This is a genomic window from Rhizobium sp. TRM96647, assembly GCF_025780115.1.
In the GTDB taxonomy this organism is placed as follows: domain Bacteria; phylum Pseudomonadota; class Alphaproteobacteria; order Rhizobiales; family Rhizobiaceae; genus Mycoplana.
Map to the genome: position 1 here is coordinate 171,605 of NZ_JAOXHF010000010.1, position 90,023 is coordinate 261,627.

General features: G+C 65.6%; 86 protein-coding genes and 1 pseudogene. 42 read left to right on the forward strand and 45 right to left on the reverse strand.

Annotated features, from left to right (window positions below; all coding sequences use genetic code 11):
• Positions 1-224 precede the first annotated feature (224 nt).
• Both OCK02_RS17900 and OCK02_RS17905 read left to right on the forward strand, forming a co-directional pair.
• A complete protein-coding gene (locus OCK02_RS17900; RefSeq protein ID WP_230808105.1) occupies positions 225-743 on the forward strand; it encodes an RNA polymerase sigma factor in 519 nt (172 codons plus the stop codon).
• A 3-nt stretch (positions 744-746) separates the two neighbouring features.
• The gene (locus tag OCK02_RS17905) at positions 747-1,589 is read left to right on the forward strand and encodes an anti-sigma factor family protein (RefSeq protein WP_230808104.1); all 843 of its coding nucleotides are present in this window, start codon (positions 747-749) and stop codon (positions 1,587-1,589) included.
• A gap of 143 nt (positions 1,590-1,732) precedes the next feature.
• Here the strand turns inward: OCK02_RS17905 and leuA are convergent, their stop codons facing one another.
• On the reverse strand, positions 1,733-3,442 hold the full coding sequence (gene leuA / locus OCK02_RS17910) for a 2-isopropylmalate synthase (protein ID WP_263814205.1): 1,710 nt from the start codon (positions 3,440-3,442) through the stop codon (positions 1,733-1,735).
• Positions 3,443-3,857: 415 nt separating this feature from the next.
• Between leuA and OCK02_RS17915 the strand changes: the two genes are divergently transcribed.
• Positions 3,858-4,058, forward strand: a complete 201-nt coding sequence (locus tag OCK02_RS17915) for a hypothetical protein (RefSeq protein ID WP_230808102.1) — start codon at positions 3,858-3,860, stop codon at positions 4,056-4,058.
• Between the two features lie 106 nt (positions 4,059-4,164).
• Here OCK02_RS17915 and OCK02_RS17920 read toward each other — a convergent pair whose 3' ends face one another.
• Complete coding sequence (locus tag OCK02_RS17920; RefSeq protein WP_263814206.1) at positions 4,165-4,770, reverse strand: ATP-dependent Clp protease proteolytic subunit; 606 nt, start codon at positions 4,768-4,770, stop codon at positions 4,165-4,167.
• Between the two features lie 291 nt (positions 4,771-5,061).
• Here OCK02_RS17920 and OCK02_RS17925 point away from each other — a divergent pair, with 291 nt between their 5' ends.
• Both OCK02_RS17925 and OCK02_RS17930 read left to right on the forward strand, forming a co-directional pair.
• A complete protein-coding gene (locus OCK02_RS17925; RefSeq protein ID WP_263814207.1) occupies positions 5,062-5,640 on the forward strand; it encodes a HupE/UreJ family protein in 579 nt (192 codons plus the stop codon).
• A gap of 217 nt (positions 5,641-5,857) precedes the next feature.
• Positions 5,858-6,211 carry an SPW repeat protein gene (locus tag OCK02_RS17930; protein WP_230808099.1) on the forward strand — a complete coding sequence of 118 codons (354 nt, stop codon included), beginning with the start codon at positions 5,858-5,860 and terminating at the stop codon, positions 6,209-6,211.
• Positions 6,212-6,335: 124 nt separating this feature from the next.
• Here the strand turns inward: OCK02_RS17930 and queF are convergent, their stop codons facing one another.
• The 4 genes from queF to trpLE form a co-directional block, all read right to left on the reverse strand.
• Positions 6,336-6,800 carry a preQ(1) synthase gene (gene queF / locus OCK02_RS17935; protein WP_263814208.1) on the reverse strand — a complete coding sequence of 155 codons (465 nt, stop codon included), beginning with the start codon at positions 6,798-6,800 and terminating at the stop codon, positions 6,336-6,338.
• Positions 6,797-7,714, reverse strand: coding sequence for a cation diffusion facilitator family transporter (locus tag OCK02_RS17940; RefSeq protein WP_263814209.1), 918 nt, complete (start codon positions 7,712-7,714; stop codon positions 6,797-6,799). The genes queF and OCK02_RS17940 overlap by 4 nt, the downstream gene beginning before the upstream one ends.
• A 142-nt stretch (positions 7,715-7,856) precedes the next feature.
• Positions 7,857-10,046, reverse strand: a complete 2,190-nt coding sequence (locus OCK02_RS17945) for an anthranilate synthase (protein WP_263814210.1) — start codon at positions 10,044-10,046, stop codon at positions 7,857-7,859.
• 110 nt (positions 10,047-10,156) lie between these two features.
• Positions 10,157-10,357, reverse strand: coding sequence for a trpE operon leader peptide TrpLE (gene trpLE / locus OCK02_RS26150; RefSeq protein WP_318530142.1), 201 nt, complete (start codon positions 10,355-10,357; stop codon positions 10,157-10,159).
• A gap of 38 nt (positions 10,358-10,395) precedes the next feature.
• Here trpLE and OCK02_RS17955 point away from each other — a divergent pair, with 38 nt between their 5' ends.
• From OCK02_RS17955 to OCK02_RS17975, 5 genes are all read left to right on the forward strand, one after another.
• Positions 10,396-11,280, forward strand: coding sequence for an extensin family protein (locus OCK02_RS17955; protein ID WP_263814211.1), 885 nt, complete (start codon positions 10,396-10,398; stop codon positions 11,278-11,280).
• 131 nt (positions 11,281-11,411) lie between these two features.
• On the forward strand, positions 11,412-11,921 hold the full coding sequence (locus tag OCK02_RS17960; protein ID WP_263814212.1) for a DUF1993 family protein: 510 nt from the start codon (positions 11,412-11,414) through the stop codon (positions 11,919-11,921).
• A gap of 244 nt (positions 11,922-12,165) precedes the next feature.
• The gene (locus OCK02_RS17965) at positions 12,166-14,445 is read left to right on the forward strand and encodes a TonB-dependent hemoglobin/transferrin/lactoferrin family receptor (protein ID WP_263814213.1); all 2,280 of its coding nucleotides are present in this window, start codon (positions 12,166-12,168) and stop codon (positions 14,443-14,445) included.
• A gap of 184 nt (positions 14,446-14,629) precedes the next feature.
• On the forward strand, positions 14,630-14,830 hold the full coding sequence (locus OCK02_RS17970) for a hypothetical protein (protein WP_263814214.1): 201 nt from the start codon (positions 14,630-14,632) through the stop codon (positions 14,828-14,830).
• 2 nt (positions 14,831-14,832) lie between these two features.
• On the forward strand, positions 14,833-15,420 hold the full coding sequence (locus OCK02_RS17975; RefSeq protein WP_263814215.1) for a Fic/DOC family protein: 588 nt from the start codon (positions 14,833-14,835) through the stop codon (positions 15,418-15,420).
• 46 nt (positions 15,421-15,466) lie between these two features.
• Here OCK02_RS17975 and OCK02_RS17980 read toward each other — a convergent pair whose 3' ends face one another.
• Positions 15,467-17,146 (reverse strand): formate--tetrahydrofolate ligase, encoded by a 1,680-nt coding sequence (locus OCK02_RS17980; protein ID WP_263814216.1) that lies wholly within the window; start codon positions 17,144-17,146, stop codon positions 15,467-15,469.
• Between the two features lie 239 nt (positions 17,147-17,385).
• Between OCK02_RS17980 and OCK02_RS17985 the strand changes: the two genes are divergently transcribed.
• The gene (locus tag OCK02_RS17985) at positions 17,386-17,847 is read left to right on the forward strand and encodes an Lrp/AsnC ligand binding domain-containing protein (protein WP_230808090.1); all 462 of its coding nucleotides are present in this window, start codon (positions 17,386-17,388) and stop codon (positions 17,845-17,847) included.
• 101 nt (positions 17,848-17,948) lie between these two features.
• Here the strand turns inward: OCK02_RS17985 and OCK02_RS17990 are convergent, their stop codons facing one another.
• The 7 genes from OCK02_RS17990 to OCK02_RS18020 form a co-directional block, all read right to left on the reverse strand.
• Positions 17,949-19,118 carry a DUF2333 family protein gene (locus OCK02_RS17990; RefSeq protein WP_263814217.1) on the reverse strand — a complete coding sequence of 390 codons (1,170 nt, stop codon included), beginning with the start codon at positions 19,116-19,118 and terminating at the stop codon, positions 17,949-17,951.
• Positions 19,111-20,412, reverse strand: a complete 1,302-nt coding sequence (locus OCK02_RS17995; RefSeq protein ID WP_263814218.1) for a DUF6638 family protein — start codon at positions 20,410-20,412, stop codon at positions 19,111-19,113. Before OCK02_RS17995 ends, OCK02_RS17990 begins: the two co-directional genes overlap by 8 nt.
• Positions 20,409-20,813, reverse strand: a complete 405-nt coding sequence (locus OCK02_RS18000) for an endonuclease domain-containing protein (protein ID WP_263814219.1) — start codon at positions 20,811-20,813, stop codon at positions 20,409-20,411. Before OCK02_RS18000 ends, OCK02_RS17995 begins: the two co-directional genes overlap by 4 nt.
• A 351-nt stretch (positions 20,814-21,164) precedes the next feature.
• The gene (locus OCK02_RS18005; protein ID WP_263814220.1) at positions 21,165-23,075 is read right to left on the reverse strand and encodes an AAA family ATPase; all 1,911 of its coding nucleotides are present in this window, start codon (positions 23,073-23,075) and stop codon (positions 21,165-21,167) included.
• A 4-nt stretch (positions 23,076-23,079) separates the two neighbouring features.
• Positions 23,080-24,225 carry a hypothetical protein gene (locus OCK02_RS18010; protein WP_263814221.1) on the reverse strand — a complete coding sequence of 382 codons (1,146 nt, stop codon included), beginning with the start codon at positions 24,223-24,225 and terminating at the stop codon, positions 23,080-23,082.
• A gap of 298 nt (positions 24,226-24,523) precedes the next feature.
• Positions 24,524-25,612: a hypothetical protein gene (locus OCK02_RS18015; RefSeq protein ID WP_263814222.1), complete on the reverse strand. Its 1,089-nt coding sequence runs from the start codon at positions 25,610-25,612 to the stop codon at positions 24,524-24,526.
• A gap of 276 nt (positions 25,613-25,888) precedes the next feature.
• Positions 25,889-26,476 (reverse strand): thymidine kinase, encoded by a 588-nt coding sequence (locus tag OCK02_RS18020; RefSeq protein WP_263814223.1) that lies wholly within the window; start codon positions 26,474-26,476, stop codon positions 25,889-25,891.
• Positions 26,477-26,709: 233 nt separating this feature from the next.
• On the opposite strand from OCK02_RS18020, the gene OCK02_RS18025 reads away from it, so the two are divergent.
• The 6 genes from OCK02_RS18025 (at position 26,710) to OCK02_RS18050 (ending at position 32,665) form a co-directional block, all read left to right on the forward strand.
• On the forward strand, positions 26,710-27,666 hold the full coding sequence (locus tag OCK02_RS18025; RefSeq protein ID WP_263814224.1) for a choline ABC transporter substrate-binding protein: 957 nt from the start codon (positions 26,710-26,712) through the stop codon (positions 27,664-27,666).
• 197 nt (positions 27,667-27,863) lie between these two features.
• On the forward strand, positions 27,864-28,736 hold the full coding sequence (choW, locus tag OCK02_RS18030) for a choline ABC transporter permease subunit (RefSeq protein WP_263814225.1): 873 nt from the start codon (positions 27,864-27,866) through the stop codon (positions 28,734-28,736).
• Positions 28,733-29,776 (forward strand): choline ABC transporter ATP-binding protein, encoded by a 1,044-nt coding sequence (choV, locus tag OCK02_RS18035; protein ID WP_263814226.1) that lies wholly within the window; start codon positions 28,733-28,735, stop codon positions 29,774-29,776. The genes choW and choV overlap by 4 nt, the downstream gene beginning before the upstream one ends.
• A 110-nt stretch (positions 29,777-29,886) precedes the next feature.
• A complete protein-coding gene (locus tag OCK02_RS18040; protein ID WP_230808079.1) occupies positions 29,887-30,660 on the forward strand; it encodes a HugZ family protein in 774 nt (257 codons plus the stop codon).
• A 131-nt stretch (positions 30,661-30,791) separates the two neighbouring features.
• Positions 30,792-31,127 carry an ArsR/SmtB family transcription factor gene (locus OCK02_RS18045; protein WP_230808078.1) on the forward strand — a complete coding sequence of 112 codons (336 nt, stop codon included), beginning with the start codon at positions 30,792-30,794 and terminating at the stop codon, positions 31,125-31,127.
• A gap of 212 nt (positions 31,128-31,339) precedes the next feature.
• Positions 31,340-32,665, forward strand: a complete 1,326-nt coding sequence (locus tag OCK02_RS18050) for an aspartate aminotransferase family protein (protein WP_263814227.1) — start codon at positions 31,340-31,342, stop codon at positions 32,663-32,665.
• Between the two features lie 64 nt (positions 32,666-32,729).
• Here OCK02_RS18050 and OCK02_RS18055 read toward each other — a convergent pair whose 3' ends face one another.
• The 3 genes from OCK02_RS18055 to OCK02_RS18065 all read right to left on the reverse strand — a co-directional run bounded on the left by OCK02_RS18055 (position 32,730) and on the right by OCK02_RS18065 (position 33,828).
• On the reverse strand, positions 32,730-32,942 hold the full coding sequence (locus tag OCK02_RS18055; protein WP_183807196.1) for a hypothetical protein: 213 nt from the start codon (positions 32,940-32,942) through the stop codon (positions 32,730-32,732).
• A 155-nt stretch (positions 32,943-33,097) separates the two neighbouring features.
• Positions 33,098-33,508, reverse strand: a complete 411-nt coding sequence (locus tag OCK02_RS18060) for an SRPBCC family protein (RefSeq protein ID WP_263814228.1) — start codon at positions 33,506-33,508, stop codon at positions 33,098-33,100.
• A complete protein-coding gene (locus OCK02_RS18065; RefSeq protein ID WP_230808074.1) occupies positions 33,505-33,828 on the reverse strand; it encodes an ArsR/SmtB family transcription factor in 324 nt (107 codons plus the stop codon). The genes OCK02_RS18060 and OCK02_RS18065 overlap by 4 nt, the downstream gene beginning before the upstream one ends.
• Before the next feature lie 195 nt (positions 33,829-34,023).
• On the opposite strand from OCK02_RS18065, the gene OCK02_RS18070 reads away from it, so the two are divergent.
• From OCK02_RS18070 to OCK02_RS18085, 4 genes are all read left to right on the forward strand, one after another.
• Positions 34,024-34,893 carry an aldose 1-epimerase family protein gene (locus tag OCK02_RS18070; protein WP_263814229.1) on the forward strand — a complete coding sequence of 290 codons (870 nt, stop codon included), beginning with the start codon at positions 34,024-34,026 and terminating at the stop codon, positions 34,891-34,893.
• A gap of 86 nt (positions 34,894-34,979) precedes the next feature.
• Positions 34,980-36,683 (forward strand): adenine deaminase, encoded by a 1,704-nt coding sequence (gene ade / locus OCK02_RS18075; protein WP_263814230.1) that lies wholly within the window; start codon positions 34,980-34,982, stop codon positions 36,681-36,683.
• A gap of 118 nt (positions 36,684-36,801) precedes the next feature.
• Positions 36,802-37,005 carry a hypothetical protein gene (locus OCK02_RS18080; RefSeq protein WP_263814231.1) on the forward strand — a complete coding sequence of 68 codons (204 nt, stop codon included), beginning with the start codon at positions 36,802-36,804 and terminating at the stop codon, positions 37,003-37,005.
• Positions 37,002-37,256 carry a hypothetical protein gene (locus OCK02_RS18085; protein WP_263814232.1) on the forward strand — a complete coding sequence of 85 codons (255 nt, stop codon included), beginning with the start codon at positions 37,002-37,004 and terminating at the stop codon, positions 37,254-37,256. The genes OCK02_RS18080 and OCK02_RS18085 overlap by 4 nt, the downstream gene beginning before the upstream one ends.
• Positions 37,257-37,261: 5 nt before the next feature.
• Here OCK02_RS18085 and OCK02_RS18090 read toward each other — a convergent pair whose 3' ends face one another.
• The gene (locus tag OCK02_RS18090; protein ID WP_263814233.1) at positions 37,262-38,905 is read right to left on the reverse strand and encodes an alpha-glucosidase; all 1,644 of its coding nucleotides are present in this window, start codon (positions 38,903-38,905) and stop codon (positions 37,262-37,264) included.
• Positions 38,906-39,245: 340 nt separating this feature from the next.
• Here OCK02_RS18090 and OCK02_RS18095 point away from each other — a divergent pair, with 340 nt between their 5' ends.
• The 3 genes from OCK02_RS18095 to OCK02_RS18105 all read left to right on the forward strand — a co-directional run bounded on the left by OCK02_RS18095 (position 39,246) and on the right by OCK02_RS18105 (position 41,502).
• On the forward strand, positions 39,246-40,253 hold the full coding sequence (locus tag OCK02_RS18095) for an Ldh family oxidoreductase (RefSeq protein ID WP_263814234.1): 1,008 nt from the start codon (positions 39,246-39,248) through the stop codon (positions 40,251-40,253).
• A 13-nt stretch (positions 40,254-40,266) separates the two neighbouring features.
• The gene (locus OCK02_RS18100; RefSeq protein WP_263814235.1) at positions 40,267-41,178 is read left to right on the forward strand and encodes a sugar kinase; all 912 of its coding nucleotides are present in this window, start codon (positions 40,267-40,269) and stop codon (positions 41,176-41,178) included.
• Between the two features lie 63 nt (positions 41,179-41,241).
• The gene (locus OCK02_RS18105) at positions 41,242-41,502 is read left to right on the forward strand and encodes a type II toxin-antitoxin system Phd/YefM family antitoxin (RefSeq protein WP_263814236.1); all 261 of its coding nucleotides are present in this window, start codon (positions 41,242-41,244) and stop codon (positions 41,500-41,502) included.
• A gap of 39 nt (positions 41,503-41,541) precedes the next feature.
• Here OCK02_RS18105 and der read toward each other — a convergent pair whose 3' ends face one another.
• The 3 genes from der to OCK02_RS18120 form a co-directional block, all read right to left on the reverse strand.
• The gene (gene der / locus OCK02_RS18110; protein WP_230808065.1) at positions 41,542-42,975 is read right to left on the reverse strand and encodes a ribosome biogenesis GTPase Der; all 1,434 of its coding nucleotides are present in this window, start codon (positions 42,973-42,975) and stop codon (positions 41,542-41,544) included.
• Between the two features lie 41 nt (positions 42,976-43,016).
• Complete coding sequence (locus OCK02_RS18115) at positions 43,017-43,691, reverse strand: tetratricopeptide repeat protein (protein ID WP_263814237.1); 675 nt, start codon at positions 43,689-43,691, stop codon at positions 43,017-43,019.
• Between the two features lie 119 nt (positions 43,692-43,810).
• On the reverse strand, positions 43,811-44,395 hold the full coding sequence (locus tag OCK02_RS18120; RefSeq protein WP_263814238.1) for an NnrU family protein: 585 nt from the start codon (positions 44,393-44,395) through the stop codon (positions 43,811-43,813).
• A gap of 140 nt (positions 44,396-44,535) precedes the next feature.
• Between OCK02_RS18120 and OCK02_RS18125 the strand changes: the two genes are divergently transcribed.
• Positions 44,536-45,549, forward strand: a complete 1,014-nt coding sequence (locus OCK02_RS18125; RefSeq protein WP_263814239.1) for a polysaccharide deacetylase — start codon at positions 44,536-44,538, stop codon at positions 45,547-45,549.
• A gap of 18 nt (positions 45,550-45,567) precedes the next feature.
• Here OCK02_RS18125 and sbmA read toward each other — a convergent pair whose 3' ends face one another.
• From sbmA to OCK02_RS18145, 4 genes and pseudogenes are all read right to left on the reverse strand, one after another.
• Positions 45,568-46,833 (reverse strand): peptide antibiotic transporter SbmA, encoded by a 1,266-nt coding sequence (gene sbmA, locus OCK02_RS18130; protein ID WP_263814240.1) that lies wholly within the window; start codon positions 46,831-46,833, stop codon positions 45,568-45,570.
• Between the two features lie 95 nt (positions 46,834-46,928).
• Positions 46,929-48,122, reverse strand: coding sequence for an MFS transporter (locus OCK02_RS18135; RefSeq protein WP_263814241.1), 1,194 nt, complete (start codon positions 48,120-48,122; stop codon positions 46,929-46,931).
• Positions 48,123-48,214: 92 nt separating this feature from the next.
• On the reverse strand, positions 48,215-48,964 hold the full coding sequence (gene map / locus OCK02_RS18140; protein ID WP_263814242.1) for a type I methionyl aminopeptidase: 750 nt from the start codon (positions 48,962-48,964) through the stop codon (positions 48,215-48,217).
• Positions 48,965-49,018: 54 nt separating this feature from the next.
• Positions 49,019-50,062: pseudogene (locus OCK02_RS18145) on the reverse strand (LLM class flavin-dependent oxidoreductase).
• Positions 50,063-50,266: 204 nt separating this feature from the next.
• On the opposite strand from OCK02_RS18145, the gene OCK02_RS18150 reads away from it, so the two are divergent.
• Complete coding sequence (locus tag OCK02_RS18150; protein ID WP_263814243.1) at positions 50,267-51,091, forward strand: glycosyltransferase family 2 protein; 825 nt, start codon at positions 50,267-50,269, stop codon at positions 51,089-51,091.
• A gap of 28 nt (positions 51,092-51,119) precedes the next feature.
• Here OCK02_RS18150 and OCK02_RS18155 read toward each other — a convergent pair whose 3' ends face one another.
• The 6 genes from OCK02_RS18155 to glpK form a co-directional block, all read right to left on the reverse strand.
• A complete protein-coding gene (locus tag OCK02_RS18155; protein ID WP_318530143.1) occupies positions 51,120-51,539 on the reverse strand; it encodes a type II toxin-antitoxin system VapC family toxin in 420 nt (139 codons plus the stop codon).
• Positions 51,539-51,790 carry a type II toxin-antitoxin system Phd/YefM family antitoxin gene (locus OCK02_RS18160; protein ID WP_263814244.1) on the reverse strand — a complete coding sequence of 84 codons (252 nt, stop codon included), beginning with the start codon at positions 51,788-51,790 and terminating at the stop codon, positions 51,539-51,541. The genes OCK02_RS18155 and OCK02_RS18160 overlap by 1 nt, the downstream gene beginning before the upstream one ends.
• 63 nt (positions 51,791-51,853) lie before the next feature.
• Complete coding sequence (locus OCK02_RS18165; protein ID WP_263814245.1) at positions 51,854-53,113, reverse strand: RNA polymerase sigma factor; 1,260 nt, start codon at positions 53,111-53,113, stop codon at positions 51,854-51,856.
• Positions 53,110-53,490, reverse strand: coding sequence for a YciI family protein (locus OCK02_RS18170; RefSeq protein ID WP_263814246.1), 381 nt, complete (start codon positions 53,488-53,490; stop codon positions 53,110-53,112). The genes OCK02_RS18165 and OCK02_RS18170 overlap by 4 nt, the downstream gene beginning before the upstream one ends.
• A gap of 110 nt (positions 53,491-53,600) precedes the next feature.
• Positions 53,601-53,819, reverse strand: coding sequence for a hypothetical protein (locus OCK02_RS18175; protein ID WP_263814247.1), 219 nt, complete (start codon positions 53,817-53,819; stop codon positions 53,601-53,603).
• Positions 53,820-54,128: 309 nt separating this feature from the next.
• On the reverse strand, positions 54,129-55,622 hold the full coding sequence (gene glpK, locus OCK02_RS18180; protein ID WP_263814248.1) for a glycerol kinase GlpK: 1,494 nt from the start codon (positions 55,620-55,622) through the stop codon (positions 54,129-54,131).
• A gap of 222 nt (positions 55,623-55,844) precedes the next feature.
• Between glpK and OCK02_RS18185 the strand changes: the two genes are divergently transcribed.
• The 4 genes from OCK02_RS18185 to OCK02_RS18200 all read left to right on the forward strand — a co-directional run bounded on the left by OCK02_RS18185 (position 55,845) and on the right by OCK02_RS18200 (position 61,615).
• Positions 55,845-56,618: a 3-hydroxybutyrate dehydrogenase gene (locus OCK02_RS18185; protein ID WP_263814249.1), complete on the forward strand. Its 774-nt coding sequence runs from the start codon at positions 55,845-55,847 to the stop codon at positions 56,616-56,618.
• Positions 56,619-56,636: 18 nt separating this feature from the next.
• Positions 56,637-58,109, forward strand: a complete 1,473-nt coding sequence (gene xdhA / locus OCK02_RS18190) for a xanthine dehydrogenase small subunit (RefSeq protein WP_263814250.1) — start codon at positions 56,637-56,639, stop codon at positions 58,107-58,109.
• Entirely contained in the window at positions 58,109-60,445 is a 2,337-nt protein-coding gene (xdhB, locus tag OCK02_RS18195; RefSeq protein ID WP_263814251.1) for a xanthine dehydrogenase molybdopterin binding subunit, read from the forward strand. Before xdhA ends, xdhB begins: the two co-directional genes overlap by 1 nt.
• A gap of 282 nt (positions 60,446-60,727) precedes the next feature.
• Complete coding sequence (locus OCK02_RS18200) at positions 60,728-61,615, forward strand: DMP19 family protein (RefSeq protein ID WP_263814252.1); 888 nt, start codon at positions 60,728-60,730, stop codon at positions 61,613-61,615.
• An 86-nt stretch (positions 61,616-61,701) separates the two neighbouring features.
• Here the strand turns inward: OCK02_RS18200 and OCK02_RS18205 are convergent, their stop codons facing one another.
• Entirely contained in the window at positions 61,702-61,914 is a 213-nt protein-coding gene (locus OCK02_RS18205; protein WP_263814253.1) for a hypothetical protein, read from the reverse strand.
• A 103-nt stretch (positions 61,915-62,017) separates the two neighbouring features.
• On the opposite strand from OCK02_RS18205, the gene OCK02_RS18210 reads away from it, so the two are divergent.
• The 4 genes from OCK02_RS18210 to OCK02_RS18225 all read left to right on the forward strand — a co-directional run bounded on the left by OCK02_RS18210 (position 62,018) and on the right by OCK02_RS18225 (position 66,819).
• A complete protein-coding gene (locus OCK02_RS18210; RefSeq protein ID WP_263814254.1) occupies positions 62,018-62,914 on the forward strand; it encodes a LysR substrate-binding domain-containing protein in 897 nt (298 codons plus the stop codon).
• A 116-nt stretch (positions 62,915-63,030) separates the two neighbouring features.
• Positions 63,031-64,272: a urate hydroxylase PuuD gene (gene puuD / locus OCK02_RS18215; protein WP_230808046.1), complete on the forward strand. Its 1,242-nt coding sequence runs from the start codon at positions 63,031-63,033 to the stop codon at positions 64,270-64,272.
• Positions 64,269-65,576 carry a guanine deaminase gene (guaD, locus tag OCK02_RS18220; protein WP_263814255.1) on the forward strand — a complete coding sequence of 436 codons (1,308 nt, stop codon included), beginning with the start codon at positions 64,269-64,271 and terminating at the stop codon, positions 65,574-65,576. The genes puuD and guaD overlap by 4 nt, the downstream gene beginning before the upstream one ends.
• A 187-nt stretch (positions 65,577-65,763) precedes the next feature.
• Positions 65,764-66,819 (forward strand): alcohol dehydrogenase family protein, encoded by a 1,056-nt coding sequence (locus tag OCK02_RS18225; protein WP_263814284.1) that lies wholly within the window; start codon positions 65,764-65,766, stop codon positions 66,817-66,819.
• A gap of 115 nt (positions 66,820-66,934) precedes the next feature.
• Here OCK02_RS18225 and uraH read toward each other — a convergent pair whose 3' ends face one another.
• From uraH to puuE, 4 genes are read right to left on the reverse strand one after another with little or no spacing between them, the layout of a single operon-like run.
• Complete coding sequence (gene uraH, locus OCK02_RS18230; RefSeq protein ID WP_230808044.1) at positions 66,935-67,297, reverse strand: hydroxyisourate hydrolase; 363 nt, start codon at positions 67,295-67,297, stop codon at positions 66,935-66,937.
• Positions 67,294-67,827, reverse strand: a complete 534-nt coding sequence (locus OCK02_RS18235; RefSeq protein WP_263814256.1) for an ureidoglycolate lyase — start codon at positions 67,825-67,827, stop codon at positions 67,294-67,296. The genes uraH and OCK02_RS18235 overlap by 4 nt, the downstream gene beginning before the upstream one ends.
• Positions 67,820-68,323 (reverse strand): 2-oxo-4-hydroxy-4-carboxy-5-ureidoimidazoline decarboxylase, encoded by a 504-nt coding sequence (gene uraD, locus OCK02_RS18240; RefSeq protein WP_263814257.1) that lies wholly within the window; start codon positions 68,321-68,323, stop codon positions 67,820-67,822. The genes OCK02_RS18235 and uraD overlap by 8 nt, the downstream gene beginning before the upstream one ends.
• Positions 68,320-69,249 (reverse strand): allantoinase PuuE, encoded by a 930-nt coding sequence (puuE, locus tag OCK02_RS18245; protein WP_263814258.1) that lies wholly within the window; start codon positions 69,247-69,249, stop codon positions 68,320-68,322. The genes uraD and puuE overlap by 4 nt, the downstream gene beginning before the upstream one ends.
• 139 nt (positions 69,250-69,388) lie before the next feature.
• On the opposite strand from puuE, the gene OCK02_RS18250 reads away from it, so the two are divergent.
• On the forward strand, positions 69,389-69,766 hold the full coding sequence (locus tag OCK02_RS18250) for a PRC-barrel domain-containing protein (RefSeq protein ID WP_230808040.1): 378 nt from the start codon (positions 69,389-69,391) through the stop codon (positions 69,764-69,766).
• 3 nt (positions 69,767-69,769) lie between these two features.
• Here the strand turns inward: OCK02_RS18250 and OCK02_RS18255 are convergent, their stop codons facing one another.
• A complete protein-coding gene (locus tag OCK02_RS18255; protein ID WP_263814259.1) occupies positions 69,770-70,960 on the reverse strand; it encodes an NAD(P)/FAD-dependent oxidoreductase in 1,191 nt (396 codons plus the stop codon).
• Between OCK02_RS18255 and mnmD the strand changes: the two genes are divergently transcribed.
• A complete protein-coding gene (gene mnmD / locus OCK02_RS18260; protein ID WP_263814260.1) occupies positions 70,959-71,711 on the forward strand; it encodes a tRNA (5-methylaminomethyl-2-thiouridine)(34)-methyltransferase MnmD in 753 nt (250 codons plus the stop codon). The genes OCK02_RS18255 and mnmD overlap by 2 nt on opposite strands.
• Before the next feature lie 24 nt (positions 71,712-71,735).
• On the opposite strand, the gene OCK02_RS18265 is transcribed toward mnmD, so the two are convergent.
• Positions 71,736-75,449, reverse strand: a complete 3,714-nt coding sequence (locus OCK02_RS18265) for a PAS-domain containing protein (protein ID WP_263814261.1) — start codon at positions 75,447-75,449, stop codon at positions 71,736-71,738.
• Positions 75,450-75,683: 234 nt separating this feature from the next.
• Here OCK02_RS18265 and OCK02_RS18270 point away from each other — a divergent pair, with 234 nt between their 5' ends.
• The gene (locus OCK02_RS18270) at positions 75,684-77,276 is read left to right on the forward strand and encodes a trimethylamine methyltransferase family protein (protein WP_263814262.1); all 1,593 of its coding nucleotides are present in this window, start codon (positions 75,684-75,686) and stop codon (positions 77,274-77,276) included.
• Positions 77,277-77,304: 28 nt separating this feature from the next.
• Here OCK02_RS18270 and OCK02_RS18275 read toward each other — a convergent pair whose 3' ends face one another.
• Positions 77,305-77,817 (reverse strand): c-type cytochrome, encoded by a 513-nt coding sequence (locus OCK02_RS18275; protein ID WP_263814263.1) that lies wholly within the window; start codon positions 77,815-77,817, stop codon positions 77,305-77,307.
• Between the two features lie 233 nt (positions 77,818-78,050).
• Positions 78,051-78,497 (reverse strand): host attachment protein, encoded by a 447-nt coding sequence (locus tag OCK02_RS18280; RefSeq protein WP_263814264.1) that lies wholly within the window; start codon positions 78,495-78,497, stop codon positions 78,051-78,053.
• Between the two features lie 423 nt (positions 78,498-78,920).
• Here OCK02_RS18280 and OCK02_RS18285 point away from each other — a divergent pair, with 423 nt between their 5' ends.
• Positions 78,921-80,435, forward strand: a complete 1,515-nt coding sequence (locus OCK02_RS18285; RefSeq protein ID WP_230808033.1) for a DEAD/DEAH box helicase — start codon at positions 78,921-78,923, stop codon at positions 80,433-80,435.
• A gap of 75 nt (positions 80,436-80,510) precedes the next feature.
• Here OCK02_RS18285 and OCK02_RS18290 read toward each other — a convergent pair whose 3' ends face one another.
• Entirely contained in the window at positions 80,511-81,149 is a 639-nt protein-coding gene (locus OCK02_RS18290) for a LysE family translocator (protein ID WP_263814265.1), read from the reverse strand.
• 148 nt (positions 81,150-81,297) lie between these two features.
• On the reverse strand, positions 81,298-82,188 hold the full coding sequence (locus OCK02_RS18295; protein ID WP_263814266.1) for a DMT family transporter: 891 nt from the start codon (positions 82,186-82,188) through the stop codon (positions 81,298-81,300).
• Positions 82,189-82,538: 350 nt separating this feature from the next.
• On the opposite strand from OCK02_RS18295, the gene OCK02_RS18300 reads away from it, so the two are divergent.
• The 3 genes from OCK02_RS18300 to OCK02_RS18310 are packed head-to-tail and all read left to right on the forward strand — an operon-like array spanning position 82,539 to position 85,730.
• Positions 82,539-83,933, forward strand: a complete 1,395-nt coding sequence (locus tag OCK02_RS18300) for a circularly permuted type 2 ATP-grasp protein (RefSeq protein ID WP_263814285.1) — start codon at positions 82,539-82,541, stop codon at positions 83,931-83,933.
• Positions 83,934-83,938: 5 nt separating this feature from the next.
• The gene (locus tag OCK02_RS18305) at positions 83,939-84,880 is read left to right on the forward strand and encodes an alpha-E domain-containing protein (protein WP_263814267.1); all 942 of its coding nucleotides are present in this window, start codon (positions 83,939-83,941) and stop codon (positions 84,878-84,880) included.
• 25 nt (positions 84,881-84,905) lie between these two features.
• Positions 84,906-85,730, forward strand: coding sequence for a transglutaminase family protein (locus OCK02_RS18310; protein ID WP_263814268.1), 825 nt, complete (start codon positions 84,906-84,908; stop codon positions 85,728-85,730).
• 73 nt (positions 85,731-85,803) lie between these two features.
• Here the strand turns inward: OCK02_RS18310 and OCK02_RS18315 are convergent, their stop codons facing one another.
• Positions 85,804-86,700: a LysR family transcriptional regulator gene (locus OCK02_RS18315; protein WP_263814269.1), complete on the reverse strand. Its 897-nt coding sequence runs from the start codon at positions 86,698-86,700 to the stop codon at positions 85,804-85,806.
• A 132-nt stretch (positions 86,701-86,832) separates the two neighbouring features.
• Between OCK02_RS18315 and OCK02_RS18320 the strand changes: the two genes are divergently transcribed.
• The gene (locus OCK02_RS18320) at positions 86,833-87,810 is read left to right on the forward strand and encodes an MBL fold metallo-hydrolase (RefSeq protein WP_263814270.1); all 978 of its coding nucleotides are present in this window, start codon (positions 86,833-86,835) and stop codon (positions 87,808-87,810) included.
• Positions 87,811-88,020: 210 nt separating this feature from the next.
• Here OCK02_RS18320 and araD read toward each other — a convergent pair whose 3' ends face one another.
• Both araD and OCK02_RS18330 read right to left on the reverse strand, forming a co-directional pair.
• Positions 88,021-89,760 (reverse strand): L-arabinonate dehydratase, encoded by a 1,740-nt coding sequence (gene araD, locus OCK02_RS18325; RefSeq protein ID WP_263814271.1) that lies wholly within the window; start codon positions 89,758-89,760, stop codon positions 88,021-88,023.
• 65 nt (positions 89,761-89,825) lie between these two features.
• Positions 89,826-90,023, reverse strand: a 198-nt coding sequence (locus tag OCK02_RS18330) for an aldehyde dehydrogenase family protein (RefSeq protein ID WP_263814272.1), incomplete at its 5' end; no start/stop codon positions are given.

The following is a 90,023-nucleotide window of genomic DNA, read 5'->3' on the forward strand; positions in this document are numbered from 1 at the left end:
GCGGCACAAGGCCCCGCCGCAGGGCATCGACGGAGGCTGCAAATCGGCCGCCGGGCCGGGGGCTGCCCCCTTCCCCAAAAGGACAGGCTTGAACGCCGGCACAGAAACTCCCTATTCTGGGCCGGTTTCAGCTTGCGCAGCAAAGGGTGGATGCTTCATACCAGAAGACACACCCCGCTTACCGTGAATATTGATCGGATCTCGAACGTCCCCTTGGGAAGGCAATGCGTCAGTCGGCAGAATCAGATGAATTCCGGCGTGAATTGGTTGGTATTCTGCCGAAATTGCGCCGCTTTGCCATGACGTTGACAAGAAACGCCAGCGATGCAGACGATCTCGTCCAGGAGGCCTGTGAACGCGCCATTACCCGCAGCCATCTCTGGAACGGGGAAGGACGGCTCGAAAGCTGGGTCTATGCCATGACCCGCAACCTCTGGGTGGACGAGGTCAGGAAGCGGAAGGTCCGTACGGGATCGGGGACTGTCGACTTTGCCGAGCAGGACGACCTGCACATCGAGGCGTCCGCAGACAAGGCCGTCTACGCCAAGCAATTGCACAGAATGATCATGACCATGCCGGAAGGCCTCTCCAGCGTGTTCCTTCTCGTCAACGTCGAAGGGCATAGCTACCGCGAGGCGGCGGATATCCTGGGAATTCCGATCGGTACGGTGATGAGCAGGCTTTCGACCGCACGCATACGCCTCGCCGCCATGATCTCCGAACAGTCAGAAAGAAGGACCTGAGCTTTGGAAGGCACGCAGGGTCTACCGCTGGAAGTCCGCCTGTCCGCCTACCTGGACGGCCAGTTGACGCAGTCGGAGGTGCGGGAGATCGACGGGATCCTCGCGCGCGACGAAAAGGCGCGCACGCTCTTCAACCGCCTCAAGCTCGGCAGCGATCTCGGCCGCAAGGCATTCGAGGACATGCTGCACGAACCGGTCCCCCTCGATCTCGTCCGCAGCATCAAGCAGGCCTCGATCGACATCGGCCACGAGCGCGGCCCGGCCCTGCGGAGCCTGCCGCCGAAGGAGCCTCCCGTACGCGACAACCGCGCCCGTCTGGCGGCGGCGGGACTGGTCCTCCTGCTGGCCGGCGCCGGCGCGGGCTACCTGCTCGGGATCTGGAAGCCGCCGCCTGCTGCCCCAACCGCACAGACAGCGGCGGCGCGCAACTGGCTGGACGATATCGCCGACCACCACCGCATCTACGCCCGCCAGTCCCTGCATCTCGTCGAGGTGCCGGCGCGCGAGAGCCAGCACATCACCCAGTGGCTGACCACCGCGGTCGGCGTCGATTTCACCATTCCCGATCTCAGCGACAACGGCCTCACCTTCGAGGGCGCCCGCCTTCTCGTCGCCGGCGGACAGCCGACGGGACAGCTGATCTACCGCGATGCCGATGGCCATGTCTTCGCCGTCTGCTTCCAGCGGGGCGATGCCGTGGCGGCGCGCACGGAGCCCGCGGTCACCATTCGCAACGATCTCGGCCTCGTCTCCTGGCAGGACCGCAACGCCGCCTTCGCCTTCGTCGGCCCGTCCTCGGAGCCCGAGCTAGACGCGCTGGCCGCGACCATCGCCCAGACGATCTGAACGGCTGCCTGCCGCGACCCCGGCCGGGCAATCCTTGCCGGACGCCGGCACCGGATGTGCCGCAGCCTTCTTTCCCTCTCCTGAAACGACAAGGCCGCCCCGTGTGGCGGAGCGGCCCGGCGAAGTGTCAGGTCGTGCAGGGCTCAGCCTGCCGTTTCCTCCAGCACCCGGTTGGCGGCGGACACGATCGCCTCGAGCGAAGCGGTGACGATGTTGGTGTTGATGCCGACGCCGAACAGCTTTCCGCCCGGATAGGCGATCTCGACATAGGCGATGGCCGCCGCGTTCGATCCGCGCTGCAGCGAATGCTCCGAATAGTCCACCACCGACATCTCGACGCCGGTATAGATCGAGAGCGCATGGATGAAGCCGTCGATCGGCCCGGTGCCCTGTCCCTCGATGCGCTTGGTCTCGCCGCGGTCGGTGATCTCGGCTGCGACGATGCGCACGCCCTTGTGGGCGGTATCGGGATAGGTGTGGTGGTCGACGAAACGCAGGCGTGCGTCCGGCTGGGTCACATAGCGCTCGAGGAAACGCTCGTAGATGCGCTTCGAGGGCAGTTCCACGCCCTCCTCGTCGGTGATCCGTTGGATATCCTCGCGGAACTCCACCTGCAGGTTGCGCGGCAGGTTGATGCCGTGGTCCTGCTGCAGGATATAGGCGATGCCGCCCTTGCCCGATTGCGAGTTGATGCGGATGATCGCCTCGTAGCTGCGGCCGACGTCCTGCGGGTCGATCGGCAGGTAGGGCACCTCCCAGAGCGACTTGTTGGCCGTCTTGATCGCCTTCATGCCCTTGTTGATCGCATCCTGGTGCGAGCCGGAGAAGGCCGTGTAGACCAGTTCGCCGACATAGGGATGACGCTCGGGGATCACCATCTCGTTCGAATACTCGTAGACCGCCTTGACGCGCTCGATGTCCGAGCAGTCGAGTTCCGGATCGACCCCTTGCGTGTACATGTTCAGCGCCAGCGTGACGACGTCGACATTGCCGGTGCGCTCGCCATTGCCGAACAGGGTGCCTTCGACGCGATCGGCGCCCGCCATCAGGCCAAGTTCGGTGGCGGCGATGCCGGTGCCGCGGTCATTGTGCGGATGCAGCGAGATGATCAGGTTCTCGCGGTTGTCGAGGTTGCGGCACATCCATTCGATCTGGTCTGCATAGACGTTCGGCGTCGCCATTTCGACGGTGGATGGCAGGTTGATGATCAGCTTGTTCTCGGCCGTCGGGCGGACGATCTCGGTCACCGCATTGCAGATCTCCAGAGCGACCTCCAGCTCGGTGCCGGTGAAGCTCTCCGGCGAATATTCGAACCGGTAGTCGCCACCGGCCTTCGCCGCCATCTCCATGATCATTTCGGCAGCGTCGGTGGCGATCTGCTTGATGCCGTGCACGTCCTTCGCAAACACCACGCGGCGCTGCAATTCGCTGGTGGAATTGTAGAAATGGATGATCGGTCGGTTTGCGCCCTCCAATGCTTCGAAGGTGCGGGTGATCAGCTCCGGCCGGCACTGGACGAGCACCTGCAGCGAGACGTCGTCGGGCACGTTGCCCTCCTCGACGCACCAGCGGGCGAAATCGAAATCCGTCTGCGAGGCGGACGGAAAGCCGATCTCGATCTCCTTGAAGTTCATGTCCAGCAGCAGCTGGAACATGCGGGCCTTGCGGTCGTGGCCCATCGGATTGACCAGCGACTGGTTTCCGTCGCGCAGGTCGACCGAACACCAGATCGGGGCTTTCGTGATCGTCTTCCCGGGCCAGGTGCGGTCCGGAATGTTCACCTGCGGATAGGGCTGGTACTTTGCCGATGCGTTCGGCATGCCGTGATTGGGGGTCTGGCTATTGACGCTCATCTGAATGTCTCTTCTCATCCCGGCTTTCGCCTGCAGCCTCATAGCGGATTGATCTGCGCTTGGCGACGGCGAATGCTGCTCTCTTGGAGCCTCGGGGCGGATTTACGATAGGGGTTAGGCGAGGAGCACTGGTGCCGGTGGGCTTTTCGGCCACCGGGCGCTCCTCAAAGAACCCGGCAACCGCGCGTAAGGCCGAGAAGAAGGAGCGAGGTGAAGCTGCGCGCACGATCGGACACAGCCTGGCGGCTGTGCGAAATGCGATCGGCGATGATGCTTGCGCTCTTGGACATGGACCGGCTTATAACGGCGAAGCAGGGACCGTGCAAGTCGCGGCAAGATGATTTGTGAAATGGCCCCGCCGGCATTAGTCTTTGCGTCGGCGCCGCACGGGCGGCCATCTTGAGGATATGCTGCGATGAAGTTGCGTTACGTCCTGTTGGCGGCCCTTGCCGTGCTGGCGGCCGGCTGCCAGTCCAATCCGCCGAGCCAGAAGACGCTCGAGGCCAACCGCTATTGCTCCCTCCGTTTCGGCGGCCCCGCCAACACGAACTACGATTCCTGCGTCTATGCCCGCCAGATGGGCATGGAGGTGACGCCGGCGACGCCGGGCTGGTAGCACCCCGGAGACCCGGGGTTTCACGTCCTCGCAAGGCCCCGAAACGAGGAAGCCCTCCCGCGTCGCCACGGGAGGGCTTCGATGATTGCTGCCTTCGGAGCGAAGATCAGATATCGGCCTGCGAGGTGACGATGCGCGAGACGAGGCCGTACTCGATCGCATCCTTGGCCGACAGCCAGTAGTCGCGGTCGGTATCCTTGGCGATCTTCTCGATCGGCTGGCCGGTGGCATCGGCGAAGATCTTGTTCAGGCGCTCGTTCATCTTGATGATCTCCCGGGCCTGGATCTCGATGTCGGAGGCCATGCCGCGCGTGCCGCCGGACGGCTGGTGCAACAGGAAGCGCGTGTTCTGCAGGCAGATGCGACGTTCCTTCGGCGCGGCGACGAAGATCAGCGCGCCGGCGGAGGCGACCCAGCCGGTGCCGATCATCCACACCTTCGGCTTGATGAACTTGACCATGTCATGGATGCTGTCGCCGGATTCGACGTGGCCGCCCGGCGAGTTGACGAAGATGCGGATATCCTCGTCGCTGGCGGCGGCGAGCGCCACGAGCTGCGAGTTGACCTTCTGCGCCAGCTCCTGGGTAATCCCGCCATAGATGAAGATCGAGCGCGACTTGAAAAGATTCGCCTCGGTTTCCTTGCCGAGCGGCAGCTCGGTCTTTTTCTCTTCTTCGTCGCTCATCGGGCAATTCTCCGCCGGTTGTCTCATAGGTCTTGCCGCAGTCAGATAATGCGACTCAATGGCCAAGACAATGCAACAAAACGCTCATGCGGCGATAGAGGGCGGGAGCAGCACCGGCAAAAAGGGTAAATGCCGGGCGCAGGCGCCGGAACCGGCCCGGGAACCCGTCTCAGCTCCCGCCCCGATCCACACGGCAAGGCCGCTTCCGACCTGCGTAACATTACGTATGGACTCGCCGTCCCGCACCCCTAGGATGCCGAATGCATTGACGAAACGCCCGGTCGCCTCCCAGGCCGGACCATCATCATCGGGGACACCATGATCAGACGCTTACTGCTTGCGATCGGCCTGACCGTCGCATCCACGGCACCCGCCTTCGCCCACCTCAACCCGGAGGAGCACGGCTCCTTCATGGCCGGCTTCTCCCACCCGCTCTTCGGCATGGACCACATCCTGGTAATGATCGCCGTCGGCCTGTGGGCGGCGCAGATCGGCGGCCGTGCGTTCTGGGCGGTACCGGCCGCCTTCGTGACGATGATGGCGATCGGCTTCGGCCTTGCGGTCGCGGGCGTCTCCCTGCCCTTCGTCGAGCCGGTGATCCTGGCCTCGGTGGTGGCGCTCGGCCTGCTGGTCGCCATGGCCGTCCGGCTCGATCCGGCGATCTCGGCTGCGATCGTCGCCGTCTTCGCCCTGTTCCACGGCCACGCCCATGGCGGCGAACTCGGCGCAGCCGGTGCCCTCCCCTTTGCGGCGGGCTTCGTGATCGCGACCGCGCTACTGCATGTCGCCGGCATCGCGATTGGCCTCGGCATCGGCCGCATCGCCGGCGGTGCAACGCTGACCCGCATCCTCGGCGGCTCCACCGCCCTTGCCGGCGTCGCCCTCGCCTTCGGCTGACCGGTCGCAAACAGATCGGACCGACGACGCGGCGGCCCTCCGGCCGCCGCGTTTTCCGTTGCGGGCGGCTCTACACGGTGACGGTGCGGACCGCTCATCACAAGCGCGCGATGTCCTCACTAACATTTTGAAAAACAGTTGGTTTTAGAGTAGTCTAAAACACAGGCCGCGCAGGAGTGCACGGCCGCGAAATGCCTCACATACGGAGGTTGCAGCAATGAACTTCATGTCTGGACGGAGAGGTCAGGATATGGTCACTCTGATCCTGGCCTTTTGCCTGTTCGTCTCCCCCTGGGTCGTCGGTTTCATCGCCGACACCACGCCAAGCTGGAACGCCTGGATCGCCGCGATCGTGCTCGGCGCCTTCGCGGTCATGACGCTCTCGGCCTTCGCGGAATGGGAGGAATGGGTGAACATGGCGGTCGGCCTGTGGCTGATCGCCTCGCCCTGGCTGCTCGGCTTCATGGCGAATACGAACGCGATGTGGACGCATGTGATCCTCGGTATCTGCACCGCCGCGCTGTCGGCCTGGGCAGTCTGGGACTATCGCCACCCGCATTCGCACGCCTGACGGCCCGGGCGGATGAAACGCCGCCCGTTCGCCGCCCCTGAGCCGAAATGCCGGCGCCGCCCGCCCGGCAAGGACGAGCGGCGCGACCCTCTCCGCATCTTCCGAAAAACCGCGACGTCTGCCGTCAGCCCCGCCCGCGATAGGTCGGCACACCCTGGTCGGGCAACCAGACCCCCTCGGGCACGGCACCTGTCTGCCAGAACACGTCGATCGGAATGCCGCCGCGCGGATACCAGTAGGCGCCGATCCTCAGCCATTTCGGCGAAAGCAGGTCGACCAGCCGCTTGGCGATGGTGATCGAGCAGTCCTCGTGGAAGGCGCCGTGGTTGCGGAACGAATGCAGGAACAATTTCAGCGACTTGGACTCCACCAGCGACGCATCGGGAATGTAGTCGATGACGATATGGGCGAAATCCGGCTGCCCGGTCATCGGGCAGAGCGAGGTGAATTCCGGCGCGGTGAAGCGCACCACGTAGTCCGTGCCCTGGTTGCCGTTCGGCACCTTCTCCAGCACCGCCTCTTCCGGGCTTGCCGGAAGCTCGACGTTGCGGCCGAGTTGCGAGAGGCTCGATACGTCGGTCTTGCTCATGCCCTGGTCCTTTCCACCTTCACCCTGATCCCATGCGCCTTCTCCGTCTCCGGCTCGACATGGATCGCGATCTGGGCGCCGTGATGGACCGTTTCGATCGCCGCTTCAAGCCTGTCGCAGATCTCGTGCGCGTCGGCGACGGCCATGCGCGCGGGCACGACGAGGTGGAACTCCACGAAGATCGCCTGCCCGGCCCGGCGGGTCTTCAGGTCGTGCACGCCGAGCGAGCCCTGCGCGTTTTCCGCGATCGCCTGCTTGATCGCCGCCTCCTCGGCTCCTTCGATCGCATGATCCATCAGCCCGCTGACGGAACTGGAGATGATCGTCCAGCCCTGGAACAGGATGTTGGCGGCAACGAGGATCGCGATCACCGGGTCGAGGATCGCATAGCCCGTGGCCAGCACGAGCAGCAGGCCGACGAGCACGCCGGCAGAGGTGATCACGTCCGACATGATGTGGTGTCCGTCGGCGAGCAGCGCCGGCGAGCGGTGCCGCCTGCCGGCCCGGATCAGGATCGTCGCCCAGACGACGTTGATCAAACCTGCGACGAAGTTGATGCCAAGGCCGAGCGCCGGCTGCTCCATCAACGTCGGCGCCCAGAGCTTCGGCACCGCCTCCTGCACGATCAGGATGGCCGCCACGACGATCAGCACGCCCTCGATGACCGCCGACAGGTACTCCGCCTTGTGGTGGCCGAAGGGGTGGTCGGCATCGGCCGGCCGCGAGGCATAGCGGATCGCCCCCCAGGCGATGACGGCGGCGACCACGTTGACGATCGATTCCAGCGCATCCGACAAAAGCGCCACCGATCCCGTCACCCACCAGGCCAGCATCTTCAGCCCCAGCACGAAGACCGCCATCGGAATGCCGATCAGTGCCAGCCGGTTGACCGTCGCGTTCCCGTTCGTACCCATGATCGCCTTCCCTGCGGATGCAAACGAATTGCAGAAACCGCGCCCTTCAACGCAAAACCGCCCGCGCGGGGTTCGCGCAGGCGGTTTTCTCTTCGGCGTCTCTATCGGCCAGTTCGGCCAAAATGTCAAAGGCGGAATGGCCTCACGCCGCCTTCGTCTTCGCCTTTCGCGACAGGTGCGCCACGACGTTCTCGATCATCCGCATGCCGGCGTCGCCGCCGAGCGTCATGATCGATTCCGGGTGGAACTGGACGGCGGCCACCGGCTCCTTGGCATGCTCGATGCCCATGATCGTGCCGTCCTCGCTTTCGGCGGTGATGATGAAGTCGCGCGGCAGCGTCGAGGGATCGGCGAAGATCGAGTGGTAGCGGCCGACCGTCACCTCCTTGCCGAGCCCGGAGAAGACAATGCCGGGCTCCAGCACGCGGATGCGCGAGGGCTTGCCGTGCATCGGAACGGCCAGTTGCCGCAGATCGCCGCCATAGGCTTCCGCCAGCGCCTGCAGACCGAGGCAGACGCCGAAGATCGGCAGATCCCGCGCCCGCGCCTTCTTGATCGTCGCCTTGCAGTCGAAGTCCTTCGGCGTGCCGGGACCGGGCGAGAGCACGACGAGGTCGGGCTTCAGCCGGTCGAAGAGCTCGTCTGCGACAGGCGTGCGCACCGTCGTCACCGTGGCGCCGGTCTGGCGGAAGTAGTTCGCCAGTGTGTGGACGAAGCTGTCCTCGTGATCGACCAGCAGGATGTTGACGCCGGCGCCCACCGAGGCGACGTCGCGCTGGGACTTCGCCGCATTGCCGGCCTTGGCGTCACGGATGGCTGCGATCATGGCGGATGCCTTCAGTTCGGTTTCGGCTTCTTCTTCCTGCGGGTTGGAATCGTTCAAGAGCGTCGCGCCGGCCCGCACCTCGGCGATCCCGTCCTTGATGCGGATGGTGCGCAGCGTCAGGCCGGTGTTCATGTCGCCGTTGAAGCCGACCATGCCGATCGCTCCACCATACCACAGCCGCGGGCTCTTCTCGTGCGCCTCGATGAAGCGCATCGCCCACAGCTTCGGCGCGCCGGTGACGGTGACGGCCCAGGCGTGGCTCAGGAAGCCGTCGAAGGCGTCCATGTCATCGCGCAGCCGACCTTCGATATGGTCCACAGTGTGGATCAGCCGCGAATACATCTCGATCTGCCGGCGGCCGATCACCTTGACCGAGCCCGGCTCGCAGACGCGCGACTTGTCGTTGCGGTCAACGTCGGAGCACATGGTCAGCTCGGACTCGTCCTTCTTGGAATTGAGCAGCTTGAGGATCTGCTCGCTGTCGGCGATCGGGTCGTCGCCGCGCTTGATCGTGCCCGAGATCGGGCAGGTCTCGATGCGGCGGCCGGACACGCGCACGAACATTTCCGGCGAGGCGCCGACGAGATATTCCTGGTTGCCGAGATTGATGAAGAAGGAATAGGGCGACGGGTTGATCGCCTTCAGCCGCTGCGAGATCTCCGACGGCCTGCTGTCGCAGCGCTCGTAGAACTTCTGGCCGGGCACCACCTCGAACAGGTCGCCGCGGCGGAAACTCTCCTTGGCCTTGACGACGAGTTCGGCATATTCGCCGGGCCGATGATCGCCATGCGGGGGAATGATGTCGGCGGTCTTAAACGGTTCCGGCGCGATCGCCCGGTCCCTGCCCTCCGTGGTGATCCCGTCTTTGGCGAAATCGTAGCGGTCGATCCAGGCCTTGGCGGCATAGTGGTCGACGACGAGAATCTCGTCGGGAATGAACAGCACCATGTCGCGCTGGTCGTCGGGGCGCTCCAGCTTCAGGTCGATCGCGTCGAACTGGAAGGCGAGATCGTAGCCGAAGGCGCCGTAGAAGCCGAGATTGGCGTCCTCGGCCGAATGGAACAGGTCGGTGACCGCGCGCAGGACCGTGAACACGGTCGGCATCTTCGAGCGCTCTTCCTCGGTGAAGACCCGGTTCGGCTCGTTGACCTTCAGGTCGAGCCGGCGGGGCGTGGAAGTCCCCAGCGTCAGCTCGGCGACGCCCTCCAGCCGCGGCCTGATGATTTGAAGCAGCGCCTCGCCGCGCTCGTTATAGGCCTCGAGCCAGACGTTGCGGCCGAAGGAGGAGATGGCGAGCGGCGGATCGACGATCGCCGTGTCCCAGCGGGTATAGCGGCCGGGATATTCGTAGTTGGAGGAGAAGACCGCGCCGCGGTGCTCGTCGAGCTTGTCGACATAGTCAGAGATCGCGGTGGCATAATCCGCGTCCCGGCGCCTTCGGGTGACGATGATGCCGCCCCGCGTCTCGTAGCTCTCGGCGCCATCCGCCAGTTGCTTCGTCACCATTCCCTGCTCTCCTGTTCGGCCCGGATTTCGAGCGGCCGAATACGAAAAAGCCGCCTCGAAGGTTTCGGGCGGCTGTTCGTTTCAATCACGCATGACTGGTCGAGGCCGCCTCAGCGAGCCCACCACCAGATCGAGATGTTGCGTGCATCTGTCATGGCCGGAATTGTTAGCGCGAAGCCGGGGCGAACGCAACCGGGATTTCTCGGGCCGGACGTCGACAATCGGGGCCTTCGGAAAGGCTGCCCTACGCGCCCTCCGGGGCCGGGATCCGAGCCTTCGATTCCGGGCGGGAATACCGTTCGTTCACCCATGCGAAACCGAACGGGTTTCCGTGCGTTTCCCTCCGACCGTGTCCGTAAAAGAGGAGAACGCCGCCATCCGCCCGCGATCCTTCGCCATCCTGGCCGCAAGCCTCCTCGCCCTGACTGGCGCCTCCCTTCCCGCCGCCTCCCTTCCCGACAAGGGGCCGATGCCCGTTGCGCGACCCTCCGCCGACGGCGAAAAACAGCCGGAAAAACACGGTCCGCCGACCCCGACCGCCGCGGAACGCAAGGACGCGCCCACGTCGAAGGAGAGCGACGGCAGCAAGACGAAGGAGAAGGACGGCGAGGGCAAGGCGACGGATGCCGACAAGACCGAGGCAGCGAAGGAGCCACCGCCGCCGCTGGTCCGCGAGGACGACGCGACCCTTGCAGCCTGCATCGGGGCGCTGAAGGCGGGCGGTGCCATCGTCGAGGAAATCCCGGCGATCGGGCCGGAGAACGGCTGCGGCATCACCCGCCCCGTGCTGCTCAAGCGTCTCTCGGGCGATATCGGCATCACGCCCGAGGCGACGCTGCGCTGCGAGACGGCGCTGCAGCTTCAGCGCTGGACCAGCGGCGCGCTCGTGCCCGCGATCGCGGCGGGCATGCCCGACAAGAAGCTTTCCGGTCTCGAGCAGGCCTCCGGCTACGTCTGCCGCAACCGCAACGGCGCTGCAAACGGCAAGGTCTCCGAGCATGCCTACGGCAATGCCGTCGACATCGCCGCCTTCACCTTCTCCGACGGCAGCCGTATGGACATCGCCCCGCGCGAGAAGGATTCGACCATCGAAGGCGCGCTCCAGCGCGCAGCGGTCGCCACCGCCTGCCTCTATTTCACCACCGTCCTCGATCCCGGCAGCGACGCCGCGCACGAGACGCACCTGCATCTCGACGTCATCAAGCGCAAGGGCGGCTATCGCTATTGCTGGTAGCGCAGCGGTGGAATCTTTTCGGCCGGCGCGGATCGCGGGCTCAAAACCGGGCGGCGCCTGCCCTATCTTAGCGGCATGATTCCCGGCCCGCCGTTCACCCCGCCGGGCCGCCAATCCATAAGGATGTCCGTATGTCCGTCTCCCTGTACCGTCTCTCCGTTCCCGTCTTCGTCCGCGGCCTCAAGGTGCTTTCGGCGCTGCTCGAAAAGGCCGAGGCCCATGCCGCCGACAACGGGATCGACCCCGAAGTCCTGGTCAATTCGCGACTGGCGCCGGACATGCTGCCGCTGTCGGGGCAGATCCAGCGCGTCAGCGATACCGCCAAGAACGCGCTCGGGCGCCTGAGCGGCAAGAGCGCGCCGAGCTTTCCCGACACCGAGACGACCATGGCCGAACTGAAGGCGCGCATCGAAAAGACCATCGCCTATCTCGAATCGGTACCGGAATCAGACCTCGCGGGCAGCGAGACCCGCGAGGTGAAGCTCAATGTCGGCAATCTCGGCGTGACCTTCACGGGCACGGACTACCTGCTGGAATTCGCCCTGCCGAACTTCTTCTTCCACGTCACCACCGCCTACGACATCCTGCGCCACGACGGCATCGAGATCGGCAAGCGCGACTATCTCGGCCCCTACGGCTGAACGTCCCCCTCCAACGCCACCGCTCCCCGAATCCGTGACCGCCGCCGGCTGCCCGGCGCGTGCGATGTGCGCTGGCGTACACAAAAACTTGATTAACATATTCACGCTCAAACTTGACTCGTTTAATCCAGATTAAATAGGCATTCCCCCAGGGCACCCTTCCAGGGATTCCGAAAGAGAGAAAACCGACGCAGCCGCCCCGCGGCTTGCGATGGATTTCTGCATGCATTTTCAGGGGGTTACAATGAGATTACCGACACCGCTCGCAACGCGACTTCTGGCGACGACCGCCGTCGCGATGGCACTTGGCACGACGCCGGGCGCGTCCACATCAGCACAGGCCCAGGAGGCAGCGTCCGCCCAGGCCGAGCAGCCGACGACGCTCAGGACCATCACCGTCGAGGGCCTTGGCGAGACGGCGGCGACCTCCCCCCTGACCCAGACGACGGACCGTGCGACGCTTGAAAACCGCATGGTCACCGACTTCCAGGACTTCGCCCGCCGCGTCGACGCGGGCGTCAACTTCAACACCCAGAACAACAGCATCAACATCCGCGGCCTGCAGAACGACCGCGTGCTGACCACCCTCGACGGCATCCGCGTGCCGTGGCTGGCCGACCCGCGCGAATCGGCGCAGGGCGGGCTGAACGGCTTCGATTTCAACAGCCTCTCGGCGATCGACATCACCAAGGGCACCGATTCCTCCCGCTTCGGCTCCGGCGCGCTCGGCGGCGTGGTGCAACTTCGTACCCTCAACCCGGAAGACCTGATCAAGGAAGGCCGGACCTTCGGCGCGGTCGCCAAGTCGACCTATGACAGCGCCGACGACAGCGTCGGCGGCAATGCCGCGGTCGCAGCCCGCTTCGACGACACCTGGCTCATGCTGCAGGGCGGCTACAAGCGCGGCCACGAGACCGACACCCGCGGCGACGTCGGCGGCTACGGCACGACCCGGACCGAAGCCAATCCGATGGACTTCGACCAGAAGAACGTGCTCGCCAAGATCCATCAGCATATCGACGGCGGCCATCGCTTCGGGCTCACCGGCGAGATCTTCAACCGCGACGAAGACAGCGACAACATGCGCGGCACGACTTCGAGCTACGAGCCGGGCACGTTGAAGTCCGGCGAGGAGATCGACCGCCGGCGCATCTCCGCCTCCTACGACTTCATTTCACCGGAGGGCAACGACTGGCTCGACCAGGCGAGCGTCGTCACCTACTGGCAGCGGCAACGGCTGAACAACACGACGAACGGCTTCCGGCTGCGCGATTCCCGCGCCAACATCATAGAAGGCGACCCCTTCTATTACGGTTATCCGACCGGCGACTACTACCGCGACAACATGCTGGAACAGACCACCTACGGCATCAACGGCGATGCGGCCAAGGCCGTGCAGCTTGGTGGCATCGAGCACGGCTTCCGCTTCGGCGCCGAACTCTACGGCCAGAAGACGCACCAGTATTCCTCGGGCATCGACAATTGCCCGGACGTCAACTGGGCGGTGATTCCGCAGCCCTTCGGCCCGCAGTCATGCCGGATGCTGCACTCCAACGCCTCCGACATGCCCGACGTCGACAGCGTCTTCTTCGGCGCCTATCTCGAGGACGACATCAAGCTGATCGACAACCGCCTGACGATCACCCCCGGCCTGCGCTTCGACTGGTATCGCCATTCGCCGAAGTCGACCGCGGAATTCGAGCGCAGCCCGAACTTCGACGAGGACTATCTGAACGGCACCAGCGATGCCCGCTTCTCGCCGAAGCTGCGCGCCGCCTGGCAGGCCAATCCGGAACTGGAACTGTTCGCCCAGTGGTCGCAGGGTTTTCGCGCGCCGAGCGCGACGGAACTCTATCAGAACTACGGCGCGCCGGGTTCCTACGCCCGCATCGGCAATCCGGATCTTGAGGCGGAAACGAGCAACGGCTTCGAGGTCGGCGCCAATTATGCCTCCGAGGCCTACACCGTCTCGGCGACCGTCTTCAACAATTACTACCGCAACTTCATCGACCGGGTGCAACTGGCGCCCCCGGGCGGAGAGTACCCGGTCGGCGGCATTCAGGGCTACGAAAACCGCGACCGCGTCCGCATCTACGGCGTCGAATTCGCCGGCGAATGGCGCTTCACCGACAACTGGCGGACCTGGGGCTCGCTCGCCTGGACGCACGGCAAGGACACCGATTCCGACGAGTACATCAACTCGGTCGCGCCGTTGCGGGCGATCGTCGGCCTCGGCTATGCGACGGAGACCTGGGGATCGGACGTGTCGCTGACGGCGGCTGCCGCCCGCGACAAGGTCAGCGGCTCCGGCTTCGAGGCCCCGGGTTACGGCGTCGTCGACGCCACCGCCTGGTGGCAGCCGAAACAGCTCGACGGCTTCCGCGTCCAGGCCGGCGTCTTCAACATCTTCGACAAGAAGTACTGGAACGCCATCGACGTTCCGGACGGCACGACGGCGGATACCCGCGACTTCTACAGCGAGGCCGGCCGCTCCTTCCGCGTCTCCCTCACCAAGACCTTCTGAACCTCCAGCCGCCGGCCCTCTCCCGCCGGCGCAACGCGCGCCGCAGTTCCCCCGGGAACTGCGGCGTATTCAGGTCGGCTTTGCAGCATCGCCCGTATTCCGAGAACACCGCCTCCGCCTTAGCCAGATCCGGCGAGAGGAATCCTTTTGCCGGCCCCGACAAGGTCGTGATAGGTTTCCAGCCATGAGCACGACAAAGTCGCCCAAGCTGAACCGGAGCGCGGCAACCGGCCGCCTGACCCAGGCACGCGCCGAAAAGATCAGCGCAGTCGAGGGCCTCGTGCTGAGCGCGCGCATGCGCGCGCTTCTTGTCCAGACCAAGGATCTGCCCGCCGAGGAACGCCGCAAGGCGATCCGTGCGCAGTTCGCCGGCAAATCCGACTAAGCGTGGTCTATACCGCCGAAACCGACCCCCTCTGCTATCCCGGCACAACAGTGCTCCGGAACAAGCTGGGCCTCGTTGATCAGGACGAACTCGACGAGTACGAAACCGCCATGTTCGTCGTACGCTCCGAGGAGCCCTGGCCGGAAGGCGACCTGGACGTCACCTATTACCTGTCGCTCCATCACCACCTCTTTCAGGACGTCTACGATTGGGCCGGGGAGATCCGCACGATCCGGATCGGCAAAGGCGGCAACTGGTTCTGTTACCCCGAGCACATTCGGGCGCAGTTGGACCGCATCTTTCAGCACCTGACCAACGCCAATGCCTTGGACAGCCTTGCGCCGGGCGACTTTGCGGCCCAGGCAGCCCATTTGCTTGCCGAGATCAACGCAATCCACCCCTTCCGTGAAGGCAATGGGAGAACCCAACTGGCTTTCCTCGCCCTTCTGGCCGAGCGAGCGAGCCTGCCGTTCGATGCCGATGTGCTTGGTCGCGAGCGTGTCATGGACGCCATGATCGAGAGTTTCGCGGGCTCGGAAGAGCCGCTGGCGGGCCTGATCCTCGACATCGTCGCCGGGCCCTCCCCCTGATCTTGACGCGCCACAATTTGCGTGTCCCGCCACCTGTGGCGGCCGCCTAGTCCAGCCCCTCGATATAGCCGGCCTCGTTGAGGAAGATCCGCTCCGAGGAGGGAACGCTCGGCAGGCCGGGCATGGTCATGATCTCGCCGGTGATGACGACGACGAAGCCGGCGCCGGCGGACAGCCGGACTTCGCGCACCGGCACCGTGTGGCCCTCCGGCGCACCGCGCAGGTTGGGGTCGGTGGAAAAGGAATACTGCGTCTTGGCCACGCACACCGGCAGGTGCCCGTAGCCCTGCGCCTCCCAAGCATGCAACTGATCGCGCACCGACTTGTCGGCGATCACCTCGTCGGCATGGTAGATGTCCTTGGCGACCGTCTCGATCTTGTGGAACAGGCTCATCTCGTCGGGATAGAGCGGCGCGAACTGCGAATGGCCGGAATCGGCAAGTTCCGCCACCTTGTGCGCCAGTTCCTCGATCCCCGCCGATCCTTCCGCCCAATGCTTGCACAAGACCGCCTCGGCACCGAGCGTGGCCACGTAATCCTTGATCGCCTGGATCTCCCCTTCGGTGTCGGAGACGAAATGATTGATCGCCACGATCACCGGCACGCCGAATTTCTTGACGTTCTGCACGTGCCGGCCGAGATTGGCGCAGCCCTTGTGCACAGCCTCGATGTTCTCCGGTCCGAGGTCTTCCTTCTTCACCCCGCCGTTCATCTTCATCGCCCGCGCGGTCGCCACGACCACCGCCGCATCCGGCTTCAGCCCGGCCTTGCGGCACTTGATGTCGAAGAACTTCTCCGCCCCGAGGTCGGCGCCGAAGCCCGCCTCCGTCACCACGTAGTCGGCGAGTTTCAGCGCCGTCCTGGTCGCCACGACCGAGTTGCAGCCATGGGCGATGTTGGCGAAGGGGCCGCCATGCACGAGGGCCGGGTTGTTTTCCAGCGTCTGCACCAGGTTCGGCTGCATCGCATCCTTCAGCAGTACCGTCATCGCCCCGTCCGCCTTGATGTCGCGGGCGAACACCGGGGTCCTGTCGCGCCGGTAGCCGATGATGATGTCGCCGAGCCGCTTTTCGAGATCCTGTAGGTCGGTCGCAAGGCAGAGGATCGCCATCACCTCCGAGGCGACCGTGATGTCGAAGCCGGCCTGGCGGGGATAGCCGTTGCGCACCCCGCCGAGCGAACAGACGATCTCGCGCAGCGCCCGGTCGTTCATGTCCATGACCCGGCGCCAGGTGATGCGGCGGGTGTCGAGGTCCTGCTCGTTGCCCCAGTAGATGTGGTTGTCGATCAGCGCGGCGAGCAGGTTGTGGGCGGTCGTGATCGCGTGGAAATCGCCGGTGAAGTGGAGGTTTATGTCCTCCATCGGCACGACCTGCGCATAGCCGCCGCCGGCGGCCCCGCCCTTGACGCCGAAACAGGGGCCGAGCGAGGCCTCGCGGATGCAGACGATCGCATTCTTGCCGATCCGGTTCAGCCCGTCCACAAGCCCGACCGTCGTCGTCGTCTTGCCCTCGCCCGCGGGCGTCGGGTTGATCGCAGTGACGAGGATCAGCCGGCCATCCTTCTTCTCCTTCTGCGCGGCGATGAAGGCGGCGCTGATCTTGGCCTTGTCGTGGCCGTAGGGAATGAGGTCCTCGACGGGAATGCCGAGGCGCGCGCCGATCTCCTGGATCGGTTTCTTGCTGGCAGCCCTTGCGATCTCGATGTCGGATTTCACCGCGCTCATGCTTCCCCCTTGTCGTGTCTTTGTCGTGCGTCTTTTTGCCCAGCCCCGGCCGGCGGAGCGGCCTGTTCCCATGGTCATAGCGCCAATCGGCCCGGTGGCAAACGGCTGAACGGTGCACCTTCTCCGATTGACGTAAGCTTGGCCCTTGCGATTCTCGGTAAAATGTGGCGAGAGGATCACCAAAATTCTGGCAGTCTTCGCCGCGATCACAAACGGATCGCGGAGAAAGGTAGAGAAAGATGAAGGAACTCGACCGTCTGGACCGAAAGATTCTCCGTGCGCTGCAGCAGGAGGGTCGCCTATCGAACATCGAGCTTGCCGAAAAGGTCAACCTCTCGCCCACGGCAACCGCCGAGCGCGTCAAGCGGCTGACGCGCGACGGCTACATCATGGGCTACATGGCGATCCTCTCGCCCGAGCGGCTGGGGCGAAATCTTCTGGTCTTCGTGCAGGTCAAGCTCGACCGCACCACGCCGGACGTCTTCGACACGTTCGCCGAGGCTGTCCGCCAGAGCGACAACGTCATGGAATGCCACATGGTCGCCGGCGGCTTCGACTATCTGGTCAAGGCCCGCGTCGCCGGCATGGAAGCCTACCGCGCCTTCCTCTCGGACGTCTTCCTGTCGCTGCCCGGCGTGCGCGAGACGCATACCTACGCGGTGATGGAAGAAGTGAAGAGCACGGGGTGGCTGCCGGTGTAGGTGAGGCAGTAGGCAGTAGGCAGTAGGCAGTAGAGCGAAGTTGCAGCCGCTCAACGCCGCAATCTCTTTCGCTACTGCCCATTGCCTACTGCCTGGCGCGCCTAGCGCGCCAGGATATCCCGCATCTCCACCAGGTTCGACCGCACCCGCAGGATGTAGAAGCCCATCGTGGCCAGGTGCGTCGGCATGATCCAGCCGTCCTCGCGGCCGTTGGAGATGATCACCGGCTGGATGTTGAGCGCCGAGCGAAGCTGCCGGAGCGTTTCGGTCCAGATCTGCGTCAGGCCGCGCTGGGCAATCACGCTGTCGAAGTCGGCGCCGGCGGCCGACAGGATGCCGTAATATCCGTAGAGCTGGCCGAAGGCGAACCAGAAGCGATCGTCCGCGCGCACGTCGAACCAACCGCCGTTGTGGAACTCCGAACGCTCGCGGATGATGGCAGACGTGTTGCCGATGTCGTTGGCGATGCGGTCGAGGAATTCCACGAGATTGTCGGAACGGGCGTCGAAGGTGGCGTTGCAGGCCGCCAGCGAGGCGTTGAACTTCTGCAGGTCCCGCGCCGCCGCACGGTAGAAGCTCGGTGTCGGCGTCTTCGGGCCGAACGGGCTGAGGCCGAAATACCAGGTCTCCTCGTCGAACTGGATGTTGCCGCGCGCCGCCTGCAGGTCGTTGTTCACGCCCGAGGTGCCGCGCACGCGGCCGAGCGAATCCACGAGCTCGACAGCCGTGCGCCGGATCGCCTGGTTGACGCCGCGCTGGAACGACGCCTTGTTGTCGAGCCAGGGCGTGTCGTCCCAGTCCATGCCGAACAGCCCCAGCTTGTAGAGCAGCATCGACGAAATCCAGGCGTTCTGGTTGACGTTGAAGTCGATCAGGTCGGCCGATACGTCGACGATCGCCGACCGCTCGCAGGTGTTTGGTGTTGCGGCCTGTCCGGCGGTCTGGCCCGTCGTTCCCTGCCCGGTCGTTGCCTGGCCGACCGGCGCCTTCACCGGCAGGCCGGCATCGTTCTTGCGCGCCGGCAGGTTGTAGGCGTTGACATAGTCGATATCGAAGTTGGTCCAGACCTGCGTCTGCCAGATGAAGTAGCCGTAGAGTGCTACGAGCCCGATGAGGACGATGCCGATCGGTCCCTTGATCAGCCAGCCGCGCTGCCGATACCAGTTGGCCGCAGCGACGAAGGGCCAGATCAGCCATGAAATGGCGAGCCCAATTCCCCTGCCGATGGCAGAAAAGACGCGCTGGAAGAACGCGACGATCGGGTCAAGCATTGCGTTTGTCCTCTCCAATTCCGTAAAGCCGCAACCGGAAGGCGGCCTTGTCCTGCAAATAGGTACGTTCCAGCGTTTCGACCACGAATTCCCTGAATTTTTCAGAGAGTTTCTCGTAGGATGCATAAAATCCCTGCTTGTCGAAGACGAAGCGCGAGACGAAATCGAAGGGCGTCAGTTGCGCGATCAACTGGTTCACCAGCCAGCGGTCGGGATGATCGGGCGCCGCCCGCACGAGCAGGAACCGCGCCCAGGGCGTGATCTCCTTCAGCCGGATCTCGCCCGTCGCCGCAATCGTGCGCAGCGCCTCCTGCAGAAAGGGATAGATGCCGTCCTCGGCGATCAGCGCCGCATTGCGATGCATCCAGGTCTGCATCCAGACGCGATCCGCCCTGGCAAGGTCGGCACGGGGATCGACGCGGTTGACGAGGTTCAGGATCGCCATGTCGGCGCGGTGTTGCAGAAGGCCCGACGCCTCGACCCAGGAAGCCCGCGGCAGTTCGAGCCGCTTCGTCGAGGCGAGGAACTCGAAGATGCGCGGATGGTCGTCGAGCGCGATGTAGCTGACCTGCCAGGGACGCGAACGGCGGAAGCCCGGCACGGACGGATCACAGATCACCGTCGTCTGCTTGCCGTCGAGAAAGACGAAGACGCCGCCGAAATGATTGGCCCAGAACGCCTCGTGGCGGAATACCAGCTGATCGGGCACGAGCGCGTTCTGGCGGATGTCGCCGGTCTGCTTCGAGAGTTCCACCATGCGGTTCAGCATGGCGTCGTCCGCCCAGGCGTTCGGCACCGTCTTCAGCCGGTCGACCAGGGCACGCAGTTCCGCCGCCTTGCCGAGCACATCCTCCGCCGACAGCACCCGGAAGCGCACCTCGTTGATCGAGAGCAGATCGTCGATGTCGTTGACCACGGCAACGCTGTCCTCGATCTCGCCATAGAGCGCATCGCGGATCGTCACCGCATGGATCGCGCGCGCATTGGCGTCGAAGAACTCGTGCATCAGCGCCGCGGTATTGGAAAAGCTCGTATGCACCACCGGCAGCTCCACCTGCTCCGGCGTCAGGATGATGAAGCGGCGGTTCACCCGGTTCGGGTCGAGATAGTCGCGGTCGCCGAGCTCGTCGGCGATCTCGGGCGAGAACCCGGTCATGTCGATGCCGAAGCGCGTCAGATTGGTCCGCGGCAGCCCGAAGGCTTCCAGCGCCTTGTTGTAGCGCTCGACCAGATGCGGCTCGGACACATCGAGCAACCGCCCGTAGATCAACTCGGCTTCGAGGAGGCGTTTCATGATCGTTCAGTTACCGGCAGGAAGGTGAAGTCGGCCGCATGCGTCCTTTCGACCAGGCGGCCATCGCAGATTGCGACGATTGTCTCCAGTACAGATTTCAGCTCGCGCAGAACCTCAGTGTTCCAGAACCTGGCAACAGACCATCCGTTCGTGTTCATGAATTCGTTCCGTCTCGCATCATACGCGTTATCTGCATGATGACTGCCGTCCACCTCGACAACCAGCATCCTCTCCCGGCAAGCGAAATCGGCAAAATACGGACCGATCGGAACCTGCCTTACGAACTTGAAACCATTCAGCCGTCGACCGCGCAATTCCGACCATAGAAGTCCCTCGGCATCGTTCTCCACTTGTCGCAGCTTTCGCGCCCGTTCCGTCTTGCTCGAATTCGCTCCCCTCATCGGCGTCCCATCCCGATCTTGCCCCTCACCCTAACCCTCTCCCCGCAAGCGGGGAGAGGGGACTGGAAGACACCGCGGCATCCGTCCTTCTCCCCGTTCGCGGGGAGAAGGTGCCGGCAGGCGGATGAGGGCTTCAGCTCAACGCTGTGCTCGGGGCATCCACCCATAGGTCTCGCGCAAACGTCGCCGCGCAATTTCCTGGCCCCTCTCATCGCCATCTCATCCCGAATTTGCCCTCCCCGCAAGCGAAGAGAGGGAACTGAAAACATCTCGGCATCCGTCCTTCTCCCCGCTTGCGGGGAGAAGGTGCCGGCAGGCGGATGAGGGGCAGCTCTCAAGAAATTGCCACCCCTACCACTTCCCCTCCGCCTTCATCGCCTCGATCTCGCCAACCGCCCGTTCGCGCAGGCGTTCGCGGCGGATGATGTCGGCGACTGCCGCGTCGTCGGATTTGTCGGCGTAACGGAATTCGCTGTCGGCGTAGCGGTTGATCTCCTGCAGCACCATCTCCATGGTGATCGGCCCGCGCAGTTCCTCGATCATCCCTTTCTTCTCGTCGTAGGATCTGTGCATGAACGCCTCGGGCGTCTCGAACCAGTCGTCCGGCAGGTCGACGTCCATCGCCCGCATCTTGATCGCGTCGGTGACGTTCTTGATCGCACGGCCGGTGAAGCGCGGCTCGGCCTCCTTGATCATGTGCAGGTAGGTGCCGACGTCGGCAAGTGTCGCCATCTTGCCGAGCGCTTTTTCGTAGCGCTCCCAGACGGCCAGCAGCCCGTCTTCCTGCGGCAGCGCGTGCTGGCCGTAGGAACTGGAGACCGCCTTCCTAATCTCCTGCCCGGCGAGAAGCTGATGCTCGCCGAGCGGGATCGAATGGTTCTTGCCGACGAGCAGCGTGAAGATGTCGACATAGTCGGCCCGCGATTGCGGCCCGTCGACCAGCCAGCGGGCGCCGGCGCGCTGGCGCAGCGCATCGTCGACGTTTTCGGGATAGTTGGAGAACATGCCGAAGGTGCAATTGCCGCGCACCACCGTCGAGGCACCGGCGAAGCTCTCCATCAGAACCGCCGTCACCTCGTGCTGGCCGGCTGATGCCCGGTCGTCGGAGCGCTTGGCGGCCACCTGGTCGACATCGTCGATGGTGCCGAAGCCGATCGCCCGCGGGTTCACCACGTTGTCGACGAATTCCTTGCAGTTCTGGCCCGACTTGCCCTGATAGGACGAGATCTGGTCGACGCCGAAGTTCTCGTAGTGGAAGGGGTAGCCGGCGACCCGGCAATAATCGTCGAGCAGGCCGGCCAGCATCTGGATCAGCATGGTCTTGCCGGTGCCGGGCATGCCGTCGCCGATGAAGGTGAAGAGGAACCCGCCGAGCTCGACGAACGGGTTCATCTGCCGCTCGAAATCATAGGCCATAAGCATCCGGGCAAGCCGCATCGCCTGGTACTTGGCGATGTGGTTGCCGACGATGTCGGTGGGCTTCTTGAAGCTCATCGACAGCGGCTTGCGCTTCTGCCCCGGCGCCACGTCGAAGCCGTTGAGGGTGAAATCGTCCTGTTCGATGCGGATATGGGCGCTCTCGAAGCTCGAAAGCCCGGAAAAGCGCGCCTTGCGACTGATCAGCCCCTCCAGTGCGACGCGAGCGAAGGCACGGGCGCGGGCAATCAGCGCCGTGTCGTCGGCCGCTCCCGCGATGGCCCGGTCGAGCCCGGCAACGAGGCTCTTGGCCGCGTCCTGCGCGGTGTCGAACAGGTAGTCCGGCTCGTCGGTGTCCTCCGCCGGCTCCCCCTCGCCGGCAAGTGTCGCGCCGAGATAGGCGGCCAGGGTGAAGGCCGTGAGATAGGCTGAGGCCGACAGCAGCGCCTTGAAGCGGGTCGCCTCCTCGCCGGCAAGCGGGGAGGTGACATTGCGCGCCTGCAACTGTTCCAGTTCCGTCTGCCGTGCGAAGACGTCGGCGACCGCAAGCGCGATCTCGATGCCGCGACGGGTGCGATACAGCAACTGGTGCTGCGCCGGCGACAGCAGCGGATCGCCCGCCCGCACGGCGGCGATCGTCCTTGCCAGCTCGACCTCGCGCGTCCGCCGCATCCCGCCCGTCGAGACGGTGGACACGAAGCGACGCCCGGTGCCGGCGGTCGGCGCGCCGGCAGGCCCGCCTTCGGCCTCCAGGATCACCAGCCGCGTGACCATGCCCTGCGCCACCGCCCGGTGCTTCTCGATATCGCTCTCGGGGACAACAGTCAGTCCGGCGTTCAGGCTCATGACGTCATACCTCGCTGATCACGTTCCCGGAAATCACATGCACCTTGTAATCGCCGAAGATCGCCGCCGCTTCGCCGGCGGCATAGAGCGCCTGGTAGGCATCGTGCGGCACCAGCGCATGCTTCTCGAAGGCGCTGACGCCCATGCGTGTGGCCTCGAGATTGCCGGTATCGATGTGGAACTCCTCCTGCGCCGGCGTCGAACTCCAGAAGCCCCTCTTCGCCGGCCGCTCGGCCTGCGAAAACACCTCCTGGATCGTCCAGGTGAGCAACCAGGCGTTCTCGGCCTTGCGCACCTTCGACAGGATATCGCGGACCTTCTGGTTGTTCTCGGTGATGTCGGCGGAATAGAACGGGCCAAGCACGATGCGGCGCAACTGCTTGGGATGCAGCATCTCGAAGTCGCGGTCGAGATTGGTGGCGATCGTCACCGGCGACAGCGAATAGGCGCTGTTCTTCAGCGTGAAATCGTCGAAGCGGCTGGCAAGCTCCGGATTGAGCAGTCCGCCGACCGGCAGGTCGATCTGGACGTCGGGATTGAGCTTGCCATCCTTCGTCACCAGCAGCTCGACGAGCTTCTCCGACGAATCCTCGATCGTCGCCATGTAGACCATCGGCAGCGTGCTGTTGCCGTCGAAGGCGCCCCAGCTGACGACATAATAGGGCCGCAGCGTCTTCGGGTTGACGGCGACGCGGATCGTCTCGGGCAGGACAAAGGGGGAAAAGATCTCGCCCTTGCCGATCTGCTGCAGGTACATGCGCTCGGCCATGCGCACCTGCAATTCGGTCGGAAACGCCTTGTTGCGCAGGATGAAATCGGCCATCTCGCCGCGCAGCTGGTCCGCGCCCGGGATCTCCGAAAGCCGCTTTTCCGCGCCCTTGCGGTCGTTTTCCAGCTCGAGCACGTTCTGGTAGACGGGAAACCCGCTTTCGGCCCGCGAGATGCGGAACTGGTCGACGAAGCCGATCCGGTTCTCCCAGCAGGCAAACGACGCCTTCAGACGCGAAAGATACGGCACGATCGCCTCGCCGATCACGCCATGCCGGTAGAGCGGCGAATTGCGGTCGCCGAGAAAGATCTCGAGCCCGCCGAGGGCGGAACGGATGGCGTTGAAATACTGCGCGACGGCGCTGTCGGCCGCGGCTTTCATGGCTGTATTCCTCGCTTCTCCCCGACGGGATGAAGGCGGCGCGAAGAGCCGGATATGATCGCGTCACTGGCAATTGGAGATGGCAAGTCCCCCTCTGGCCTGCCGGCCATCTCCCCCACAAGGGGGGAGAAAACCAGGCGCACCCGCCTGCCCAACGGCTCGCTCGGCGGAATGGCTGGGCTAAGCCCTCCCCCTTGTGGGGAGGGTTGGGAGGGGTTCTTGACCACAGACATCTGCGTCGTCGTATCGGCGGAGACGAGCAAGCTCCCAAAGCACGAAACCAATCGGCCCATCGCCCTCACGCCTTCACGTAGTTCGAGGCGTTGTGCTTGTCCATGACCTCCTGGAAGCGGCGGGCGAAGGCGTCGTCGGCGAGCTTCTTGCGGCGCTGGATGTCCTGGGTGGCGAGCATGTTCTTCTCGTGCATCTCGAGCAGGTCGCCGATGTGCTTCTGCGCGGCGGCGCCGATGCCGGCCATCGTCTCCTCGGCCGCCGTGTCGACCTTGCTGCCGAGCGTGTTGATCCGGTGCGCCACGTCCTGCTGGGCGGCGGTCTTCAAGGAATCCTCCAGCGCCTTGTAGAGCACGATGCGCTGCTCGGTATCGATCGTCAGCTTGTTGATCAGCGTGTTCTGCGCGGCGATCTGGTTGTTGAGCGAATCCACGAAGGTCTGGAACATCGAGGTGTAGCGCTCCAGCGTCTGGCTCTCGGCGAGCAGTTCCTGCTCCTTTGCCTGCTGCTCGTTGTACTCGGTCGCAAGCGCCGAACGCTCGCCTTCCAGCTGCGTGCGCGTCTTCTGGTCGGTGGAGGCGGCGATCCTGTTCTCGATGTCGAGCAGTTGCGGATTCAGCGTCTCGATCCGCTTCTGCGTTGTCTCCAGCGTCGTCATCGTCTGCTTGCGCCGCTCGATCACCTGGATCAGGCTCGCTTCCGAGGTCTTGTAGCGGCCGTCGAGGATCGACTTCTGCTCCTTCAGGATGCCGACGATCGTGTCGGACTTGGCGAGCAGTTCCTGCAGATTTCCGGAGAGCGACATGTTGCGCACGCGGTCGGTGCGCATGCGCTGCATCTTCTGCTTGGAGAAGAGGCCGATGAACTTCTCGTACCCCGTATAGCTCTTCATGCTCTCGAACTCGGAACCGAAGACGTTGGTGGCGTCCTCCAGCCCGATGATCAGGTCGGCGATATTGGCCTCCATCACCTTCTGCTGGGAGAGCACGTCCTGCAGCCGCGCGTTCTCGATGTCGAAATTGGTATCGCCGAGCTTGGTGTCCGCCTTGGCGAACTCCTCCAGCACGATGCCGGTCTGGTCCAGCTTGGTGCGCATCTGCTCGACCGTCTCGCGGGTTCGCGCGATCTCGGTGTCGAAATTCTGAAGTGTGGCCATGCCTGCTCCCCTCTGTCCCGGGCGAATGCGCCGTCCCGGCGCGACTGCCGGCGCCGATCTGCCCTGCTGCAACCGGCCTGCTGCAACCGGCAAAGGCCGCCGGATGCGGCACCCGACATGATGTGGGAAGCCAGCCCCGGGCTGCAAGTCCTGAAAGATAAGTATTTTTTCTTCAGCACCGACCGGACGTTGCACGTTCCGGCAGGACTATTCCACGCAGGCGGCGGCCTGGATCGAGACGCACGACGGCCAACCGCAATCGGTCATCCATCCCGTTCAGTCGGCCATCATGATGTCTTCCCAATGCCGGCGGCAATAGGAGACGTACTTGTCGTTTCCGCCCACTTCGACCTGCGCGCCTTCCTTGGCGACCTTGCCGTCCGCGCCGAGCCGGACGACCATCGTCGCCTTGCGGCCGCAATGGCAGATGGTCCGGACCTCGCGCAGTTCGTCGGCGATCGCAAGCAGGGCATAGGATCCGGGAAAGAGCCTGCCCTGGAAATCGGTCCGCAGGCCATAGGCCATCACCGGGATGTGGAGGCGGTCGGCGATCCGCGCAAGCTGCCATACCTGGCGCTCGCTCAGGAACTGCGCCTCGTCGACGAAGACGCAGGCGATCTGCCCGGTGCCATCCGCCTGCAGGGCGCTCACCATCGCTTCCAGATCGTCGGAGACGTCGAAGGCGATCGCGTCCGACTGCAACCCGATGCGCGAGGAGATCCGCCCGCGACCGGCACGGTCGTCGTGCGAGGCGATGAAGATCGCCGTCCGCATGCCTCGCTCCCGGTAGTTGTAGGAGGCCTGCAGCAGCATCGTCGACTTGCCGGCGTTCATCGTCGCGTAGTGGAAATAGAGTTTTGCCATGATTTTCACCTCGGCACCTTCTGGCCCGGAAAGCCGGGGATTTCCAGCAGCAAGAGGGGCGAAATCACAGAATTCCGCGCGCTCCGTCCTCAGCGACATTCTTGCGTCGGATTGCGAAACGGCCTGAAATAAACTAGGCGGCCGATACCCATGCCGCTACGGTAAAGTGCTTGAATTATGACGTTTTTGATGCTTGGCTTAAGACATCAGAACAAGAACGGGGAGCATATATCATGAAAATCGCATCGACACTGAAGGCCTCAGCGCTGGCCGCGGTCTCGCTCATCGTGCTCGGCACGGCCGGCGCGCTCGCCGCCGAGGCGGAAAGCTGCGGCAAGGTCCGCTTCTCCGACGTCGGCTGGACCGACATCACCGCGACCACGGCGACGGCCTCGACGATCCTCAAGGGTCTCGGTTACGAGACGGAAACGACCGTGCTGTCGGTTCCAGTCACTTACCAGTCGCTGAAGAACAAGGACATCGACGTCTTCCTCGGCAACTGGATGCCGACGATGGAAGCCGACATCAAGCCCTTCCGCGAGGACAGCTCGGTGGAAACGGTGCGCGAGAACCTCGAGGGCGCGAAGTACACGCTCGCCACCAACGCCAAGGGCGCCGAACTCGGCATCAAGGACTTCAAGGACATCGCCGCCCAGAAGGAAGCCCTCGACGGCAAGATCTACGGCATCGAGCCGGGCAATGACGGCAACCGCCTGATCATCGACATGGTCGACAAGGGCACCTTCGACCTCAAGGGCTTCGAGGTGGTGGAAAGCTCCGAGCAGGGCATGCTCGCCGAAGTGGCCCGGGCAGAGCAGGACGGCGCGCCGATCGTCTTCCTCGGCTGGGAACCCCATCCGATGAACGCCAATTTCAAGCTGACCTACCTGTCCGGCGGCGACGACGTCTTCGGACCGGACTTCGGCGGCGCCACCGTCTACACCAATGTCCGCCAGGGCTACGTCGCCGAATGCCCGAACGTCGGCAAGCTCCTGCAGAACCTGAAGTTTTCGCTGGAGATGGAAAACCAGGTCATGGGCAAGATCCTCAACGACGGCGCAGCCCCCGAGGATGCCGCCAGCGAATGGCTGAAGGCCAACCCCGCGGCGATCGAGCCGTGGCTTGCCGGCGTCACCACCAAGGACGGCGCGGACGGCCTGGCAGCCGTCAAGGCCTCGCTCGGCCTCTGAGAAGGACGAAGGGCGGAAGGCAACTTCCGCCTTTCCTGACATCGACAGTGCGCTAGGCTTCCGCGGCAGGTGCGCAGCGGATTGACCAGACGCTGTTCCGGATGCCTCCGCGCCCCCCCTGCGACCGCCGTTCCGGCAAGCGCATGGCGGGTGCGGCTTGGCATTTCCTCAACCCCTTGGAAGGCAGGTGCGAACCCGTGGATTGGCTGACGAACATCAAACTGCCCATCGGGCCCTGGGCCAAGGCGGCGGTCAACGGGCTGACCTCGACCGGCAAGGACTTCTTCGACTTCCTCAAGGTCTTCCTCCAGGCCGGCATCGATGCCATCCTGTTCCTTCTGCAGGGCCCGTTTTCGAGCGACGAGGGCAGGTTCGCCTATGCGCTGGGCCTGATCGCGCTCGTCACCCTGCTTTCCTGGTATCTGCGCCGGTCGGTCGGCGTGGCGGTGTTCACGCTGCTGGGCCTCCTGCTGATCGTCAACCAGGGCTACTGGCGGGAGACGACGGAGACGCTGGCACTGGTGCTGGCGGCCACCTCCGTCAGCATGGCCGTCGGCGTCCCGCTCGGCATCGCCGCCGCCCGCCGCCCCTGGTTCTACGCCTTCCTGCGCCCGGTCCTCGACCTGATGCAGACGATCCCGACCTTCGTCTACTTGATCCCGGCGCTCATCCTCTTCGGCCTCGGCATGGTGCCGGGCCTGATCGCCACCGTCATCTTCGCCATCCCCGCCCCGATCCGCCTGACCCGGCTCGGCATCATCTCGACGCCGGATTCGCTGGTCGAGGCCGCCCAGGCCTTCGGCGCCACGCCGGCGCAGGTGCTGCGCAAGGTGGAACTGCCCTTCGCCACGCCGCAGATCATGGCCGGCCTGACGCAGACGATCATGCTGTCGCTGTCGATGGTCGTCATCGCCGCCCTCGTCGGCGCCAAGGGCCTCGGCGTCCCCGTCGTCCGCGCGCTCAACACCGTCAACATTTCCATGGGCTTCGAGGCCGGGCTCTGCATCGTCATTCTTGCCATCATTCTCGACCGCCTGTTCCGCTCGTCCGATGAAGGAGAAGGCGCATGACCGAGGCCGTCGTCTTTCGCAACGTCGACATCATCTTCGGCGAGAAGCCGGAGCGCGCCATCGCCATGGTCGATGCCGGCAAGTCCCGCGACGAGATCGGCAGGGAGACCGGGCTCGTCATGGGCGTCGCCGGCGCCTCGCTGACCATCCACGAGGGCGAGATCCTGGTGCTGATGGGGCTTTCCGGCTCCGGCAAATCGACGCTGCTGCGCGCCGTCAACGGGCTGGCGCCGGTCGTGCGCGGCGAGGTGCAGGTGAAAACCGGCAACGGGGTGCTCAATCCCTACAGCTGTTCGCCCAAGGCGCTGCGCGATTTCCGCATGCACACCGTCTCCATGGTCTTCCAGCAGTTCGCGCTCCTGCCCTGGCGCACGGTGGCCGACAATGTCGGCTTCGGGCTGGAACTGGCGGGCATGCCGGAAGCCGAGCGGAAGGCCCGCGTCGAAGAACAACTGACGCTCGTCAACCTCACCCAGTGGGCCGGCCGCAAGGTCAACGAGCTCTCCGGCGGCATGCAGCAGCGCGTCGGCCTCGCCCGCGCCTTCGCCACCGGCGCCCCCATCCTCCTGATGGACGAGCCCTTCTCCGCCCTCGACCCGCTGATCCGCACGCGCCTGCAGGACGAGTTGCTGGAGTTCCAGCGGCGCCTGAAGAAGACCATCATCTTCGTCAGCCACGACCTCGACGAGGCATTCCGCATCGGCAATCGCATCGCCATCATGGAAGGCGGCCGCATCATCCAGTGCGGCACCCCGCAGGACATCGTCAAGAACCCGGCCAACCAGTACGTGGCCGATTTCGTGCAGAACATGAACCCGATCAGCATGCTGATGGCGCGCGACGTCATGCAGCCGGGCCTCGCCGGGCCGGCAGTGGGCGTGACGGCGACGGCCCGGCCCGAGACCCCGCTGGTCGACATCCTCGACGCCATGTCCCGGCAGCCGGGCAATATCGGCGTGGTGGAGAACGGCGCGATCGTCGGCATGATCAACGCCCAGAACGTGGTGGAAAGCCTGACGCGCCATCGCCGCCGCGAATGACGGCAAGGCCGCCCCTGCAATAGTCATGATGACGCAGGGACGTCGCGCGGCTTGACTTTGCCCCGCCCCTCGGTTGCAAACTCGGCAACGCAACAAGGCGAGGACGCACCATGACCGCCACGAACGACGACCGACCGAAGGTCCTGCGCGACACCGACGACGAAGCCCGCAGGCTCGCCCGCATGCTGTTGCGCTCCGCCCGTAGCGCCTCCCTCGCCGTGCTGGAGCCGGAGACCGGCCACCCGCTGGCGAGCCGCGTGCTGACAGGCCTCGACATCGACGGCGCGCCGGTAATCCTCGTCTCCGCCCTGTCCGGCCACACACGGGCGCTGCGCGCCGACCCGCGCTCATCCCTGCTCGCCGGCGAGCCCGGCAAGGGCGATCCCCTCGCCCATCCGCGGCTGACGGTGATCACGGTCGCGGCCGAACTCGAACGCGGCACGAAGGAGCATGCCCGCCTGCGCGACCGCTTCGTCCGCCGCCACCCCAAGGCGAAACTCTATGTGGATTTTCCCGATTTCACCTTCTTCCGGCTGGTGCCGCAGCGGGCAAACCTGAACGGCGGCTTCGGCAGGGCCTATGTGCTCTCTGCCGAGGATCTGATGATTCGCTCCGCGGTGCGCGAGGCGCTGGCCGACCGTGAAAATGCCGCAATCGAGCATATGAACACCGATCACGCGGAGGCGGCCTCGGTCTATGCGAGCCACTATTGCGGCGCGAAGGGGAACAAATGGGCCATCTCCGGAATTGACGCTGCGGGGATCGATCTTTCCGCCGGAGATGAACTGAAACGTGTTGAATTCGAAGAAGAACTCACAGACCCCGCGCAACTGCGCACGGTCCTCGCCGATCTGCTCCACAAGGCACGTGCCGACAGGGCGTGACGCTCCCCCCTCCGCGATGCCCAGACCCCCAATATCTGGCCACTTGATGTGTTCGGTTTTGTTTATATGCTAACAGTCATACAGTACGGGACCGCACATATTGAAGTTAATACGCATTGAAGGAGTTTCCGATGGACGCCTTTTCTGACAGCGATCAGGCACAGGCCGAAGTTGCAACGAACTTTCTTTCGGCAGTGGCGAATCCCAAGCGCCTGCTGATCCTGAAGGTACTTGTCAGCGGTGAAATCGCCGTAGGTGCGCTCGCACAGAAGGTCGGACTGAGCCAATCGGCCCTGTCCCAGCATCTGTCCAAGTTGCGCGCGCAGAACCTGGTCACGACGCGCCGGGATGCGCAGACGATCTACTATTCCAGCAAGTCGGACGCCGTCCTGACGATCCTGGGTGCGATCGACAGCATCTACAGCGAGCCGCATCCGAGCGAGAGCAGGCAGTTGCGCTACGCGTGACCGGCTGCACGGCCCTTTTCGACGCCCGGCGGAACACCACCGCCGGGCGTTTTCTTTTGGGCGGCGCGAAGCGGCCGAGGCTTGACGGTACCGGGCGCTTCGATAATTTGACCAACAGGTAAAGAACCCGTTCGGGGGAGCGGCAACGCCCTGCCCGCAAGATACTGTCCGCGCAAACACCGTCCTCGCAATCGATGCCCACGGAGATCGACATGTCCAACCGCCTGAACACCCCCAACGACATGCGCGCCTTCTGGATGCCGTTCACGGCGAACCGGCAGTTCAAGAAGGAGCCGCGCCTCTTCGTCAGCGCGAAGGACATGCACTACCAGACCCATGACGGGCGGCAGGTGCTGGACGGCACGGCGGGACTGTGGTGCGTCAATGCCGGCCACTGCCGGCCGAAGATCACCGAGGCGATCCGCGAGCAGGCGGGCGAGCTCGACTACGCGCCCGCCTTCCAGCTCGGCCACCCCAAGGCCTTCGAACTGGCCAATCGGTTGGTCGACATCGCGCCCGAGGGCATGAACCACGTGCTCTACACCAATTCCGGCTCAGAGTCGGTCGACACCGCCCTGAAGGTGGCGCTCGCCTATCACCGGGCGAAGGGCGACGGTTCCCGCTTCCGCCTGATCGGCCGCGAGCGCGGCTACCACGGCGTCAACTTCGGCGGCATCTCCGTCGGCGGCATCGTCTCCAACCGCAAGATGTTCGGCACGCTGCTCACCGGCGTCGACCACATGCCGCACACCCACCTGCCGGAGAAGAACGCGTTCACCCGCGGCGAGCCCGAGCATGGCGGCGACCTCGCGACCGAACTGGAGCGTATCGTCACCCTGCACGACGCCTCCACCATCGCCGCCGTCATCGTCGAGCCGGTGGCGGGCTCCACCGGCGTCCTGATCCCGCCGAAGGGCTATCTGCAGAAGCTGCGCGAGATCTGCACCAAGCACGGCATCCTTTTGATCTTCGACGAGGTCATCACCGGTTTCGGCCGCCTCGGCGCGCCCTTCGCCGCCCAGTATTTCGACGTCAAGCCCGACATCATCACGACGGCCAAGGGCCTGACCAACGGCGTCATCCCGATGGGCGCGGTCTTCGTCACGTCCGAGATCCACGACGCCTTCATGAACGGCCCGGAGCACCTGATCGAGTTCTTCCACGGCTATACCTATTCCGGCAATCCGATCGCGTCAGCCGCAGCGCTCGGCACGCTCGACACCTATAAGGAGGAAGGCCTGCTCACCCGCGCGGCCGAACTCGCCTCCTACTGGGAGGACGGGCTGCATTCGCTGAAGGACTGCCCGAACGTGATCGACATCCGCAACATCGGCCTGATCGGCGCGGTCGAGCTGTCGCCGATCGCGGGCGAGCCGACCAGGCGCGCCTTCTCCGCCTTCCTCAAGGCCTACGAGAAGGGCCTCCTGATCCGCACCACCGGCGACATCATCGCGCTGTCGCCGCCGCTGATCATCGAGAAGCACCACATCGACGAGCTGTTCGGCAAGCTGCGCGACGTGCTGAAGGACAATATCTGAGCGCAGAATGACGGAACTGGAAGCGGCCGGCTGCGGCCGCTTCCTCTCATCGACGGGACAGGCTCTAACGGGCGATGTCGCGCCGTTTCGCGGCATAGGGCAGGACGAAGAGATAGAGCCCCGTTACGAGCAGAAGGATGAGCGGCACCAGCGCCAGCAGGCCGATCCAGAGCACGGGCTCCTCCATGCCCATGGCGGCGATGTTGGCGATCACGGCAAGCGTGAAGGCGATCGAAATCCAGCGGTGAAACTGTCTTATCCACTTGTTCCAGTTCAAATCTGTCTCCTTTGACTGCAGGGCCATATAGCCCCGTTCCCTGATGTCCGCCCGACGGCACGACGACGCCATCCGCGGCCGTCCTCGGACAGGCCGCGTCTGCAATGGCTGTGGTGCAACGAGAGGTTTCCGCCGATGGCGGAGGTCGAACGCCCTCAGTCCAGGCGGGCGAGCACGTCTTCGAGCCTGTCGAGGAATTTCGGCCAGCCCATCTTCGCGCCGCCATAGAACATCGGCTGGTCCTGCCGGAAACCGGTCTGCTCCATGCGCAGCATTGTGCCGGTCGCCGTCGGTGTCAGCGTCCAGGTGACGACGCTCTCCAGCGGCGTGGCGTCCCATGTGTAGGACAGGGTCCTGTTCGGCTCGACGGTGCGTACCCGGCATTCCACGGTGCCCCAGTCGGCTCGCAGGCTGAAGGCGTGGCCGACGGCAGGCTTGAACTCGTTCTTCATCAGCCACTCCTCGATGAGTTGCGGTTGCGTGAGCGCGCGCCAGATCTTCTCCGGCGGATGCGGCAGTTCCCGTTCGACGACGACGGAAAGGGTCTTTTCGGCAGATACGTTCATTGGTCCATCCTCTTGAGCAGATCTTCGAGATCGTCGAACCGGCTTTCCCAGAAGCCGGACATCTGCTGGGTCCAGTCCACCAGGGGGGAGAGCGCTTCGAGCCGGGCGCTGTAATGGGTCTGGCGGCCCTGAGGACGGTCGGACACCAGGCCCGCCCGCTTCAGGACGCCGAGATGCTTGGACACCGCCGGCTGCGAGACGCCCGCTTCGGCCGTCAACGCCCCCACGGTCTGCTCGCCCCGGCGGCACAGCCGCTCGAAGATCGCCCGACGCGTCGGGTCCGCCAGTGCGGTGAAGAGAAGGTCCTGCGCTTCGCTCATCGATATCCATAACCCGTTGGCTATTGATTGTTTAAATAACCCTTCGGTTATAAGTGTGTCAAGCGGGATCGCCCGGCTTCGATGCCGTCACGACGCGGCTTCGAGAAAATCGTCCCGGGGCGTGCGATCAGCGGACGCGGAATCCGGCGGATACGTCTATGCTGCGCCGAACCCATCGCCGCATCAGGAGCCCCCATGACCGACCTCACCCGCATCGAGAACGCATTCCTGGCCGTCGACGTCTCCCCGCTCGGCGCCGAAATGCAGGCGATCGCGACGCCGGACGGCAGGAGTTGGCTCTGGAACGGCGATGCCGCCTTCTGGTCCGGCCGCTCGCCCGTGCTCTTTCCGATCGTCGGCAAGGCGCCGGACGATACGCTCCTGATCGACGGCAAGCCCTGCCCCATGGGGCAGCACGGCTTTGCCCGGCGCCGGGACTTCACGCTCGCTTCGGCCACGGAGACGATGTGCCGCCACGAACTGGCAGCCTCGGAGGAGACACGCGCCGTCTATCCCTTCGAATTCCTGCTCGCCGTCGAACACAGGCTCGAAGGGCCAACCCTGACCGTCTCCGCCACCGTCTCCAACCGCGGCGACCGGCCGATGCCCTTCGGCCTCGGTTTCCACCCCGCCTTCGTCTGGCCCCTGCCCGGTGCCGCCGGCCGGCCGCACACGATCCACCTCGACAATGGCGGCGAGCCGGCCCTCCGCCGGCTTGAGGGCGGGCTGCTCGCGGCCGGCGAATTGCCGTCGCCCTTCGCCGGGGGCACGCTCGTCCTCGATCCCGCCCAGTTCGAGGCCGACGCCATGATCTTTCCCGAAGGCGCGGGCGACGGGCTTACCTACACCGCCGAGGCTGGCCCGGCCCTGGCATTCCGTTTCGAGAACCTGCCGAACCTCGCGCTCTGGACGAAGCCCGGCGCACCCTATCTCTGCATCGAGCCCTGGCACGGCACGGCGGCGGAAAGCGGCGGGTCGCGCGAACTGTCGCAGCGCCCCCATGGCACCGTGCTCCCGGCCAGCGAAAGCAGGCGCTTCGCCTTCACCGTCACTTTCCCCGGCTGAACGGCGGCAGGAACCGTCGCACGGGAAATTCGGCAAGCCGGCCCCTTCCCTGCTAGAGTTTTCAAAGAGGGATTCGGAGAACCGCCATGACCACCACCACCCGCCTGGAACGCCTGATCGACCAGGGCACCGGCCGCGAACCCGCCGACATCGTGCTGAAGGGCGGGCGCTTCTTCGATCTCGTCACCGGAGAACTGGTCGCCTCCGACATCGCCATCTGCGGCGATCGCATCGTCGGCACCTGCGAAGCCTATGAGGGCCGCGAGGAGATCGACATTTCCGGCCGCATCGTCGTCCCCGGCTTCATCGACACGCACCTGCATATCGAAAGCTCGCTCGTCACCCCGCACGAGTTCGACCGCTGCGTCCTGCCCCACGGGGTGACGACCGCGATCTGCGACCCGCACGAGATCGCCAACGTGCTCGGAGAAGACGGCATCCGCTTCTTCCTCGATTCCGCCGAAGCGACGATCATGGACATCCGCGTGCAACTTTCGAGCTGCGTGCCGGCGACGCATCTGGAAACGTCCGGCGCCGACCTGCCGGTGGAGAAGCTCCTGCCGTTCCGCCATCACCCGAAGGTGATCGGCCTTGCCGAGTTCATGAATTTCCCCGGCGTGATCCACAAGGACCCCGTCTGCATGGCCAAGCTCGAGGCCTTCCAGGGCGACCATATCGACGGTCATGCGCCGCTGCTCTCCGGCCGCGACCTCAACGGCTACCTGTCGGCCGGAATCCGCACCGACCACGAGTGCACGAGCGCGGAGGAAGCGCTGGAGAAGATCAGGAAGGGCATGCACATCCTGATCCGCGAGGGCTCGGTCTCGAAGGACCTCCTGGCGCTGATGCCGCTCTTCACCGAGCGGCTGTCGCCCTTCATCGCGCTCTGCACCGACGACCGCAATCCCCTCGACATCGCCGAGCAGGGCCATCTCGACCACATGATCCGCACCGCGATCGCGCACGGCCGCGCCCCGCTTGCCGTCTATCGCGCCGCCTCGATCTCGGCGGCGAAGGCCTTCGGCCTGCAGGACCGCGGCCTCGTCGCCCCTGGCTGGCGCGCCGATCTCGTCGTGATCGATACGCTGGAGGACTGCCGGGCCGAAATGGTCTTTGCCGCCGGCCGCCGCGTGACCGACGCGCTCTTTGCGGGCCGCCGTCCCGTTGCCCCGGTCGGGCTCGACAGCGTCAGGGCAAGGCCGGTGAAGGCCTCGCACTTCGCCGTGCCGGTATCGGAAGGCGAGACGCCGGTGATCGGCGTCATGCCCGGCAAGATCATCACCGAGCATCGCCGTTTTCGGCTGCCGACCAGCGGCAACCAGACCACCGTCGACCTGTCGCGCGACATCATCCGGGTGGCCGTCATCGAACGGCACGGCAGGAACGGCAACCATGCCAACGGCTTCGTCCAGGGCTTCGGCCTGAAGAAGGGCGCGATCGCCTCCACCGTCGGCCACGACAGCCACAACATCTGTGTCGTCGGCGTCAGCGAGGACGACATGGCGCTCGCCGCCAACCGGCTGGGCGAGATCCGCGGCGGCTTCGTCGTCGTCGAGGACGGCAGGATCACCGGCGAGATCGCGCTCCCCGTCGCCGGCCTGATGAGCCTTGAACCCTTCGAGGTGGTCCGCGACACGCTGCACCACCTGCGCAAGGCCGCCTTTGCGCTCGGCTCGACCCTCGAAGAGCCCTTCCTCCAGCTCGCCTTCCTGCCCTTGCCGGTGATCCCGCACCTGAAGATTTCCGACCGCGGCATGGTCGACGTCGACCGGTTCGCGCTGATCGGGTGATCGTGACCCTTGGCAAGATCGCGACGACGGCATATTTCTATGGAGACCTTTCCGAAGGTTCCTAAATAAAGCCACCGAGCGTCGAGTTGGACGCAATGAGGACCTGAAAGGTGACGTCATGTCCAAGCTGCAGCAGATAGAAGCGAGCGTGGCCGAACTCGACAAAGATGAGTTCGAAGCGTTCTCTGTCTGGTTCGAGAAACTGCACGCCGAACGCTGGGATCAACAGTTTGCGCGGGACGTCCTGACGGGCAGCAAGCTGGACCAACTCGCGGACGACGCACTGCGAGATCATCGCGCAGGCCGGACCTCTCGCCTTTGAGGCACTTTGCGAACGCCTCCTTCTGGCGTTCCTACAATGCGCTTCCCGCGCATGTGCAGAAGCTGGCTGATCAGAATTTCGAACTCTTGAAGGCCGATCCCAAGCACCCGTCGCTACACCTCAAGCGGACTGGCCGGTATTGGTCCGTCCGGGTCGGCCTCTCGTGGCGGGCACTGGCGGTTGCCGATGATCAGGACCTCGTCTGGTTCTGGATCGGCAGCCACGCGGACTATGACAAGCTCGTCCGGTAAGACATTCAGAGCCGCACGCAGGCCATGTCCAGCGGCGCCAGTTCCACCGTGCGCTCGGCGAGCCTGCCGCCGAAGCCGGGAACGGCGACAGCCTCTGCGAGCGTCATCGATGCCGGTGGCACGAATGCCGCCTTCTCCCGCGTCAGGTTGAACACGAACAGCAGCGTCTCGGCGCCCTTCCGCCGCGTGAAGGCCAGCACGTCCTGGTTGGACATCACGAACTCCATCTCCCCGTCGAGCAGTGCCGGATGCGCCTTCCGGAAGGCCAGCGTGTCGCGGTAGTGGTTGAGCACAGAGCCGGGCACCTTTTCCTGCGCATCGGCGGCGAGCCGCGCGTGCTCGACCGGCACCGGCAGCCAGGGGCGGGCGGCGCTGAAGCCGGCATGCGGCGCCTCTGCTTGCCAGGGCATCGGCGTGCGGCAGCCGTCGCGGCCCTTGAAGGCGGGCCAGAAGCGGATGCCGTAGGGATCGCGTAGGTCCTCGAAGGCAAGTTCGGCTTCCGGCAGGCCCAGTTCCTCGCCCTGGTAGAGGCAGATCGTGCCGCGCAAGGTCGAAAGCAGCGTCAGGGCCAGCCGCGCCACTCGCTCGCGCTCCTCCGGTGCCGCGATGAAACGGCTGACATGGCGCTCGACGTCGTGGTTGGAGAAGGCCCAGCAGACCCAGCCGTCCACGACCGTCTTCTGGAACCCCTCCACGCATTTGCGGATGTAGGCGGCGGAAAAATCCGGCCCCAGCAGGTCGAAGGTGTAGCACATGTGCAGCTTGTCGCCGCCGCTGGTATATTCCGCCACCGTCTTCAGCGAGCGCGCGCCGTCGCCCACCTCTCCGACCGAGGTGCGCCCGTCATAGGCGTCCAGGAGCGCGCGCACGCGCTTGAGAAAGCCGACGTTTTCCGGCTGCGTCTTGTCGTAGCGGTGCGCCTGCATGCCGTAGGGATTGACGTCGGGCGCATCCAGCCCCGCCTCGTCCGTGTCCGGCGCATGCGGCGGGTTGTCCCTGAGCTTCGCATCGTGGAAATAGTAGTTCACCGTATCCAGCCGGAAACCGTCGACGCCGCGGTCGAGCCAGAAGCGCATCGTCTTCAGCACCGCCTCCTGGACGTCCGGATTGTGGAAGTTCAGGTCCGGCTGCGAGGTGAGGAAGTTGTGCATGTAGTATTGCCGGCGCACGCCGTCCCACTCCCAGGCGGGACCGCCGAACACCGACAGCCAGTTGTTCGGCGCCGTGCCGTCCTTCTCCGGCTCGGCCCAGACATACCAGTCCGCCTTGTCGTTGTCCCGGCTGGAGCGGCTCTCCCTGAACCACGGATGCTGGTCGGAGGTGTGCGAGATCACCTGGTCGATGACGACCTTGAGCCCGAGGGCGTGGGCCGCAGCCAGCATCTCGTCGAAATCGGCGAGCGAGCCGAACATCGGGTCGACGTCGCAATAATCGGAGACGTCGTAGCCCATGTCCGCCATCGGCGACTTGAAGAACGGCGACAGCCAGATCGCGTCGACGCCGAGGGAAGCGATGTGCGAAAGCCGCTGCGTCACCCCTTTCAGATCGCCGATGCCGTCGTCGGTGGTATCCTGGTAGGAGCGCGGATAGACCTGATAGATCACCGCACCACGCCACCAGTCGGCTGCGGAGGTCTTTGAGGTGGCCATGGACAACTCCCCGGAAATGACGCGCCCCGACATATGCTGGCGGACGTATCCTGACTGTGTAGCGGGGACGGCGGAATGCGTAAACAGCCAAACGGAAGGACCGGGCCGATGGCCTCTTTGTGCCTCCTGCGGTTGACGCCGGCGGCGCCGGGCCCGATGATGGCGCACAACCGGGCCTGGAGCAGACCGACGGAGCCGCCCTTGCACCGCCACCATGGCCGCCATCCGGCAAGCCTCGTGCTGAACGACATCTGCCGCCGGGTTCCCCATCCCGCCGGCCGCCCCGGCGCGGGTGCGAAAACCGGAACGAAACGCCTGCCCCGTTCCCGGAGGCGAGCGCATGGCTGATCGCACCATCTCCCTGACGCTTGCCGAGGTCTCGACGCTCGCCGCCGGCACGCTGGTACGGGCCGGCGCCAGCGAGGCCCTTGCGCGCTCGCTGGCAAGGGCGATCGTCGCCGCCGAGGCGGCCGGCAAGCCCGCGCTCGGACTGGCGCACCTGCCCGACTATCTCGACGCACTCGACTGCGGCCGCATCGACGGCCGTGCCGAGCCCCTGCTCACCTCGCCGGTCCCTGCGCTCACACGATGCGACTGCCGCGGCGGCATCGCCCAGCTCGGCTTCGATACCGCCTTCGAGGAACTGGTATCGAAGACCCGCATCTTCGGCCTGACGGTCTACGCCTCGCACAACAGCTTCACCGCCGGCGAACTCGGCTGGTATGTCGCCCGCCTGGCAGCCGAGGGCCTCGTCGCCTTCGCCGCCACCAACGGCCCGGCCCTGCTCGCCGGCGCCGGCAGCGTCAAGCCGGTCTATTGCACCAACCCGCTGGCCTTTGCCGCGCCGCGCGCAAACGGACCGCCGCTCGTCATCGACCAGGCTTCGAGCGCCACCGCCTTCGTCAAGGTCCGGGAGGCGGCCGAACGGGGGAAGACCATTCCGGAAGGCTGGGCGCTCGACGCCGCGGGCCGGCCGACGACCGATCCGAACGCGGCGATCAAGGGCGCGCTTGTCGCCTTCGGCGGCGCGCGTGGCGCCAATATCGCGCTGATGGTCGAGGTGCTGGCAGCAGGGCTGACGGGCGCCAACTGGTCGCTCGACGCTCCTGACTTCCAGTCGGGCGACGAGACGCCGGGCGCCGGCCTCTTCGTCCTCGCAATCGCGCCGCAGTTCCTCGCCCGCGATTTCGAAACCCGGCTCGCCCGGCAGCTGGAGCGACTTTCTGCGGACTATGGCGTCCATATCCCCGGCGAGGCGCGCGCCCGCGCCCGCCGGCGCACCGGCGGCAACGGCATCACCTTGCCCCTGGCCCTGTTTGACAGTATCTCCTCCTTCCGACGCAGATAGGGAGGCGGAATTCATGGCAGGCAGGCTGCTCGCAATTGGCGAATGCATGGTGGAACTGATGCAGGCCGATGGCGGCCTGATGCGCAAGAGCTTCGCCGGCGACACCTTCAACACCGCCTATTATGCCCGCCGGTACCTGCCCGCCGACTGGTCGGTCGACTATTTCACCGCCGTCGGCTGCGACATGATCTCCGACGAAATGCTGGCCTTCATCGAGAGCAAGGGCGTCGGCACCGGCCGCATCGCCCGCATCGAAGGCCGTTCGCCGGGCCTCTACATGATCCACCTGAACGACGGCGAGCGCAGCTTCTCCTACTGGCGCTCGACATCGGCGGCAAAGCTGCTCGCGCGCGACGCCGATCGCCTGCGCGCGGCGATCGAGGCATCGGACGTCATCGTCTTCTCCGGGATCACGCTGGCGATCCTGTCGCCGGAGGACGTCGAAACGCTGCTCGCAGAACTCCGTCGCGCCCGGGCTTCCGGCAAGCTGGTCGCATTCGACCCCAATATCCGCCCCCGGCTCTGGGACAGTGCCGAGCGCATGCGCGAGACGATCAGCGATGGCGCGAGAGCCGCCTCGCTGGTGATGCCGAGCTTCGACGACGAAGCCACCCATTTCGGCGACGCCTCGATCGAGGCCACGATCGCCCGCTACCGCGCGCTCGGCGTCAGCGACATCGTCGTCAAGGATGGCGCGGACGGCGCCACCCTCGCCTTTGGCGAGAGCAGGAGCCATGTCCCTTCGGCCAGGGTGGAGACGATCGTCGACACGACCAGCGCCGGCGACAGCTTCAACGGCAGTTTCCTCGCCCGCTACGTCGTCACCGACAATGCCGCCGAAGCCGCCCGCTTCGCCGCCGACGTCGCCGCAGCCGTCATCCAGCACCACGGCGCGCTGGTGGAGAAGGAGAAGCTGCCGGGGTGACGCCTGACAGTTGTGGGCGATTTCGCGTGCTTGTATCGTAAGACACCAACGAGGACGCCTCACATGCGCACCGTGGCCCTGCGAGACGCAAGATCGAATTTTTCAAAGCTTGTGCGCGACATTCAGCACGGAGCGGAAACGGAAATCGTCATCACACGCGCCGGAAAACCCGTCGCCCGCATCCTACCGGTCGAAAACAGGAAGCGTGTCGGTCGGCGACTGGGCTTGATGCAGGGCAAATTCCCCCCACTGACGCTCGAGGATCTCAATGCCCTCGACCCTGTGGTGGCCTCTCTTTTCGGCGTCGCGGGCGAACAGGGCTGATATCGCCCGGCAATGCCGGCGGAACGCTGTGGTAGCGCCTCAGCGCCGCTTCTTCGCCTTGCCGGCGTAGGGATTGTCCGCGGCCCGGAAATGGATGCGGATCGGCACGCCGGGCAGGTCGAAATCGTTGCGCAGGCCGTTTGTCAGGTAGCGGACATAGGATTCCGGCAGCGCCTCGGGGCGCGTACACGAGATCATGAAGCCCGGCGGGCGAGCCTTCACCTGCGTCATGTATTTCAGCTTCAGCCTTCGACCGGAGACGGCCGGCGGCGGGTGCTGGACCTGCTGCGCCTCCAGCCAGCGGTTCAGCCGGGCTGTCGAGACGCGGCGGTTCCACACGCGGTCCGTATCGATGATCGACTGCATCAGCTTGTCGAGCCCGCGGCCGGTCTGGCCGGAGATCGGCACGGCGCGGATCCCGCGCGCCTGCGGCAAAAGCCGCTCGGTCTTCTCGCGCAGTTCCGCCAGCACGGCCTGCGGATCCTCGATCAAGTCCCATTTGTTGAAGGCGAGCACGGCCGCCCTGCCCTCGCGCAGGACGAGATCGACGATCTGCAGGTCCTGCTTCTCGAAGGGGATCGTCGCGTCGAAGACGATGACGACGGTTTCGGCGAAGCGGATCGCGCGCAGGCCGTCGGCGACCGACAGCTTCTCCAGCTTCTCCTGCACCTTCGCCTTGCGGCGCATGCCGGCGGTATCGAACATCTTGATGGTGCGGCCGCGCCAGTCCCACTCCACCGAGATGCTGTCGCGGGTGATGCCGGCCTCCGGGCCGGTCAGGAGCCGGTCCTCGCCGAGGAAGCGGTTGATCAGGGTCGACTTGCCGGCATTCGGGCGGCCCACGATCGCCACGCGCAGCGGCTTGGTCTCGTCATAGGCGGGCTCTTCGTCTTCCGCCTCGCCGTCTGCGCCGGGCGCGACCTGCGGCACGTCCACGTTGGTGACGGCCTCGTCCTCCTTGGGCGGGAAGGCGCGATCCTCGCCGATGGCCGCGACGATCGCGTCGCGCAGGTCGAGCATGCCCTGGCCGTGTTCGGCGGAAATCGGCGTCGGATCGCCGAGACCGAGGGTGAAGGCGTCATAGAAGCCGGCGTCGGAATCGCGCGCCTCGGACTTGTTGGCGACGAGCACCACCGGCTTGCCGTGGCGGCGCAGCATCTCGGCCAGCGCCTGGTCGACCGGGGTCAGTCCGGTCTTGGCATCGACGATGAACAGCGACAGGTCCGCCTCGTCGATCGCCGCCTCCGTCTGCGCCCGCATGCGTCCCTGCAGCGTCTCCGGCGCGGCCTCCTCGAGGCCGGCGGTGTCGACGACGCGGAAGCGCAGGTCCACCAGCTTCGCCTCGCCCGGCCGGCGGTCGCGGGTCACGCCCGGCGTGTCGTCCACCAGCGCGAGCTTCTTGCCCACCAGCCGGTTGAACAGCGTGGACTTGCCGACATTGGGGCGCCCGACGATGGCGACGGTGAAGCTCATGGGACGTTCCGTTCCGGTTTGAGCCGCGCGGAGGCGCGGCGTCAGGAGGAGGCCTTGCCGCTGGCGGCGATCAGGTCGAGCAGCATCTGCGCGCGGTTGGAAAGGTTGCGCGGCGCCTCGGCGTCGTCGACGATCTGCTCGAACCATTCCTTGGCGCGGGCGAAGTCGCCGGCCTTGTAGGCCGACAGGCCCAGCACCTCGCGCGCCGAATGGCGCATCGGGCTCGACGCGTTCGTCAGTTGCTCGGCCTCGGCGGCGACCTGCTCGTAGGTGCCGGTATCGACGAGGAGATAGGCCGCGCGCAGACGGGCCGCATCGCGGATGGCCTGCGGCACCGAACCGTCATTGGCGATCGCCGAAAACGCCGTGACCGCACCTGCGACGTCGCCGCCCTCCGCCAGGAGCGAGGCGGAGCGCATGCGCGCCAGCACCGGATAGGCGCCGAAACCTTCCTGCTCGAGCGCGGCAAGCTGCTTCTGGCCCTCGTCCTTGTTGCCCTCGCGGATCTGCGTCAGTGCGGAGAGGAACTTGTCGCCGGCAGCCGATGCCTCGTGCTCGCGCCAGTATTCGTAGCCGACCTTGGCGATCGTGCCGAGGACGAAGAGGATCGCGACAGCGATGAGGATCCGGCCGAAGCGCCGCCAGAAGGCGCGCATCTGGTCGGAGCGAAGTTCCTCGTTCACTTCGCGGATAAAGCTGTCGTCCTGGTTTGCCATTATCGGTTCCGGCTTTCACTCGAGAGAATGTTTTTCGCGCTTCTACCCGATTTTTGGCGCGTTGTAAGGGGGCAGCGCGATTTCGCGCCGCCGCCGCAGGTTCAATCCGGAAAAACCGGTCAGACCATCGGCGCAACGCCGATCAGGAGTTCGTGCAGTTTCAGCACGATTGCCACATAGAGCGCCACGCCGACGACGATGGCGATCACATCATAGCGAGCGGAAACGAAGACCGGCAGCTTCGTCTCGCCGGATGCGATCCGCTTCTTCAGCGAGATGCGGAGAACGACGGCCCAGGCGAGGATCGCCAGGAACAGCACCACCGAATAGCTCTCGCCATTGGCGAGCAGGTGCGCGAGCGCCCAGATCTTGATCGCCACGAGCAACGGGAACTTCAGCTTCGTGCGGATGTACCCCGCCGGCAGGAAGCCGGCGACCAGACAGATCGAGGCGATCAGCATCAGCGTCAGCGTGATGTGCGCCATGAACGCCGGCGGGAAGTAGAGCATGGTGCCGCCGTTCTGGCGCGCGTCGATGAAGCCGTAGACCATCATGACCGCGCTCAGGAGCGAAACGATGCCGTGGATCGCCATGAAGGCCGGCTTGCCGAGACGGTCGATTGCGGCGGCACGAAGGCCGGGCGCAAACGGGCGAACGAGATGCGTCGCGATGAAGAGAACGATGCCCGCAACGAGTAAAGTCATGGAATTCCGCCTTTCGTCATGGAAATGCGGTCAGAGACCGTCACGCTGGGATAGCGCCGCCTTCGGCCAAATTCCAGTGCGAACACGGCTTTGCCGCAATCGCAACCGATGAAGGCCCGTTGCAAATTGTCGCGGTGCCCATGTTTCGATCAAGTTTTTCAGCCGTCCTCGCCATTTCCCTTGCCGGTTTTCCGGCCCTTGCGCAGTCGCCGCAGGATCCGGCGGACAAGGCGCCGGCGCAACTCGTCGTCGTTTCCTTCGACGGCGCCCATGACAACCGGCTGTGGACGCAGAGCCGCGAGATGGCGCGGCGCACCGGTGCGCACTTCACCTATTTCCTCTCCTGCACCTTCCTGATGACGAAGGAGAACCGCAAGAGCTACCAGGCCCCGCACCATCCGCGCGGCAAGTCGAACGTCGGTTTCGCGCCGGACAACAAGGACGTCGTCACCCGGCTGGAGCACATCTGGCAGGCCCGCGCCGAGGGACACGACATCGGCAGCCATGCCTGCGGCCATTTCGACGGCGCGAAATGGAGCACCGAGGAGTGGAAGCAGGAGTTCGACTTCTTCCGCAACACGCTGCGCGACGCCTGGCAGAACGCCGGCGTGCCCGAGCGCGAACCGGTGGAATGGCGGAATTTCGCCGAGAAGGACATCGCAGGCTTCCGGGCGCCCTATCTGTCGTCGGGTCCGGCGCTGACGCAGGCGCTGCGCGACTTCGGCTTCCGCTACGACGCAAGCCAGGTCTCCAAGGGGCCGGTGCTGCCGAACGAGAGCGACGGCTTCGTGCACTTTTCCCTGCCGTTGATCCCCGAAGGTCCCTCCGCCAGGCCGGTGATCGGCATGGACTACAACCTGTTCGTCCGCCACTCGCGCGGAATCGAGGACAAGAAGAACAGCGCCACCTTCGAGGAACGGACGCTCTCCGCCTTCCGCGCCGCGTTCGATGAGCAATATGCCGGCGACCGCATCCCGCTCCAGCTCGGCTTTCATTTCGTGGCGATGAACGGCGGCGCCTACTGGCGCGCGCTCGATCGCTTCCTCACCGAGGTCTGCAGTAAGCCCGGCGTCGCCTGCGTCAGCCAGCGCGAGGCGATGGACATCCTGGCCGAACGGACGAAGGCGGCCAGGGCCGCCTCCGAAACGCTCTGACGTCGCACAGTTCTCGTCTTACTGCGCCATTTCCTCGACCCCGCCGGCGGCGATGAATTCCTCGTCGATCGACGGCAGCGGCCTGTCGTCCATCGCCGCCTCGAACGCCTTCAGGCGCTTGTAGATCGAGATCAGCTCGATGACGGTCGGCCAGGAGTTGACGAGGTACTGGAATGAATTGGTGACCTGCGAGAACGCGCCCTGGATCTGCTGCATCAGGCCGAAGGTGATCGTGGCCGCGACGACCGAGGGGATCAGCAGGAAGAGCGAGAAGATGACGTCGGTCTGCAGGTAGAAGTAGCGGGCGACGTTGAAGTACATGTAGTGGAAATAGAGCCGGAAATAGTTCTTCCGGACGTTATCGAACAGCTCGCGCACCGTCGGCGGCTGGGCGCGATCGGCATGGTCCTCGCCATAGACGAGTTCCTTGCGGTAGGCCGCCTCGACGCGCTGGTTGCGGAACTCCAGCCCCGGCAGCTTCACGCCGACGACGGCCAGAAGGACGGTCCCGAAGATCGACCAGAAGATCGCAGCCGTCACCAGCGGGTAGGGAATGGCGCCGACGATCGGCAGTTCCTTGATGCTCGCCGACAGCGCATGCAGCACCGGCAGGAACGCGATCAGCGTCATGAAGGAATCGACCAGGCGGATGCCGAGGCCTTCCACGGTACTGGCAAAGCGCATCGTGTCTTCCTGGATACGCTGCGAGGCACCCTCGATCGTGCGGACCTTGGGCCAGACCGAGACATAGAAGTTGTTCATCGCATTGCGCCAGCGGAAGACGTAGTGGCTGGTGAAGAAGGCGATGAGCACGCCGGTAACGATGGAAATCGAGGCAAGCTGGAAGAAGATGAAGGCGTAGCCGTAGAGCTCGTCGTAGCCGACGGTGTTCGGCGCCTTCAGAGCCTCGATGATGCGATCATAGGTTGGCCGGCGCCAGTTGTTGACGGCGACGCTGATATCGACGGAGAAATAGACCGTGAAGATGAGGAAGGCCGAGCCCCAGACGGACCACAGCCGCCACGGCTGGTTGGCGGCGCGCAGGTGCCAGAAGCCGCAGAAGATCACCATCGACACGATGAAATAGAGGTAGAACCAGATCGAGGCGGTGGTGAAGAAATGGCCGAGCCCGATCGGCACTTCCTGCCCGGGGGCGAGAGGCGGCAGGCCCAGCGAAGCGCCGAGGCTCTCGCCGAAACTGTACCAGAACCCGACGACCACGAACGTCCAGATCAGGGCGGACAGGAAGAATTTTTTCGGCTCGGGGAAGAAGGAATGAAACAAGGCGATCGTCTCTCGTTGCGGGAACGGTTGCTCCGCTCCTGTTCGCGCGGAAACTAAAGCAGTTTCCGCACAGCAACAATCGCCGGGGCCGTGGATTACCGAGATTTAATCAAGTCGTGATCGTGGGCGGTAAGGGTCGCAAGTGCTGCGATCGCCAGCACGGCGGCCGCAAGCAGGCTCGGCAGGCCGTAGCCGCCCGAAAGGCCGGCGAGCCAGCCGGCGGCGAGCGGCCCGACGATCTGGCCGACGCCGAAGGCCGCCGTCATCATGGCGAGCGACCGGCGCGGGCTTTCCGGCGCCATGGTGCGGCCGAGCTGGAGGCCATAGGCGGTGACCACCATGAACGTCGCCCCCAGCAGAATTCCACCGACGAGGACGGAGGCCGGCGCCGGCAGCACGACCGTGGCGGCGACGCCGAACGCTTCGAACACCAGCGCCGCGCGGTAGACGCCGAGGATGCCGAGACGCCGGTCGAACGCCTTCCAGACAAAGAGCGACAGCGCCGCCGTCAGGCCGGTGAGAAACCAGGTCAGCCCTTCGAGCAGCCGCCCGCCTCCACCTTCGCGGGCCATGGCGACGATGAAGGTGGCGGTGACGACATAGCCGATGCCGAACAGCCCGTAGCTGAGCGTCAGCGCCAGAAGCGGCCGCTTCCAGACAAGCGGCGGCTCCGGCCGGGCCGGGCCGCCCCGGCCGCCACGCGGCAGAAAGGGCCCGATCGCGAAAAGGGCGAGCGCGGCAAAGGCGGCCGCGACGAACCAGTCCAGCCGCCAGCCCGGCAATCCGGCCGGATGCAGCGAGGCAAGCCCGAGCACCAGCAGGGACGACAGCGCGATCCCTGCCCCCACGCCGGAAAAAAAGATGACGGGAACACGCCTGTCGCCCGCCGCAAGCCCGTGCGACAGGACGATGGCTGCGGTGAAGACCATACCGAGCGCGCTGGCAAGGCCCGCCAGGAAGCGGATGACGATGAAGGCGGGCATGCTGCCGGCAAGGCCCATGGCCGCCAGCAGCATCGCATTCGCCGCCAGCGCCGCCAGTGCCAGCGGGCGCTCGCGTCCGGCCGCCCAGCCATAGGCGGCCAGGACGGCGCCTGCGAGATAGCCGGCGAAATTGGCGGCGGCGATCAGGCCGCCCTGCGCCGGATCGAGGTGCAGGTCGGCCATCATCGCCGGCAGGACCGGCGTATAGAAGAACCGGCCGAATCCCATGAGCGACGCGAGCGCCAGCCCGCCCGCGGTCGCCACGACGACGGGATGGGGATGGAGCGGTTTGGAGACATGCAACATGCCGCCGTCCTATTGCAGCGCAACATGCTGCGTCAAACGACTAAAACTGATCGATCGACGATTATTTCTGAAGGCCGGCACCGCGCCCGGCTTCAGCCCGGCAGCGTCAGGATCAGCGGTCCGTTCCGCGTCGCCACCACGGTATGCTCGAACTGCACGGTCGGCGCACGCGGATCGCTGTAAAGCGTCCAGTCGTCGTCGCCGTTCTCCGCCCAGTTGGCGCCGAGCGAGAGGAACGGCTCGACGGTGAAGACGAGGCCGTCCGTCATCAGCCGCTTCTCGCGGCTGTCCGGCCAGGTCGCGATCTCGGAGGGTTCCTCGTGCAGCGAACGGCCGACGCCGTGGCTGGCGAGGTTGGTGATCAGCGTATAGCGGTTCTTGCGGGCAAACGTGCCGATGGCGTTGCCGATCGCCGACAGCGGCTTGCCGGCCTTGACCTCCTTCAGCCCCACCCACATCGCCCGCTTGCCGTCGCGGCAGAGCCGGTCCACGTTCGCAGCGACGCGGCCGACCGTGAACGATGCGCCGGTATCGGCGAAAAAGCCGTCGAGTTCAGCGGAGACGTCGATGTTGACCAGGTCGCCCTCGGCGATGACGCGGTCGCCGGGAATGCCGTGCGCGACTTCCTCGTTGACGCTGATGCAGGTGGCGCCGGGAAATTCGTAGCAGCTTTCCGGGGCCGAGCGGGCGCCGGCCTCCTCCAGCATCCGCCGGCCGATCAGGTCCAGCTCCGCCGTCGTCATGCCCGGTCGGATGGCCGCGCCCATGTGCTGCAGGACATTGCCGCACAGGCGGCCGATCGCCTGCATGCCGCGCAGGTCTTCGTCGTTGTTGAGTGTCATCCTATCTCGCTTTCGGGCCGCTCCATATCACGGAGACGCGACGGAGACCATGCCTCAGGCCGGCGTCCCCGCCGCGAGCCCCTCGCGCACCAGCGGCGCGACCTTCGTGCCGTAGAGCTCGATGCCGCGCATGATCTGGTCGTGCGGCATCAGGCCGATCGCCATCTGCAGCACGAAGCGGTCGTTGCGGAAGAGCCGGTGGTGGGCGACGATCTTGGCTGCGACCGTTTCGGGATCGCCGAGGAACAGATGGCCCTCCGGCCCGGTGGCGAGATCGAACTGCGCCCGGCTCGTCGGCCCCCAGCCGCGCTCGGCGCCGATCCGGTTCATCACCGCGGTCTGCGGCCCGAAGAACCGGTCGGCCGCCGCCTCGAACGTGTCGGCGATGAAGCCGTGCACGTTGATGCTGGTCTTCAGCTTTGTCACCTCCTGCCCGGCGCGGCCTGCGGCCTCGCGGTAGAGGTCGAACAGCGGCGCATAGCGCGCCGGCGTGCCGCCGATGATCGCCAGCGCCAGCGGCAGGCCATGCACCGCAGCCCGCACCACCGATTGCGGCGTACCCCCGACGGCGATCCAGATCGGCAGCCGGCCTTGGACCGGCCGCGGATAAACGCCGAGCCCAGGGATGGGCGCCCGCGTCTCTCCGCTCCAGGAGACCTTTTCGCTGTCGTTGATCGCCAGAAGCAGGTCGAGCTTTTCCTCAAACAGCTTGTCGTAGTCCTCCAGATCGTAGCCGAACTACGGGAAGGACTCGATGAAGGAACCGCGACCGGCCATGATCTCGGCGCGCCCGCTCGAGATCAGGTCCAGCGTCGCATACTGCTGGAAGACGCGCACCGGGTCGTCGGAAGAAAGCACGGTCACCGAACTGGAAAACCGGATCGACTTCGTCCGCGCCGCGGCCGCGGCGAGGATGACCGCCGGAGCGGACGCCGCATAGTCCGGACGGTGGTGCTCGCCGATCCCGAACACGTCGAGACCGACCCGGTCGGCCAGTTCGATCTCTTCCAGAAGCTCGCGCACGCGCCGCTCCCCTTCCCTGCCGCGGTCTGCGGCAGCGGGATCGACATCGGCAAAGGTGTGAAGGCCAAGTTCCATCGGCGTGTCTTCCGGTTGTTCGCGTCGTCCCGGACGATAGGGGGATGCCACCGGCAAGCAAAGGCCGGAAAATGGAAACAGAGCGTTTCGCAGGCCCGCCGGAGCAGCACTCGTCACTACCGGCGGTTCGTTGACCATGCGTGGCCGGTCATGCCAAGGGTCTGCCGAAATCGCCGGCCCTTTCCGTCGCTCCAGGTCAATTCGTTGCGCATTATTTCGCTGTCCACAATCCCGCCGCGCTTCTCGACCCTCGGCCCGACGCTGCAAAGCCTCGTCGCCCAGAAGGCCGGGATCGACGAGATACGCCTCCATATTCCGCTGCGCTACCGCCGCTTTCCGGGCTATGACGGCGCGCTGCCGGAGGTCCCGGACGGTGTGCGGATCGTGCGCCCGGACACCGACCTCGGCCCGGCTTCGAAGGTCCTGTTCGCGGCGAGGGAACTCCGCGGCAAGCCGGCGCAGATCCTCTTTTGCGACGACGACAAGGTCTTCGCCCCCACCTGGGCCGGCGACCTTCTCGCCGTCCAGGCGGCCCGGCCCAGCGAATGCGTGGCCTTGATCGGCAAGAACCTCGCCTCCCATCGCGGCAAGCCGGGCCCCTTCCAGCCGAAGGCGGTGCGAACCGGCAAGCTCGACCCGTCGCTGCGCGCGCGCCGGCTCGCCCACAGGATCATGACGGCCGTGCTGCGCCAGGACGTGCCGCGCCCGATGCGCCGCCCGATCGCCAGGGCCGGCTATGTCGATATCCTCCAGGGGCTCGGCGGCGTCGTCGTGCGCCCCGATTTCTTCGATGACAACGCCTACGACATCCCAGATGTCGTCTGGACCGTGGACGACGTCTGGCTCTCCGGCCTGCTGGCGTGGAAGGGCATCCCGATCTGGCTGCCCGCCGGCATCGAGGAACCGGTGACGACCGGTGCCCATGACATCGATTCCCTTTATCGCTCGACGATCGAAGGCATCACCCGCAAGGACGCCAACCGTAGCTCGATCGCCTACATGCAGGAGCGCTTCGGCATCTGGAAGTAGGCCGTGCGGGGCTCGGCTGGGCACGGGTTCAGAACGCCCACGGATCGAGCAGCTCAAGGTCCATGCCGGCAAAGTCGCGTAGGTTGCGCGTGACCAGAACGAAATTGCTGGCCGCCGCGGTCGCCCCGATCAATCCGTCGCGAAAAGGCCGTGGATCGGGCACGGAGAACCGCGCACAGTGGAGTGCGACCGGATGGTCGACCGCAAGGATACGTCCGTCGAAGGCAGGCAGCACCGCCTCGTTCAGCCATCGGCGCAGGGCCGCACCCTGCCGGGCGTCCCGCCGTTCCATCTGCAGCACGCCGAGTTCCAGTTCGAGGATCGAAATGGCGGAGAGATAGAGCTGCGCCGGTGTCACCGTCTCCGACCAGCGCAGGACGGCCGGATCGGCGCGTCCCGCCGCCTTCTTGCGCAGTTCGGATACGACATTGGTATCGAGCAGATACATCAGTCGAAATCCGCCGGGCGCAGGGCGGCGTCGCCGAGTTTCGGCGCCTCGAAATCGATGTCCTCGCCGCCGGGCATGGCCAGCAGATCGGCGATGGTTCCGCTGCGGCGCGCTAACCGGTTATAGTCCTCGATCGACAGCAGGACGTGTGCCGCACGGCCGCGATCGGTGATGAAGACGGGACCGCGCTCCGCCGCCTTCTTCGCCCGGCCCGTATCCTGATTGAATTCGCGGCTTGTCATGCGCGCCATGCAGCACCTCCATATGTAGAAACATTACTACAATGGCAGGCACGGTGCAATTCCAGCGTCGGTTCAGGGAGCAGTGCCGGCTGCAGCCTCGCAGGCCAGCCCGTCGAGGTGCTGGCGGATATGGGCGGCTTCCGCCGGCGTCGTGGCAAGTGCTATGGCGCGCTCGAAGGCGGCATGCGCCTCGCGATTACGGCCGAGTTGCCTCAGGAGCCCGCCCCTCAGCCCGTGGAAGTAGAAATAGCCCGAAAGCCGGTCTTCGAGCGGTTCGATCAGGTCGAGCGCCGCCTGCGCGCCCTGCCGGCGGGACACGGCGACGGCCCGGTTCAGCGTGACGACCGGCGACGGCTGCAGGCGCTCGAGCGACTGGTAGAGCAGGTCGATCTCCTCCCAGTCGGTCTCCTCGGAATGTTTCGCCCGCGCATGCAGCGCGGCGATCGCGGCCTGGATCTGGTAGGGCCCCGGCGACCGGTGGCGAAGCGCCTTGTCGATCAGCGCCAGCGCCTCGTGGATCATGCGGCCGTCCCAGAGGCTGCGGTCCTGGTCCTCCAGGAGCACGATCTGGCCATCCGCGTCGAAGCGCGCGGCCTTGCGCGAATGCTGAAGCAAGAGCAGCGCCGTCAGCCCCATGATCTCGGGTTCGGAGGGAAACAGCCGCAGCAGCAATCGCGAAAGCCGGATCGCCTCTTCGCAGAACGGCGTGTCGGCACGCTGGTTTTCACCGGCGGAATAGCCCTCGTTGAACACGAGGTAGACCATCGCCGCGACCGCGCCGAGCCGCTCCGCACGGGCTACCGCATCCGGTGCCTCGAACGGCAGGCCGGCCGCCGCGATCCTCGCCTTGGCGCGGGTGATCCGCTGCTCCATCGCGGCCTCCGAGACGAGGAAGGCGCGGGCGATCTGGCGGACCGAAAGCCCGGAGACGATGCGGAGCGCCAGCGCGATCTGCTGCGTCGCCGGCAATTCGGGATGGCAGCAGACGAACAGGAGCCGAAGGATATCGTCGCGGTAGTGCGATCCGTCCAGCCGTTCGGCGAGATCCCCCTCGACATCCTCGAGGTCCGACAGCGTCTCCTCCGGCGGTAGCGGCTCCTGCCTTGCCCGCTTGCGCAGGCTGTCGATGCCGCTGTTGCGGCCGACGAAGATCAGCCAGGCGATCGGGTCGCGCGGCGGCCCCTTGTCCGGCCAGGTGCGCACCGCCCGCAGGCACGCCTCCTGGAAGGCCTCCTCCGCAAGATCGAGGTCGCGGAAATAGCGCAGCAGCGCCCCCATCGCCTGCGGGCGGGCGGAGGAAAGGGCAAGGTCGATCCAGGAAAGTTCGCTCACAACGGGTCCAGTGCTCCACCGGGTTTGAAGACGCGCAGCGGCCGGATCTCGTAGGCGCCGACACCGGGATTGGCGACCGCCAGTTCCTTGGCGAAGGCGATCGCCGCGTCGAGCGTCTCCATGTCGACGACGAAGAAGCCGAGGAACTGCTCCTTGGTCTCGGCGAAGGGACCGTCGACGACGAAACTCTCGCCCGGCGCCTTCCTGAGCGTGGTCGCGGCCGTCGTCGGCATCAGCCGCGCGACCGGCCCGAGCCGACCGGCGGCCGCATGTTTGCGCTCCACCGCGGCAAGGTCGGACATCACCTTGTCCTCCTCCTCCTTGCTCCACGCGGCGACCGCATCCTCGGAATTGTAGCAGAGAACGGCATACAGCATTGCTTCCTCCCATCGTTGCAATGACGTAGGAGTAACGCCGTTCCCGACACGGCGCATGAAAAATTCGCGAACTGTTTCAATTTGCCGGGCCGGCGCCCGCGGTGGTGCCATCAGATCTTGAAGACTTCGTCCCGCCAGAACACGATCACATATCCGCCCGTCGATGCCGCCTTTGAACCCCAGGCGCGCAATTGCGTGCCGTATGGCTCGCGCCGCCAGATGTCCCCAAAATCCGGGTCGACCAGAACCGTGATCTGCGGGCCTTGCCTGTAGATCATCATGTGCGAGCGCGACGGCTCCCACTCGGCGCCGAGATTCTCATCGGACATCCACCGGCAAAGAAAGTCCCGGCAGACCGAAGGGCGGTTTTCATAGTCCGAGCAGCCCTCTCCTTCGACGCAATGCCGGCACCAGCTATTGGCCGGTTTCTCGAGCAGGTCGATGTCAGGCAGTCGGCAACAGAGCGTGCAGGTCCCGCATGACCGACCTGCCACGACGTTTGAAGAAAGGTGCATATCCGGGCAATAGCATCCGGAGGCGCCGAACAGAAGACCGGTTTGTTCGAGCTAGCTCTCCGACAGCCGCAAGCCCGATGACGGGTGAGCCGGCCCCTTGCTGCGGTTGGTAGGATTCCCGCCCTACCCCGCGCTCAGCGTCCGCCGCACCGCGTCCTTCCAGCCGGCGATCTTTTCGGCGCGGGTCTCCGCGTCCATCTGCGGCTCGAAGCGGCGGTCGCGGGCCCAGGAGCGGGCGATGCCGTCCCGGTCGGGCCAGACCCCGGCGCGATGGCCGGCGAGCCAGGCCGCCCCCAGCGCCGTCGTCTCCAGGATCGTCGGCCGGTCGACCGGCGCGTCGAGGATGTCGGCGAGCCGCTGCATCGTCCAGTCCGAGGCGACCATGCCGCCATCGACGCGCAGCACCGTGTCGCGCGCGCCATCCGCCCAGTCGCCGCGCATGGCGTCGAGAAGGTCGCGGGTCTGGAAGCAGACGGCCTCCAGTGCTGCGCGTGCAAATTCCGCCGGCCCCGTGCCCCGCGTCATGCCGTAGATCGCCGCCCGCGCGTCCGGGTCCCAGTGCGGGGCCCCGAGGCCGGTGAAGGCGGGCACCAGATAGACGTGCTGCGTCGGGTCCGCCTTGTCCGCAAGCGCGCTGGCCTCCGACGCCGCGCCGATGATCTTCAGCCCGTCGCGCAACCATTGGACGGCCGCACCCGCAATGAAGATGGAGCCTTCCAGCGCATAGGTCGTCTCGCCGTCGAGACGATAGGCGATCGTCGTCAGCAGCCGGTTCTTCGAGCGCACCATGTCCGAACCGGTGTTCAGAAGCGCAAAGCAGCCGGTGCCGTAGGTCGATTTCATCATGCCGGGCTCGAAACAGGCCTGCCCGATGGTCGCCGCCTGCTGATCGCCGGCGACGCCGAGGATCGGCACTTCGGCGCCGAGATGCTCGCGCAGGGTGACGCCGAAATCGGCCGCGCAATCGAAGACCTCGGGCAGCATTGCCCGCGGAACCCCCAGGATCGAAAGCAGCTCGTCGTCCCAGGCATTGGCGGCGATGTCGTACATCAGCGTCCGGCTGGCATTGGTCGCATCGGTGGCGAACGAACGCCCGCCGGTCAGGCGCCAGATCAGGAACGTATCGATGGTGCCGAAGCAGAGCTCGCCGCGTTCGGCGCGCGACCGCGCGCCCTCGACATTGTCGAGCAGCCAGGCAAGCTTGGTGCCGGAGAAATAGGGATCGAGCAGCAGGCCGGTCTTGCCGGTGAAAAGCTCTTCCAGCCCCTGGCGCTTCAGGTCCTCGCAGTGTTCCGCCGTCCGCCGGTCCTGCCAGACGATGGCGTTGTAGATCGGCCGGCCGCTGTCGCGGTCCCAGACGACGACGGTCTCGCGCTGGTTGGTGATGCCGATGCCCGAAAGCTGCGATGCGTCGATGCCCGCCTGCTCGAGCGCGACGCGGGCCGACCAGATCACGCTCTCCCAGATCTCCTCGGGATTGTGCTCGACCCAGCCCGAACGGGGAAAGACCTGCGGGAACTCGCGCTGGCCGACGCCCGTGACCCGCTGGTCATCGTCGAAGACGATCGCCCGGCTCGAGGTCGTGCCCTGGTCGATTGCGAGTATGAAGCCGCCCATGAAACCCTCCCGTCCTGTCCGGCCGCTCCCAACGGCATTCGGAATCTTCAATACGACATGAAAACGAATGTCAAAGGAAAATAAAACGCAAGCTGCGGCGCACAATCTCTGCGCTGCGCCGCCCCAAATGCCGATTGCAACGGCCCGTCTCTTGCGCGTAGGCTGGCCGCGAAGCGGCGCACCGGAGGCTCTGTTCGCCGCGAGAACAGGGAGAAGCGTGAAATGAAGACAGCCGTCGTCACCGGCTCCACCAGCGGCATCGGCCTTGCGATCGCCACGGCTTTCGCCCGGACCGGCGCCAATGTCGTCCTCAACGGGCTCGGCGACGCGTCCGAGGTGGAGGAGATCACGCAGCGGCTTTCCGGCCTCGGCGACGGCAAGGTGACCTATCATCCCGCCGACATGACGCGGCCCGCGGAGATCGCCGACATGATCGCGACCGCGACCGCCACCTTCGGCAGCGTCGACATCCTCGTCAACAATGCCGGCATCCAGCATGTCGAGAAGATCGAGGACTTCCCGGTCGACAAATGGGACCAGATCATCGCCATCAACCTGTCGAGCTCCTTCCACACGATCCGCGCGGCGATCCCCGGAATGAAGGCGAAGGGCTGGGGCCGCATCATCAACGTCGCCTCCGCCCACGGCCTCGTCGCCTCGCCCTTCAAGTCGGCCTATGTGGCGGCGAAACATGGTATCATGGGCCTGACCAAGGCCGTGGCGCTGGAGGTCGCCGACCAGGGCATCACCGTCAACGCCATCTGCCCGGGCTACGTGCTGACGCCGCTGGTGGAAAAGCAGATCCCCGACACGGCGCGCGCCCGCGGCATCACCGAGGCGCAGGTGAAGTCGGACGTCATGCTGAAGTTCCAGCCGACCAAGGAGTTCGTCAGCGTCGAGGAAGTGGCCGAGACGGCGGTCTTCCTCGCCGGCGATGCCGCCCGCTCCATCACCGGGACGCACATCTCCATCGACGGCGGCTGGACCGCGCAATAGCAGGCCGAGGCAAGGCGCATGCAGCAGACCGATCGCATCCGTTTCATCCTGAACGACGAGGAGATCGCCCTCGACGACGTCCCGGCGACCGGAACGCTTCTCGACTGGCTGCGCCTGCGCCGGCGGCTGACCGGCACCAAGGAAGGCTGCGCCGAGGGCGACTGCGGCGCCTGCACCGTCCTCGTCGGCCGGCTCCTCGGCGGCGAACTCGTCTACGAGAGCGTGAATGCCTGCATCCGCCTGCTCGGCTCGATGAACGCCACCCACGTCGTCACCGTCGAGCATCTTGCCGGCGCAGACGGAACGCTGCATCCGGTGCAGCAGGCCCTCGTCGACCACCACGGCTCGCAATGCGGCTTCTGCACGCCGGGCTTCGTCATGTCGCTCTACGGGCTCTGGCTGGCCAGCGACCGGCCGGGTCGGCCGGAGATCGAAAGGGCGCTGCAGGGCAATCTCTGTCGCTGCACCGGCTACGAGCCGATCGTGGCCGCCGCCGAAGCGGTCGCCGCAAGCCGGCCGAACACCGTTTTCGACCCGATCGAGCGCACCCGCGCCGCCGTGAAGGAAAAGCTGGCAGCGCTCGCACCGCATGAGACGATCCGCCTCGGCCGGACCGGAAACCGCGTGGTCGTCCCGGCCTCCGCCGAAGCCCTCGGGGAGGTGCTCGCGGCCGAGCCGAAGGCGACCGTGGTCGCGGGCTCCACCGATGTCGGGCTGTGGGTGACCAAGCAGATGCGCGAACTCGACCCCGTCGTCTTCATCAACCACCTGACGGAGTTGCAGGCGATAGAGAGCAAGCCGGAAGGCCTGACGATCGGCGCCGGCGTCACCTATGCGCAGGCCTGCGAAGCCCTTTGCGGCCTCATGCCCGGCCTGCGCCCGCTGATCGAGCGCATCGGCGGCGCGCAGGTGCGCAACATGGGCACGATCGGCGGCAACATCGCCAACGGCTCGCCGATCGGCGATACGCCGCCGCCGCTGATCGCGCTCGGCACGCGCCTGACCTTGCGTTCGACCGCCGGCCGTCGCGAACTGCCGCTCGAGGACTACTTCATCGCCTATGGCAAGCAGGACCGCCGGCCCGGCGAATTCGTCGAAAGCCTGTTCGTGCCCGCCCCGGCGGCGGACGACCACTTCGCCGTCTACAAGATTTCCAAGCGCCGCGACGAGGATATCTCGGCGCTGTGCGGCGCCTTCCGCCTGTCGCTGGATGCCGCAGGCACAGTCTTCGACGCCCGCATCTGTTTCGGCGGCATGGCCGCCACACCGAAGCGCGCAAGCCATGCCGAGGCGGCCCTTAAAGGTCGACCATGGACGGAGGCGAGCGCGCAGGCGGCGGCAGCCGAACTGGAAAAGGACTACGCCCCCCTCACCGACTGGCGCGCCACCGCCGCCTACCGGATGCTGACGGCAAGGAACCTGCTGACGCGGTTCTACCTGGAGACGACGGGCGAGACGGCGCAATTGCACCGCTTCAGGGAGATGGCGTGATGGACAAGTCCGCCTTCGAGGAACGCAAGACGATCTCGGCGCCGATGCACGCACCGCTGCGGCACGACAGCGCTCACAAGCACGTCGCCGGCAGCGCCGATTATATCGACGACATGCCCGAGCCCGAGGGCACGCTGCATGCCGCGCTCGGCATGAGCGACCGGGCGCACGCCGAGATCCTCTCGATGGATCTTTCCGCCGTCCGCACCGCCCCTGGCGTCGTCTGGGTGATGACCGGCGCCGACGTGCCGGGCCATAACGACATCAGCCCGACCGGCCGCCACGACGAGCCGGTGCTGGCCGAAGGCCGGGTCGAATTCCACGGCCAGCCGGTCTTTGCCGTGATCGCGACCACCCGCGAGGCGGCGCGACGGGCGGCGCGTCTGGCGAAGATCGAGTACCGTGACCTACCGCACTTCACCGACGTGACCGACACGCTGGCGAACGGCGCCGCCCTCGTCACCGATCCGCTGACGCTGTCGCGCGGCGATGCCGCAGCAGCGCTTGCCGCTTCGCCGCGTCGGATCGCCGGCGAGATGCGCGTCGGCGGCCAGGACCATTTCTATCTGGAAGGCCATATCGCGCTCGCCATCCCCGGCGAAGACGACGAGGTCACCGTCTGGTCCTCCACCCAGCACCCGAGCGAGGTGCAGCACATGGTCGGCCATGCGCTGGGCGTCCCCTCCAATGCGGTGACCGTGCAGGTGCGCCGCATGGGCGGCGGCTTCGGCGGCAAGGAGACGCAGTCCAACCAGTTCGCCGCGATCGCCGCGATCGCCGCAAAGCGGCTGAAGCGCGCGGTGAAATTCCGCCCCGACCGCGACGAGGACATGACGGCGACCGGCAAGCGCCACGATTTCCTCGTTTCCTACGAGGCCGGTTTCGACGACGAGGGCCGCATCCGGGCGGTCAGCGCCAATTACGCCGCCCGCTGCGGCTTCTCCTCCGACCTCTCCGGCCCGGTGACCGACCGTGCCCTGTTCCATGCCGACAACGCCTATTTCTTCCCCAACGTGAAGCTGACCTCGCAGCCGCTGAAGACCCACACCGTCTCCAACACCGCCTTTCGCGGCTTCGGCGGGCCGCAGGGCATGGTCGGCGGCGAGCGCATCATCGAGGAGATCGCCTATGCGCTGGGCAGGGATCCGCTGGAGATCCGGAAGGCAAACTTCTACGGCGACAAGGGTTCCGACCGCGTGCTGACGCCCTATCACCAGCCGGTCGAGGACAACATCACAGCCCGCATCGTCGAGGAACTGGAGCGGTCGTCCGACTATCAGGCCCGCCGCAGCGCCATCCTCGACTTCAACGCGAAAAGCCGCGTCATCCGCAAGGGCATCGCGCTGACGCCGGTCAAGTTCGGCATATCCTTCACCGCCACCTGGTACAATCAGGCGGGTGCGCTGGTGCATGTCTACCAGGACGGCTCGATCCACCTGAACCACGGCGGCACCGAGATGGGCCAGGGCCTGTTCACCAAGGTGGCGCAGGTGCTGGCCGATGCCTTCCAGGTCGATATCGCCAGCGTGAAGATCACCGCGACGACGACCGCCAAGGTGCCGAACACGTCTGCCACGGCCGCCTCCTCCGGCTCCGATCTCAACGGCATGGCCGCATACGATGCCGCCCGCCAGATCAAGGAGCGGCTGGTGGCCTTCGCGGCGGAAAAATGGGCCGTGCCACCGGACGACGTCGCCTTCGTGCCGCATCACGTCCGCATCGGCGAGACGCTGGTCCCCTTCCCCGATTTCATCAAGCAGGCCTACATGGCCCGCGTCCAGCTTTCCGCCGCCGGCTTCTACAAGACGCCGAAGATCCACTGGGACCGGGCGAAGGGGATGGGCTCGCCCTTCTACTATTTCGCCTACGGCGCCGCCGTCTCCGAGGTCTCGATCGACACCCTGACCGGCGAATACCAGGTCGACCGCGTCGACATCCTCCACGACGTCGGCCGCTCGCTGAACCCGGCGATCGACAAGGGCCAGGTCGAGGGCGCCTTCGTGCAGGGCATGGGCTGGCTGACGACGGAGGAGCTGTGGTGGGACAACAAGGGCCGGCTGCGCACGCATGCGCCCTCCACCTACAAGATCCCCCTCGCCTCCGACCGCCCGAAGATCTTCAACGTGCGTCTGGCCGAATGGTCGGAAAACGCCGAGCCGACGATCGGCCGCTCCAAGGCCGTCGGCGAACCGCCCTTCATGCTGGCGATCTCGGTGCTGGAAGCGCTGTCGATGGCGGTGGCGAGCGTCGCCGGGTACCGACATTGCCCGAAGCTGGATGCGCCGGCGACACCGGAGCGGGTGCTGATGGCGGTGGAAAGGTTGAAGGGGATGTGAGGGGGCTTTGCCTGGCGGCGCGGGTGCGCCAGCAACTATCGATAGCGGGCCACCAGCTCCCCATAGCGCGCATCTCCACGATCGGTTTGCACACAACTGAATGATGCCTCTTATGGTCTATACACCGTAAAAACAACTTAAGATTGCCTATCGTCTACGCCCGCAGAAACTGGTCTCAATTGCAGAAATGTTTTCCTCTGCACCACAGACGATCGGTCTGTTGCCGGCGAGATGAGGATGACAAGGCATGCCGTATTTGATCCCACACAATGGAATTGCGCCATGAAGAATTTTGAGAGCAGAATTTTATCACCGGAAGACGTAGTCATGGTCTCCACCGAAGCCTTTGACAGCAGCGACCCATACGACATCCTCGAATCGAACATCTCAGTCGTAAACGATCTTTTCACCGAGCATCTGGCACCGGAAGAAATCAGCCGCTGCGCGCTGATGAGTTACTACGTCGATTTCTACATCGCACAGGTAAATAACGGCGGTTTCCTGCAGTTCGGCTTCAATTCGGACTGGAGTGATGAAGTTATCGAATTCGTGAGGCAGGGGCTGAGAGACATGGGCGCCGTCCGGCACCAGGCCCTTCTGGAAGAATATATGAATGATCTCGGCACATTGGGCATGGAGGCAGCTTCGGCTGCTTACATTAACCGAAACAAGCCTGTGTACGACCACTTCCTTGCGATCGATATGCGCTTCTATGCGCTCGCAGAGGTCGAAAACCTTGTCCAGATCAACGCGGCATGGCTAAGGCGCCAGGCAAACTTGCGCATGCTTTCGGCTGGTGAACTGCAACAAGAGATAGGCCGACGTTCTGCGGCTCTTTCGGATCGCAACGAAAGAATGAAATCGGCGCTCGACGCTGAGCCAAGCCACATGAAGCTCATCCGCGCACTCTGCCACAAGAGCGCGCAGTTTCTCGAGCAGGTTACTATTGGCGATCAGACCCTCTTCCACGACGGAACGACTGTGCGTGAACTCACAGCGGAGGAACTCAGCAAAAGAGCCAGCGCCGACCTGCAAGTCAGTTGGTTCTTCATCACCAATAAGGGGCTGCACGTCATGATGGAAACGGAAGACAAAGCAATCATGTTTCAGTTCGGAACCATGCTGAAAATCGCGGAGATCGACACCTCCAAAGATGAAATAAATCTGTAGAGCGGAACGAACACGCGTCGTTCAAGGATGCGACGGCTGCAGTTGCCATCACACCCCAATGCGCCCCCGCGCGGCCACACCGCTCCTCACCGCCCCTCGTCGCGATACCGACCGCGACCATCCAAGAACCCCAGGTCGCGCTTCAGATGATCGGGCAGATCGTCGACGTCGAGTCGCGACGCGCGCCGCGACAACGGTGGTAGCAGGGCTTCGACGATCGACCGGACCCACCAGTCGAAGGGGGCCAGCAGAGAGCGCTGAACGATCGAAGACGGACGGGCAGGAACGGGAAAGACCATAACGACACCTCATGGGTGGATGTTGAACTTACTTGCATTGTCTGCCCCGAAGCGCTGTAATTCCAATCGAACCTCCGGCTGCATGCATCAAGAGAGCTTATCCATGAAGATGGCCCGCCAGTTCCCCTTGAATGCGATGCGCGTGTTCGATGCGGTCGCGCGCCAGGGCAGTTTCACCAAGGCGGGCGAGGAACTGGGCATGACCCAGACGGCCGTCAGCTACCAGATCAAGCTTCTGGAGGACCTGCTCGGCGAGCCGCTGTTCCTGCGACGGCCGCGCCAGATCGTGCTGACCGAAATCGGCCAGCGGCTGGCGCCGAAGGTGGCGGACGCCTTCTCCATCCTGCAGGAGGCCTTCGCCTCGGTGCTCGAGGATGCCGAGGGCACGCTGGTGATCTCCTCGACCTACACGATGGCGTCGAGGTGGCTGGCGCCGCATCTCGGCTCCTTTCACCTGCAGAACCCGACGGTGGCCGTGCGCCTGCTGACGGACCAGCATCTGGTCGATTTCTCCCGCGAGGCTGTCGACGTGGTGATCCGCTATGGCGACGGCAACTGGCCGGGGCTTGCCTGCCACCGGATGATGGAACTGACCTTCACGCCGATGCTGAGCCCGAAGCTTGCCGAAAGCGTCGGCGGCATCGACAGGCCCGAGGACCTTTTGAAGCTGCCGATCTTCGACCCCACCGATCCCTGGTGGGCGCAGTGGTTCGCCGAGGCGGGCGTATCCGGCATCGATCTCGGCGATCGCCCGCACACCTACCTCGGCACGCAGACGCTGGAGGCCGACACGGTGATGGGCGGGCATGGCGTTGCCATGCTCAACCCGGAATTCTACGCCATCGACGTGGCGCTCGGCCGTCTCTACCGGCCCTTCGACATCGCCTGCAGCGACGGCAAGGCCTACTGGCTGGCCTATCCCGAAAGCCGGCGCAACGTGCCGAAGATCCGGCTGTTCCGCAACTGGCTGAAGTCCGAGGTGCCGACCTTCGTCGACTGAACCGCCGGACGATCGGACAACGGCGCCGTGAAGCAGCGGTGGGAACTGCACGCGATCCCCTTCCCTCCCTTGCGATTTTTTCGCAAGCTGCGACGAAGACGAGATAGGGGACCTGCATGTACGAATACGCCATCGCCTGGGAGTGGATCGCCTTTGCCGTGCGCTGGCTGCATGTCGTGACGGCGATCGCCTGGATCGGTTCGTCCTTCTATTTCATCGCCCTCGATCTCGGCCTGGTGCAGCGGCCGCATCTGCCGCCCGGCGCCTATGGCGAGGAATGGCAGGTCCATGGCGGCGGCTTCTACCACATCCAGAAATACCTGGTGGCGCCGGCTACGATGCCCGAGCACCTGACCTGGTTCAAATGGGAGAGCTACGCCACCTGGCTCTCCGGCTTCGCCATGCTCTGTCTGGTCTACTATGGCGGCGCCGAGCTGTTCCTGATCGACCGCCAGGTGCTCGACGTCTCGGCCACATCAGCCATCCTCATTTCGCTTGCCTCGCTGGGGCTCGGCTGGATCCTCTACGACCTGCTCTGCAAGTCGCCGCTCGGCAAGAACACCTGGGGCCTGATGATCCTGCTCTATGTCCTGCTCGTCGCCATGGCCTGGGGCTACACGCAGGTCTTCACCGGCCGCGCCGCCTTCCTGCATCTCGGCGCGTTCACCGCCACCATCATGTCGGCCAACGTCTTCTTCATCATCATCCCCAACCAGAAGATCGTCGTCGCCGACCTGATCGCCGGGCGCACGCCGGACCCGAAATACGGCGTCATCGCCAAGCAGCGCTCGCTGCACAACAACTACCTGACGCTGCCCGTCATCTTCTTCATGCTGTCGAACCACTATCCGCTGGCCTTCGCGACGGCCTTTAACTGGATCATCGCAGCACTCGTCTTCCTGATGGGCGTCACCATCCGCCACTGGTTCAACACCACGCATGCGAGAAAAGGCCGGCCGACCTGGACCTGGCTCGCCACCACGATCCTGTTCATCCTGATCATCTGGCTTTCGACGGTCCCGAAGGTGCTTACCGGCGAAACGGCGGAGGCAGCGCCCGCGCCGGTGTTCCAGAAGTTCGCGGCCGACGCCCATTTCCCCGCCGCCCGCGACGTCGTCATCAGCCGCTGCTCGATGTGCCACGCCGCCGAGCCCGTATGGGAGGGCCTGCACGCCGCACCGAAGGACGTGGTGCTCGACAGTGACACAGCGATCGCAAGGCACGCCCGCGAAATCTATTTGCAGGCGGGCCGCAGCCATGCCATGCCTCCCGGAAACCTCACCGACGTGACGCCGGACGAGCGGCAACTGCTGACCGCCTGGTATGAAAGCGCGGTTTCGCAAGGAGACGCACGATGACGGCAACGCTTCTGCGCGCGCGCCTGCTCGGCTTCGTCCGCCGGCCGGACGGCATCGACGACAGGGACGCCTATCGCTACGAGGACGACGGCGGCCTCCTGATCGAGGACGGCCGCATCGCCGCCGTCGGTCCCTATGCGGAGGTGCGCGCCGCAGCGCCGGCGGATGCGGACGAGATCGACCACCGGCCCTGCCTGATCATGCCGGGTTTCATCGACACCCACGTGCATTTCCCGCAGATGCAGGTGATCGGCGCCTATGCCGCAAACCTGCTGGAATGGCTGAACACCCACACCTTTCCCGAGGAATGCCGCTTCGTCGAGCCGGAGCATTCGGCCAGGATCGCCCGCCATTTCTATGACGAGATGATCCGCCACGGCACGACGACCGCGGTCGCCTACTGCTCGGTGCACAAGGCCTCGGCCGACGCCTATTTCGCCGAGGCTCTGAAGCGCGGCATGTGCATGATCGGCGGCAAGGTGATGATGGACCGCAACGCCCCGCAGGGCCTGCTCGACACGCCGCAGATGGGCTATGACGAAACCCGCGCGGTGATCGCGGAATGGCACGGCAAGGGCCGCAACCACGTCGCCATCACCCCGCGCTTCGCCATCACCTCGACGCCGGCGCAGATGGAGATGACGGCGGCGCTCGCCCGCGAGTTTCCCGACCTGCACATACAGACGCACCTGTCCGAGAACGACGAGGAGATCCGCTTCACCGCCGAACTCTATCCGGATGCCATCGACTATACCGATGTCTACGCGCACTACGGCCTGCTCGGGCCGAAAAGCCTGTTCGGCCACTGCATCCACCTGACCGAACGCGAGGCGGATGCGATGAGCGAGGCCGGCGCGGTCGCCGTTCACTGCCCGACGTCCAACCTCTTCCTCGGCTCCGGCCTGTTTGCGCTGAAGGCGCTGTCGCGGCGGGAAAAGCCGGTGCGGATCGGCCTCGCCACCGATGTCGGCGGCGGCACCAGCTATTCGATGCTGAAGACGCTGGACGAGACCTACAAGATCCAGCAATTGCTGGGCGAGCGGCTGAACCCGTTCGAGAGCTTCTACCATATGACGCTCGGTAATGCCGAGGCCGTGTCACTGGCCGACAGGATCGGCACGCTCGGTGCCGGCACCGACGCCGACCTCGTCGTCCTCGACGCCGCAGCCACCCCGGCCATGGCGCTGCGGATGGAGGTCGTCCGCTCGCTTGCCGACGAACTCTTCCTGCTGCAGACCCTCGGCGACGACCGCGCGGTGCGCGAGACCTATGTGGCCGGAAAGGCGATGAAGGCGGGTCTGTAGTTCCGGCAGCAAGCAGGCAGAATCACCACCGAAGCCGAAAATTTAGCCCATCCCTCTGCCGAAGCGTCCGGTAATGGACACTCTCTCTCAAACAATGTGCCAGCATCGCTCCTGATCGAACCGGCGCTGCCATGGGAGCGGCCGGACGAAGAAGGAGGGCATCGCGTTGAGCTTCATCCCCAAGACGATGGCGGCGGTACGACTGGTGGGTCATGGCGGCCTCGACAAGCTGGTCTACAGCCGCGAAGTGCCTGTTCCCGTACCCGCGGACGGGGAGGTGCTGATCAAGGTGACCGCCTGCGGCATGAACAACACGGATGTCTGGGTCCGTGAAGGCGCCTATGGCACCGAAGATGATCCGCAGGCAGTGTCCACCTGGCGTCGGCAGGGCAACACGCTGACCTTTCCCCGTATCCAGGGGACCGACACCGTCGGTCATATCGTGGCCGTGGGCGCCGGCGTCGATCCGTTGCGCGTCGGCCAGCGCGTCATGGTGGATTTCTCGATCTACAACCGCGACGACGACAGCCTCGCCGACATCGACTACATGGGCCACGGCCGCGACGGCGGCTATGCCGAATACCAGGCGCTGCCGGCCGAGAATGCCCACGCGGTCGAGACCGACCTGACCGACATCGAACTCGCCACCTTCTGCTGCGCCTATCTGACCGGCGAGCGCATGCTCGAAAGGGCCAGGCTCGCCGCCGGTGAACTCGTCCTCGTCACCGGTGCCTCGGGCGGTGTAGGTTCGGCCATCGTCCAGCTTGCGCGCGCCCGCGGCGCCGTCCCCATTGCGGTCACCGCACCGGGCAAGGAGGCGGCGTTGCGCGAGATCGGAGCCGAGGCGACCGTCACCCGAGGCGCGGGCGATTTCGTTGCGGCCGTCGACAGGGCCGCGGGAGGGCGACCGATCGACGTGGTCGCCGATCTCGTGGCCGGCCCGATGTTCAACGATCTCCTGAAGGTCCTCCGCCCCGAGGGTCGCTACACCACGGCCGGGGCGATCGGCGGCCCGGTCGTCCAACTCGACCTCAGGACCTTGTATCTGAAACAGTTGGAGATGCACGGCTCCAGCCAGGGCAGTCGCGCCGATTTCCGCCGTCTGGTCGGCTATATCGAGGATCGGAAGATCCGCCCGCTGGTCGGCGGGGTCTATCCGCTTTCGGAATTCCACCGGGCGCAGACCGATTTCATGGCGAAGGCATTCGTCGGCAAGCTCGTGGTGACGCCGGACGGAGCCTGACGCATTCGAAAACGAGAGCAATTCCAGCAAAAGTGGGAACCGGTTTTGCGTCTGGAATTGCGTAAAACCAAGAAGATAGAGCATAGCCGGCGAGTCAATAATCGCCGGCAATGCTCTAACTCCCCCGGTAGGTCGAATAGCCGTAGGCCGAGAGCAGCAGCGGCACGTGGTAGTGGCTCGACGGATCGGCGATGCCGAAGCGCAGGGGGATGACGTCGAGGAAGGCGGGATCGGGCAGGTCCGCTCCGGTGCCCCGCAGGTAGTCGCCGGCATGGAACACCAGTTCGTAGGTTCCGGCCATGAAGCCCACGCCCTCGACCAGCGGGGCGTCGACCCGCCCGTCGGCATTGGTCTTCACCGTGGTGATCCACTGCCGGTCGCCCTGTTCCAGCCAGAAGAGGTCGATCGTCAGGCCCGCGGCCGGTTTTCCCAGCGCGGTGTCGAGCACATGCGTCGTCAGTCGTCCGGGCCTGGTCATGGGCGCAACTCCGCCTGTTCGATGATGAAGGGTTCGTCGTAGAAGAATTCCTCGAGATTGTTGCCGGAACCGCTCCGGTCGACGACGAGGAAGTCGCTGGTCGCCCCGACCGTCATCAGCGGGTGATGCCAGACGTTGCGGCGATAGTTGACGCCCTGCCGGCCGCCGGCGAGGAAGACCTGCGGCAGGCCCGGACGGCCGCCCGCGTCCTCGGCGACGATCACAAGCCAGGGCCGGTCGTCGATCGGCGAGAAGCTCTGGCTGCCGAAGGGATGGCGCTCCATCATCGTCACCGCATAGGGAAAGGCACGCGGGCTGCCGCGGAAGATGTTGATGACGACGCGCGCCTCCGACCCCGTCGCCTCGGCCTCCGCCAGCGCATGATAGCGCTCGGTATTGCCGCCGTTGATCAGCCGCATGGCTGCGGGATCGGCCTCGATGACGCTGCCGAAGGGCGCGAACGCCGCCTTCGTCAGCGGCCGGATACGGAGGACGGCCGGCCCGCCGCCGGTCTCACGCAGGTCAGGCATCGCCGTCTCCCGGCAGGAGCGCGCCGAGCCGCAAGAGCGCGATCCGCTCCACCTGCGCCTTCGCCGTCTCGAATTCCTGTTCCCGGCTGTTTTCGATGCGCGTCTCGAAGGCGGAAAGGATATCGTCCTTCGTCAGCCCCTTGACGGCGATGATGAAGGGAAAGCCGAACTTCTCCACATAGGCCGCATTCAGCGCGGTGAAGCGCGCATGTTCCGCAGCACTCAACCGGTCGAGGCCGGCACCGGCCTGCTCCTTGCGGCTGTCCTCGGTCAGTTCGCCGGCGATCGCCAGCCGCCCGGCGAGATCAGGATGGGCCCGCAGCACGCCGAACTGCTCGTCGGCGGAGGCTGCGCGGAACTGCGCCGCCATCGCCTCGTGCAGGCCGTCGGCCGTCAGCGGTGCCGCGATCGTGCCGGCATCATAGGCACGCTCGGCGATGAAGGGCGAGTGCTCGAAGACCCCGCCGAAGCGGGCTATGAAATCCGCGCGCGTCACGGCTGGCCCTCCTTCGGCTTGTGATGTTCGTGCCAGTGGCGGGCGATGTCGATGCGGCGCGGCACCCAGACCTTGTCGTGCGACAGCACGTAGTCGACGAAGCGGGCAAGGGCCGCCGCTCGGCCCGGGCGGCCGACGAGCCTGCAGTGCAGCCCGACGTTCAGCATCTTCGCGCTCCCCTGCCGGCCTTCCTCGTAGAGCACGTCGAAGGCGTCCTTCAGATAGGTGAAGAACTGGTCGCCGGAATTGAAGCCCTGCGGCGTGGCGAACCGCATGTCGTTCGTCTCGAGCGTGTAGGGAATGATCAGGAACGGCGCGCCGTCGATGCCCTTCATCCAATAGGGAAGATCGTCGGCATAGCTGTCGGAGGAGTAGACGAAGCCGCCTTCCTCCATCACCAGCCGCAGCGTGTTCGCCGACGGCTTGCCCTGGTACATGCCGAGCGGGTGCGATCCCGTCAATTCGGTATGCAGCCGCACGGCATCGCGGATGTGCTGGCGTTCGACCTCCTCGGAAAAATCCTTGTACTCCAGCCAGCGGTAGCCGTGGCTGGCGATCTCCCAGTTCGCCTCCTTCATGGCTGCGACCGCTTCCGGGTTTCGCGCCATCGCCAGCGTCACGCCATAGACGGTGACCGGCACCTTGCGGCTGGTGAACAGCCGCCACAGCCGCCAGAAGCCGGCGCGCGAACCGTATTCGTAGATCGATTCCATGTTGAGGTTGCGCTGGCCCGGCCAGGCCTGGGCGCCGACGATCTCCGACAGCAGATTTTCGGAGGCCGGATCGCCGTCGAGCACGCAGCTTTCGCCGCCCTCCTCGTAGTTGACGACGAACTGCACGGCGATGCGCGCATCCCCCGGCCATAGCGGGTCGGGCGACGTGCGGCCATAGCCGACGAGATCGCGCGGATAGGGCTTTTCAGACATGGATCCACCTTGAGACTTTTCGGCGACGGTAGCATCCGCGGCAGGAAAGTCGAGGCGGAAAGCGGCCTGTCCACGATGCCGGCGATGGAACAAGAGCGCGACCGGCGCGTTGATTTTCCGGAAACCAGAAAGGGAGAACATGATGATTGCTCAGGATGCGAACATCAAGGAAACCGAAGCCCTGATCGCCAGCGACAAGGTCGAAGGCACCGCCGTCTACGGCGCCGACGGCAAGCACATCGGCTCGATCGAACGGCTGATCCTCGACAAGCGCAGCGGCCACGTTTCCTATGCCGTGCTCAGCTTCGGCGGCTTCCTTGGCATCGGCCACGACCACTATCCGCTGCCCTGGGGCAAGCTGAACTATGACGAAAGCCTCAGCGGCTATCGCATCGACGTGACCAAGGAACAGGTCGAGGCCGCACCGCACTACGAGAGCGACGCGGAATACGAATGGGATCGCCGCAACGGCAAGCTGATCCACGACTATTACGGCGTTCCGCCCTACTGGATGTGACGTCTAGCCGAGATCCCGGCGCGCAGCCTCCAGATGTGCGCCGATGGCAAACGACGGCGGTAGCTCCCCTGCGCTACCGCCGTCGATCTGTTTGACGACGGCGCGCGCAAGCTCGTGCGCGATCCCGAAGCTGATCTTGAAGCCGCCGCCGAGAACCGCGACGGAGGGAAACTCCGGATGCAGGCCGGCCATCGGGTCCCGCCCGATCGCCTTGGGCCGCAAGCCTGCCCAGCGTTCCACCAACGAGGCCTGGCGCAGCACCGGCGCAATGCGCTGTGCCCTTTCAATTACATCGTCCAGCAACCCGTCGGTGGAGGCAGCATCCCCGAACGCGTCCTCGCTCGTGCTGCCGACCGCGCAATACCCGCCGTCGTGCGGCACGACATAGATGCCGTTGTCGAACAGGATCGGCAGGTCCGGATCGAGCACGGCCGCAAACAGCGCCGCCTGACCCTTGACCGCCACGCCCAGCGGCCGCGGCAGCATGCGCGGCTCCAGCGCCGTCAGCAGTTCGAAGCCTGCGACGCCCGCACAGACCATCACATGGCCGAACGCGATGTCCGTGCCATCGGCGCAGCGCGCAGCCCGCGCGACCGGATCGAGGCGGACGATATCGACGCCTTCCGCGAGACGTACCTGCGGCATCGCCTCGAGCGCGGCGCGCAGAAGGGCCAGCAGGCCGCGCGGCGACACCCGTGCGGCAAGGCTGTCGAGCACTACCCCGCTTGCCGCCGCCTCTCCCGCAGGCCAGCTTGCTGCCGGTGCGCGGTCGTGCACGTCGAAGGAAAACGTCCGTCCCGAAACGTCCCAGGCGGCCGTGGCATCGCGCGAATGCTTCAATGCGCGCTCGCGATGATGCGGCCCGGCCAGCGGAATAACGCGCCCGCAGCGACGATAGCCGGCCGAAAGGCCGGTCGCCGCCTCGAGCGTCGAAATCTCGTCCTCGAGCGAGACCAGCGCCTCGAGCTGGAACTGCTTCTTGGCGTTCCAGCGGTCCGGCAGGTGCGGCATCAACGCGCCCAGCAGGCCGCCGCTGGCGCCGGCGCCGACCCGGTGCCGCTCGGTAACCAGCACCGAGAGCCCGGCGCGCGCGGCCATCAGCGCCGCCCACAGCCCCATGACGCCCCCGCCGATCACCAGCACGTCGGGCTGCGGTTGACCGGGGCCGCTGAGGCGACTATCGACTGGCGGCATGGCTGAAAACGCTCCTGAAAATGCCGCGGCGGCGAACGGATCGACCTCCGACCGGACGCCCGATCTGGCTCTCGACTGGCACGAGGGCGATATGCCCTATTCGCAGGCCTATGGCGATCACTTTTATTGTCGCACCGATGGCCGGCTGGAATGCGGCCACGTCTTTCTCGATGGCAACGGCCTGCCCTCTCGCTGGTCGGATGGCGGCGACTTCACGATCGGCGAACTCGGCTTCGGCACCGGCCTCAATCTCTGCGAGACCTGGCGGCAATGGCGCGCCGCCCGCGGCGACGCCCTCGGCACGCTGCACTTCGTCTCCTTCGAGCGCTTCCCGTTGCCCCGGGCGGCCATCGACCGTGCGCTCTCCCATTGGCCACAGATCGATCGCGAGCGCGCGGCCCTGTCCGGTCTCTGGCCGGAGGCGCCGGAAGGTCATGGTGCGATCGCCCTGGAACTGGACGAGCGCACCCGCCTCACCGTCGTCTGCGGCCCCGCGCTGGAGGGGCTTCAGGCGTGCGGTCTCTCCTTCGACGCCTGGTATCTCGACGGCTTCGCCCCGTCGCGCAATCCCGATATGTGGTCGGCGGAACTGATCGGGCAGGTGTTCGGGCACACGTGCCCCGGCGGCACGTTCGCGACCTATGCGGCTGCGGGGTTCGTTCGGCGCAATCTCGCCGGTGCCGGCTTTGCGGTGGAGCGACGCCCGGGCTTTGCCGGAAAGCGCGAGATGCTGTGCGGCCGGCGGCCCTGAAGCCGGCCTGCGGCAAGCGTCCGGTCAGTGAAGCGTGGAGCGGCGGCCGGCGGACAATGCGGCAAGGTCCATCCAGCGCCCCAGCATTTCCTCCAGCCGGTCGGTGCTGATCGGTTTCGTCAGGTAGTCGTCCATCCCCGACGCCAGGCAGTTCTCCCGGTCGCCGTCGAGCACATGCGCGGTCACCGCGACGATCGGCACGCGGTCCCGCGTCCCCTTCTCCAGGTCGCGGATCGCCCGCGCCGCCTGGTGGCCGTTCATGACCGGCATCGACACGTCCATCAGGATCACCCGCGGCTTCAGCCGCTGATAGGCCCGGACGGCTTCCTCGCCGTTGGCCACCACCTCGTAGCCGACCCCCAGCCCCTCCAGCAACTGCCGGAAGACCAACTGGTTGACCTCGTTGTCCTCGGCGACGAGCACGTCGACGGTCCCTTCCGCTGCGGCCGCAGCCGCAGGCGATGACGGCCGGATGCTGACGACGATGCCGCCTTCGGCCTCCGGGCCGGTCTGGCCGGATGCGCGTCGGCGTGCCGCCCGCACCACTTCGCACACCGCCTCGCGCAACAGCCCGGCCCGCACCGGCTTCATCAGGTGCGCCTCGGTCTCGAACGCCTCCATCCCGCCCTGCGGCGAGGCGCCGCTGAGGGTGGATACGGCGATCAGCGCCGTCTCGGGGAACTCCTTGCGGATCGCCTCGATCAGCGTGCGGCCGTTGCCGTCGCGGATGGTGCGGTCGACGATGACCGCCTCCACCATGATGTCGATGGCGCTGGCTGCCGAAAGCAGCGCCAGCGCTTCCTCGGCATTGGCCACGGCGGTGACGTCGAAGCCCCACTCCGACAAGAGTTCGCGCGCGACGGTGCGCGTCGCCTCGCTCCGGTCGGCGACGAGGATGCGCGCCCCGCGCAGGTTGACGGGCACGGCCACATTCGACGCCGAGAGCTGGTCGGTCTCGAACGGCAGGGTCACGGTGAAGATGGACCCCTTTCCGACCGTGCTCGCCACCGAGAGCGAGCCGCCGAAGAGCGTCACCAGGCCATGGGTGATCGCCAGACCCAGGCCGGTGCCCTCATGACGGCGGGTGGAGGAGGAATCGACCTGCGAGAACTTCTCGAACACCGAAGCGAGCTTGTCTTCCGGAATGCCCGTGCCGGTGTCCTCGACCGTCAGGGTGACGTCGATCCTGCCGTCTTCGGCCTCCTGCGCGGCCATGTCGATGCGGACGTGCCCGTGGTCGGTGAACTTCACCGCATTGCCGACGAGGTTGGTCACGATCTGGCGGAAGCGCCCGGCGTCGCCGAGCACCGCCGCGGGCATGTCCGCCGCTCCCCGGACCACCAGTTCGATGTCCTTTTCGGCCGCCTTCGCCGCCAACAGCGTCGCCACGTCCTCCACCGCCTCCAGCGGGTTGAACGGCGCCTTGCGCAGGCTCATCTGGCCCGCATCGATCTTGGAGAAGTCGAGCACGTCGTTGATGATCGTCAAGAGCGCGTTGCCGGACTTCACCATGATGTCGATGAAGGTTTTCTGGCGCGTGTCGAGGTTCGATTTCGCCAGCAGCTCGGCCATGCCGAGCACCCCGTTCATCGGCGTGCGGATCTCGTGACTCATATTGGCCAGGAACTCGGACTTCGCCTTGTCGGCCGTCTCCGCCCTGACGACGAGGCGGCGAAGCTCGTCCTCGCGTTCCTTCAACCGGCTGATGTCGGAGAAGACAAAGACGATCCGGCCGTGCTCGGTGGGCCGCGCCTCGATCTGCAGCCAGCTGCCCTTGCCGCTCAGAAGCGTGATCGAGGTCTTCCGGTCGCGCAGCAGCGTTTCGCGGAAGTCCGCGATCGAGACACGCTGGTCGCCGGAGTAGCCGTAGATGCCGCGTTCGCGGCAATCGGCGATGATGTCGGCCACCAGCGCACCGGGCCGGAGCAGGTGGGGAGCGATGTCCACCATCGACAGCAGCGCCTCGTTGGCGAGTTCGACGCGGTCCTTGTCGATGATGAGCAGCCCCTGGCTCATCGCCGCCATGGCGTCCTTGACGAGGCTTCCGACCTCCTCGAGCGCGCTGCGCGTCTCCAGCACCTCCCGCTCGTGCTCGCGCCGCTCGGTGATGTCGATATAGGTCAGCAGGCAGCGTCCGCCCGATATCGGCTGCCCGGATTCGATCAGCGTGCGGCCGTTCGCATAGCCGACCTCGCGCGTCGGAAACCCGCCGTCGCGGACCCGGCAGAGCCAGGCCTGATGATCGGTGTCGCAGACGCCGGCCTCCGTGCCGATCGTCTCGCCCTGTTCCTTCTTGAACCGCAGCAGCGCGCCGAAGGGCTCTCCGGTCAGCGCCGGCAGCGCGCCGTCCCACAGGCTTTCGAAGGCGCTGTTGACCAACTCGATCGTCGAATTCTCGTCGACCACGACGATGCCGACATGCAGCGAGGCGACGATGCTTTCCAGGTCGGATTTGATCTCTTCCGCCTGCCGGCGCGCCTCGATCAGCTGTTCCTCGCGCCGCTTCAGCATCGAGGTGTCGGTAATCGAGCCGATCAGGTATTTATGGTTGTCGGCGGAGATCACCCGATAGCTGCGCGCGATGGTCGGGACGACCTGACCGCCCTCCAGATGGAACTCGGTTTCCATCTCCACCAGTTCACCGTCGTCCAGAACACGCTGGTTCTGGGCATGGAACGCCTCGCCCTGGTCGGGGAACATCTCGTGCGTGGTCTTGCCGATGACGTCGGCGGCGACCAGCCCGGTCAGTTCGAGGAAGGCTCGGTTGGCGAACACCAGCCGCTGCTTCTCGTCGCGCACGAAGGTCGCCACCGGCAACTCGTCGAGCAGCGCACGGTAGAGCCCGATCTCCTGCCCCTGCTGGCGCAACCGGCTCTCGTTCTCCTTCATCGCGGTGACGTCGGAGCGCAGCGCCACCAGCGTGCCGTCGGGGCGACGCTGGGTGACGAGCCGCATCCAGCCGCCGGCAACGGTCCGGCTGACGCGCTCGAACAACGGCAGTTCGTATTCCTCGAGCCGGCGCCGGATCCAGTCCTCGCGGACGCCCTCCCCTTCGTCGGCCGCCTCCTCCGGCGCCTCGACCTCGTACAGCGCCTCCAGCAGCGCGCGCATGGTGATGTCCGCATCGGCGACCTCGCCCAGAAGCGCGGTGTAGAAGGCGCGCATCACCTGGTTGGCGTGGGTCAGCCGGTCGGCGCGGTCGTAGATCGCAACGCCGGTCCCGATCGCATCCAGCAGGTTCTCCGCCGAGGCGGGGCTTGCGTCGGCCGCCACGGGTTCGGCCACGACCTTCGGCAGTCCGGCGACAGGGGCACCCTCCGGGGCACCGGCGAAGGCGATGCCCGCGCCCTGCGCCAGCACGTCGAGGCGGTTGGCAAGCGATTCCGTCGCCGGCAGGAAGGTTCCGACCACGATCGAAAGCGCGGGCGACAGCTTCTGCCGCCGCATCGATATGACGAAGGAGGAGCCGCTTTCCCCGTGATGATAGCGGGCCGTCTCGTCGCTCCCGAAAACGAGGCAGCGGCGCTCGTGCTCGCTCCTGTCCTCGTGGCCCTCGCCCTCGCCGATCTCCTCGCCGCTGCGGCCCGTGACCTCGCTCTCCGACAGGCCGAAGAGCGTGCAGAAGGCGTCGTTGACGGCGAGATAGCGCATCTCGCTGCTCTTGATGTAAGCCGGCGATTTCTGCGCCCGGATCGCTTCGCGGGCGGCCAGCAAAAGATCGTCTCGTATGTCAGCCACGCCGGCGCTTTCCAAGAAGGGGCAGAAGGAAGTCTGTCTCCAGCGATTAGCACGGAGGACTTGAACAGATGGTTAAGAAACGGTTGCTTGCGCCGTATGGTTGCGTCTTCACAGCCGCAAATTGCGGAAATTCGCGCACCTCTCCGCAAGGCGCGGCATGTCGCAAATCGCCAGTCCTCGGGCGCGATTCTATGGCAGGATCGCCTGCGAATTGAACGGCAATCGGGGCGGAACATGGGCGAAGTCGTGAACCTGGACTTGCACCACGGACTTCAGGCCGCGGAGGGCCCCGTCGAGCGTCGCCGGCGCTCCGGGGGGCGCGGGGCCGAGCGGCAGAGGACGGCGCCAACGGGATCGCGATATCTCAAACTCAGAAACACGATGGCCTCGTCGAGCGTGCTCTCGGACGACGCCGTGGAGGCCATCCACCAGGCCTCGCTGACGATCCTCGAAGAGATCGGCATGGACATCATCCTGCCCGAGGCGCGCGAGCGGATGAAGGCGGCGGGCGCCGACGTCACCCCCGGCACCGATCGCGTCCGCTTCGACCGCGGGCTGATCATGGACATGGTGGCGCAGGCGCCGTCAGGCTTCACGATGCACGCCCGCAATCCGGTGCGCAACGTCGAGATCGGCGGCGACAACCTCGTCTTCGCGCAGGTCGCATCCGCCCCCTTCGTCGCCGACCGTGAAGGCGGCCGGCGCACCGGCAATCACGAGGACTTCCGCAAGCTCGTCAAGCTCGCCCAGTCCTACGACGTGATCCACACCACCGGCGGCTATCCCGTCGAGCCCGTCGACCTGCATGCCTCGGTCCGCCACCTCGACTGCCTTTCCGACCTGGTGAAGCTCACCGACAAGGTGTTCCACGTCTATTCGCTCGGCCGCCAGCGCAACCTCGACGGCATCGAGATCGCCCGCATCGGCCGCGGCATCTCCATGGAGCAGATGGAGCGCGAACCCTCGCTCTTCACCATCATCAACACCTCCTCGCCGCTCAGGCTCGACGGCCCGATGCTGCAGGGCATCATCGAGATGTCGTCGCGCAACCAGGTCGTCGTCGTCACCCCGTTCACGCTCGCCGGCGCCATGGCGCCGGTCACGGTCGCAGGCGCGCTGACCCAGCAGAACGCCGAAGCGCTCGCCGGCATCGCCTTCACCCAGATGGTGCGCAAGGGCGCGCCGGTGATGTATGGCGGCTTCACCTCCAACGTCGACATGAAATCGGGCGCGCCCGCCTTCGGAACCCCCGAATACATGAAGGCCGTGATCGCCGGCGGCCAACTGGCGCGCCGCTACGGCATTCCCTACCGCACGTCCAACACCAGCGCCTCCAACACCTTCGACGCGCAGGCCGCCTACGAATCGGCGTTTTCGCTCTGGGCGCTGACGCAGGGCGGCGGCAATTTCATTATGCATTCCGCCGGCTGGAGCGAGGGTGGGCTCACCGCGTCGTTCGAGAAATTCATCCTCGACGTCGACATGCTGCAGATGGTGGCGGAGTTCCTCGCACCGCTGGACACCAGCCCCGATGCGCTGGGGCTCGATGCGGTGCGCGACGTCGGGCCGGGCGGCCACTTCTTCGGCACGCCGCATACGCTCGCCCGCTACGAGACCGCCTTCTACGCCCCGATCCTGTCGGACTGGCGCAATTTCGAGACCTGGTCGGAGGCCGGCCGGCCGACCACCTACGACCACGCCAACCGCGTGTTCAAGGAGAAGCTGAACACCTACGAGCGCCCCGCGATCGATCCGGCGGTAGAAGAGGAACTCGACGCCTTCGTGGCAAGGCGCAAGGAGGAAGGCGGCGTGCCGACGGACTTCTGAGCCGCGCCGCCTCGCGGCCGTTCGCCCTTCACTTGGGCGACGTGCCTTCCGGAAAGATGATCGTCAGCACCGGGAAGGTCGGCTTTTCACCCGGCCCCAGCGGACCCGGCACCTTGTTTTCAACCGGCTTCAGCGACTTGAGGAAGGCGGCGATCGCCGCCGCATCCTCCTTCGTCAGCTTGGCGAAGGCGTGCCAGGGCATGATCGGCGCCAGCATCCGCCCGTCCGGCCGCACGCCCGTCTGCAGGGCCGTGACGATCTGCGCCTCGCTCCAGTCGGCAAGGCCGGTCTTGTCCGGCGTCAGGTTCGGGCCGACAAAGGTCCCCTGCGGCATCTGGAAGCCGACATCGGAGCCGGAGAGATAGGTCTCGGGCGTCGTCTTGCCGAAGAAATATCCGGGCGAGTGACAGTCGTTGCAGCCGCCGAACTGGGCCAGATACTGTCCGCGCTCGACCGGCGCCTCCGCGCGGGCGATTTCAGCTGCGAAGACCGCGGGACAGCACAACAGCACGGTCGCGGCGAAGGCGCTTTGCGGTCGCATGGGATGATGCTCTCCAAGAAAGCGCGGACTATAGCAATCGGCTCCGGGGGCCGGCAATTCGTGCAATGGAGGTAGGTCTGCCGGCCGGCACAGCGGGCGGGACGACACGCGCCGCCCCGCCCTGAAGCCGTCCTTGAGTTTGTCAGGGAAAAGTGGAGACCGGTTTTCCCGAAAAGACAAACGATAACAAGGAATGCGAGAGTCTGACTGCTTCAGTATGAAGCTGACAGACTCTAGTCGAACATGATCGAGCGCACCGACGAGACGAGCTTGTCCGTCGGCAGGTTGGTGAAGTCCTTGTCGATCTCCGCCGTGGTCTTTTCACGGCATCTGGCGCCGAGCATGGCGCGCAGGTCGCCGAGCGTCTGCGGCGCGGCGCAGACGATCAGCCGGTCGAAGGCGCCGGCATCGGCATAGCCCTCCAGCTTCTGGGCCACTTCCGCGGTGAAGCGCTGCTGTTCGTCGCGCACGGGATCGGTCGTGTATTCCATCGCCGAGCGCCCCGGCCCGTGCGAGGAATAGCTGCGCCCCGGCCTGTCCGTCATGATGTCCTGCACTTTCTTCGGTTCGCTCTTGAAGACCTCCTGTTCGGGGCTGCGCCTGTCTTCCTTGAGGAAATTCACGCCCTTCAACAGGCGGGCCTGGTTTCCGTCGGCGGCGAGGATCCAAGTGGTCGTCATGCTTTTCACTCCTTTGGCGGTTGCCGGCGGCAGCACCTGATGCTGCGGCCTCGGGATGCCTCCGGCGGGTGCATCCTATGAGGGCAACGCGAGCCTTGGGTCGAGGTTCCTTGCGCGTCCGGAACGGCAGCCATGTTGCACCTGCGAAAACTCGCGCTTGACTTTCAGGTTGAAAAGCACGACATGGGGCCTGTGTAATCCTTCCGGCCGCCGCGTGAGCGAGCCCTGCACAGTCCCTGATTGGACTGCGGAAGAAGGAAGAGCGCAAGAGAAATTGTGCCGCCACCCGGCGGGAAACTGCGCCAGACGCCTCTATCAACCCACAAGTTCCCAATTCACGCGGGGTTCTTGACGCCAGACGGTACCGGATCGGCAATGGAGCCGCTCCGTGCGATGCGTTTGGCGCCCCGAAAGGCTATTGCTTTGACCACTTTTCATGACCTCGGTCTGTCGAAGAACGTTCTGTCTGCGCTGGAAGCGCTCGGCTTCGACAAGCCGACCCCGATCCAGGAGAAGGCGATCCCGCTGGTGCTTGCCGGCAACGATCTGATCGGCCTCGCCCAGACCGGCACCGGCAAGACCGCCGCCTTTGGCCTGCCGATGATCGAGCGGCTGCTCGCCGAAGGCCGCCGCCCCGACCCGAGGAACATCCGTGCCCTCGTGCTCGCCCCGACCCGCGAACTCGTCAACCAGATCGCCGACAACCTGCGCGACTTCGTCAAAAAGACGCCGCTGCGCGTCGTCACCGTCGTCGGCGGCGCCTCCATCAACAAGCAGCAGCAGATGCTGGAGCGCGGCACCGATATCCTCGTCGCCACCCCCGGCCGCCTGCTCGACCTCGTCTCCCGCAAGGCGGTGACGCTGACGCAGGGCCGCTACCTCGTCCTCGACGAGGCCGACCAGATGCTCGACCTCGGCTTCATCCACGACCTGCGCAAGATCGCAAAGCTCGTGCCGAAGAACCGCCAGACGCTGCTCTTCTCCGCGACCATGCCGAAGCTGATCGCCGAACTCGCCGGCGAATACCTGACCAACCCGCAGAAGGTCGAGGTGACCCCTCCGGGCAAGGCTGCCGACAAGGTCGAGCAGTATGTCCACTTCGTCCCCGGCAAGGACCACAAGACCCAGATCCTCCGCCAGACGCTGACGGACAATCCGGACGGCCTGTCGCTGATCTTCTCGCGCACCAAGCACGGCGCCGAGAAGCTGATGAAGCATCTCGACCACGTCGGCTTCAAGGCCGCCTCGATCCACGGCAACAAGAGCCAGGGCCAGCGCGAGCGCGCGCTGAAGGCCTTCCGTGACGGCGAGATCCGCGTTCTCGTGGCGACCGACGTCGCCGCCCGCGGCATCGACATCCCCGGCGTCACCCACGTCTACAACTACGATCTGCCGGAAGTCCCCGACGCCTATGTCCACCGCATCGGCCGCACCGCCCGCAACGGCCGCGACGGCATTGCGATCGCCTTCTGCGCACCGGACGACATCCGCCTGCTGCGCGACATCGAGAAGCTGATGGGCATTTCGATCGCCGTTGCCAGCGGCGAGCCGCCCGTCGACCTTCCCGGTCCCGGCGGCAAGTCGCGCAAGGGTCGCGGCGGCCAGCGTGGCGGTCAGGGCCGTCCCGCCCGTCCGCAGGGCCAGGGCGCCCGCGGCGGCCAGCAGCGCAGCGAGCATCGCGCGCAGGCCGGCGAACGCGGCGATGGCCAGATCGTCGACCGCGGCTTCTCCGACCGTCCGCAGAAGCGGCAGGACCGCCGTCCGGATGCTGCCGGCCACGACGGCACGGGACAGAACCGGCACGCACCGGGCCGCCCCGACCAGAAGCACGCCGATGGCCGCAACCGCAACCATGCCGGCGGCCGCCCCGGCCAGAACAGCGGCAACCGCAACGGCCAGTCGCGCCGCCAGAACGGCAAGCGCCGCGAACAGGCCTGAGTGCGGCACACGCTGCGAAGTGAACGGAATTGCGGCGGGCTTCGGCCCGCCGTTTTCATTTGGCGAGGCCCGCCTCTACGCCCCTGCCCGCCGATAGAGGGCCAGCGATCCGGCAAGCGCCAGCAGCGCGCCGCCGCAGATCCGGTCGAGCCAGACGGCGCCCGACCGGCGCAGCATCCGGACCGCCTGCGCACCCAAAAGCGCGTAGCCGAACATGACGATGAAATCGATGCCGGCAAAGACGATCGCAAGCACCAGGTATTGCTGGGCCTGCGCCGCCGCCGGATCGATGAACTGCGGCAGGAAGGCCGAGAAGAACAGATAGCCCTTCGGGTTCGTCACCGCGACGAGGAAGCTCTTGAGGAAGATCGACCGGGACGTCCCGGTGTCTGTTGTGCCGTCCACCGGCTGCAGCGCGGCGTCGAGCGTGCCCTTCGAACGAAGGAGCATGACGCCGAGGAAGGCGAGATAGCCGGCGCCGAGCCACTTGACGACCGAAAACCAGAATTCGGACGCGGCAAGCAGCGCCCCGAGGCCGAGCGCGACCGCACCGATCAGCACGAAGTCCGACAGCACCGCACCGACCATGCCGAGGCAGGCACGCTGCACCCCGAAGCGCGATCCGTTCGAAAGCGCGAGCAGCACCGTTGGTCCCGGTGTCGTGATCCCGATGAAGGCAACGAGTGCAAACGCAAATACGGTCGTTCCAACCATGTCGGCTCCCCCGTCCGGATAGGCTCCACCCCCACCGCCGGCCGGACACCGGCGATCGTCCGGATGCGGCATCCGGCCGCCGCAGAGTACCTAATTTCGCCGCGACTGCAATTGCCGGTGGCGGCCCACCTGACCTGCCATCGCCGTCCTATTCCGCCGACACCGTCTGCCGGTCCTTGCGGTTGGCGAGATAGACGCCGGCGACGACGACGAGGGTGCCGAGGATCATCGGCAGCGTCAGTTCCTCGCCGAAGATGACGGCGGCCTGGACGGCGGCGAGCGGCGGCACCAGGTAGATCAGCGAGGCGGCGCGCGACACCTGGCCGCGACGCAGAAGATAGAGCAGCAGCAGGATCGCCCCCATCGAGATGCCGACCACCGACCAGAGCAAAAGCGCCACGAAGCCGAAGGACAGCTCCACGCGGAACGGCTCCAGCGCCAGCGCGAATGGCAGCGTGACGGCAGCCGCACCGACATATTGCAGCGTTGCGATCGCCCTGAGGTCGCCGGTCTGCAGGTGCTGCTTCTGGTAGATCGTGCCGTAGGTCACCGAGATCATGCCGACCACGTTCATGACCACCGGGAACACCGGGATCTCCGAATGTCCCGTGCCGAGAAGCTTCGGCAGGACGGCGATTGCGACGCCGGCAAAGCCGAGACAGATGCCGCCCTTCTGCAGCGGCGACAGCCTCTCGCCGATGAAATAAGGCGCCGCCAGCGCCGTCATCAGCGGCTGCAATGCGGCGATGATGCCCGAAAGCGCGGCCGGCACGCCGTGCGCGATCGCCCACCAGACCGTCCCGAGATAGAAGCCGTGCAGGAAGGCGCCCGAGATCACCGCGTGCATGACCGTCGACTGTCCCCTCGGCCACCGCACGCCGGCCAGCCAGCAGACCGCGGCGAAGAGGAGGGCGGCGGTGACATAGCGCACGACGAGGAAGGTCAGCGGATCGGAATAGATGCCGCCATATTTTGCCGCCACCCAGCCGGAGGACCAGAGCAGCACGAAGAGGGCCGGAGCAATGCGGTCGAGGGTCATTCGCGTGTCATGGGGCTGCGGGCTGCCTTGCGGGATCGAAGGCGCCAGCGATAGGGCGACGCCGCCTGATGGTCAAAGCAATATTCTTGATCGTTAGGTTCAGCCGCGTTGCGCCGGCGGCATTTGCATTTTTATTGGGCAATTCAGGCCACTGCCGCCGGCAACGGAGGCGTCAGTGCAGGAAGAAGGCGTAACGGCAGGCTGCCCCCGCGGAACCGAAAGCATGCAATTGCCGCTTGTTTGCGCCCGCCAGATTTTTGCATGCCGATTGTGCACGGTTCTTGCATTGCACATGACGTTGTACTCAAATGGCGAGAAAATTGGGGAACACGCCGTTGGCATTTGACGAAATGATGAATGCGGACATGAGCCCGCGCCGTCCATACAAAGACTACCACGAATGGTATTCCAGTCAGGATCGGGCCCGCCTGATCGCCAAGTCCCGGGACGCCGAGAACATCTTCCGCAAGACCGGCATCACCTTCGCCGTCTACGGCCACGCGGATAGCTCCGAAAAGCTCATCCCCTTCGATCTCATCCCCCGCATCATTTCCGGCCGCGAGTGGCGCAAGCTGGCCCAGGGCATCGAGCAGCGGGTGATCGCGCTCAACGCCTTCCTCGACGACATCTACCACAAGCAGGAGATCATCCGCGCCGGTCGCCTCCCGCGCCAGCTGATCGAGAAGAACGAGGCTTTCCTGCCGCAGATGATCGGCTTCAAGCCGCCGGGCGGCGTCTATACCCATATCGTCGGCACCGACATCGTGCGCACCGGCGAAGACCAGTTCTACGTGCTGGAGGACAATGCGCGCACGCCGTCAGGTGTCAGCTACATGCTGGAAAACCGCGAAACCATGATGCAGATGTTTCCGGAACTGTTCCACCAGAACAAGGTCCGCCCGGTCCAGAACTACCCGAACCTGCTGCGCCAGAGCCTCGCCTCGCTGGCCCCGCCCGGCTGCAGCGGCCGGCCGCGCGTCGCGGTCCTCACGCCCGGAATCTACAATTCCGCCTATTACGAGCATGCCTTCCTGGCGGACCAGATGGGCGTGGAACTGGTGGAAGGTTCCGACCTGCGCGTCATCGACGGCAAGGTGAAGATGCGCACCACCCGCGGCTACGAGGCGATCGACGTGCTCTACCGCCGCGTCGACGACGACTTCCTCGATCCCCTCACCTTCCGCCCCGAATCCGCGCTGGGCATTCCCGGCATCATGGACGTCTACCGCGCCGGCAACATCACCATCGCCAACGCGCCCGGCACCGGCATCTGCGACGACAAGGCGATCTATTCCTACATGCCGGAGATCGTCGAGTTCTACACCGGCCGCAAGGCAATCCTGGAGAACGTGCCGACCTGGCGCTGTTCGGAGCCCGACAGCCTGCAATACGTGCTGGAGCACCTGGAAGAACTGGTGGTGAAGGAGGTGCACGGATCCGGCGGCTACGGCATGCTGGTCGGCCCGACGGCGACGAAGCGGGAGCGCGCGCTGTTCGCCGACAAGCTGAAGAGCAGGCCGGGCAGCTACATCGCCCAGCCGACGCTGTCGCTCTCCACCGTGCCCATCCTGGTCAACAAGGGCGTGGCGCCACGCCACGTCGACCTTCGCCCCTACGTGCTCGTGTCCGACAAGGTGCAGATCATTCCCGGCGGCCTGACGCGCGTGGCGCTCAAGGCCGGATCGCTCGTGGTCAATTCGAGCCAGGGCGGCGGCACCAAGGACACCTGGGTTCTGGAGGACTGAGCGCCATGCTGGGCAGAACCGCAAACGGACTTTACTGGATGTTCCGCTACATCGAGCGGGCGGAAAACACCGCCCGCCTGATCGATGCCGGCCTGCGCATGTCGCTCACCCGCAGCGACAGCCGCGACGACGACTGGGACGGCGTCCTGCAGAGCGCCGGCGTGCGCGAGGACTACGACAAGACCCACACCGCACTTTCGAGCATGGATGCGGTCGACTACCTGCTGCGCGACAAGAACAATGCCTCCAGCGTGATGTCCTGCATCGAGGCCGCCCGCAACAATGCCCGCATGGTGCGCACGGCGCTGACGCGGGAGACCTGGGAAGCGGTCAACGAATGCTGGATCGAGCTCAGGCACGTGCTCGCCCGCAAGGCGCGCTCCACCGACCTGCCGGAGATCATCGAGACGATCAAGCGGCGGGCCGGCCTGATCCGCGGCGCCTTCCACGGCACCATGCTGCGCGACGACATCTACAACTTCGCCCGCATCGGCACCTTCATCGAGCGCGCCGACAACACCGCACGCATCCTCGACGTGAAGTACTATGTGCTGCTTCCGGCGATCTCGCAGGTCGGCTCGTCGCTGGACAACATGCAGTGGGAATCGATCCTGCGGTCGGTCTCCGCCCACCGCTCCTACGGCTGGGTCTACGACGGCGAGTACACGCCGTCCAACATCGCCCATTTCCTCATCCTGAACGCGCGCATGCCGCGTTCGCTCGCCTTCAGCTACGAGAAGATCGTCAGCAACCTCTGCTTCCTCGGCCAGACCTACGGCGAGACCCACGCCGCCCACGAGACCGCGTCGACGACGCTGACGCTTCTGCAGAACCGGACGATGGAAGACGTCATGGACCAGGGGCTGCACGAGTTCATCGAGGAATTCATCGTCCAGAACAACAGGCTGGGGCAGGAGATCGCCGACGGCTACCGCTTCTATCAGTAGCGTTTGCGCAGCAGGGGACTTGAAGATGCGGCTGAAGATCAACCATACCTCCGTCTATACCTATGACGAGCCGGTACAGTACTCGCTGCAACGCCTGCGGCTGACCCCGAAAACCCAGCCCGGGCAGACCGTCCGCGACTGGCGGACGACCGTGCACGGCGCGCATGTGGAGGTGGGCTACGCCGACCATTTCGGCAATCACGTCGATCTCGTCAGCACGAATGCGGACCAGACGACGATCCGCATCGTCGCCGAGGGCGAGGTCGACACGGAAGACCGCGCCGGCGTCTTCGGCGCCCATCAGGGCTTCGTTCCGCTCTGGCTCTACCTGCGCGAGACGGCGCTGACCAAGCCCGGCCGGCTCGTGCGCGAACTCGCCCGCGCCACCGACGGCGAAAACGAGCTCGCCCGCATGCATGCGATGATGGGGCTGATCCACAAGGCGATCGACTACAAGGCCGGCGAGACCGCCGCCGATACCACCGCCGAGCGCGCGCTGGAGAAGGGATCCGGCGTCTGCCAGGACCACGCCCACGTGATGATCGCAGCCGCCCGCGTGCTCGGCCTGCCGGCCCGCTACGTCTCCGGCTACCTGCTGATGGACGACCAGACGGACCAGACCGCCAGCCATGCCTGGGCCGACGTCCACATCCAGGGCCTCGGATGGATCGGCTTCGATGCCGCCAACGACATCTGCCCCGACGACCGCTACGTGCGGCTGGCGACAGGCCTCTGCTACAGCGACGCCGCCCCCGTCTCGGGCCTTGTGCTCGGACGGGCCGCGGAGACGATGAGCGTCGCGATCAGGGTCGAGGCGACGGGGCAGGGCCAGTCGCAGAGCCAGAGCTGAGCCGGGCCCGTCATCGCATGATGGCCCTGATGCGAAGCCGTCTACCGCGCAGCATGTATGGCGTGGATGCTAGCTAATGCGCCATCTGCGCGCGGAGGCGGGGCGCGATCCAGTCGAGGAAGCACCGCACCCGCAGCGGCAGGGGATCGGCTGGTCCGTGGACGACGGTCACCGGCAGCGGCTCCGGTGCGAACTCGGCCAGCACTTCTTGCAGTGCGCCGGAGCGCAACTGATCGGAGATCTGGTAGGACAGCACGCGGATAATGCCGATACCGGCCATTGCGGCCTGAATGGCGGCCTCCGTCGTGTTGACCGCGAGCCTGGAGCGCGGCTCGACAGCAAAGGCCGCGCCGTCCCGGCGGTAGCGCCATTCCGGGGCGGTTGCGAAGCCCTGGAAGCTGATGCCGTCATGCTGCGCGAGGCCTTCCGGCTGAAGCGGCACGCCTCGACGGGCGAGATAGTCCGGGCTCGCACAGATTACCCGGCGGACGGCGCCCACGCGCGTTGCGATCAGCGCGCTGTCCGCCAGATGCCCGATCCGCACGGCCACATCGACGTGCTCATCCGCCAGACTGAGCTGCCGGTCGGCCAGGGTCAGGCGCAGGTCGATATCCGGGTGCTCCTTCAGAAACTCGAGCGCGATCGGCAGCAGATGGCGCTCGCCGAAGGCAATCGGCGCGGTCACGTGCAGTCCTCCGCGCAGCGCGCCGTGATCGCCGCTGGCCTGCCGCTCCGCCGCGTCCAGTTCCTCCAGAATGCGACGTGACGCGGCGACGAAGGCGCGGCCCTCCTCCGTCACGGCGAGGCCGCGGCGGGTGCGCACGACCAGACGCACACCAAGGTGCTTTTCGAGCTCGGCGACCTTGCGGCTGACGGTCGCGAGCGGTGCATGCAGACGCCGCGCCGCAGCCGAGAGGCTGCCTGCCTCGACCACCGCGAGCAGCACCGACATTGCCTCGAACCGGTCCATCTGATCCTTCCGGAATTTGAGAGGAAAGCTCCCTGGATTGCAGGGTACCCCACCGGTTGTGGATATCATAGCGTTCACGTCGTCTCGGGGACGCCGCTGCCCCCTATGTCCAACGATCCGGAGGAACGTGTCATGCCTCAACTTCGACGTCGCGCCTTTGTCAGCGCCCTTCCTCTGGGCCTCCTCGGGGGAGGCCTGATCGGCGGCACGCCTGCGCCCGCCCTTGCCGCGGCCCAGGCGGCCGCCAACACGCCGGTCAGCGTGACGCCGCTGGCGCAGATCCGCATCGGCCGCTTCACGGTGACGGCCCTGACCGACGGGTATGCCGATATGCCCTACGACTATTTTCCGGGACGCACCGCCGCCGAGGTCGAGCAGGCGGCAACCGCGCAGTTCACCGCCCGGAAAAGCGGCGTGCGGTTCCTCTTCAACCAGTATCTCGTCGAGGACGGCGAGCGCCGCATCCTGATCGACGCCGGCCCGGCAGGCTCGATCGGCGAGACGGGCGCACTGCCGCAGGCACTCTCCGCGCTCGGCCTGCAGCCCGACCAGATCGATGCGGTAATCGTGACGCACATGCATCAGGACCACATGGGCGGCCTGATCCTCGGGGGCAAGAACAACTACCCCAACGCGGAACTCTACGTCGATCGTCGCGACGTCACCCACTGGACCGACCCGGCCAAGCGCAGCGGCGCGCCCGATTATCTGCAGACCAGCTTCCAGATGGCCGGCGACGTCGTCCGCCTCTACCCGAAACTCCAGGCGATCGACGGCGAGCGGGAGATCGTGCCGGGCGTCTCCATCGTCGACCTCACCGGCCATACCCCCGGCCATATCGGCGTGCGGATCGAAGATGGCGGGCAGAGCCTCATCATGGTGTCGGACATGATCTTCCCGGTCGTGCATCCCGGGGCGACCGATGTGTTCTTCCTGTTCGAGCAGGACCCGGAAGCGGCAAAAGCCATGCGCGACCGCTTTTTCCCTCTGGCCGCCTCGGAAGGCGCACTCATCGCGGCCACGCACATGCCCTTCCCGGGGCTCGGCCGTGTCGTCTCCGACCGCGGGCAGATGCGCTGGCAAGTCGCGGACTGGGCCCTGCAGAGCTGAGGTCCGCTGCGGCCACGGCAACGGTATCGGGCAGAGCCGGCGCCTCGGTCCGTCGGAAACGGCTCATCCCGGCGCGCCACGGTTACCATCCCGGCGACATTGCGCGGAGATCGGAAGGCGGTGTCCAACGGTCAACGGGCGATAAAAAAAGAGGCGGGACCATGCCCCGCCTCTTCACCTATTTACCGTTTCGGCTCCTGAGCAAAGGCCTCAATGGCTGTCCTTGCCGACCGCGCTTCCGCGACATCCCTTGAGGAAGTCGAGGTCGGCGCCGGTGTCGGCGCCCTGGACATGCTGCTGGTGCAGCCAGGCATAGCCGGACGTCGGCAGTTCGTGGTTCGGCTTCCATTCGGAAAGCCGCCGCGCCAATTCTTCGTCGGAAATGTCGAGATGCAGGCGCCGGTTCGGCACGTCCAGCTCGATCATGTCGCCGTTCTTCACCACCGCAAGCGGCCCGCCGACGGCGGCTTCCGGCGAGGTGTGCAGGACGACGGTGCCGTAGGCGGTGCCGGACATGCGGGCATCGGAGATGCGCACCATGTCGGTGATGCCCTTCTTGAGCACCTTCGGCGGAAGCCCCATGTTGCCGACCTCGGCCATGCCGGGATAGCCCTTCGGCCCGCAGTTCTTCATGACCATGACGCAGGTCTCGTCGATGTCGAGAGCGTCGTCGTTGATCTTGGCCTTGTAGTCGTCGATGTCCTCGAACACGACCGCCCTGCCCCGGTGGACGAGCAGATGCTCGGAGGCGGCCGACGGCTTCAGCACCGCGCCCTTCGGCGCGAGATTGCCGCGCACGACGACGATGCCGCCCGACTGCGTCAGCGCCTTTTCGGCCGGCAGGATCACGTCCTCGTTCCAGTTGACGACGTCCTTGACCTCGTCCCACATGACTTCGCCGGACACCGTCAGCGCATCCTTGTGCAGAAGGCCGGCCTCGCCGAGCCGCTTCAGCACCACCGGCAGGCCGCCGGCGTAGAAGAACTCTTCCATCAGGTACTTGCCGGACGGCATCAGGTTGACGATGGTCGGCACGTCGCGGCCGCAGCGGTCCCAGTCGTCCAGCGTCAGGTCGATGCCGACGCGGCCGGCGATCGCGAGAAGGTGGATGACGGCATTGGTCGAGCCGCCGATCGCCGCATTGGTGCGGATGGCGTTCTCGAAGGCCTGCTTCGTCAGGACGTCGGAGGGCTTGAGGTCGTCCTTGACCATCTGGACGATCCGCCGGCCGGTCATCTGCGCCATCACCTTGCGGCGGGAATCGACCGCGGGGATCGCGGCGTTGCCGGACAGCGCCATGCCGAGCGCCTCGGCCATGGAGGCCATGGTGGAGGCGGTGCCCATCGTGTTGCAGGTGCCCGTCGAGCGGCTCATCGAGGCCTCGGCCTCGAGGAACTCGGCCTGGGTCATCTCACCGGCCTTCACCATCTCGGAGAACTTCCACAGATGCGTGCCCGAGCCGACGCGCTCACCGCGGAAATAGCCGTTCAGCATCGGCCCGCCGGTGACGACGATCGAGGGCAGGTCGACGGAGGCGGCACCCATCAGGAGCGACGGCGTGGTCTTGTCGCAGCCGACCATCAGCACGCAGCCGTCCATCGGCTGGCCGCGGATCGCTTCCTCGACCGCGAGGGCTGCGAGGTTGCGGTACATCATCGCCGTCGGGCGGAAGGTGTTTTCGGAAGCCGAGAACACCGGCACCTCGACCGGGAAGCCGCCGGCCTCCCAGACGCCCGCCTTCACCTTCTCGGCGAGTTCGCGCAGATGGCCGTTGCAGGGCGTCAGATCCGACCAGGTATTGAGGATGCCGATCACCGGACGCCCGTCGAACAGGTCGTGCGGATATCCCTGGTTCTTCATCCAGCCGCGGTGATAGATCACGTCGCGGCTCGTGCCGCCGTACCACTCCTGCGACCTCAGCCTGCGCGGCCATTCCGCTTTCTTCTTCATCTGTCGTAGTCCTTGAGAGAGCCGCCCCGGCGCCAGTGCCGGGGCAATGTGTCAGGCCGGCGCGGTCACGCCAGCGTATAGGCGGTCTTGACTGTGGTGTAGAACTCGTTGGCGTACTTGCCCTGTTCGCGCGGGCCGTAGGAGGAACCCTTGCGGCCGCCGAAGGGGACGTGGAAGTCGACGCCCGCCGTCGGCAGGTTGACCATCACCATGCCGGCCTCGGCATTGCGCTTGAAGTGCGTCGCATGCTTCAGGCTCGTCGT

Coding starts and splice junctions, on each gene's coding strand:
- xdhA (WP_263814250.1), top strand. CDS start 56,637: ATGCAGCAGACCGATCGCATCCGTTTCATCCTGAACGACGAGGAGATC.
- OCK02_RS18050 (WP_263814227.1), top strand. CDS start 31,340: ATGTCCAACCGCCTGAACACCCCCAACGACATGCGCGCCTTCTGGATG.
- OCK02_RS17940 (WP_263814209.1), bottom strand. CDS start 7,714: ATGGGTACGAACGGGAACGCGACGGTCAACCGGCTGGCACTGATCGGC.
- OCK02_RS18040 (WP_230808079.1), top strand. CDS start 29,887: ATGACCGCCACGAACGACGACCGACCGAAGGTCCTGCGCGACACCGAC.
- OCK02_RS18105 (WP_263814236.1), top strand. CDS start 41,242: ATGCGCACCGTGGCCCTGCGAGACGCAAGATCGAATTTTTCAAAGCTT.
- OCK02_RS18005 (WP_263814220.1), bottom strand. CDS start 23,075: ATGAGCCTGAACGCCGGACTGACTGTTGTCCCCGAGAGCGATATCGAG.
- guaD (WP_263814255.1), top strand. CDS start 64,269: ATGACGGCAACGCTTCTGCGCGCGCGCCTGCTCGGCTTCGTCCGCCGG.
- OCK02_RS18135 (WP_263814241.1), bottom strand. CDS start 48,122: ATGTTGCATGTCTCCAAACCGCTCCATCCCCATCCCGTCGTCGTGGCG.
- ade (WP_263814230.1), top strand. CDS start 34,980: ATGACCACCACCACCCGCCTGGAACGCCTGATCGACCAGGGCACCGGC.
- OCK02_RS18015 (WP_263814222.1), bottom strand. CDS start 25,612: ATGGCCACACTTCAGAATTTCGACACCGAGATCGCGCGAACCCGCGAG.
- OCK02_RS18020 (WP_263814223.1), bottom strand. CDS start 26,476: ATGGCAAAACTCTATTTCCACTACGCGACGATGAACGCCGGCAAGTCG.
- OCK02_RS18185 (WP_263814249.1), top strand. CDS start 55,845: ATGAAGACAGCCGTCGTCACCGGCTCCACCAGCGGCATCGGCCTTGCG.
- OCK02_RS17995 (WP_263814218.1), bottom strand. CDS start 20,412: ATGAAACGCCTCCTCGAAGCCGAGTTGATCTACGGGCGGTTGCTCGAT.
- OCK02_RS17980 (WP_263814216.1), bottom strand. CDS start 17,146: ATGAGCGCGGTGAAATCCGACATCGAGATCGCAAGGGCTGCCAGCAAG.
- OCK02_RS18025 (WP_263814224.1), top strand. CDS start 26,710: ATGAAAATCGCATCGACACTGAAGGCCTCAGCGCTGGCCGCGGTCTCG.
- choV (WP_263814226.1), top strand. CDS start 28,733: ATGACCGAGGCCGTCGTCTTTCGCAACGTCGACATCATCTTCGGCGAG.
- OCK02_RS17965 (WP_263814213.1), top strand. CDS start 12,166: ATGAGATTACCGACACCGCTCGCAACGCGACTTCTGGCGACGACCGCC.
- OCK02_RS18280 (WP_263814264.1), bottom strand. CDS start 78,497: ATGACGACCACTTGGATCCTCGCCGCCGACGGAAACCAGGCCCGCCTG.
- OCK02_RS18095 (WP_263814234.1), top strand. CDS start 39,246: ATGGCTGATCGCACCATCTCCCTGACGCTTGCCGAGGTCTCGACGCTC.
- OCK02_RS18235 (WP_263814256.1), bottom strand. CDS start 67,827: ATGCCTGACCTGCGTGAGACCGGCGGCGGGCCGGCCGTCCTCCGTATC.
- OCK02_RS18090 (WP_263814233.1), bottom strand. CDS start 38,905: ATGGCCACCTCAAAGACCTCCGCAGCCGACTGGTGGCGTGGTGCGGTG.
- glpK (WP_263814248.1), bottom strand. CDS start 55,622: ATGGGCGGCTTCATACTCGCAATCGACCAGGGCACGACCTCGAGCCGG.
- OCK02_RS18310 (WP_263814268.1), top strand. CDS start 84,906: ATGCGGCTGAAGATCAACCATACCTCCGTCTATACCTATGACGAGCCG.
- puuD (WP_230808046.1), top strand. CDS start 63,031: ATGTACGAATACGCCATCGCCTGGGAGTGGATCGCCTTTGCCGTGCGC.
- OCK02_RS18060 (WP_263814228.1), bottom strand. CDS start 33,508: ATGAACGTATCTGCCGAAAAGACCCTTTCCGTCGTCGTCGAACGGGAA.
- OCK02_RS18295 (WP_263814266.1), bottom strand. CDS start 82,188: ATGACCCTCGACCGCATTGCTCCGGCCCTCTTCGTGCTGCTCTGGTCC.
- OCK02_RS18100 (WP_263814235.1), top strand. CDS start 40,267: ATGGCAGGCAGGCTGCTCGCAATTGGCGAATGCATGGTGGAACTGATG.
- OCK02_RS18010 (WP_263814221.1), bottom strand. CDS start 24,225: ATGAAAGCCGCGGCCGACAGCGCCGTCGCGCAGTATTTCAACGCCATC.
- OCK02_RS18160 (WP_263814244.1), bottom strand. CDS start 51,790: ATGGCGCGCATGACAAGCCGCGAATTCAATCAGGATACGGGCCGGGCG.
- mnmD (WP_263814260.1), top strand. CDS start 70,959: ATGGCTGAAAACGCTCCTGAAAATGCCGCGGCGGCGAACGGATCGACC.
- OCK02_RS18320 (WP_263814270.1), top strand. CDS start 86,833: ATGCCTCAACTTCGACGTCGCGCCTTTGTCAGCGCCCTTCCTCTGGGC.
- der (WP_230808065.1), bottom strand. CDS start 42,975: ATGAGCTTCACCGTCGCCATCGTCGGGCGCCCCAATGTCGGCAAGTCC.
- trpLE (WP_318530142.1), bottom strand. CDS start 10,357: ATGGGTGAACGAACGGTATTCCCGCCCGGAATCGAAGGCTCGGATCCC.
- OCK02_RS18305 (WP_263814267.1), top strand. CDS start 83,939: ATGCTGGGCAGAACCGCAAACGGACTTTACTGGATGTTCCGCTACATC.
- OCK02_RS18115 (WP_263814237.1), bottom strand. CDS start 43,691: ATGGCAAACCAGGACGACAGCTTTATCCGCGAAGTGAACGAGGAACTT.
- OCK02_RS18000 (WP_263814219.1), bottom strand. CDS start 20,813: ATGAGGGGAGCGAATTCGAGCAAGACGGAACGGGCGCGAAAGCTGCGA.
- OCK02_RS18065 (WP_230808074.1), bottom strand. CDS start 33,828: ATGAGCGAAGCGCAGGACCTTCTCTTCACCGCACTGGCGGACCCGACG.
- OCK02_RS18155 (WP_318530143.1), bottom strand. CDS start 51,539: ATGTATCTGCTCGATACCAATGTCGTATCCGAACTGCGCAAGAAGGCG.
- OCK02_RS18070 (WP_263814229.1), top strand. CDS start 34,024: ATGACCGACCTCACCCGCATCGAGAACGCATTCCTGGCCGTCGACGTC.
- map (WP_263814242.1), bottom strand. CDS start 48,964: ATGACACTCAACAACGACGAAGACCTGCGCGGCATGCAGGCGATCGGC.
- leuA (WP_263814205.1), bottom strand. CDS start 3,442: ATGAGCGTCAATAGCCAGACCCCCAATCACGGCATGCCGAACGCATCG.
- araD (WP_263814271.1), bottom strand. CDS start 89,760: ATGAAGAAGAAAGCGGAATGGCCGCGCAGGCTGAGGTCGCAGGAGTGG.
- OCK02_RS18225 (WP_263814284.1), top strand. CDS start 65,764: ATGGCGGCGGTACGACTGGTGGGTCATGGCGGCCTCGACAAGCTGGTC.
- puuE (WP_263814258.1), bottom strand. CDS start 69,249: ATGTCTGAAAAGCCCTATCCGCGCGATCTCGTCGGCTATGGCCGCACG.
- OCK02_RS17960 (WP_263814212.1), top strand. CDS start 11,412: ATGTCCGTCTCCCTGTACCGTCTCTCCGTTCCCGTCTTCGTCCGCGGC.
- OCK02_RS18315 (WP_263814269.1), bottom strand. CDS start 86,700: ATGGACCGGTTCGAGGCAATGTCGGTGCTGCTCGCGGTGGTCGAGGCA.
- OCK02_RS18205 (WP_263814253.1), bottom strand. CDS start 61,914: ATGGTCTTTCCCGTTCCTGCCCGTCCGTCTTCGATCGTTCAGCGCTCT.
- OCK02_RS18250 (WP_230808040.1), top strand. CDS start 69,389: ATGATGATTGCTCAGGATGCGAACATCAAGGAAACCGAAGCCCTGATC.
- OCK02_RS18275 (WP_263814263.1), bottom strand. CDS start 77,817: ATGCGACCGCAAAGCGCCTTCGCCGCGACCGTGCTGTTGTGCTGTCCC.
- OCK02_RS17925 (WP_263814207.1), top strand. CDS start 5,062: ATGATCAGACGCTTACTGCTTGCGATCGGCCTGACCGTCGCATCCACG.
- OCK02_RS18200 (WP_263814252.1), top strand. CDS start 60,728: ATGAAGAATTTTGAGAGCAGAATTTTATCACCGGAAGACGTAGTCATG.
- OCK02_RS18300 (WP_263814285.1), top strand. CDS start 82,539: ATGATGAATGCGGACATGAGCCCGCGCCGTCCATACAAAGACTACCAC.
- uraH (WP_230808044.1), bottom strand. CDS start 67,297: ATGACCAGGCCCGGACGACTGACGACGCATGTGCTCGACACCGCGCTG.
- OCK02_RS17990 (WP_263814217.1), bottom strand. CDS start 19,118: ATGCTTGACCCGATCGTCGCGTTCTTCCAGCGCGTCTTTTCTGCCATC.
- OCK02_RS18045 (WP_230808078.1), top strand. CDS start 30,792: ATGGACGCCTTTTCTGACAGCGATCAGGCACAGGCCGAAGTTGCAACG.
- OCK02_RS18175 (WP_263814247.1), bottom strand. CDS start 53,819: ATGTCCGATGAGAATCTCGGCGCCGAGTGGGAGCCGTCGCGCTCGCAC.
- queF (WP_263814208.1), bottom strand. CDS start 6,800: ATGAGCAAGACCGACGTATCGAGCCTCTCGCAACTCGGCCGCAACGTC.
- OCK02_RS17970 (WP_263814214.1), top strand. CDS start 14,630: ATGAGCACGACAAAGTCGCCCAAGCTGAACCGGAGCGCGGCAACCGGC.
- OCK02_RS17900 (WP_230808105.1), top strand. CDS start 225: ATGCGTCAGTCGGCAGAATCAGATGAATTCCGGCGTGAATTGGTTGGT.
- OCK02_RS17930 (WP_230808099.1), top strand. CDS start 5,858: ATGAACTTCATGTCTGGACGGAGAGGTCAGGATATGGTCACTCTGATC.
- OCK02_RS18120 (WP_263814238.1), bottom strand. CDS start 44,395: ATGACTTTACTCGTTGCGGGCATCGTTCTCTTCATCGCGACGCATCTC.
- OCK02_RS17985 (WP_230808090.1), top strand. CDS start 17,386: ATGAAGGAACTCGACCGTCTGGACCGAAAGATTCTCCGTGCGCTGCAG.
- OCK02_RS17920 (WP_263814206.1), bottom strand. CDS start 4,770: ATGAGACAACCGGCGGAGAATTGCCCGATGAGCGACGAAGAAGAGAAA.
- xdhB (WP_263814251.1), top strand. CDS start 58,109: ATGGACAAGTCCGCCTTCGAGGAACGCAAGACGATCTCGGCGCCGATG.
- OCK02_RS17915 (WP_230808102.1), top strand. CDS start 3,858: ATGAAGTTGCGTTACGTCCTGTTGGCGGCCCTTGCCGTGCTGGCGGCC.
- OCK02_RS18210 (WP_263814254.1), top strand. CDS start 62,018: ATGAAGATGGCCCGCCAGTTCCCCTTGAATGCGATGCGCGTGTTCGAT.
- OCK02_RS18255 (WP_263814259.1), bottom strand. CDS start 70,960: ATGCCGCCAGTCGATAGTCGCCTCAGCGGCCCCGGTCAACCGCAGCCC.
- OCK02_RS17945 (WP_263814210.1), bottom strand. CDS start 10,046: ATGGTGACGAAGCAACTGGCGGATGGCGCCGAGAGCTACGAGACGCGG.
- OCK02_RS18270 (WP_263814262.1), top strand. CDS start 75,684: ATGGGCGAAGTCGTGAACCTGGACTTGCACCACGGACTTCAGGCCGCG.
- OCK02_RS18290 (WP_263814265.1), bottom strand. CDS start 81,149: ATGGTTGGAACGACCGTATTTGCGTTTGCACTCGTTGCCTTCATCGGG.
- OCK02_RS18170 (WP_263814246.1), bottom strand. CDS start 53,490: ATGCTGTATGCCGTTCTCTGCTACAATTCCGAGGATGCGGTCGCCGCG.
- OCK02_RS18125 (WP_263814239.1), top strand. CDS start 44,536: ATGTTTCGATCAAGTTTTTCAGCCGTCCTCGCCATTTCCCTTGCCGGT.
- OCK02_RS18080 (WP_263814231.1), top strand. CDS start 36,802: ATGTCCAAGCTGCAGCAGATAGAAGCGAGCGTGGCCGAACTCGACAAA.